This window comes from Anatilimnocola floriformis, from assembly GCF_024256385.1.
Classification (GTDB): Bacteria; Planctomycetota; Planctomycetia; order Pirellulales; family Pirellulaceae; genus Anatilimnocola; species Anatilimnocola floriformis.
In genome coordinates, this window is the sequence record NZ_JAMLFW010000002.1 from 862036 (window position 1) to 977378 (window position 115343).

The 115343-nt window shown below is 59.5% G+C and carries 79 protein-coding genes and 1 tRNA gene (2 of these 80 only partly in view); 49 read left to right on the forward strand and 31 right to left on the reverse strand.

Annotated features, from left to right (window positions below; all coding sequences use genetic code 11):
* Window positions 1-160 carry the 5' portion of a DJ-1/PfpI family protein gene (locus M9Q49_RS28120; protein WP_254512630.1) on the reverse strand. 218 nt of this gene lie to the left of the window's left edge, so only the first 160 of its 378 coding nucleotides appear in the window; its start codon is at window positions 158-160; its stop codon lies beyond the left edge, outside the window.
* Between the two features lie 375 nt (window positions 161-535).
* Window positions 536-2689 (reverse strand): cadherin domain-containing protein, encoded by a 2154-nt coding sequence (locus tag M9Q49_RS35595; protein ID WP_261365328.1) that lies wholly within the window; start codon window positions 2687-2689, stop codon window positions 536-538.
* Between the two features lie 156 nt (window positions 2690-2845).
* Between M9Q49_RS35595 and M9Q49_RS28135 the strand changes: the two genes are divergently transcribed.
* The 4 genes from M9Q49_RS28135 (at window position 2846) to M9Q49_RS28150 (ending at window position 7646) form a co-directional block, all read left to right on the forward strand.
* Window positions 2846-4576, forward strand: a complete 1731-nt coding sequence (locus M9Q49_RS28135; protein ID WP_254512631.1) for a prenyltransferase/squalene oxidase repeat-containing protein — start codon at window positions 2846-2848, stop codon at window positions 4574-4576.
* A 136-nt stretch (window positions 4577-4712) separates the two neighbouring features.
* Entirely contained in the window at window positions 4713-6524 is a 1812-nt protein-coding gene (locus M9Q49_RS28140; RefSeq protein ID WP_254513632.1) for a polyprenyl synthetase family protein, read from the forward strand.
* A 15-nt stretch (window positions 6525-6539) separates the two neighbouring features.
* Entirely contained in the window at window positions 6540-7091 is a 552-nt protein-coding gene (locus tag M9Q49_RS28145; protein WP_254512632.1) for a hypothetical protein, read from the forward strand.
* Between the two features lie 12 nt (window positions 7092-7103).
* The gene (locus M9Q49_RS28150) at window positions 7104-7646 is read left to right on the forward strand and encodes a hypothetical protein (RefSeq protein WP_254512633.1); all 543 of its coding nucleotides are present in this window, start codon (window positions 7104-7106) and stop codon (window positions 7644-7646) included.
* Between the two features lie 15 nt (window positions 7647-7661).
* On the opposite strand, the gene carB is transcribed toward M9Q49_RS28150, so the two are convergent.
* Complete coding sequence (gene carB, locus M9Q49_RS28155) at window positions 7662-10949, reverse strand: carbamoyl-phosphate synthase large subunit (RefSeq protein WP_254512634.1); 3288 nt, start codon at window positions 10947-10949, stop codon at window positions 7662-7664.
* 318 nt (window positions 10950-11267) lie between these two features.
* On the opposite strand from carB, the gene M9Q49_RS28160 reads away from it, so the two are divergent.
* From M9Q49_RS28160 to M9Q49_RS28185, 6 genes are all read left to right on the forward strand, one after another.
* Window positions 11268-11642 (forward strand): hypothetical protein, encoded by a 375-nt coding sequence (locus tag M9Q49_RS28160; RefSeq protein WP_254512635.1) that lies wholly within the window; start codon window positions 11268-11270, stop codon window positions 11640-11642.
* Entirely contained in the window at window positions 11639-12067 is a 429-nt protein-coding gene (locus M9Q49_RS28165; RefSeq protein WP_254512636.1) for a HEPN domain-containing protein, read from the forward strand. The genes M9Q49_RS28160 and M9Q49_RS28165 overlap by 4 nt, the downstream gene beginning before the upstream one ends.
* A 12-nt stretch (window positions 12068-12079) precedes the next feature.
* Window positions 12080-12661 carry a hypothetical protein gene (locus M9Q49_RS28170; protein ID WP_254512637.1) on the forward strand — a complete coding sequence of 194 codons (582 nt, stop codon included), beginning with the start codon at window positions 12080-12082 and terminating at the stop codon, window positions 12659-12661.
* Between the two features lie 146 nt (window positions 12662-12807).
* Entirely contained in the window at window positions 12808-13938 is a 1131-nt protein-coding gene (locus M9Q49_RS28175) for a PhnD/SsuA/transferrin family substrate-binding protein (RefSeq protein ID WP_254512638.1), read from the forward strand.
* Window positions 13939-14000: 62 nt separating this feature from the next.
* Window positions 14001-14957 carry a DUF1559 family PulG-like putative transporter gene (locus M9Q49_RS28180; RefSeq protein WP_254512639.1) on the forward strand — a complete coding sequence of 319 codons (957 nt, stop codon included), beginning with the start codon at window positions 14001-14003 and terminating at the stop codon, window positions 14955-14957.
* A 9-nt stretch (window positions 14958-14966) separates the two neighbouring features.
* Window positions 14967-15431 (forward strand): DUF4198 domain-containing protein, encoded by a 465-nt coding sequence (locus tag M9Q49_RS28185; RefSeq protein WP_254512640.1) that lies wholly within the window; start codon window positions 14967-14969, stop codon window positions 15429-15431.
* Between the two features lie 30 nt (window positions 15432-15461).
* Here M9Q49_RS28185 and M9Q49_RS28190 read toward each other — a convergent pair whose 3' ends face one another.
* Window positions 15462-16340 (reverse strand): amidohydrolase family protein, encoded by an 879-nt coding sequence (locus tag M9Q49_RS28190; protein WP_254512641.1) that lies wholly within the window; start codon window positions 16338-16340, stop codon window positions 15462-15464.
* A 924-nt stretch (window positions 16341-17264) separates the two neighbouring features.
* On the opposite strand from M9Q49_RS28190, the gene M9Q49_RS28195 reads away from it, so the two are divergent.
* Window positions 17265-20369: an amidohydrolase family protein gene (locus tag M9Q49_RS28195; protein WP_254512642.1), complete on the forward strand. Its 3105-nt coding sequence runs from the start codon at window positions 17265-17267 to the stop codon at window positions 20367-20369.
* 207 nt (window positions 20370-20576) lie between these two features.
* On the forward strand, window positions 20577-22214 hold the full coding sequence (locus tag M9Q49_RS28200) for a CTP synthase (protein WP_254512643.1): 1638 nt from the start codon (window positions 20577-20579) through the stop codon (window positions 22212-22214).
* Window positions 22215-22249: 35 nt separating this feature from the next.
* On the opposite strand, the gene M9Q49_RS28205 is transcribed toward M9Q49_RS28200, so the two are convergent.
* The 4 genes from M9Q49_RS28205 to M9Q49_RS28220 all read right to left on the reverse strand — a co-directional run bounded on the left by M9Q49_RS28205 (window position 22250) and on the right by M9Q49_RS28220 (window position 25686).
* A complete protein-coding gene (locus tag M9Q49_RS28205) occupies window positions 22250-23083 on the reverse strand; it encodes a hypothetical protein (protein ID WP_254512644.1) in 834 nt (277 codons plus the stop codon).
* Between the two features lie 13 nt (window positions 23084-23096).
* Window positions 23097-24032 carry an aminotransferase class IV gene (locus tag M9Q49_RS28210; RefSeq protein WP_254512645.1) on the reverse strand — a complete coding sequence of 312 codons (936 nt, stop codon included), beginning with the start codon at window positions 24030-24032 and terminating at the stop codon, window positions 23097-23099.
* Between the two features lie 251 nt (window positions 24033-24283).
* On the reverse strand, window positions 24284-25504 hold the full coding sequence (gene truD / locus M9Q49_RS28215; RefSeq protein ID WP_254512646.1) for a tRNA pseudouridine(13) synthase TruD: 1221 nt from the start codon (window positions 25502-25504) through the stop codon (window positions 24284-24286).
* Between the two features lie 14 nt (window positions 25505-25518).
* Window positions 25519-25686, reverse strand: a complete 168-nt coding sequence (locus M9Q49_RS28220; protein WP_254512647.1) for an LPXTG cell wall anchor domain-containing protein — start codon at window positions 25684-25686, stop codon at window positions 25519-25521.
* A 176-nt stretch (window positions 25687-25862) separates the two neighbouring features.
* On the opposite strand from M9Q49_RS28220, the gene M9Q49_RS28225 reads away from it, so the two are divergent.
* From M9Q49_RS28225 to M9Q49_RS28260, 8 genes are all read left to right on the forward strand, one after another.
* A complete protein-coding gene (locus M9Q49_RS28225) occupies window positions 25863-26321 on the forward strand; it encodes a peroxiredoxin (protein ID WP_254512648.1) in 459 nt (152 codons plus the stop codon).
* Between the two features lie 212 nt (window positions 26322-26533).
* A complete protein-coding gene (locus M9Q49_RS28230) occupies window positions 26534-27607 on the forward strand; it encodes an alkene reductase (RefSeq protein WP_254512649.1) in 1074 nt (357 codons plus the stop codon).
* Window positions 27608-27683: 76 nt separating this feature from the next.
* Entirely contained in the window at window positions 27684-27890 is a 207-nt protein-coding gene (locus tag M9Q49_RS28235; protein ID WP_254512650.1) for a hypothetical protein, read from the forward strand.
* Between the two features lie 195 nt (window positions 27891-28085).
* Complete coding sequence (locus M9Q49_RS28240) at window positions 28086-29642, forward strand: UxaA family hydrolase (RefSeq protein WP_254512651.1); 1557 nt, start codon at window positions 28086-28088, stop codon at window positions 29640-29642.
* Between the two features lie 355 nt (window positions 29643-29997).
* The gene (locus tag M9Q49_RS28245; RefSeq protein WP_254512652.1) at window positions 29998-30573 is read left to right on the forward strand and encodes a YceI family protein; all 576 of its coding nucleotides are present in this window, start codon (window positions 29998-30000) and stop codon (window positions 30571-30573) included.
* 157 nt (window positions 30574-30730) lie between these two features.
* Window positions 30731-31582, forward strand: a complete 852-nt coding sequence (locus M9Q49_RS28250) for a hypothetical protein (protein ID WP_254512653.1) — start codon at window positions 30731-30733, stop codon at window positions 31580-31582.
* 117 nt (window positions 31583-31699) lie between these two features.
* Entirely contained in the window at window positions 31700-33214 is a 1515-nt protein-coding gene (xylB, locus tag M9Q49_RS28255; RefSeq protein WP_254512654.1) for a xylulokinase, read from the forward strand.
* Between the two features lie 42 nt (window positions 33215-33256).
* Window positions 33257-34144 (forward strand): hypothetical protein, encoded by an 888-nt coding sequence (locus M9Q49_RS28260; protein ID WP_254512655.1) that lies wholly within the window; start codon window positions 33257-33259, stop codon window positions 34142-34144.
* Between the two features lie 100 nt (window positions 34145-34244).
* Here M9Q49_RS28260 and M9Q49_RS28265 read toward each other — a convergent pair whose 3' ends face one another.
* The gene (locus M9Q49_RS28265) at window positions 34245-37232 is read right to left on the reverse strand and encodes a CHAT domain-containing tetratricopeptide repeat protein (protein ID WP_254512656.1); all 2988 of its coding nucleotides are present in this window, start codon (window positions 37230-37232) and stop codon (window positions 34245-34247) included.
* Window positions 37233-37623: 391 nt separating this feature from the next.
* On the opposite strand from M9Q49_RS28265, the gene M9Q49_RS28270 reads away from it, so the two are divergent.
* From M9Q49_RS28270 to gnd, 5 genes are all read left to right on the forward strand, one after another.
* Entirely contained in the window at window positions 37624-38919 is a 1296-nt protein-coding gene (locus M9Q49_RS28270; RefSeq protein WP_254512657.1) for a diphosphate--fructose-6-phosphate 1-phosphotransferase, read from the forward strand.
* A 58-nt stretch (window positions 38920-38977) separates the two neighbouring features.
* Window positions 38978-39298, forward strand: a complete 321-nt coding sequence (locus tag M9Q49_RS28275; RefSeq protein WP_254512658.1) for a four helix bundle protein — start codon at window positions 38978-38980, stop codon at window positions 39296-39298.
* Between the two features lie 98 nt (window positions 39299-39396).
* Window positions 39397-40260: an HAD family hydrolase gene (locus tag M9Q49_RS28280; RefSeq protein ID WP_254512659.1), complete on the forward strand. Its 864-nt coding sequence runs from the start codon at window positions 39397-39399 to the stop codon at window positions 40258-40260.
* A gap of 44 nt (window positions 40261-40304) precedes the next feature.
* Window positions 40305-40676, forward strand: a complete 372-nt coding sequence (locus M9Q49_RS28285; RefSeq protein WP_254512660.1) for a four helix bundle protein — start codon at window positions 40305-40307, stop codon at window positions 40674-40676.
* The gene (gene gnd / locus M9Q49_RS28290) at window positions 40676-42172 is read left to right on the forward strand and encodes a decarboxylating NADP(+)-dependent phosphogluconate dehydrogenase (RefSeq protein WP_254512661.1); all 1497 of its coding nucleotides are present in this window, start codon (window positions 40676-40678) and stop codon (window positions 42170-42172) included. Before M9Q49_RS28285 ends, gnd begins: the two co-directional genes overlap by 1 nt.
* Here gnd and M9Q49_RS28295 read toward each other — a convergent pair whose 3' ends face one another.
* A complete protein-coding gene (locus M9Q49_RS28295) occupies window positions 42173-42451 on the reverse strand; it encodes a hypothetical protein (protein WP_254512662.1) in 279 nt (92 codons plus the stop codon).
* Window positions 42452-43026: 575 nt separating this feature from the next.
* Here M9Q49_RS28295 and pilM point away from each other — a divergent pair.
* From pilM to M9Q49_RS28310, 3 genes are all read left to right on the forward strand, one after another.
* Window positions 43027-45591, forward strand: a complete 2565-nt coding sequence (gene pilM, locus M9Q49_RS28300; protein ID WP_254512663.1) for a type IV pilus assembly protein PilM — start codon at window positions 43027-43029, stop codon at window positions 45589-45591.
* A gap of 63 nt (window positions 45592-45654) precedes the next feature.
* A complete protein-coding gene (locus M9Q49_RS28305) occupies window positions 45655-47226 on the forward strand; it encodes a hypothetical protein (protein WP_254512664.1) in 1572 nt (523 codons plus the stop codon).
* Between the two features lie 70 nt (window positions 47227-47296).
* Complete coding sequence (locus M9Q49_RS28310; protein ID WP_254512665.1) at window positions 47297-49507, forward strand: hypothetical protein; 2211 nt, start codon at window positions 47297-47299, stop codon at window positions 49505-49507.
* A gap of 12 nt (window positions 49508-49519) precedes the next feature.
* Here the strand turns inward: M9Q49_RS28310 and M9Q49_RS28315 are convergent, their stop codons facing one another.
* From M9Q49_RS28315 to M9Q49_RS28325, 3 genes are all read right to left on the reverse strand, one after another.
* The gene (locus tag M9Q49_RS28315; RefSeq protein WP_254512666.1) at window positions 49520-51073 is read right to left on the reverse strand and encodes an AMP-dependent synthetase/ligase; all 1554 of its coding nucleotides are present in this window, start codon (window positions 51071-51073) and stop codon (window positions 49520-49522) included.
* 29 nt (window positions 51074-51102) lie between these two features.
* Window positions 51103-51176: transfer RNA gene (locus tag M9Q49_RS28320), tRNA-Ile, on the reverse strand.
* Between the two features lie 361 nt (window positions 51177-51537).
* Window positions 51538-51852 (reverse strand): hypothetical protein, encoded by a 315-nt coding sequence (locus M9Q49_RS28325; protein WP_254512667.1) that lies wholly within the window; start codon window positions 51850-51852, stop codon window positions 51538-51540.
* A 239-nt stretch (window positions 51853-52091) separates the two neighbouring features.
* Between M9Q49_RS28325 and M9Q49_RS28330 the strand changes: the two genes are divergently transcribed.
* From M9Q49_RS28330 to M9Q49_RS28345, 4 genes are all read left to right on the forward strand, one after another.
* A complete protein-coding gene (locus M9Q49_RS28330) occupies window positions 52092-53126 on the forward strand; it encodes a transporter (protein WP_254512668.1) in 1035 nt (344 codons plus the stop codon).
* Window positions 53127-53137: 11 nt separating this feature from the next.
* Window positions 53138-53839 (forward strand): C39 family peptidase, encoded by a 702-nt coding sequence (locus M9Q49_RS28335; protein WP_254512669.1) that lies wholly within the window; start codon window positions 53138-53140, stop codon window positions 53837-53839.
* A 126-nt stretch (window positions 53840-53965) separates the two neighbouring features.
* On the forward strand, window positions 53966-55591 hold the full coding sequence (locus tag M9Q49_RS28340; protein WP_254512670.1) for an ATP-binding protein: 1626 nt from the start codon (window positions 53966-53968) through the stop codon (window positions 55589-55591).
* Window positions 55588-56235 (forward strand): response regulator transcription factor, encoded by a 648-nt coding sequence (locus M9Q49_RS28345; protein ID WP_254512671.1) that lies wholly within the window; start codon window positions 55588-55590, stop codon window positions 56233-56235. Before M9Q49_RS28340 ends, M9Q49_RS28345 begins: the two co-directional genes overlap by 4 nt.
* On the opposite strand, the gene M9Q49_RS28350 is transcribed toward M9Q49_RS28345, so the two are convergent.
* Both M9Q49_RS28350 and M9Q49_RS28355 read right to left on the reverse strand, forming a co-directional pair.
* The gene (locus tag M9Q49_RS28350; RefSeq protein ID WP_254512672.1) at window positions 56201-56941 is read right to left on the reverse strand and encodes a NeuD/PglB/VioB family sugar acetyltransferase; all 741 of its coding nucleotides are present in this window, start codon (window positions 56939-56941) and stop codon (window positions 56201-56203) included. The genes M9Q49_RS28345 and M9Q49_RS28350 overlap by 35 nt on opposite strands.
* Window positions 56928-58418 (reverse strand): GumC family protein, encoded by a 1491-nt coding sequence (locus M9Q49_RS28355; protein ID WP_254512673.1) that lies wholly within the window; start codon window positions 58416-58418, stop codon window positions 56928-56930. Before M9Q49_RS28355 ends, M9Q49_RS28350 begins: the two co-directional genes overlap by 14 nt.
* Window positions 58419-58787: 369 nt before the next feature.
* Between M9Q49_RS28355 and M9Q49_RS28360 the strand changes: the two genes are divergently transcribed.
* From M9Q49_RS28360 to M9Q49_RS28400, 9 genes are read left to right on the forward strand one after another with little or no spacing between them, the layout of a single operon-like run.
* Window positions 58788-60731, forward strand: a complete 1944-nt coding sequence (locus tag M9Q49_RS28360; RefSeq protein ID WP_254512674.1) for a polysaccharide biosynthesis protein — start codon at window positions 58788-58790, stop codon at window positions 60729-60731.
* A gap of 60 nt (window positions 60732-60791) precedes the next feature.
* Complete coding sequence (locus M9Q49_RS28365; protein ID WP_254512675.1) at window positions 60792-62018, forward strand: DegT/DnrJ/EryC1/StrS family aminotransferase; 1227 nt, start codon at window positions 60792-60794, stop codon at window positions 62016-62018.
* A gap of 42 nt (window positions 62019-62060) precedes the next feature.
* Complete coding sequence (locus tag M9Q49_RS28370; protein ID WP_254512676.1) at window positions 62061-63374, forward strand: lipopolysaccharide biosynthesis protein; 1314 nt, start codon at window positions 62061-62063, stop codon at window positions 63372-63374.
* A complete protein-coding gene (locus tag M9Q49_RS28375; RefSeq protein WP_254512677.1) occupies window positions 63371-64867 on the forward strand; it encodes a hypothetical protein in 1497 nt (498 codons plus the stop codon). Before M9Q49_RS28370 ends, M9Q49_RS28375 begins: the two co-directional genes overlap by 4 nt.
* Window positions 64864-66057: a glycosyltransferase family 4 protein gene (locus M9Q49_RS28380; protein WP_254512678.1), complete on the forward strand. Its 1194-nt coding sequence runs from the start codon at window positions 64864-64866 to the stop codon at window positions 66055-66057. The genes M9Q49_RS28375 and M9Q49_RS28380 overlap by 4 nt, the downstream gene beginning before the upstream one ends.
* On the forward strand, window positions 66057-67061 hold the full coding sequence (locus M9Q49_RS28385) for an NAD-dependent epimerase/dehydratase family protein (RefSeq protein ID WP_254512679.1): 1005 nt from the start codon (window positions 66057-66059) through the stop codon (window positions 67059-67061). Before M9Q49_RS28380 ends, M9Q49_RS28385 begins: the two co-directional genes overlap by 1 nt.
* Window positions 67058-67681 (forward strand): sugar transferase, encoded by a 624-nt coding sequence (locus M9Q49_RS28390; RefSeq protein ID WP_254512680.1) that lies wholly within the window; start codon window positions 67058-67060, stop codon window positions 67679-67681. The genes M9Q49_RS28385 and M9Q49_RS28390 overlap by 4 nt, the downstream gene beginning before the upstream one ends.
* Window positions 67681-68919 carry a glycosyltransferase family 4 protein gene (locus tag M9Q49_RS28395; RefSeq protein ID WP_254512681.1) on the forward strand — a complete coding sequence of 413 codons (1239 nt, stop codon included), beginning with the start codon at window positions 67681-67683 and terminating at the stop codon, window positions 68917-68919. The genes M9Q49_RS28390 and M9Q49_RS28395 overlap by 1 nt, the downstream gene beginning before the upstream one ends.
* 2 nt (window positions 68920-68921) lie before the next feature.
* On the forward strand, window positions 68922-69671 hold the full coding sequence (locus M9Q49_RS28400; protein WP_254512682.1) for a class I SAM-dependent methyltransferase: 750 nt from the start codon (window positions 68922-68924) through the stop codon (window positions 69669-69671).
* Window positions 69672-69684: 13 nt separating this feature from the next.
* On the opposite strand, the gene M9Q49_RS28405 is transcribed toward M9Q49_RS28400, so the two are convergent.
* The 4 genes from M9Q49_RS28405 to M9Q49_RS28420 form a co-directional block, all read right to left on the reverse strand.
* Complete coding sequence (locus M9Q49_RS28405; protein WP_254512683.1) at window positions 69685-71031, reverse strand: hypothetical protein; 1347 nt, start codon at window positions 71029-71031, stop codon at window positions 69685-69687.
* Between the two features lie 165 nt (window positions 71032-71196).
* Complete coding sequence (locus M9Q49_RS28410) at window positions 71197-72135, reverse strand: SGNH/GDSL hydrolase family protein (RefSeq protein ID WP_254512684.1); 939 nt, start codon at window positions 72133-72135, stop codon at window positions 71197-71199.
* 57 nt (window positions 72136-72192) lie between these two features.
* Window positions 72193-73518: a 3-keto-disaccharide hydrolase gene (locus M9Q49_RS28415; protein ID WP_254512685.1), complete on the reverse strand. Its 1326-nt coding sequence runs from the start codon at window positions 73516-73518 to the stop codon at window positions 72193-72195.
* A gap of 38 nt (window positions 73519-73556) precedes the next feature.
* Window positions 73557-74435 carry a hypothetical protein gene (locus tag M9Q49_RS28420; RefSeq protein WP_254512686.1) on the reverse strand — a complete coding sequence of 293 codons (879 nt, stop codon included), beginning with the start codon at window positions 74433-74435 and terminating at the stop codon, window positions 73557-73559.
* Between the two features lie 103 nt (window positions 74436-74538).
* Here M9Q49_RS28420 and M9Q49_RS28425 point away from each other — a divergent pair, with 103 nt between their 5' ends.
* The gene (locus tag M9Q49_RS28425) at window positions 74539-75627 is read left to right on the forward strand and encodes a DSD1 family PLP-dependent enzyme (protein ID WP_254512687.1); all 1089 of its coding nucleotides are present in this window, start codon (window positions 74539-74541) and stop codon (window positions 75625-75627) included.
* A 90-nt stretch (window positions 75628-75717) separates the two neighbouring features.
* Here M9Q49_RS28425 and M9Q49_RS28430 read toward each other — a convergent pair whose 3' ends face one another.
* On the reverse strand, window positions 75718-79233 hold the full coding sequence (locus M9Q49_RS28430) for a choice-of-anchor D domain-containing protein (RefSeq protein WP_254512688.1): 3516 nt from the start codon (window positions 79231-79233) through the stop codon (window positions 75718-75720).
* 192 nt (window positions 79234-79425) lie between these two features.
* Here M9Q49_RS28430 and M9Q49_RS28435 point away from each other — a divergent pair, with 192 nt between their 5' ends.
* The gene (locus M9Q49_RS28435) at window positions 79426-80259 is read left to right on the forward strand and encodes an SDR family NAD(P)-dependent oxidoreductase (protein WP_254512689.1); all 834 of its coding nucleotides are present in this window, start codon (window positions 79426-79428) and stop codon (window positions 80257-80259) included.
* 19 nt (window positions 80260-80278) lie between these two features.
* Here the strand turns inward: M9Q49_RS28435 and M9Q49_RS28440 are convergent, their stop codons facing one another.
* Both M9Q49_RS28440 and M9Q49_RS28445 read right to left on the reverse strand, forming a co-directional pair.
* The gene (locus M9Q49_RS28440; RefSeq protein ID WP_254512690.1) at window positions 80279-80518 is read right to left on the reverse strand and encodes a hypothetical protein; all 240 of its coding nucleotides are present in this window, start codon (window positions 80516-80518) and stop codon (window positions 80279-80281) included.
* A 21-nt stretch (window positions 80519-80539) separates the two neighbouring features.
* Complete coding sequence (locus M9Q49_RS28445; RefSeq protein ID WP_254512691.1) at window positions 80540-81682, reverse strand: S1 family peptidase; 1143 nt, start codon at window positions 81680-81682, stop codon at window positions 80540-80542.
* Between the two features lie 269 nt (window positions 81683-81951).
* On the opposite strand from M9Q49_RS28445, the gene M9Q49_RS28450 reads away from it, so the two are divergent.
* The 6 genes from M9Q49_RS28450 to M9Q49_RS28475 all read left to right on the forward strand — a co-directional run bounded on the left by M9Q49_RS28450 (window position 81952) and on the right by M9Q49_RS28475 (window position 91456).
* A complete protein-coding gene (locus M9Q49_RS28450; protein ID WP_254512692.1) occupies window positions 81952-83310 on the forward strand; it encodes a DUF1501 domain-containing protein in 1359 nt (452 codons plus the stop codon).
* Between the two features lie 57 nt (window positions 83311-83367).
* A complete protein-coding gene (locus M9Q49_RS28455; RefSeq protein ID WP_254512693.1) occupies window positions 83368-83793 on the forward strand; it encodes a DUF423 domain-containing protein in 426 nt (141 codons plus the stop codon).
* Between the two features lie 241 nt (window positions 83794-84034).
* On the forward strand, window positions 84035-84532 hold the full coding sequence (locus M9Q49_RS28460) for an RNA polymerase sigma factor (protein ID WP_254512694.1): 498 nt from the start codon (window positions 84035-84037) through the stop codon (window positions 84530-84532).
* Window positions 84533-84666: 134 nt separating this feature from the next.
* Complete coding sequence (locus M9Q49_RS28465) at window positions 84667-86817, forward strand: vWA domain-containing protein (RefSeq protein ID WP_254512695.1); 2151 nt, start codon at window positions 84667-84669, stop codon at window positions 86815-86817.
* 133 nt (window positions 86818-86950) lie between these two features.
* Window positions 86951-90346, forward strand: coding sequence for a hypothetical protein (locus tag M9Q49_RS28470; protein ID WP_254512696.1), 3396 nt, complete (start codon window positions 86951-86953; stop codon window positions 90344-90346).
* 57 nt (window positions 90347-90403) lie between these two features.
* Window positions 90404-91456 (forward strand): tetratricopeptide repeat protein, encoded by a 1053-nt coding sequence (locus M9Q49_RS28475; protein ID WP_254512697.1) that lies wholly within the window; start codon window positions 90404-90406, stop codon window positions 91454-91456.
* Between the two features lie 670 nt (window positions 91457-92126).
* On the opposite strand, the gene M9Q49_RS28480 is transcribed toward M9Q49_RS28475, so the two are convergent.
* From M9Q49_RS28480 to M9Q49_RS28520, 9 genes are all read right to left on the reverse strand, one after another.
* Window positions 92127-92480 carry a hypothetical protein gene (locus tag M9Q49_RS28480; protein WP_254512698.1) on the reverse strand — a complete coding sequence of 118 codons (354 nt, stop codon included), beginning with the start codon at window positions 92478-92480 and terminating at the stop codon, window positions 92127-92129.
* Window positions 92481-92509: 29 nt separating this feature from the next.
* Entirely contained in the window at window positions 92510-95854 is a 3345-nt protein-coding gene (locus M9Q49_RS28485; protein ID WP_254512699.1) for a Calx-beta domain-containing protein, read from the reverse strand.
* A 108-nt stretch (window positions 95855-95962) separates the two neighbouring features.
* Window positions 95963-96328 carry a Flp family type IVb pilin gene (locus tag M9Q49_RS28490; protein WP_254512700.1) on the reverse strand — a complete coding sequence of 122 codons (366 nt, stop codon included), beginning with the start codon at window positions 96326-96328 and terminating at the stop codon, window positions 95963-95965.
* Between the two features lie 215 nt (window positions 96329-96543).
* Complete coding sequence (locus tag M9Q49_RS28495) at window positions 96544-110400, reverse strand: cadherin domain-containing protein (protein WP_254512701.1); 13857 nt, start codon at window positions 110398-110400, stop codon at window positions 96544-96546.
* 496 nt (window positions 110401-110896) lie between these two features.
* Window positions 110897-111331 carry a hypothetical protein gene (locus M9Q49_RS28500; RefSeq protein ID WP_254512702.1) on the reverse strand — a complete coding sequence of 145 codons (435 nt, stop codon included), beginning with the start codon at window positions 111329-111331 and terminating at the stop codon, window positions 110897-110899.
* 12 nt (window positions 111332-111343) lie between these two features.
* Window positions 111344-112411, reverse strand: coding sequence for a DUF1559 family PulG-like putative transporter (locus tag M9Q49_RS28505; RefSeq protein WP_254512703.1), 1068 nt, complete (start codon window positions 112409-112411; stop codon window positions 111344-111346).
* A gap of 150 nt (window positions 112412-112561) precedes the next feature.
* Window positions 112562-113380 carry a tetratricopeptide repeat protein gene (locus M9Q49_RS28510; protein ID WP_254512704.1) on the reverse strand — a complete coding sequence of 273 codons (819 nt, stop codon included), beginning with the start codon at window positions 113378-113380 and terminating at the stop codon, window positions 112562-112564.
* Between the two features lies 1 nt (window position 113381).
* The gene (locus M9Q49_RS28515) at window positions 113382-113960 is read right to left on the reverse strand and encodes a hypothetical protein (RefSeq protein ID WP_254512705.1); all 579 of its coding nucleotides are present in this window, start codon (window positions 113958-113960) and stop codon (window positions 113382-113384) included.
* Between the two features lie 3 nt (window positions 113961-113963).
* A protein-coding gene (locus M9Q49_RS28520) for a type II and III secretion system protein family protein (protein ID WP_254512706.1) crosses the window boundary here: on the reverse strand, window positions 113964-115343 show its 3' portion. It continues 237 nt past the right edge of the window; the window shows 1380 of its 1617 coding nt (coding positions 238-1617); its start codon lies off the right edge, out of view; it ends in the stop codon at window positions 113964-113966.

The window sequence follows — 115343 nt, forward strand, 5'->3', positions numbered from 1 at the left end:
CGCGAACTGTGAGACCGGCTTCGACGAGCGACTGCCGCGTGTCGCCATACTCCTGATAGAAAAAGTCCCGCTGATCGGCGATCACCATCAGCACCGGCAGCGGCGCAAACACCTCACGGCGTTCGAGCGTCTCGAAGAAGGAACGGCGGTTGCGGTTCATGGCGGCGGTCCGGGTTGCGACAGGATCACGTAGGCCAAAGCCATGCTTCGGCCTACGTGATCCAACGCGGCTTGAGTGGTTCGTCGTCCCGCGATCGAAGCATGGCTTCGATCTACGGGCTCCTGACGATGCGGGCGACAGAGATAGATGTCACCCGCGGGGAAAACCTTTCAGCACTCAGCAAATTTGCGTAACTCCCAACTCCCTCTCCTCGGTACGCCGGGGAGAGGGCCGGGGTGAGGGGCTGCCCTGGGTACAGACACTGCCGTCGCAAGCAGACCGGAAGATCATTCAGCCAAAAGAGTTAGAACTCGCTTCAACCCCTCACCCTAACCCTCTCCCCGGAGTACCGAGGAGAGGGAACAGGATGCAAGACTACTGATACGAGCAATCTCCCGCAAAAACTTCCAGCCAATCTGCTCCATCGCCGCCGATCAGGCGGTCGTTCATGCCGTCGTTGATGAGCGAGCTGGTCAAGGTTTGTCGCGTGTTGCCGGCCAAGCCACTGAGATTCCATTCGGCGAAGATCGATTGCAGGGCGAGCAGGTTCAAATCGAAGCTCGTGCCGCGGCCGATGAGAATGTCTTCGCCGGCGCCACCCTCGAGATTGTCGTGACCCTTGCCGCCGATGAGGATGTCGTTTCCATTGCCGCCGTAAAGTTGGTCATCGGCGTCGCCACCCACGAGCATGTCGTTGCCGTCGCCGCCGTCAAGCAGCGCGCCGTTCGGACCAGCGATGAGCAAGTCGTTGCCCCCCATCGCCCAGATGCGATCGTAGCCAGCGCCGCCGTCGAGAATGTCGCTCGCCGAGCCGCCGGTGATTTGATCGTGACCGCCTTCGCCGTAGATCGTCACCGGCGCGGTGCTGTCGGTCGCATAGATATAGTCGCCGCCGTCACCGCCATAGACGATCACTCGGCCACCAGCGCCGAGCGTGAACGCGCCATACACCTGGCCGGCGAGCCACACCATCGGTTGGCCGGCAGCGTTCGTCCACACATAGATGTAATCAGTCCCCGACGTTCCTTGCACAATCACATTCGGCCCGGAGCGGTAAACGGGTCCCGGCGGCGCTTCGTACACATCGGTCAAGTTCACCCGCACGACCGCATCGGTGCTGAGGGCGGGATTGCCGTTGTCGGTGACGCGAATCGTCAGATCGAATGCCGGAGTGGTTTCGAAATCCACTGCAGCGAGATTCGCCACGCTCAGTTGTCCCGTCGCGGCATTGATCGCAAAGGCGCCGTTCGTGTTGCCGCCGACAATGCTGTACGACAGCGTTTGTCCGACATCAGCGTCGCTGGCCACGACCGATCCCACGATGGTGCCCACCGCCGAATTCTCGGCAAGAGCAAATGTTTGTCCGGCAGCCACCGTGGGCGCGGTATTCACCGGCGGGGGCGGAGCGACGTAGTCGATATTCACCGTCACAATTGCATCGCTGAAGAGCGACGGCGTGCCGTTGTCGGTGACGCGAATCGTCAGTTGAAACTGCGGCGTCGTTTCGAAATCGATCGCACCAGGAAAGGCGACATTCAGCGCGCCCGTCAATGCGTCGATCGCAAAGGCAGCGTTCGTGTTGCCGGCGAGAATCTCATACGAAAACTCCTGGCCCAGGTCGGGATCGCTGGCCACCACCATCCCCGCCGTCGTACCGATCGGCGAATCTTCGGCGAGCGAGAACGTTTGATTGCCGATCACCGGCGCGTGATTTACCGGCGGCGGGGGAACATCTTCGGCAATTAGCCGAGTCGCAATCACTCGGCCAAATTCGCGAGCGCTGATGTTGTCTTGCGCGGTGATGATTCGGCCATCGACCACCACGTCGTCCCAAGAGGAACTTGGGTCGCCGATGGAGTTGCCGTTGGCGACGATGCCGCCATTCCATTCCATCATCGTGCGCTGCTGCAGCTGGAAATAGTTGTAGTTCACGCCATTGAGCGATAGCCCCGGGCCGCCAGTTCCCGTCGCGCCACCTTGCGGCGTGGTCACGTTCTTGCCGGCGATTGGGCTCACGCCGTCGACGCGAGCATAGGCCAGCACCGTCGTCGCGTGGCAGATGGCAGTGACGTATTTGTCCTGGTCAACGAAATCGCTGATCAAGTTGTTGACGATGGCTTTCGTGGCTGGATCGCCGTTGTAGCGGGCATCGTAGTAGTTGCCGTTGATGGCGTACTGATACATCGACGAACCCCAGCCGCCGACGAAGACAATGGCTGAGTAGTTCGAAGCATTGACGGCAGACAGCGGCAGATCGGGAGTGACCACGCCACCATTCGCCGGTTCACCGCTGCCCGAGTGGGGCCGGCTGGGTTGCGTGGTGGTCGCAGCCACTTGCACCGTGAGGCCCGCTTGTTCGATCGACAACTTGGTATCGCCGTATTCCTGATAGAAGAAGTCCTGCCGATCGGCAATTACCATCAGTACGGGGAGGGGTGCGAAAACTTCACGCTTCTCGAGCGTTTCAAAAAAACTACGTCGCCGCGTGGTCGCGCGGGGGCCTCGTTCGCGTTGCTTGTGCTGGGTCATGTTGCTGCTCCGATTCTGCCGAATGTTCCGTAGAGAAGATCGTCAGCCAGACTGCTGACAAAAAGAGATGGCAGGCCGCTGACAAACCTTTCAGCAACTCCTGCAAAAAGTGTGTGCGGTTGTCAGCCAAGATCGCAGCGGAGTATGTTGCCACCGATGGACTTCAACCGATTGCAAGCCGCTTATGAAACCGCCCGCGCCGATCTGCTCGCGGCCCGCGGTCCGCATGGCCATTGGGAAGGCCGGCTCGCCAGTTCCTCTCTCTCGACCGCCACAGCAATCAGCGCGCTGGCCATCGTCGCGCGGGAAACGAATGATGCGGAACTACAACCGCTCATCGACGCCGGCGTGAAATACCTGGCCCGTCAGCAGAACGAAGACGGCGGGTTCGGCGATACCGACAAGAGTCACTCGAACATCGCGACGACGTATCTCGTTATCGCTGCCGTGCATCTCGCCCAGCGCGAAGCAGAGTTCGCCGAGCTACTGTCGCGGGCTTGGAAATACATCGAGAGCAAAGGGGGAATTTCCGGCCTGAAGAAACGCTACGGCATCGACAAAACCTTTGTCGTGCCGATCATGACGAACCTCGCGCTGGCTGGTTTGTGCGACTGGAAAGAGATTTCGCCGCTGCCGTTCGAGCTCGCTTGCATTCCGCAAAGTTGGTATCGCTTCGCGCAGATGCCGGTCGTGAGTTATGCGATTCCCGCACTCGTCGCCATCGGCCAAGCGCACTACTTTCATCGCCAGCCGTGGAATCCCTACTCGCGTTTCGTGCGCGGCTGGTGCGTAGAACCGAGCTTGCGCGTACTGCTGAAGATGCAACCGCAAAGCGGCGGATATCTCGAAGCAACGCCACTCACGAGCTTTGTCGTGATGAGCCTGGCCGCGACGGGCCGCGCGAAGCACGCGGTCACGCAGGCCGGCGTGCGGTTTATCAAAGACAGTCTGCGCGAAGACGGTAGCTGGCCCATTGATACCAATCTGGCGACGTGGGTGACTTCGTTGTCGATCAATGCACTGGGCGAAGAGGGCGTTAAGGACATCGATGAACGTTGCTGGGACTGGCTGCTGTCGTGTCAGCACAAACAGCGTCATCCGTTTACTGGCGCCGATCCGGGTGGTTGGGGCTGGACGGATCTGAGCGGCGCGGTTCCCGATGCGGATGATACGCCGGGGGCACTTTTGGCGATTAAATTGAGAAAGGTGGACACTGATCTAGAACCTCGAGATCGCTCGAAACCACCAGCCGCCAACGAGGGAACCCAATGGCTGCTCCGATTGCAAAATCGCGACGGAGGATGGCCAACGTTTTGTCGTGGCTGGGGAAAGTTGCCTTTCGACCGCAGTGGAACCGACCTCACGGCGCATGCGATTCGCGCACTGACTGCCTGGGAATGGCCGATCTACGTGGCCAAGCCGATCGCTCGTGGCTTCGAGTTTCTCGCCCGCAAGCAAAACCCCGACGGCAGTTGGTCCCCCCTCTGGTTCGGCAATCAAGACCATCCCGAAGAAGACAACCCCATCTACGGCACGGCCAAGGTTTTGCTGGCCTATCGCGATACCGCGCGCATGTCGGATCCTGCCGCCCTGCGCGGATTGGAATGGCTAGCGCGCCAGCAAAATGCCGATGGTAGTTATGGCGGCAGTGTCGAAGAAACCGCGCTCGCTTTGGAGGGTTTATTGGCTTGTCCCGATCGCAGCCAGCACGCTGCTGCGGTTAACCGCGGCCTGGAATGGCTGATCGAACGAGTCGAGCGCGGCGAGCACCACCTCAGTTCGCCGATCGGCTTCTACTTTGCCAAACTGTGGTACTATGAAGCGTTGTATCCGCTGATCTTCACCGTAAGTACACTGAGACAAGCGCTGCAGCAGAAGCGTGCCTGACGATAGCGCCCCGCCTGACGCCATCCCGCCTGCGTGATCGACCGACTTTGAGGACCAACCGTTGTCTGATGCCCCCTCAATTGCGAACTCCGATGCCGGCCACGTTCATTTGGCCGACTCGCTGAATCCGCCTGAGATGCCACCCGAGTTGGCCGCGCCCCGCCGCAGCAAACGGCGGCAGACTTCGCATTTGAAACTGGTGCCCGAATCCAAAGAGTTGCGCGAGCACTTGCAAAAGGAGTGCGTCGCGCTGGCGGCAACGCTCGACAAAGCCAACCCGATGACCATCGATCAGATGGAAGTCATCGCGCGGAAGTTGCTCGCCGACAACAATCAGCCCGAAGGTTTCCTCGGCTGGATCTTGGTCGTCCTCAGCAGCGAGTTTTGGCGCGACCAGGTAGCTGCAACCGATCCCGCGCGGCGGCTGTTCCTGCTGCCGCATTGCTTGAAGCATGCCGAAGGTTGCCCCGCCGATTACGACGAGTTCGGTCTGGAGTGCAAAACTTGCGGCGCGTGCAGCATCGCCGATTTTCGCGCCGAAGCCGAGAAGATGGGCTACAAAGTGCTCGTCGCCGAAGGCTCGCCGATTGTTTTGAAGATCATCGTCAGCGGCCACGTCGATGCGATCGTCGGCGTCGCTTGCTTGAACGTGCTGGAAAAAGCGATCGACAAGATTCTGCTCGCCGGCATTCCTTGCATGGCCGTGCCGCTCCTCTCAAGCGACTGCCGCAACACCAGCGTCGATGAAGACTGGGTCATGGACATGATCCGCGTCAAACCGGCCACGCCCGCGCAGCAAACTCGCACCTACGTCCATCTGCTTCGCGCTGCAGCCAATCTATTCAAGCCCGATGAGCTGGAAGTTTTGTTGCCGCGGTTGCGCGGCGGCAAACGCTTGCAGTCCGGCGATAGCGCTGCCGCACTCGATCCGATTGCCGCGACTGAGCAGATCGCGCACGACTTTCTCGCCAAGGGCGGCAAGTACTCGCGGCCGTTCATCACGCTCGCGGTGCACGACGCGCTGACCGGCGGCCACGGCACGCTCGCGAATGGCGCCGAGCATCTGGCCGCGGTTCCGCTGGCCATTCGCCGCGCTGCTATGTCGATCGAAGCATTTCACAAAGCTTCGCTCGTGCACGACGACATCGAAGACGAAGACGCCTTCCGCTACGGCGAAGAAACCGTCCATCGCCGCTTCGGCATTCCCACGGCGATCAACGTGGGCGATTATCTGATCGGCCTCGGTTATCGCCTCGTCAGCAAAGAAACCGCGACGCTCGGCGGCAACGCCGTCGCTGATATTTTGAACTGTCTCGCCGATGCCCACCTCCGCTTGAGCGAAGGCCAAGGCGCTGAGTTGCTTTGGCGTGATGCGCGCGACAAGCGACTCAAGCCCATCGATGCCCTCAAAATCTACGCCCTGAAAACATCCCCTGCTTTCGAAGCGGCTCTCTACAGCGGTTGCCGATTGGCGGGACCGGCCGAAGCCTACGCCGAGCCGATGAAGCAATTCGCCCGCAACCTGGGTGTCGCTTTTCAGATTCTGAATGATCTGAACGACTGGGACGGCGACAACCACAACAAGCTCGCAGCCGGCGGCGATACGCTCGGCGGCCGGCCAACGGTTCTCTGGGCTCTCGCGATCGAAGGGCTGAACGCGTCGAAGCAGGAAGAGCTGTTGTCGCTGGTTACGAATTCGCAACTCGATGGTCCAGCTCGTCTGGCCCGTGTGCGGCAGTTGTATAACGAAGCTGGGGCCTTTGAAAAAGCGGCCCGACTGATCGACAAGCATCGCGAGCGGGCCGAAGCGATCGCCGACGAAATTCAGCCGGAAGAACTTCGCCGCCTGCTCTACTATCTAATCGACAGCGTGCTCGATCACTCGTCTGCCGCGAGTGCACCGCCGCCGGTTCTGCAAATCACGCCGCAAATCAATCCGCAGAAGTAACGACGGGTCGCGGACATGCCAAGCCACGCCGATGTGACAGCCATTAAGTCGCTGACAGCATTCAAGCAATGGCTCGTTGAAGAGAGTGGCAAGTCGTCGCAATGGTTTGGATGTCGAGACAGCAGCTGCAGCAAATGTCTGCTCATTTCCGCCGCTCCCTCCTTCGAACAGCAGTTTGACTACGTCACGATCCAGCAAACACCTCTCTTTCCCTTGCAGCTGCCGAGTCTCAGCGACGCGCGCAACTGGTGGTTCGACTTATGGGAAGGAGAGATCGTTAGCTATTGGTTTGCACCCGACTTACGGATTCTGGTGGCGGCGAAAAACGCGATTTGGAAAGCCCTTCCTGATTTTCATCTGTTGCGACCGAAGTCCGACTTTGTCGAAATTCCGCTCGACGAGGTGCGACAAATCGTCGGCCATGACGAGATCGAACGCATGTGCAACGAAGTCTTTTTTGTCGGGATTTCGACGCGTGCTTTAGAACTCGCCGCGGCAGGCCGCATGGAGCAGTTCGTTCGCTCAATGAAGATTCCGCAAGCGGCCACACCCGCCAACACCCTTTGATAAACTGAAGTCATGGCAGATCAAGTCAGCGACATTCCCGACCTGCAAGAACTGGCGGCGATTTTCTATGCTGACCTGGCCGAGCTCGGTGTGTTCACCGCCGTCGCGCCGAATAAAATTCCGCAGGCCTATCGTGACCTGCTCGCGCACTATTCGCACATGACTGTGACGGTCGAGCATTACCATCACAGCCCCGTCGATGTCGTCGTGCTCGATCGCATCACCACCGGTCAACACTACAGCCGCAAGATTTTGCTCACCCGGCAGAGCGACAGCCGCGTGGTGCAGTTCGGCATCGTGCGGCTCGACTTCAACACCGTGAGTCCTGCCGTTCGCGACGAGATCCGCCAGGAACAAACGCCGCTCGGCCGCGTGCTGATCAAGCACAACGTGCTGCGCGAGGTCGAGCTCAAGCAGATCTATCGCATCACCTGTGGCGCGGAGCTGGCGCAGCATTTTCAATTGCCGGTAGGGAGCGAAGTCTTCGGCCGCACTGCCCTGATTTACTGCGATGGCGAACCAGCAGTGGAACTGCTGGAAATCGTCGTTTCTTAAGCGTTCCTGCCGCGATTAAACCGTAGCAGGTTGCAATGCGGGACTTTCGTTCTTCTTCGCAGCAAAGCGATCCTGGAGGGATTGAACCTCCATCGATTCGTGACGCAGGGCCTCCATCGCTTTAACGGCTGCTTCAGCGGCCTGGATGGTGGTGATGCAGGGAACGCCCAGCTGCACGGCGGCGGCGCGGATGCGGCCTTCGTCGGTGCGGGCACCCTTGCCACTGGGCGTGTTGATGACCAGCGTGATCTGGCCGTCGTTCAAATGGTCGAGCAAGTTCGGTCGGCCTTCGGCGATCTTCTTCACTTGCGTGACTGGAATGCCGGATTCCTGCAGTCGGCGGGCGGTCCCTTCCGTGGCAACTAACTCATGGCCCAACGTGCTCAGCCGCCGCGCGAGATCGACGACGGCTTCCTTGTGGCGGGCCGAGACGCTGACAAAGATGCACCCCTTCGTCGGTAGCAACGTGCCAGCCGCAAGTTGACCCTTGGCAAAGGCGATGCTGAAACGCTCGCTGATGCCCATCACTTCGCCCGTGCTCCGCATTTCGGGGCCGAGCACAATATCGACGCCCGCGAACTTGCGGAACGGGAAGACGCTTTCCTTGACGCTGACCGCGGCGGGAATCGGCTCGCGCGTGATGCCCAGGTCAGGCAGCGACACCCCGGTCATCACCTTGGCCGCGACCTTGGCGACGGGCATGCCGGTGGCTTTGGCGACGAAGGGAACCGTGCGGCTCGCACGAGGATTCACCTCGAGCACATACACGGCCATCTTGCCTTCTTCCTTCTTCACCGCAAACTGCACGTTCATCAAACCAATAACTCGCAAGTGCCGAGCCATGGCAGCCGTGGCTTCGCGAATCTCTTGCACCACCGGACCAGGCAAGCTGTAGGGCGGAATTGCACAGGCCGAGTCGCCCGAGTGGACGCCGGCTTCTTCGATGTGCTCCATGATGCCGCTGATGATCACATTTTCGCCGTCGCAAATGCAGTCAACGTCGACTTCGGTGGCATCCTCGAGGAAACGGTCGATGAGAACCGGCTTATCCTGCGCGACGACAAAGGCTTCGGCGACAAAGCGTTCGAACTGCGTGTGGTCGTAGCAGATTTCCATCGCCCGGCCGCCGAGCACGAAGCTGGGACGAACGAGGCAAGGGAAGCCGATGCGGACAACTTCCGCGCGGGCTTGATTCATGTTGCGGGCGATACCGTTGGCCGGCTGCTTCAAGCCGAGCTCGTTCAGAATCTTGGCAAACTTCTCGCGGTCTTCAGCTGCTTCGATGGTATCGACGCTGGTGCCGATGATCGGCACGCCGGCGTTGTGCAAAGCGCGCGAGAGGTTCAGCGGCGTCTGACCACCAAACTGCACAATCACGCCGATTGGGTTGATGCGATCGAAGATGTTGAGGACGTCTTCGGTCGTGAGAGGTTCGAAGAACAGCAGATCGCTGGTGTCGTAGTCGGTGCTGACGGTTTCCGGGTTGCTGTTGACCATCACCGATTCGATGCCGAGTTCGCGGAGAGCAAAGCTCGCATGGCAGCAGCAATAATCGAACTCGATCCCCTGGCCAATGCGGTTCGGGCCGCCGCCGAGAATCATGATCCGCTTTTTATCGGGCTTGGCGGCCGGCACTTCGTCTTCCTGCTCGTAGGTCGAGTAGAAGTAGGGCGTGTAAGCTTCGAATTCGGCGGCGCAAGTATCGACTGCCTTGTACGTGGGGATGATGTTGCGGCCCTTGCGATTGGCGCGAACATCCATCTCGGTGACGCCCCACAGCGTGGCCAGCTGACGGTCGGAAAATCCGAACTGCTTCGCTTCGCGGAGCGTGGCGTCGTCGCAATTGCTCACGCTGCCGATCGCGCGGAGCTTGTCTTCCATCTGCACGATGGCGTACAGCTGATCGAGGAACCACGGATCGATGTTGGTGATTTGATACAACTCGGCCGGGCTCATGCCGCTTTTGATCGCATACCGCAAGTGCCACACGCGATCAGCGTTCGGCACGGCGAGCTTGCCGCGGATGTCGTCGTTCGATGGTTGATGCGGCGTGCCCCACAAATCCTTGCTGTCGCAACCAAAGCCGAACGCGCCGACCTCGAGACCACGCAGGGCCTTTTGAAACGACTCCTTGAACGTGCGGCCGATGGCCATCGTTTCGCCGACGCTTTTCATTTGCGTCATGAGCGTGGCGTCGGCTTCGGGGAATTTTTCGAAAGCGAAGCGTGGGATCTTCGTCACGACATAATCGATGGCAGGTTCGAAGCAGGCCAACGTCTTGCGAGTGATGTCGTTGGCCAGTTCGTGCAGGCGGAAACCAACCGCAAGCTTGGCGGCGATCTTGGCGATGGGAAAGCCCGTCGCTTTGCTGGCGAGCGCGCTGGAGCGACTCACGCGCGGATTCATTTCGATGACAATCATCCGGCCGTTTTTCGGATTGATCGCAAATTGAATGTTCGAGCCGCCGGTCTCGACGCCGATCTCGCGAATAACGGCGATGCTCGCATCGCGCATCCGCTGATATTCTTTGTCGCTCAGCGTCTGGGCCGGCGCGACCGTGATCGAGTCGCCGGTGTGGACGCCCATCGGATCGAAGTTTTCGATCGAGCAGATGATGACCACGTTGTCGTCCATGTCGCGGACGACTTCCATTTCGTATTCTTTCCAACCGATGATCGATTCCTCGACCAGCACTTCGGTGACCGGCGACAAATCGAGGCCGTTCCGCACCATGCGGTCGAATTCTTCGCGGTTGTAGGCAATGCCCGAACCGCTGCCGCCCATCGTGAAGCTGGGGCGAATGATCGCGGGCAGGCCGACCTCAGCGAGCACCTTGCGCGCGTGTTCGACGGTTTTGACGGTTTCGCCCTTGCACACGCCGAGGCCGATTTTGTGCATCGCTTGCTTGAAGAGCTCGCGCTCTTCGGCTTTGGCGATGACATCGGGCCGGGCGCCGATCATTTCGCAGTTGTACTTTTTCAGCACGCCGTGCTTGGCGAGATCCATGGCCAGGTTGAGACCGGTTTGACCGCCGAGCGTCGGCAAGATCGCGTCGGGGCGTTCCTTTTCGATGATCTTTTCGACGATCTCCCAGGTGAGCGGCTCGATGTAAGTGCTGTCGGCCATCTCGGGGTCGGTCATGATCGTGGCGGGATTGCTGTTGACCAGCACCACGCTGTACCCCTCTTCGCGCAGGGCTTTGCAAGCCTGCGTGCCCGAGTAATCGAATTCACAGGCCTGGCCGATGACAATGGGACCAGAGCCGATGAGCAGAATCTTTTTCAGGTCGGTTCGCTTTGGCACGAGCGATCAATCCTTGGAAATCAAAGGGAACAGGAGTTTGGCGGAGAGACGGGCGTGTTGTTGCTGCGAGTACGCAGATCACACGCTTCCGGGCGATTTCACTCGTCACGAGCGTCCATTATTCGGCTTCAGCGCGCACTCCCAGCGCAATTGCCGCGTGCCGAGTAAAATCTCACAAACTTATCACGTTTTGGCGGCAGCAGAAAGGGGCGGAACGACCGGAGTTGCCGCAGGATTGGACGGGGATTTTCTCGAAGTTGTTAGCTAAGATGAGTTTGCAGGAAAATCCGTTTTCAGGTGATGTGGGAAGCGAAATTCATGATTGCTCAACCGGCAGCAACCTCATCCGGCAACGAGGTCGAACAGGAACTGATTCTGCTGCGCGCCAAAGTGGAAAACGCCCTGCAGCGGATCAGTCATCTCGAACAGAAATCACGGCCGGCCCTCTTTCCGATTGATTCACCGGCGATGATTTTCGCCCGCGAACTGTGCGCACAGTATTTTCCCGGCCCGGTAGAAGTGGAAATTGCTAGCGCGCCCGACGATCCGGAATCGAAATGGTACACATTTATCGTTCGTGGCCAGGGATCGACTAGAGAAGTGGTCGACAAAGAGGCAGAAGTGTTCAAGGAACTTGATAGACAATATCCAGTGGAAGCCATGGACATCCGCCTGGCGGTGGTTTTCGAATGAAACCGGAGGCATTCCTGGCGCAAGCAGGCAAGTTGGCCGCCCACTCACAAAACGATGCTGCGAATGCCAGGACGGCAACCAGCCGAGCCTACTATTGCGCCTTTCATCTGGTGCGTCTCTTTCTTGCCGAGTTGAACTTCCCCGCCGGCAAAGATCACGACCTACATAAGCCGCTGATGGCATCGCGCAATCCGATCGGAATCGAGGCGGCTCGGTACCTTTCGCATTTGTATGAATCGCGCCGCCGAGCAGATTATGAGTTGACGAATGTGGGTTGCGAGACGCAGGAGGTCGCGCAGAATTCCGTGGAACGCGCCGAGCGGATCAAATCCCTACTGCTGCAAATGCAAGCCGAACCGCCCCGCACAGAAATTGCCGCTGGGCTGCATACTTATCAGCAACAACTGCCGAATCGAATTTCCTAAACCAGCCCAGCCATGCCCTACACCACTTCCTGCCCATGCGGACGCGATGTGCCGGTCGAAGCGACGCAGGCGGGCACTGAGCTCGAGTGCCCCGGTTGCCGGCGGAGCGTGCGAGTGCCGCGATTGTCGGCACTGCGCGTAGCCGCCGGCGAAACGGCGATTCCGCTCAACGCTGCCGAGCGTGTGGCTCACGCTGTCAAACAGGGACTGCTGCCGAGCAACCTGGTTTGCCCAGTTACTCATGGCAGCGTCAATGCTGTCGCGATCTTTCGCATTCACTGCGAACGTAGCTGGAAACGGGAGCAGGCGGCTGAAGAGGACCACGCAATATCGCGCCTGATCACGATGCTTCTCTTCAGCTTCGTCGGTCTGTTTGTCTGGACCTCGCGGAAAGGGAAGCAGGAAGTTCTCGGCCGCGACACCTTCGTCGACACGCCGCTGGGAGTTTCCAGCGAAGCGCTGCCCCAACTCTCTCGCCAGCGCAATCAACGCGAGCTCCAGCGACTGCTCTGCGCCATCCCCGAATACGCTGCCGTCTTTGCCGAGTATCCCGGCGCCACGGTTTCGTTTGTCTCAGGTGCGGAACTGCGTTAAGACGCGGAATTTGGCAGAATTTTTCAGCGCGCACGTTCTGCCCCACCATCGATCTTCATCAAACATACACACAACCTTTATTGAGGACGCTAGCGCAACCTATACCCTGAACGCGATTAGTCACGCCGCTCACCGAGACGCGTTTTATGACGGGCGAAGTAACTGCCGCGCGAGCCGCATCTAATAAGTCTGCGAAGTTCTCGTTCAAGAGCCTGTTGTTCGTCGCAATCCCAGCCATCGTTGTCGTGCTGGGAGTTTTCGGCCTGCTTTACAGTCAGGCGCAACGCGAAACGCCGCCGCCGGTCGACTTCCTAGCCATCGTGAAGCTCGCCCTGCGATCGCCCAAGCGTCTGTCGCAAAGCCTAACGGACAAAAATGGCGATCTGGTCGCCGACGCGCCCGAGGATCCGGCGCTATGGCTTGATCCAGAAACTTTAGAGTTCGAAATCCTCGGTCGCGACCTGGCAAGCGAGACCCAGCAGTGGTCCGATTTCGTTTCTCACCTGCAACAAGTAACCGGCAAGCAGGTGCATCTCACTCTGCGACCCGAACCAACTTCACTCTCGTCCAGCGAGGCCACCCCGCCCACCTTGCAACAGGCTCGCGATTTTCACGCTGGCAAGATTCATCTGGCCTGTTTGAACACGGGCGCCGTGACGCTCAATGTGAACGAAGGTGGCGCTGTTCCCTTTTGCGTCATGGCCGATGAGGCAGGCAAATTTGGTTATGAGATGGAGATCATCGTCCCTGCCGACAGTCGCGTGACGAAAGTGTCGCAGCTCAAGGGCGCCGAGAAAGTGTTCTTCGCGTCGATGTATTCGCACTCTGGTTTCAAAGCCCCGCTGATGATCCTGTGGAATGATTTCAATCTGCAGCCCGAACGCGACTACACCCCCGTGTTTGTCAGCGGCCAAGAACAAGCCATCGAAGTGATTGCAAAAAATCGCGGCGACGCAGCGCCCGTGGCCAGTGATCTGCTGCGGCGAATCATCGGTCGCGGCGACGTTGCCGAAAAGTCGATCCGCTCGATCTACAAATCCAAGGCCTATCCGCCGGCGTGTTTCGCCTACGCCCATCAGTTGAAACCGGAACTCGCCGAAAAGGTGAAGACCGCGTTTCTCGAGTTCCGCTGGGCCGGCACTTCGCTGGAAAAAGCGTACGCCGCCGCCCAGCAATCGCGCTTCGTGCCGGCTTCGTATCAAAACGATTGGCAGTCGGTTCGCGACATCGAAGATCAAGTTTCTTCGCTCCTCCAATCCGAAGATCGCCATCCCTGACGCCGTCACCAGTTCAACAGCTTGCCTCGTAGCACCAAACCAAAACCTTCGTGAGTTTGACGATGAAAAACCGCCGCGCCTTTACTCTGGTCGAGCTCTTGGTGGTGATTGCCATCATCGGCGTGCTGGTCGCGTTGCTGCTCCCCGCCGTGCAGGCAGCGCGCGAAGCAGCCCGGCGTGCGCAGTGCATGAATGGTCAGCGGCAACTCGGTCTGTCGACGCAGATGTTTCATGACACGTATCTGCGCTTTCCCTCGGGCGTCAATCTGCCCATCAGCGGCGCCTCTGGTGCAATAGCTTCCACTAACCAACTCGTGACGTCCGGCACCGTCACCAGTCCACCAATTCCTAATCAGTTTGCCTCGATCTTTGAGCAGATTTTTCCTTTCATCGAGCAAGACAATCTGAAGAAATCAATTGACCTCACGCAACGCGAATACGCCAACTGCGGCAGTCCGACTTCGATCGGCGCTCAGGTCGTGAAGATTCTGTTGTGCCCATCCGATCCGGTGAAAAAGGTGACGACTTATACGGCCTCGGGCGGAGCCATCTATTACTTCGGCCAGAACAGCTACATGGCCAATGGCGGCACGCGGGCGTGGTTTGTGACGTACCAAAAAACAGATGGCATGTTTTGGATTAATAGCGCGGTCCGCATGGCGGAAGTGACCGACGGCACCTCGAGCACGCTGATGTTTGGCGAGCGGTATCACAAGGATCCGGCCTTTAAAGATATGGAAACAACCGGCGGCTGGGCCTGGGCGAATTACTACGCCGCGCAAGATTACATCGGCAGCACGCCAGTTCCGATCAATTACAAACTGGCTGCGGGTACGACTCCCACAGTGGCACAGGAAGATGACCGGATGTGCGCGTTCGGCAGCGGCCATCCTGGTGGCGCAGTCTTCGTGATGGTCGACGGCTCGACACAATTCCTCACGCTGACCGGCAACGGCGCAGGGCTGCTGCTGCTGCAGCAACTGTCGACGCGCGGCTCGGGTGAAGTCGTCAGCTTTTAAGGAAATCCGATGACGACCGTCAAATTTATTTGTATTTTGAGCCTGGGTGTGCTCGTTATCGCTGCTGGCTGCGCAAAAGTCCCGCCGCAGATCACGCCGGTGGAAGGGGTCGTGTTGCTCAATGGCAGCCCGCTCCCCAACGCCTACGTTCAGTTCATCCCGCAGTTGGACGAGTTCGGCGCCGAATACAATTCGACCGCTACCACCGATGAGGCGGGCAAGTTTACGCTCACTTGTGGCATGAAGTCGCAACCGGGGGCCGCCGTCTGTGAACATCGCGTGCTCGTGATGGAGGCGCCCGCGCCGCGTGAGTTTCGCAGCATGGAAGCCGACGCGCAAACGAAGTATGCGATCTACCTGCGCACATTGCGAAACCGGCCGATCCCGGCCAAGTACGATTCAGCCCTGCAAACACCGCTGAAAGTGAAGGTGGTGAAAGAGCAGCTGAACTACGAACTGGTGCTGACGCGATGACGGCTTTCTAGGCGAAGTAAATTCGCTGTTCTAGGCAAAGTAAATTCGCTCAGCCGTCTTCCGAAACAACTGCTCTTGATCGCCGGCCGATAGTCCTGCGCGGTCGCGAAGCAGCGCGATCGAAGCCGCGTAAGTGTGCCCCTTCACTACTTGATAGGGCGCGTCGCTGGCCCACATGCACCGCTCGGGACCGAAGGCCGTGAGCACACGGCGAATCATCGGCAGCAGATCTTCGTAGGGCGCCTCCTTCTTACCTAGCGCGTAGTACGCCGAGAGTTTGACGTTCACTTTTTTGTGCTGCGCGAGGGCCAGCAGGTTCTTCACATCGGCGTCCCGGATTTCACCATCGACGCCGATGCGGGCAAAGTGATCGATGACGACCGTCGTGTCGGGATGCTTACGGCACATGTCGGCAACGCCTGGCAGATCTTCGGGATTGATCAGGCAGCACATGGCCTGGCCGGTTTCGCCGCCAGTCTTCCACATCGCGGCCATGCCGTCGCCGCTGAGCCATTTTTCCTTGCGAATCCACGACGTGATCCGAAAGCCTCGGACGCGCTTTGTCAGCAACTCGGGCATCTGCTTTTCGGGCACTGGCTGCGTGTCGTCGAGCATGCCGGTCACCGCAAACGTGCCGGGAAATCGCGCCGCGCAATCGATCAGGTAGCTGTTGTCCCAACTGTGATAGGTGTGATGCTGAATCAACACCGCGCGCCCCACCTTCACCGGATGCGCCTGCTTCAGAAGTTCCTCGGGCGTGAAGCTCGGCGGATCGAGATCGGCCTGCGTCTTGCCGTTCGCGAGCGGCCACTTCTTCGTGTCCGGCGACCAGACGTGGGAGTGAGCATCAATGAGTGGATGCTCGGCAAATTTGTCCTCGGCAGCTCGCGCGGGCCAAGTGGAAGCCATGACAACTCCAGCGACTGCCGACGAGCACAGAAAATCCCGCCGGGAAAAATCGTTCGACATAGTGGCCTCATCGAGTGGATGGTTGCCAGTGGATTATAGCCGCAGCGGTGCTTCCCTAAACAAGAAGCTCGAGGACGCCGTCGCGACGAGCGAGGCAGCATCCTGTCCTGCTCCCCTCGCCCCGCTTCGGGGAGAGGGGCTGGGGGTGAGGGGTGAACCGAAGCGAGAGTCTGCTAATGAGCACGCACTATGGATTGCCGACCAGTTCGCCAGAAAATTGAGTCAAACTCACGCATTATCCCCTCACCCCCGACCCCTCTCCCCGAAACGGGGCGAGGGGAGAGATAAGGCCGCGACGGCGTCGCTGGCGTGAATCGCTACCTGGCGGGGCTACGCCGGACCAGAGTTGTCCAGGCGTGTTGGTCTAATCTCTTTTCGCCACTCGGTCTCGCGCGCTACGCGGGCCTCGAGCCGGTTACTGCTGCGCGGTCTCAACCAATCGCGGCAGTGTTGTGAAACACCCATGGAATCATTCGCAAGGTGCTCGATGTTTGGCCAAAACGTTGTTATCGGTGACTGCAAAATGATTGTCGAGTGTTGTGAACTGTTGTTAGAAAATCGGCGGTATTTTGTTCGCAAGCCCTTACCACGAAATGGTTTCGTGCAGGTTTTTGCCCGGAACGAAAGTATTGTGAAACTTTCCGCCCCTTTTTGCGCAAAGTTTGTCGCATCAATACCTTTGGACAAAACAAAAACTGCCACAACTGTTGTGAACGTGGTCGCCCCCCGCCGAGGCGGTCAGTGGGTGTGATGAATACAAGGAGAAAAGGGCCCCCGATACTTTCGCCGCGCCGCGGTCCCAATTAGGCTCAGCATCGTTCCTGTTTGGCCATTGCTCGAATGCTCGACATCACGAGTTGCACCATGCGTTTGCCGATTTTTGTCAGCGGTTTGCTTTTGCTCGTTACTGGGGCGACGTTCGCCGCGCCGCCACAGATCGAGCCAGTCGCCGGCCTCCGCGAGCGGACGCCGCGGGTGCAGGCCATCGTGAATGCCAGGGTTGTGCAGCGGCCTGGCAAGGTGATTGAGAACGGCCGGGTGCTGATTCGCGACGGCGTGATTGTCGCCGTGGGTGAAAAGATCGACCTGCCGCCAGAAGCCCGAGTGTGGGATCTGCAAGGGAAGACCGTTTATCCGGGCTTCGTCGATGCGTTCACGGAGCAGCAGATTCCTGCCGACAAGTTGCCGTCGGCGGCTCGTCACTGGAGCAAGCGGATCACGCCCGAGCTGGAACTCGCCGCGTTTTATCAGCCTGAGGAAGCACTCCACACCAAGTATCGCGCGCAGGGGATTACCGCGCGGCTCGTCGCGCCGGCAGGCGGGATTATCAAGGGCCAAAGCGCGCTCGTCCTCAACGGCGGTGTGAATCGGCCGACGATCGTGCATGGAAAAGTGGCGCAGCACATTCGCTTGACGGTGCCCTTTGGTGTCGAGCGCGATGAGTATCCCAATTCGCCGATGGGCGCTGTTGCTCTGGCCCGGCAAACGATGCTCGATGCTCAGTGGTATCGCCAGGCCAGCACGGCGGCCGCAGCCAATACGCTGTTGCCCCGGCTCGATGCCAATCGATCGCTCGATGCGCTGTTGCCCGCCATTGATGGCACGCAGTTGGTGATTGCCGATGCCAGTGATGAACAGTTTTTGCTGCGGGCCGATGCCTTTGCCCGCGAGTTTGGTTTGAAGCTCGCCATCCGCGGCATCGGGCGCGAATATCGCTTGCTCGAGCTGGTGAAGAAGACCGGCCGGACGATCATCGTGCCTGTGTCGTTTCCGCAGCCGCCGAATGTCGACACGCTCGCGGCTTCGCTCGATGTTTCGCTCGAACAGCTGATGCACTGGGACCTGGCGCCGGAGAATCCCGCGCGGCTCGTCGGCGCTGGCGTGCCGATCGCGCTGACGACGTATGGCTTGACGAACACGGCAGACTTCTTGTCGAACGTTCGCCGCGCGGTGCAGCGCGGATTGTCTGCCGACGCAGCGCTGCAGGCGCTCACGCTCACGCCGGCGGAGTTGCTTGGCGCCGAAAAATCGCTCGGCAGCATCGAGCCGGGCAAACTCGCCTGCCTCGTCGTCGCCGATGGCGACTTGTTTGCCACGAAGACCAAGCTGCTCGAAACCTGGGTCGAAGGCCAGCGTTACGAACTGCAGGATGCGGCCCGCGTCGATATCCGCGGCCGATGGCAACTCGAATTCAGCGACAAGCCGGGGAAGTTTTCGCGCGTGCATCTCGCGCTCAGTGGCACGGCAGAAAAGCCGAGCGGCAAATGGTCGTTGAATGAAGAACTCGAAAAAGCGGACAAACTCACCGCGCTGAAGATGCACGATGCGGTCGTTGAGTTTTCCTTCGACGGCAAACCGCTGGACCTCGCCGGAGTTGCACGAGCAAGCGGCGTGGTGGCGGCTGGCAAGGAAAACGAACTGCGCATCAGCGGCGAAGTGATTTGGGCCGACGGCAGCCATTCGAAACTGACTGGCAAACGGACTTCACCTTTCCGGGAGGGCGAGGCTCCCGCCGAGCCGAAGGGGGATAAGAAAGAAGAAGAGAGCGACAAGGAAAAGCCCAAAGACAAAACCGATTCGCCGGCTGTTTCGCAAGTGAATTTTCCCCTCGGCGATTTTGGTTTGAAGGAAATTCCCGAGCAGCACGAGATGGTCGCCATCAAGAATGCGACCATTTGGACGGCGGCCGATCCACCGGTGATCGAAAACGGCGTGCTGCTGATTCGCGCCGGCAAGATCGTTGCCGTCGGCAAGGAGCAGGAGATTCCCGAGGGGATCACCGTCATCGATGCGAAAGGGAAACACATTTCGCCTGGCATCATTGATTGTCATTCGCACATGGCGACCGATGGCGGCGTGAACGAAGCCGGTCAGTCGATTACGGCTGAGGTCCGCATCGGCGATTTTGTCGATGCCAACGACATCACCATTTATCGTCAGCTCGCCGGCGGCGTGACCGCGGCGAACATCTTGCACGGCAGCGCCAACACTATCGGCGGGCAGAATCAGGTGATCAAACTGCGCTGGGGAAGTTCATACGAAGGGCTGCGTTTTCGCGAAGCGCCGGCCGGCATCAAGTTCGCGCTCGGCGAAAACGTGAAGCAAAGCAACTGGGGCGAAAAGTACACGAAGCGTTATCCGCAATCGCGGATGGGCGTCGAACAGATTCTGCAGGATGCGATGGTTAGTGCGAAAGATTATCGCCGCCGCCTGCAACTCTGGAAGCAGAATCACGAAGGCTTGCCGCCGCGTCGTGATCTGGAGCTCGATGCGCTCGTCGAAGTGATCGAAGGAACTCGCTTGATCCACTGCCACAGTTATCGGCAGGACGAAATCCTCGCGCTGCTGCAAGTCTGCGAACAGCACGGCGTGCAGGTGGCGACGCTGCAGCACATTCTGGAGGGTTACAAAGTGGCCGACGCCATTGCTCGCCACGGCGCTGCGGGTTCATCGTTCAGCGATTGGTGGGGATACAAATTTGAAGTGCTCGACGCGATTCCGCACAACGGACTGCTGATGCACCGCGCTGGCGTGAGCGTGTCGTTCAACAGCGACGACCGCGAACTGGCCCGCCATCTCAACCACGAAGCCGCCAAGGCGATGAAGTACGGCGGCGTGCCCGAAGTCGACGCGCTGAAGTTCGTCACGCTCAATCCGGCCAAGCAACTGCGCATCGACAAGTACGTCGGCTCGCTCGAAGCCGGCAAGCACGCCGACTTCGTCATTTGGAACGGCCCGCCGCTATCGACGCTCGCGCGCTGCGAACAAACCTGGATCGAAGGTAGAAAATTCTTCGACCGTGCCGCGGATGTGGTGATGCGCAAAGAACAGGACCAGCTCCGCGCTGCGATCATCCGCAAGATTCTCGCGTCAGGCGAATCGATGAAAAAAGCGGGCGACAAAAATCAAACCGAAGCTGATCTTTGGCCGCGAGAAGATGAGTATTGTGCGCACAGCCGTGGGCAATAGTCGCCTTTCACTCCGTGAAAGGGCGCGTCTTTCCACCGCAGTTGTAGGATCGTTGCTGCACATTTCACCGTTCCCAGACGCGTACTTTCGCGGAGCGAAAGGCGACTGTGCCCCTGGGAGAACTGCCGGTTGATTTGCTAAAATGCCCGGAGGCGCGGGCGGCGGTTTTTCTTTGGCGAGCAGATATTCGACGGGGATGTCGTTTTCATGACGAAGCATATTTTCGTGACGGGTGGCGTGGTTAGTTCGCTCGGCAAGGGGCTGACCAGCGCGTCGATCGGCATGTTGCTCGAGCGCCGTGGCTTGCGGGTGCGGATGCAAAAGCTCGATCCGTATATCAACGTCGACCCCGGCACGATGAGCCCTTATCAGCACGGCGAGGTCTATGTTCTCGACGACGGCAGCGAAACCGATCTCGACCTCGGCCACTATGAACGCTTCACGCACGGCCCGCTGACTCGCGATTCGAATTACACGACGGGGCAGATTTATCTGTCGGTGATCAATCAAGAACGCCGCGGCGAGTTTCTCGGCAAGACCGTGCAGGTCATTCCGCACATCACCAACGAAATCAAGAACTGCATTGCCAAGCTGGCCACTCCCGATGTTGACGTGGTCATCACCGAAATCGGCGGCACGGTGGGCGATATCGAAAGCCAACCCTTCCTCGAAGCCATCCGCCAATTTGCCCTCGATGTGGGCAAGGACAACTGTCTCTACATTCACCTCACGCTCGTGCCGTACCTGAAGGCTGCGGGCGAACTGAAGACCAAGCCGACGCAGCACTCGGTGGGTTTGCTGCGGCAGATTGGTATTCAGCCCGATATTCTGATTTGCCGCACCGAGCGGTCGATCGATCGCGACGATCGCGAAAAGATCGCCCTCTTCTGCAATGTGCCGCTCGAAGCCGTCATCGAAGAGAAGGACAAGGATTTTTCGATCTACGAAGTGCCGCTGAGCCTCGTCGACAACGGCCTCGATAAGTTCATCGTGAAGCGCCTGCAGCTGACAGCTGGTTCGCTGAACATGGACGCTTGGAAAGATCTGCTGCACAACCTCCGCAATCCGAAGCACGAAATCAGCATTGCCGTCGTCGGCAAATACGCCGAGCACAAGGATGCGTACAAGTCGATTTACGAATCGATCGATCACGCTGGCATTCATCATCATTCGCAAATCCGCATCGGTCGGATTCAAAGCGAAGAGATCGAGCGCGAAGGGGCCGCCGCGTTGCTGCAAGGCTACGACGGCATTCTCGTTCCCGGTGGTTTCGGCGAGCGCGGCATCGAAGGCAAAATCGAAGCCATCAAGTTTGCACGCGAGCGCGGCATTCCGTTCTTCGGCATTTGCCTCGGCATGCAGTGCGCGGTGATCGAGTTCGCCCGCAATGTCGTGAATCTGAACGGCGCGCACTCGACCGAGTTCAGCAAAGACACACAGCATCCCGTCATCTGCCTGCTCGACGATCAAAAGAACATCGTCGACAAGGGTGGCACGATGCGGCTTGGCACGCACCCGGCTGCACTCGCCGACGACACGCATGCCCGCGACTGCTACGCCCAGCCGCAAGTGCAAGAACGCCACCGCCATCGCTACGAATTCAATAACGCCTACCGCCAGCAGTTCGCTGCGAATGGTCTGGATGTGACTGGTTCGAGTCCCGATGGCAAACTGGTCGAGATCGTCGAGATCCCCGGCCACCCCTGGTTTCTCGCCGTGCAGTTCCATCCGGAATTCAAATCGAAGCCGACGCAGGCTCATCCGCTGTTCGCGGGTTTTGTGCAAGCCGCCATCGAACGCCACTCACAACGCGGGGAACGGATCGCGGAAGTGAGCGCTTCGTAGCTTTCGCGTGGCGGTTTACTTCAACCGCTTGAGCATCAAGGATGCAAACAGTCCGAGCGCTGCAGCAGTAGCTGCGGTGCAAAGGTTTCGCGCAAGCGAATCGCTTGCTCTTCATCGATGCCGCAGCACTCCAATTTGACGAGCGCACCTTGCAGCCGCGACATCAATTGAACGACGTCGCATTCGTCCATGTGCCCCGTCGAGATCGTCACCTCTTGCAGGGTGGGGATTGGATAGATGCTCTGCAACTCTGCCGGAGAAGCGTACACTTCCAGGCACTTAACGGAACTTTCCGGAGAGACACAACGCCAAAAGTTCGAGAACCCGCCTCCGCTGTAAATGAAGACGGGGCAGTTCAGCTTGATGTCGGTCGTGCTAGACCAATCGCCCCGCTGTTGCACACTAATCGAGCCGCTTGTGCAGTTGTTCAGAAAGAAGGTTGCCGCAGCAGGATCCAGGCGATGCAAAACTAAACGAGGGGGCGAGAAGGCCTCGATGATCTTTTGAGTGCGCTGCAAATCTGCCTGTCCATTATGAGCGCTCCTCAGCGCTACATACCGCACGTGCTGTGTTCGGCGGGGATCCACCATTTTCGCGGCCTGCTGCAGAGCGACGAAGCCTTCAGGCGAGATGGCATCGATCGGCATGATCATACCGAGGTGATATTCGAGAGCCCCTAGTCTGCTGGAACTTTCATAGATCCACGGTTGGCAATTGGCGCTCGTGATGAGTTGCCGCAACGAATGAATGTGCAGGCGGTTGCGGAGATGAGTTCCCACCACACCGGCAGCGACCCCCACAAGCGTGAGCGCGATCAACAGCGATCGCAGCGAAAATCGTCGCCAACGGGTAGGTATCCAGCGCAACATGAGAAAATTTTACCTAAGCACGCTGCGAAAACTGCTTCGCCTGCCGTTCGATATCGATGCCGGTCCGCCGGCTGAACGCAGCGAGGAGTTGTCTGGCGATCGGCCCAGCCGTGCCTTGCGAAATCGTTTGGCCGTTGAAGTGCGTTACCGGCCAAACACACGGACTCGTGCTGCAGAGCAGGATTTCGTCGGCTGCTTCGCAATCGGCGAGAGTGAGGTCACGCTCGCTCCATGGAATCTTGAGCTCGGCGGCCAATTCGCCGAGCACGGCGACGCTCACACCGGGAAGAATGCTGGCTCGCGGCGGCGAGACGATTCCTTCGGCAGCACGATAGATCAGCAGGTTTGCCGTCGAGGCTTCCGTGACAAAGCCGCGCTGATCTTGCATGATCGCGCGAGCGCCGGGCTGCTTCAGCCGCGCGGCGCGATCGGCGAGGAAGTAGTGCATGCGGCTGCGACACTTTAGTTCGACCGGCCAGCAATCACTGGGAACCTGCCGAACATCGGTAGCGACTAGCGTTTCGCCCTGTTCGTATTTCTGCACCCACGTCGCAAACTGCAATGGATAAGTGTGCAGGCAGAAGAAAGGAACGGGAGCCGCAGGGTGTGAGCCAGGCGCGGCCGCAGCGAACGTCGGGTACGTGCCGGGGGTGACGAACATCGACAAGCCTAGGTCATCGCCGGGCTGGAGCAGATTGTGATTGTGCGTCGCCAGTTCCTGCGCTCGAGCGGCGAGTTCGTCGATTGAGATCGGCAGCTCGACGCCGACGATTGAGAGTGAGCGTTGCAGTCGCGCAAGATGCCGCGGCAGTTCGAATAGTTTGCCGCCGAAGGTGCGAAGTTGCTCGGCAACGGTCACGCCTTGCATGAAACCGGCATCGGTCACCGAGATTGCGGCTTGCGAGGCGGGGACGAGTGTGCCGTTGAGATAAGCTAAGGGTTCAGACATGCTGCCATCTTACTGCCGACTTTCGCACTGGAGGTAGCCCATAGTCGTCGATCGCTCCGCGATCGATGAATGGAGGTGAACCGACCGCGCGCTGCCGAAAGAGCTTCGCGACTTTCGGCTTTTTGGCGAGTGGAGTTCACGAGATCGCTGCCGCGTACTCTCGCCAAACGACGGAATATCGCTGGCGCTTATTCCTGCGCCTTTGATTGTGCATCGTCCATTCATCGACCGCGGAGCGTTCGACGACTGGATTATTCTGCGCCTTCGGCGGGCGTTTCTTCTTCCTCTTCCTCGGCTTCCATAGCCAAGCCGGTGATGCGTTTGACGAAGATCGTCGCGTACGAGCCGCGGCGGAGCGTGAATTTCAACGTCAGCTTGCTGCGGCCGGGATAGAGCTCATCGGGGGCGGTGTCGTGCTGCAATTCTTCAGGGCGGAAGATCGCGGGGCGTTCGCCGCGGCTGAAGAAGGCGTCGCGGGGAAATTTCACGCGCACCTCGCGGAGCTCCATGCCTTCGGCCTGCATCACGTCGTCGATCAGGTCTTTCAAGTCGCCAGGCTCAAGATGCAATCGGGCCGACGGCAAGGGCATTTGAAAATCGAGCATCCAGCCGCGATGTTCCGGCGGCAGTGCGGTGAAGAACGGCAGATCCTGCCGAGCGATGCGTTGCCGCTTGAGATCTTCGGGCCGGCAGTTGGCTTCGAGCACGGCGGCCAGCATTTGATTCCACAGGTGACTTTGATAAGCGGCGAGCCACAGGCTGCGGAGGTCTTGTCGCACTAGCGCGAGCGCTCGTTTGAAATCGGGCTTGATCGGCTTATCGGCAAGGTAAGTGATAACGCTCCGCGTGTGCGACCGGGCGAGAGCCGCTTTCGCTTCGGGCCATTTGCCCCAATGTTCGCGCAGTATCTTTTTCTGTTCGCGCTCGTCAGGCCGGTCGTGCACATTGTGTTCGGCGAGGGCCAACCAGAGGGCCTTTTCGTAATCCCCTTTGCACCACGGCTGAGCGATGAAGACGCCGGACTCGCCCAGCGAACCAAACCGCTGTTCATCGAAGTAATTCGGCAAGCCGTCGCGTTCTGCTTCGGCCAGCGTTTGCTTGGCAGCCGTGATTTCGGCGGCATCCATGTCGCGAATGACGACGGTGAAGCGGTTGCTAACGATGTCGCGCGGATGAACGGGCCGCGTCGCGTAGCCGAGAAACTTCAGATCGACTTGCCCGGCCTGCATTCCTTGCCGAGGGCCGCCTTTGATGGTGACATATTGGCTGGTGCGCGCGTGGCGATCCTTGAGGCCCGCCCAGGCGATTTGCGAGCGCGGAATGTTCCAGCGGTTGACGATGTGGTCGATGGCTTCGAGCGTGCCGATCGATTGCTTGGTGAGCAGGTAAAGAGCAAACCCACCGCCGTTGCTGCGCAGCGAAGTGATGAGTTCATCAACTTGAAAATCGGCCGGGATGCATTTGAGCTTCATGCGAGTGCGGGCTATTACTTCTTCTTTTTCTTCGCATCCACCGCTTCGCGACTCGTGGGTCGCAGCACCAGTGCCAGGCCGACGGCGATGAGGACACCGATGGCGACGTAGCCGAGCATGGTCTTGGCAAAACCGGTTTGGGCCAGCAGCGCGGCGGAATCGAGGAGGAGTAAGGCAGACATCGCGACCTGCTGAGGAAGAGGCGTGATAAAATCGGTGGTCGTTCACAGTTGGGGTCACGTAGGCTGAAGCCATGCTTCGGCTGAGTGCCCGATCGCCCCTCGATCGAAGCATGGCTTCGATCTACGGGATCCTGTTAGCGTGTCGTCCATTCTAACCAGCGAGTCAGGCATTCCCAATGGCTGCGATTCAAGTCGGCGATGAAGCTCCGGATTTCACCCGCGTGACGCAAACGGGAGAATCGATATCGCTGCACGATTTCCGCGGCAAACAGGCCGTGGTCGTCTATTTTTATCCTGCCGATAACACGCCGGGTTGTACGGCGCAGGCTTGCGCTTTTCGCGATGCTTATGAAGATTTCGTCGCCGCCGGCGCCGCGGTGATCGGCGTGAGTGGCGACTCGCTCGACAGCCATCAAAAGTTCGCCGAGGGAAAGAAGCTACCGTTTCTGCTGGTGAGCGATGCCGACGGCGAACTCCGCAAAGCCTATGGCGTCCCGAAAACAATGTGGGTAATGCCAGGCCGCGTGACCTATGTCATCGATCGGGAAGGGATCGTGCAGCAGGTTTTCAATTCACAGCTGTTTGCCACGCAGCATGTGAAGGAGGCGCTGGGGACGGTGCGCAAGATGAAGTAATTCGCCACCCTGGCGGCGGTGGCGCAAGCCTCTTTCGGCAAGCGATTTACGTCGATTTAAGGACCGTCATAGCCGTTATGAAAACACGGCCGTGTAAGGTCGGCGGCGAGCGGCGGTATAAAACGGAAAGCTGACTGCCTCGCATGATCGCGAGACTCGGCGGACCTCAAACTTGCCCCCCAAACCTGCCTCTAAAAGAAGTGAGAACTGCGATGCCGACTCTACTCGATCCTTTGGTAGTGGGCGATTGGCACCTGCCGAACCGCGTGATCCTGGCCCCCCTGACGCGAACCCGGGCGAGTGCCGGCCGCGTGCCGAATGCGATGATGGCCGAGTACTATCGCCAGCGTGCCGGCGCGGGGCTGATCTTGACCGAAGCCACCAGTGTCACGCCGCAGGGCGTCGGCTATCCGAATACTCCCGGCATTTGGTCGCCCGAGCAGGTCGAAGGTTGGAAGCTCGTAACCCGCGCGGTGCACGCCGCCGGCGGTCGTATCTTGCTGCAGCTGTGGCATGTCGGCCGCGTGTCGGACCCCTCTTATCTCAATGGCGAATCGCCCGTCGCGCCGAGTGCGATCGCGGCCGAAGGCCATCTGCACTTGCTACGGCCCGAACGCCCCTTTGCCGTACCGCGAGCTCTCGAGCTGCATGAAATTCCCGGCATCGTCGCAGCTTACAAGCAAGGCGCTCGGTACGCTCAAGAGGCCGGCTTCGATGGCGTGGAAGTCCACGGCGCGAATGGTTACTTGCTCGACCAATTCCTGCAGGACGGCAGCAACAAGCGGACCGATGAGTACGGCGGCTCGATCGAAAATCGCGCTCGGCTATTGCTGGAAGTGACCGATGCAGTCACGTCGGTCTGGGGAGCGAATCGCGTCGGCGTGCATCTGTCGCCGCGCGGCGATTTGTACTCGATGGGGGATTCGAATCCAGCCGCGACGTTTGGTTATGTCGCCGAACAACTCGGTCGCCGAAAGCTGGCTTTCATTGCCGCCCGCGAATCGGTCGGCGCGAACCGCCTTGGCCCCACGCTGAAAAAGAAGTTCGGCGGCGTCTATATCGCCAACGAAAAGTTCTCGCTCGAAACGGCCAACGAAGCTCTCGCCAATCACGAAGCCGATGCAGTGGCCTTTGGTCAGCTCTACATCGCCAATCCCGATCTGCCAAAGCGGTTCGCACTGGGCGCCGCGCTCAATCCGCCCGACCCCAGCACATTTTACGGCTCGGGCCCGCACGGCTACACCGATTACCCCGCGCTGGAAGAAGTGGAAGCAGCCGTCGCGTGATTGCCCCCTTTGGCATTCCGCTTGCATCCCAGTCATGGCTAAGCAATCACCCCATTCCTGATCGAGGAGCTTAGCCATGACGAAGAGTACGCAAAAAACCGTGAACGACGACGTACAGGTCGCTCAAACGGAAACCGAACGCGAGTACGAAGACTCGCCGAATGCTCCCTTCAACCGTCATTCGATCCGACCACTCGGACCGTCGACCAGTCAGCAACCGAAAACGGACGAAGAGCGAATCGAGAAGGAAAAGGAATACTTCCACGGTGGCACGAAGCCATAAACCCGTTGCCGAAAACGGGTGTAGCTGAATTCGCCAGAATTCAGATGGTGGCGTTCGAAAGGTGCCCTCTGAATTCTGGCGAATTCGGCTACTCGGTTTGACGCAATACTCGGCTGGCTACCATGGCGTTCGGAGGCGATAATCGACGTTGCGCCTCGATCTGCGTTCCATCCCGCCGAAGTACTGAAACCTCCCATGCTTGCTGTTGCCGGTCAGCGGACCGATGTCGTTCATCTTCATCCGCAAGACAATATCGTCGTCGCCGCTCGCCACTTGGCCGCCGGCGAAACGGTCGCTGTCGGAGACGGACAATCGATCACGCTGTCGCAGCCTATCAAGCTGGGCCACAAGATCGCCCTCGTGCCGGTCGCCAAGGGTGAGTACGTTCGCAAGTACGGCCAGATCATCGGCACGACCACTTCGGCTGCCGAGCCGGGGGATTGGATCCACAGCCATAATCTGAGCAACGGCGATTTCGTTCGCGATTATGCGAAAGCTCAGGAAATTCCCGCGCCACCGACGCCGATTGTCGGCCGAACCTTTCAAGGCTTCCGTCGCAAGGATGGCCGCTCGGGAACGCGCAATTACATCGGTATTGTCTCGAGCGTGAATTGCTCGGCGACGGTTTCGAAGTACATCGCCGAGAAGTTCGATAAGAATGTGCTCAAGGATTATCCGAACATCGACGGCGTGATCGCGCTGCGGCACGGCGGCGGTTGCGGCCTGCAATACGGCGGGTTGCAGCACAATATTCTCGCTCGCACGCTGGCCGGTATGGCGCGGCATCCGAACATCGGTGGCTATCTGATCATCGGCCTCGGCTGCGAAAACGCATCGATTGGTTATCTGCTCGATTCGCAAAGTTTGTTGCAAATCGACGGCAGCGGCAAACGGCACCTGCCGCCGGTCCTCTCGATGCAAGATCTCGGCGGCACGGCGAAGACCGTGGAAGCTGGCATCAAAATGCTCGCCGAGTTGCTGCCGCAGGTGAACGATGTTCGCCGCGAGCCGATTCCAATCAGCGAGATCATCCTCGGCACGAACTGCGGCGGCAGCGACGGCAATAGTGGCGTGACATGCAATCCGGCCCTCGGCGTCGCTTCCGATATGCTCGTCGCCGGCGGCGGCGCGAGCGTGCTGGCCGAGACGACGGAAATTTATGGCGCCGAGCATTTGCTCACTCGCCGCGCGAAGTCGGTCGAGGTGGCCGATAAGTTGCTCGAGCGGATTCAATGGTGGCTGTGGCACACCGGTTTGTACGGTGTGGAAATCGATAACAACCCATCCGTCGGCAACAAGGAGGGTGGTCTGACGACGATCGCCGAGAAGAGTCTCGGCGCTGTCGCGAAGGCCGGCAGCACCGCACTGACTGATGTCTATCAATACGCCGAGCAGATCACCGCCAAGGGTTTTTCCGTGATGGATACGCCCGGCTTCGATCCGCCGAGCGTGACGGGCCTCGTCGCTGGCGGCTGCAACATGATCGTCTTCACCACAGGCCGCGGCAGCTGCTTCGGCTGCAAGCCCGTGCCGTCGATCAAGGTGGCGAGCAACACGCCGATGTACGAACGGATGATCGACGACATGGATATCAATGCCGGCGAAATTCTGCACGGCAAGAGCGTCGACGAGGTGGGCCGCGAGATCTTCGAGAAGATCATCAGCGTTGCTAGCGGCGAACAGACGAAGAGCGAGCAGCTGGGCTACGGCGACGAAGAATTCGTGCCCTGGCAGATTGGCCCGACCCTCTAGTCGTCGAACGCTCCGCGGTCGATGAATGGAGGCTAACCATCCGCGCGCCGCCGAAAGAGCGCCAGCGACTTTCGGCAATTCGGCGAGTGAAGGTTGCAGCGCGAGTTCACCTCCGTTCATCGATCGCGGAGCGATCGACGACTTGGGAAAAATCCGTGTAAGGAAACCGCGTGTCGCTGGTATTCCCGTCTGAAAGTAGCTGAATTCGCCAGAATTCAGAGCGGCTAGTTGGACTCCACCAACTGAACTCTGGCGAATTCAGCTACTTTGCGTTCGCCGATCGCGCTGTTACTTTGAGGCAGCGCCGGGCGGAGTCGGCGATTTTTTCTTCTTCAACTGCTAATGGAGTTTGGGTATGCGCACTTTGGCTCTGGGTTTGGTTCTTGGCTTCGTCACGGCGAACGTTTTCGCTGCCAATGCGGTTCCGGTCGATAAAGGCGCTGCTGCGATTTCGGCCGCCAATTCAAAGATCGCGTTCGTCGGCACGCATAGCGGCGACAAGCCCGATCCACGGGTCGGCGGCTTTGGCAAATTCACCGGCAAGGTGACGGTTGATTCCACAGGCAAGCTGACCGGCGTGACGGCCGATATCGATGCCACCTCAATCTTCACCGCCATTCCGAAACTGACCGATCACCTCAAGACGGCAGATTTCCTGGAAGTGCGCGAGTATCCGACCGCCAAGTTCGAATCGACCAAGGTCACGCCCGGCAAGGAAGGGACCGCGACCGTCACCGGCAAATTGACGCTGCACGGCAAGACCCAAGAGATCAGTTTTCCGGTCACGTACAGCATGAGCGCTGAAGGCTTGTCGCTGAAGAGCGACTTCACGATCAACCGCGGCGAGTTCGGCATGACTTATGGCGCTGGAAAGGTTGATGACAAGGTCTCGCTGAGTGTGGTGGTTGGTGAGAAGACCACGGCTCCGTAGTCTTTGCCCGCGAGCAGGATCCCGTAGATCGAAGCCATGCTTCGATCGAGGGGCGATGAACCCATGGGAATCGACGGTTGGTCACTCAGCCGAAGCATGGCTTCGGCCTACGTGACCCCAACGACCAATCAATGCGGCGAACTGCTGTCGGTTAATTATGGAAATCGCTGCACTCCTTATCATCCCAATCGCAACGGCTGCCGCCGTCGCGGCGCTTGGGCGCTGGTTGCTGCCCGGTGCGTTTCGATATGTATTGCCCGTTGCGATCGCGGCGGGTTTTGCAGCCGGTTGTTTTCTGTTTCCCGACCGCTTACCGCTCATCGCAGAACGCTATTGGCATTGGCTGCCGTATGTGGCGCTGATTGCTGCTGTTTTTGGCGCAGTAACGGCTGCGCGCGGTGAGCGCGCTTACGATCTGCCATTCTGGCTTTTGGTGCTCGGTTTCATCGCGGCCTGGTTGATCGTGCCGCGCTATCCCGATTTAAAACCATCGCGGCCGTGGTCGCTGTTGTTGGTGACCACTTACCTGGCCGGCATCACCTGGTTGCTCACTCAGTTGCCGGAGCGTCTGCGGGGACGATTATTTCTGGCCATCCTCACGCTCACTGCGTTGGCCACGACGGTGCTCGTGACGGCGGAAGTTAGTTTGCGGATCGGCACGGTTGCCTTGCGAGGACCGCTGGCGATGCTCGGCTGTCAACTCGTGCCGCGACTATTTGCCAAGAGCAACTGGGATCAAATCCCGCGCGAGTTGCTCGGCGTGATTTCAGTGTTCGCCATTCTCGCCGGCGGCAGTGCTTACATCGGCGCGGTGGAACTGTCATCGCCGCATTGGCTGTTGCTCGTCGTCCCTGCAGCGCCGTTGGTGCTGTGGTTGTTTGCGTTTGGTCCGCTCTCGCGTTTGAAGGGTGCGACAAGCATCATCGCGCAGCTCGTTGCCGTTGCACTCGTGCCGCTGGCGATTGTGCTCTGGATCTTTCTGCACGCCGAACCCGATGAATGGGGTTGAGCCCACACCAGCCTGAAGCGCAAGCGAAGGACTCGGCGGGTTCCTTCGCTTGCGCTTCGGGCTTGTGTACAATCCGTCGCTCACGATCGAAGAACTCTCTCGCGCGGAAGCTGCACCATGGCTCATTTTCTCGGCATCGATATCGGCACCTCGGGCACCAAGACGCTGGTCGTGAGCGAAGACGGCAAGATCCTCGCCGAAGCGGCGCAGGGCTACGGCCTCGCGATGCCCAAGCCGCTGTGGACCGAACAGAACCCAGAAGATTGGTGGCAAGCGACCATCGCCACCGTGCGAGCCGCTGTGAAGAAGGCCAAGCTCAAGCCCGCCGACATCAAAGCGATCGGTCTCTCAGGCCAAATGCACGGCAGTGTGTTTCTCGACAAGAATCATCAGGTCGTTCGCCCCGCGCTGCTGTGGAACGATCAGCGCACGAAAGCCGAGTGCGATGAAATCGAACAACGGGCCGGCGGGCGAAAAAAGCTGATTCAAATGGTCGCCAATCCCGCGCTGACCGGCTTCACCGCGCCGAAGATTCTCTGGCTGCGCAACAACGAGCCGAAGAATTTTGCCAAGACGGTGAAAGTGCTCCTGCCGAAAGACGACATTCGTCGCCGCCTGACCGGCGAGTATGCCACCGAGGTGAGCGACGCCAGCGGCATGCTGCTGCTCGATGTGGCCAAGCGAAACTGGAGCACCAAGCTGCTCGAGAAGCTCGAACTCGATCCCTCGATGTTCGCGAAGGTTTATGAATCTGAAGAAGTTACCGGCAAGCTGACTGCCGCAGCCGCGAAGGAACTCGGCTTGACGACCGATTGCGTCGTCGTCGGCGGCGCCGGCGATTGTGCAGCCAACGCGGTCGGCACGGGCGTTGTCGAGGGAGGCATTCTCTCGAACAGCCTCGGCACGAGCGGCGTGATGTTTGTGCATAGCGACCAGATGCAAGTCGATCCGCAGGGTCGGCTCCACACGTTCTGTCACGCGGTTCGGGGCAAGTGGCACATGATGGGAGTCACCCTCAGCGCTGCCGGTTCGCTGCAATGGTTCGTGGAAAAGATCTGCAGCGAAGTGAATGCCAAGAAAAACGCTTACGACATCATCAACGAAGAAGCCGCGAAAGCTCCGCGCGGCAGCGAAGGTTTGTTCTTCCTGCCGTATCTTTCCGGCGAACGAACCCCGCACGCCGATTCGAATGCCCGCGGCAGTTTCGTCGGCCTCACGCTCTCGCATGGCCGCGGCCATCTCGCCCGGTCGATCATGGAAGGTGTCGCCTATTCCCTCCGCGACAGCCTGGCGATTCTCGCCGAGATGAAAGTCCCGGTGAAACAAATCCGCGCTTCGGGCGGCGGCGCAAAGAGCCCGCTGTGGCGTCAAATCCAAGCCGACGTCTTCGGCCAGGAAGTCGTGACGATCAACGCCGAGCAAGGCCCGGCCTACGGCGTGGCGCTGCTCGCGGCCGTCGGCGCGGGCTCATACAAGAACATTCAGGAAGCGTGTGCCGCCACCATTAGCGTCGTCAGCCGCACGCCCGCGGATAAGAAAGCGATCCCGATCTACGACCGCGGCTTTCCGATTTACCAGCAGTTGTATCAATCGCTGAAGAAGGATTTTGTGGCGATTGCGGGGTTGGGGTAGACTTATCTCCATCGTTGCCAGGACCTTTCTTGCGAGGCCGCCATGTCAACTTTGGCTTTACTTGTGTGCTTGCTCGCTGCGGATCCTTTGGAAGAGATCAAGGACCGCATTGCCGAACTGCAGAGCGATAATGCTGCTGTGGTAATGGAAGCGTACGAGCGATTGCAGGTGCTGACGAAAAGCCCCAATCGCGCGCGAGCGCATGCCGCCAAAACTGCCGTCGCTGCCTACGAGCAGAAAAATGGTCGTCCGCGGGAGCTCGCGGGAAAGAACTCTCGCGAGGATTTGGCCAGATTTACGGCCGAAGAATTGCGGCAAGACTCCCTGAGAATTTCCGGTGCGAAGGACTTTTATAACGACAACGGTGTGCTGCGAGTTACCTATCCGCGCCTTAACGGATTGACCGTCGAAACGACTGACTTTGGTGACGAGCAACTGCGTCCGGCGCTTGAGTCGAAGCGCCTGGTTGACCTGGCTCTCTTCAAAACCGCAGTCACCGGCAAAGACTTCGCCCGGCTGAAGATGCCCCGTTTGACGATGCTGACACTCGAAGGTTCGCCGGTGGGCGACGCGGAAATCTGTGCACTCAATCCAGTAAACTTGCCAGAGCTCGTCATCCTGGACCTCATCGACACAAAAATCACCGACAAGATGCTGGCGGAATGTCAGCTCACGGGAATCAAAGCGTTATATATTAACGATACCGCCGTCACTCGCGACGGCCTGCGATCATTATCGCGCTATCCCGCGCTGCAAAGTCTGCGAATGGATTTTCGTTCGTTTGATCCGGCAATTTTGGCCGAGATCGCGGCCGGAAAATCACCGATCAAATTTTTGCGACTGGCGTATACCGTTGCCGAGGAAGAAGCCGCGAAAAGCATGGCAAAGAATGCGCCGCCAGGGCTGAATCTCATGATTCGGCCGAAGTGATTACTCGCCGGGCAATCAAACGGGCTTGGCAATCGAACGTTACGCTGCAGTTCCTGCCGGAACTGCGCGGAGTACCACTTGATCCGGCCTACGGTGATGATCAGTTCGAGCCAATGAGAACCAGCGGCGCCCAATAGAATGGGTGCGACCATTTTTCTTGTTTGCGAACCCAACGTTTGCCTTCACGTAATGCGAGCGCGTAATCGGCGAGCTCTCCCTTTTCGCGGGCTTTCGCTAAGTCAGAGCACGTGATGCTCACCAGGCTCGCGCCGGCTTTGTCGTCGACGACCCAGTTGCTGGCCATCACACGCCGGGCGCCGGCGATGATGAAGCCGCGTGATAAGGCCCAGATGCCTTCGCCCTGTTGTTCGGGGCCGTGGTTCGTCAAGCAAGCGCTCAAGATGGCGAGCTCGCAGGCGGATAGATCGAGCTCGTCGAGTTCGGCCAAGGTCAGCATGCCGTCGTCTTTCGGGTCGGTGGTGGAGTTACCGGGAGCGACGGCGAGCATGCCGAAGAAATTTCCGTAGGCGTTTTCGCTCATGCCGTGACAGGCAAAGTGCAGCAGCTGTTTGCCCTGGGCGTTCTTGCGAATAGCGGCTTCCGTTGCGTCGGCTCCGATGAGACTTGTTACTTGCGCGCCCGCTTTCTTATACGCATCGGCAACCCACCGCGCCTCGAGGCCCGATGCCGGCAACGGCTTGAGCCCGCCGCGAAAGGCGGCTGCTCGCGACGGAGTCGAGCGAGGTTGCGCCGAAGTGGCATTCGCCGGCCGGCGGTCGTAGAGGGGATCTCCCAAGGTCAGCACCCGATAATCGGTTGCTGGTTTCGCCTGGCGTTCGACGAGCCGCAGCAAAACAGCGGTCGAAGGAGCGTAGGCAATCGGCGGGCTGACGTCGAGCAGATACTTTGCCGCTGGATCAGACTCGACGACCAGCGTTTCGAGTGGCAGCAGCGCCAACGGACCATCGGCTAGCACGATCAGGCGCTCGAACTTGTCCGTAGAAAATGCTGGCCGCAGTTCCTGGGGAACGAGCACTTTCCACAAGGCATGCAGGCGCTTGTTCAATTCGACGGAATCGGCTCGCGATGTCAGCATGGGCAGAACGGCGGTCTTGCCGTTTCCTTGCAGCGCCGCTTGCAACCGCTCGCGCGTCAACTGACCAAATTCGATTCCCAGTTCCTTGGCTTCGCCGGGCAGCACAACGAGCTCGAGCATCTGCACGTCGGTGGGCGACACGGTCAGGACATAGCTATGAACCGTGCCGATGAAATAGCTCACCAGCAGCGAGTTTTTGCCGAGCAACTTACTGCGGGCATCGGCGGTTTTCACCGAGCCGTCGTTGGTAGATAGTTGCCGTTGATAGCTCTTGCTGGCAGTCCGCAGTTCGCTCTCGAATTGATACAGCGCGCCGCGGGCGGTGCGCAGTTCCGACACCAGCTTCTCGCGGCGATCTTTGATCGCCGCGGATTCTTTGGGCGAGGCATCGGGGAGTTCTTGCAGCTGAGCCCACAGCGTGGAAAGTCGGCCGCGAAGCTCTGCCCGGCGCTCGTCGAGTTTCTTTCGCTCGTCGGCCGATTTGCCGGCGAATAAATCTACGCCGCTCTGGTTGATCGCTTCGAGATAGGAACGGGCCCGCGCTCGCTCCATGGTCGAAAAGCAAGCGTCGAAGTCGCCGGCTTCCATTTGCCAACCCAGCAGCAACTCATACGTGTAGTTGAACCAGCCGAACGTGCCGGCGCGATCAAACTCCGAGCCGCTGCTATACAGACGCGTGGATTCGGCAATGTCGAGCGCTTTGGAAATTCGTTCCAGCGCTCGCTCCTTCTTGCCGACGGCCCAGTCGACGCGGGCCAGGTTTCGCCAGGCATGATGTTGGGAATCGAGCGCCGCTCCCTCTTGCTCGAGATACTGGAGCGCGGCCTCCAGAATTTTTTCCGCCTCGGCAAACTTGTTCTGTCGTACCAGCGCCTCCGAAAGCGTGATGCGGGCCACGGCGGCATCGAACTGACCAGCCGTGTACTTCGCATCATCGGCTGGCAGCACGCTGCGCAATTGTTTTTCGGCCGCCGCAAATTTCCCGACAAAAATCAGGTCCCAAGCCAGGCTGCTGTTGACTACCAGCAGCTTGTGATGATTGGCTCCCAGTTGCGTTTGCAAAATACGCAGCGAACGAGCATTGGCCTCGGTCGCCTTCTCGTGCTGACCAACATCGGAATAGCAATTTGCCAAGTCAGCGAGCATGAATGCGTAGTCGGGATGATTCGCGCCCATCACCTTCTGAGCTTGAGTCGTTGCTTGCTCGAGCAGCGCCACCACATCGGCCGAGCGATTCTGATGGCACATCACATTGGCGTAGTTCTGAATCAACTTGAGCGTTACCGGATGATCGAAGCCGACCCCGAGGCTCTCGGCGGTTTTTAATCCATACTGGGCTAGATCTTCGCCCTTCTGATATCGGCCTTGGCGAACATAGACATCGACCAGGTTGAGAATGGCGGCGATTCGAGTTGGGCTCTGATTGTTCGTGCGATGGTGCGCCTGCACGATGTCGCTGAAGCGCGTCGCGGCATCTTTCAAGTCGCCGGTTTGAAGACTGAGCAGCGCGAGATTGTTGACACCCAGCAGTGTGGTTGCGTGCTCGCGCCCCAGAATCTGATTTCCCAGATCGATCGATTCTTTGAGTAGCGGCCTAGCGTTGTCGTAGTCGCCCATCTGCAAATAGGCAGCGCCGAGGTCGGACAGGGCTTCGACCAGTGACTCGCTATTCGCAGAATTCTTGCGGGCATAATCGAGATAGTCTTTGTAGAGCGGCACGGCTTCGCGGTATTTGCCTTGCCCAAAGTAGGCGCCCGCGAGCGCTGTTTTCCAAAACACCTTGCCGCGCGCGAAACGCTCGTCGTTGGCTTTGATCTGCAGGGCGTATTGCTCCGCCTCGCGATACTTGCCCGCTTCGAGCGCAGCCTGCCAGCCGTCGATCAAGCCGTTGTAGGTATCGGGGTCTAGCTGGCCGAAGGCGGTCGCGGAGGTCGTCGCCAGCAGAAAGAGGAAGCAGAGAAATGGAAAACAATTCCGGCGAATCAGCGTCATGGGGAAAAACTACCGAAGCTTCGTCTCGACTGGCATCTTAATTTCACAAAGGGGCCAACATGGCCTACTTCTCTACAATCTGGATTCTGTTTTGTGACAGCCAGCCGGGAAATTTGCGTGCGGGCCAGGACGCTGACGGCGATGAACTGCTCCTAATCATCAGTTTAAGTCGATCCGTGCTCCCTTGCGAGCGAGTTCGGCGGTGGGCCGAAGTGTGGCGTTTTCTCTGCCAGCACCGGCAGTTCAGCCCGCCTTTCCGTCCCTTCGCGCCCTGCGGCCAGCCCGGTAAAATCGCGGTTTCCCGTTTTTGGCGGTTTTTGCCGTCAGTGTTTCGCGGCCAAGCCGCATTTGAGCGCATCCTCTCCACGAGCACGGCTCGCAGATTCAAACAATGAGCACCAAGAAGAACCTTGTCGTCGCCCAAAGCGGCGGTCCGAGCCCGGTCATCAACAACACCTTGCGGGGCTTGATCGAAGCCGCTCGCAACTTCGACAACATCGGCACCGTGTATGGCGCGCATCACGGCATCGAAGGGGTGCTCAAGGAAGAACTGCTCGACCTCAGCGGCCAATGCCCGGACGAAATCTCGCTGCTCCGCTACACGCCGGCCGCCGGTTCGATCGGCACTTGCCGTTACAAGCTCAAGGCCAACCAGAACGAAGACTTCGACCGCGTGCTCGAAGTGTTCAAAGCCCACAACGTCGGCTACTTCGTCTACATCGGCGGCAACGACTCGATGGACACGGCGAACAAGGTCGCTCAGCTTGCGCAGCAGCGGGGCCTCGACCTGATCGGCATCGGCGGACCGAAGACGATCGACAACGACGTCGGCGATAGCGAGTTCAAGCTCATCGATCACACGCCTGGCTACGGCAGCACCGCGAAGTACTGGATGCACGCCGTTCAGAATGCGAACGAAGAAAACAATGGTTCGTCGCCCGCTGATCCGGTCCTGGTGATGCAAGCGATGGGTCGCAAGATCGGCTTCATTCCTGCTGCCGCTCGCCTCGCCGATCCGAACCGCGAAATGCCGCTACAGATCTATCTTGCCGAAAGCCCCTGCTCGCTCGAGCAACTGGCCGACAACGTGAACGATCAACTCGCGAAGGATGGCCGGTGCATCGTCGTCATCAGCGAAGGCTTTAACGTCGGCAGCCTCGGCGAACGGAAAGATTCGTTCGGCCACACACAATTCAGCAGCAGCGAAACGACCGTCGCTCAAATGGTGGTCAACTATCTGAACAAGGTCGGCTTGAAAGCCAAGGGAAGTGCCCGCGGCAATGTTCCCGGCACCGATCAGCGTCACTCGATGGCGTATGCCTCGACGGTCGATCTCGACGAAGCCTATCGCGCCGGTGAAAACTGCGCGGTCATCGCCAACAAGGGCGAGAGCGGCTACATGTCAACCATCCTCCGCAATCCGGGTTCGGTCTACAGCGTCACGTACGACAAGGTCCCGCTGACCGAAGTCGCCAACAGCGAACGGACGTTCCCCAAGAAGTGGATCACTGCAGCGGGCAACGACGTGACCGATGATTTCATCAAGTATTGCAAGCCGCTCGTCGGCGAAGGCATGGTCAGCCTGCCGATGATTGACGGCCGCCAACGCATGACGCGGCTGGAGAAGAAGTTCGCGCCGCAGAAGTTGGCGGCTTACATCCCGCAGGCTGATCGCGCGAAAAAGTAGAGACGGGAGACGGGAGGCGAGAGGCGGGAGACGAGGGCGGGGGGAAGGAAAATGCAGTATGCCGAGCTACCAGGATTTGAAGGTCTGGCAAATTGGCATGCAGGTTTCGGTTGATGTATATCGACTGACAGAACAATTCCCGAAGTCTGAAATCTATGGTCTGACCAGTCAAGTTCGCCGCGCTGCTGTTTCAATTCCATCCAATATTGCCGAAGGACACGAACGAGACACCACCAAGGATTACCTGCGATTCCTGTCGATTTCGCGGGGATCCCTGGCCGAGCTGGAAACGCAGCTCTTGATTGCAAATCGGCTTGGCTATGTCGAAATGCAGCAAATCAAAAGCTTGTTAGAGCACTGGATAGCCTTAGTCGAATGATCCGTAACCTGCAGAAGGCGCTGCGAAGGAAACTTGGCGAGTGACGTCACTCGCCTTTCCCTCGCCTCCCGCCTCCCGCCTCTCGCCTCCAAACCATCATGTATGAGATAGCCCCCAAGCATCCCTTCCTCGTCGGTATCGATTCCGACGGTTGCACGTTCGACACGATGGAGCTGAAGCACAAGGAATGCTTCATTCCGAACATCATCAATTACTACGGCCTGCAAGCCGTGAGCAAGTATGCTCGCGAGTGTGCGGAGTTCGTGAATCTCTATAGCAAGAGCCGCGGCATCAATCGCTTCCCCGCGCTGATCGAAGCCCTCGAATGGCTGCAAAAGCGGCCCGAGGTGATCGCTCGTGGTGTGAAGATCGAAATCCCGCCGTCGCTGCGGCAATGGTTGAAGGAAGAGACCAAGCTCGGCAACCCGGCCCTCGAAGCCAAGGTGAAGGCCAGCGGCGACAAGGCGTTGACCGAGTGCCTCGCCTGGTCGAAAGCCGTCAACAAGACCGTCGACGAAATGGTTCGCCACGTCCCGCCGTTCCCGTATGTCGATGCGAGCCTGAAGAAGCTGCAAGGCAAGGCGGACATGATCGTCTGCTCGGCGACGCCGAACGACGCGCTGAAGAAGGAATGGAGCGAGCACGGCATCGATCAATACGTGACGGCGATCTGCGGCCAGGAAGTCGGCACGAAGAAGGAAGTGCTCACCAACTCGCAGAAGTACGCCCCCAGCCACACGCTGATGATCGGCGATGCCCCGGGAGACTACTCGGCTGCGAAAGCCAACAACTGCCTCTTCTATCCGATCAACCCCGGCAACGAAGATGCCAGCTGGAAGCGGTTCCACGACGAAGGCATTGATCGGTTTTTGAATGAAACGTTTGCTGGTGAGTATCAGAAAATGTTGCTCGCCGAGTTCGACAGCTATCTGCCGGAAAAGCCGAGTTGGAAGGGTGTGTAGGGAAGGGACTTGGGGCTGGGAACTGGGGGCTGGGGAAAGAAGCCATGACCACTGTTCGCAGTTACCGGGACTTGGTGGTTTGGAAGGAAGCCATTGGATTGGCGAAGAGCGTTTACAAGCTCTCCGCCGACTTTCCTCGCCGCGAGGTTTATGGACTAACTAGCCAGATTCGCCGTGCAGCCGTTTCGATCCCATCGAACATCGCTGAAGGTCATGCTCGCAACTCAACTCGTGAATACATTCGATTTGTTTCCATCGCTTTGGGCTCATTAGCTGAACTAGAAACTCAAATCTGTCTGGCTGTTGAATTGGAATTCTGCACGCAGCCACAAGTGGATGAAGTCTTGAAAATAGCCGAGATCCTCGGCCGCCGGTTACACGCACTACAAAGCTCTCTAAACGCAAAGGTTGAATAATGTCTCCCACCCCAGCCCCCAGTTCCCAGTCCCCAGCCCCCACTGCCGACTTCGGTCTCATTGGTCTCGCTGTGATGGGCGAAAACCTCGCTCTCAATGTGGAAAGCCGCGGCTACAGCGTCGCTGTTTTTAACCGCACTACTTCGGTTACTGATGCGTTCATCAACGGCCGGGCGAAGGGCAAGAAGTTCACCGGCGCTCATTCACTCGAAGATCTCGTCGCGTCGGTGAAGGCTCCGCGCAAGATCATGATGATGGTGAAAGCGGGGCAGGCCGTCGACGATCTGATCGAGAAGTTGATCCCGCTGATGTCCCCCGGCGATGTGATTATCGACGGCGGTAACGAGCACTACACGAACACCGAACGCCGTACGCAGTATGTCGAGAGCAAGGGTTTGCTCTACATCGGCACCGGTGTTTCCGGCGGTGAAGAAGGCGCGCTGAAGGGCCCCAGCATGATGCCGGGCGGCAGCGAAAAGGGTTGGCCGCTCGTCAAGCCGATCTTCCAAGCAATTGCCGCCAAGGTTGGTCCGAAGAACGACATTCCCTGCTGCGAATGGGTCGGCCCGCGTGGCGCTGGTCACTACGTGAAGATGGTTCACAACGGCATCGAATACGGCGATATGCAGCTGATTTGCGAAGCCTATCTCATGCTGAAGGAAGCGGCCGGCTTGTCGAACGACGAGCTGTACGATGTTTTTGATTCGTGGAATCGCAGTGAGCTGCAGAGCTACCTGATCGAAATCAGCCGCGACATCTTCAGCGTGAAGGATGATCAAGGTGGCGACGGCTATCTCGTCGACAAGATCCTCGACGCCGCCGGCGCCAAGGGCACGGGCAAGTGGATGAGCCAGCTGGCTCTCGACCTCGGTGTACCGAGCACGATGGTCACTGAAGCCGTGTACGCCCGTTCGCTGTCGAGCTTCAAGGAAGCCCGCGTTCGCGCTTCGAAGATTCTCTCGGGTCCGTGCCCGAAGACTGCCGGCGTGAACATCGGCGACAAGAAGCAATTCATCGAAGACGTGAAGCAAGCTCTCTACGCTTCGAAGATCTGCTCGTACGCTCAGGGCTACGTGCAGTTGCAAGCCGCGGCCAAGGAACACAACTGGCCGCTCAACTACGGCGACATTGCGCTGTTGTGGCGCGGCGGCTGCATCATCCGCGCGCAGTTCCTCGAACGGATCAAGGAAGCGTTCGACGCGCAGCCGAACCTCGAGAACCTGCTCCTCTTCCCATTCTTCACCGAAGCCTTGAAGAAGGCCCAGGACTCGTGGCGGAAGGTGGTCGTCACCGCGACCCAGATGGGCCTGCCGGTCATCGAGTTCAGCAACGCCTTGGCTTATTACGACAGCTATCGCCGCGAACGTTTGCCGGCCAACTTGCTGCAAGCCCAGCGCGACTACTTCGGTGCTCACACGTATCAACGCACCGACAAGCCGCTCGATCAGAAGTTCCACAGCGAATGGATCCAGCTGCGGAAAGAACCGAAGGCTTAGTTAGCTTATGATGTTGAGCAGTTGCCAAAGGAACTGCTCGATGTCGACATCTGAATCGAATCGAAAATCAGTCGCGGTTGCCGCTTCAGCGTCAACCGCGATTGTCGTTTTATCGCCGGAGCAGTCGGCTGCGGCCTGGCTTGAGTTGCGAGACGACCAAATATAAGCCTCTTGACACAGAGTGGACAATAGTATATAAATGAGCCGCCCGCGCTGTTCTTTGGCAAGCTGGTGAATCATCGAACTGCACTTCTTCGTGCCGTCAGCCTGCGCAGTCATGTCTGTGAACTCGCCGTTCCTAGTGACGGATTCTGGCCTCTTCGGTTGTCACGGCTGCGACTTCGAGAGCCGAACTCTTCGGAATCGCTCGCTCGGCCGCGGTCGACTGTTGTGCGAGTTGTTGTGAAGTGTTGTAAAACTGTTGCGTTTTGTTGTGAGATTTCGGGCGTGGTTTGTCGTAAGTCGCTGACGAAAAACCACTTAGCTGCAACGCAAAACCTTCAACAACTGTTGTGAAGCACGCCCGCCCGGTTGGGTGGGTGAAATGGCGTCTTTCAGCCGTTCTGTCCTTTCTTCGCTCCCGTAACATTGCCGTAAAAACATTGACATTGGCAGGCGATCGTCGATAGATTGGTACGTGGAACAGAGTTGTGCGCAGTCGCCAGAATCGGTCAGGCCAGGTCGGGCTTATCTCAACGACCTCCTTGGATGACGGTCTCGACCCTCAGTAGCTACGCATCCACCCTGTAATTCTCGTTGCTAGCAGCGACGCGGAATTTCGACCACGGGCATTCGCCCAGGGGCATTCACAGAGTCGTTACTGCGATGGCGCAGTGCGGGGAGAGGACTAACCCATGGCAAGATCTGCTGGGGTGTGGGGAATCGACATCGGTCGTTGTGCGCTCAAGGCTTTGCGCTGCCGGCTCGATGGCGAGGTGGTGGTCGCCGACAGCTTTGATTACATCGAGTATCCCAAGCTGCTGACTCAACAGGACGCCGATCCGGTTCAGCTGGTCAAAGAAGCGCTCGAGCAGTTCCTCTCGCGCAACAATCTGCGCGGCGATAAGGTAGCCATCTCGGTTCCGGGCGAAGCGGGTCTTGCGCGCTACTTCAAGCCACCGCCGGTCGATGTGAAGAAGATCGCCGACATCGTGAAGTTCGAAGCCCGCCAGCAGATTCCGTTCGCCCTGGCCGACGTGATTTGGGATTACCAGCGGATGCCCGGCAGCCAAGAGGTTGACGGCTTTGCGATGGAGTCGGAGATCGGTTTGTTCGCGATGAAGCGCGAGCAAGTGGCCAAGGCCCTCAAGCCGTTTCAAGACGCCGACATCGAGATCGACGTCATTCAGCTGGCGCCGATTTCGATCTACAACTGGTTTGCGCACGACATCGCCAATCCGCTGCCGGAAGGCGAGAATTACGACTCCGACAAACCGCCGCAATCCACGGTGGTGCTCTCGATCGGCACCGAAACCACCGACCTGGTCGTGACCAACGGCTATCGCGTGTGGCAGCGCAACATTCCGCTCGGCGGCAACCACTTCACCAAGCAGCTGTCGAAGGATCTCAAGCTGACCTTCGCCAAGGCCGAGCATCTGAAGCGGAATCCTCGCCAGGCCGAAGATCCCAAGGCGATCTTCCAAGCCATGCGGCCCGTCTTCGGCGACATGGTGACCGAAATCCAGCGCTCGATCGGCTTCTTTCAAAGCCTCGATCGCAAAGCCAAGATCACCAGCATCGTGATGCTGGGCAACACGGTAAAGCTCCCCGGCCTTGCTCAATACCTGGGTAAGCACCTGGGTTACGAGAGCATGGAACTCGACGCCTTCCGGCGGCTCACTGGGGCGTCGGTGGTGACTTCGCCATCGTTCAAAGACAACCTGCTGGCCTTCGGCAGCGCGTATGGTCTGTGCGTGCAAGCCCTCAACCGCAGCAAGCTCAAGACGAACCTGCTGCCGCGAGAACTGCTCACGCAACGACTGGTGAAGGCGAAAAAGCCCTGGGCTGTCGCGGGCGTGGCTGCCATCGTGCTGGCTTGTGCGATCAACTTCATTTCGCACTACAGCAAGTGGGAACAGGTCTACGAAGAGCACGAGAACAACGGTACGAGTTGGAAGAAGTCAATCACTGACGCAACGCAAGTAAGCGCGGTCAGCGGTCAGCACCTGAAGTCGGACGAAGATCAGTTGAAGATGCAGCAGCAGATGCGGAGCATCGGCAACGAAGTGGTCGGCGCCGCCGACCGTCGCGTGCTGTGGCTGGAAGTGATGAAGGCCATCAACGAATCGCTGCCGAAGATGGTTTCGGATCCGAAGAAGCTCGGCAATGGTCAGATTCCCGATCACAAGCAGTTGCCGTTCATTCAGCAGCAGGATCTGAAAATCGAGTACATCGAGACGCAACACTTCCCCGACTTGGCCGTGTGGTTTAACGACACCGTCAAGCGGAAATACATCGAACAGAATCCCGAGGTGGTGCAGAACGCAGCCCCCGCGGCGCCCGGCACCCCTGGTGTTCCGCCGCCGGCCCCCATGCCAGCGCCTCCGCCGCCGCCGGCTTATCCGGGCGGCGAAGGTGGCTATGGCAATCCGGCTGTCGCGGCGAGCAATGCCGGCGCGCTCGATGTGTCGGGCATCAATGTGCCAGGCCCGAAGGGTCCGGGCTGGGTGTTTGAGATCCAGGGCTATCACTTCTTCAACGATCCGCGGCAATCGGCCATCGGCGGCTCGGAGCATGTGAAGCGAACGCTGCTGAAGACGCTGGAGCACGGTTCGGTGGCGCTGCCGACGGGTCCCGGCGGAGCGAACGATCGCTTCACCTTCAAGGAACTCGGTTTGGGCTACGCGATCCTGGCTCAGGATCTGCCGCCGGACCGCACCTATCGCTTGATCAATCCAAACTACGCGGGCCCCGGTGTGGGCGGCGCTCCAGGCGAACAGCTTCAGCCCGGCGGACTCCCGATGGCTGACGATCCGAACAATCCGCCGTCGTTCAACGTGCCGCGCAGCAACTTCATTGTTCAGTTCTGCTGGCAAGAAAAGCCGCTCACGATTCGTTTGGAAGAACGAAAGGCGAAGGCCAAAGCCGAGGCCGAAAAGGCTGCTGCGGCAGCGCAGCAGGCTCCAGCGCCAACGGCGGTTCCACCAGGCGGAGTTCGGCCGGGACCAGTGCCGCCCGCGGCAGTTCCTCCAGCCGCAGCTCCGGTCGCGCCCGTCGCTCCCGCAGTTCCGCCGGTGAACAATCCGGCAGCTGTTCCACCAGCAGCCGTTCCGCCAGCGGCGAATCCCACAACGCCGCCCATGAACGTACTTAATCCACCGGTCGCCGTTCCGCCGATGAATCCCGCTGCCGCGCCACCAGCGACAGTTCCTCCCGCAACTACTCCCGCCACGCCGCCCCCCACTCCGCCGCCAGGCTAGTGAGGTGCGGGGCGTAAGTTTCGGTCACGTTGGCAGGGGCTGGTTTGAAGTGCAGGTGAAAAGATGGATCAACTCAAAGAACAACTCGTCAAGATCAAGCCGTATGCCTTCTGGATTGCGTGCGTCGTAATCCTGCTCGGCACCGTGGGCGTGTGGTACATGGCTACCAGCACGTTGACGGAGCAGCGCACTGCGGCGAAGGCCAAGATTGATGGTGCGTTCAATGGCCTGAACGGTATTAATCCGAAGCTCGCCAAGCATCCGAATCCTGGCACCAACATCAAGATGGTTGAGCTGTCGATGGCCTACGGCGAAGAGATCGCCCGCGGCTGGGATCTGCAGTATCGTCGTCAGGAAGGGGTGCTCGTGTGGCCTGCTTCATTCGATCAGGATTTTCAGGATGCGGTGAAAGATCTGCGGCCGATCGAAAAGGTTCCGGTGAAGACAGCGGAACTGCGACTGATGATTCCAGAAAGCTTTCGGCGGCGGTATCGCGACTTCATCGAAGACGAACTCCCTCGCCTGGCCACCACGATTGGCGGCCGTTGGCAAGCCACGCGCGACGCCTCTGGAGCCCCTGGCGGTGGTGAGTTTGCCCCAACCGCTCCGACCCGCATGGGTCCTGACGGTCGGCCCATCGAAGAGCACGATCGCTCGATGGTCCTTTGGAGCCCCGAAAATCAAAAGTCGCTCCTGACCGAACACTTCGGCTTTACCGCGCGGGCCAATGACCCCACCACGCTCGATGTGCTCTATGCGCAGGAAGACCTGTGGGTGCTGCAGAACTTGATGGAAATCATCAAGCGTACGAACGACGGCTACGAAGGTCGCCACGACGCTGCCGTGAAGCAGATCGAGTTCGTCCGCATCGGCCGCTCGGCCCTGGGCTTGGCGGGAAAAGTGATGTCTTTGGGAAACGATCCGAATGCCCCTGGCGGCGCGCGTCCGCCTGGATTTAGCGAAGGTGGTGGTATGCAGACCGCGCCTCCGGGTACTGCGGCTGCTCCCGGCGCTCCGCCGACGAATCCTTCGACCGATCCGAGCTTCAATGCCGCCGATCCTTGTAACTGGCGGTATGTCGATAAAAACAATGTGCCGCTGGCTGGATTTCAGCTCCGGCAAGCCATCGAAGTCACGGCCCCGGGTGCTCCCGTGATGGGACCGACCAATCCGGACGCCGCGCTGCTCGCAGTGGCGAAGCGGATGCCGGTTCGTTTGCGATTGGAGATCGATCAGCGGCGGCTCGCCAAGCTGTTGACCGAGTTCGGCAATGCTCCGCTGCCTGTAGAAGTTCGCCAGTTGCGGTTCAATCGCGAACCGGCCCCCATCGGCAATCCGAGCCAGTTCTTTGCGATGAACGGTCTTGGTGGTGGTGGCGGTGGTGGTGAAGGTTTCTCCGCTGCTCCTCCTGGTGGTGGCTTTGGCGGCCAGCGCGGCGAAGGCATTCCGGGCATGGGAACGGGCGCCGGCAGCCTGACGCGCGATGCGACGGTCGATACAAACTTGATCAAGCTCGAGCTGTATGGGATTGTGTACATCTACAACCCGGTAAACCGTGCCAAGCTCGGTTTGCCAGCCGCACCAGCCGGCGCGACGGCGATGTCGAATGCACCAGCGACGAACGCCGGTGGTTAGTATTTTGAGCGATTGAGATTGAGATTGAGATAGGTTGAGCAGGGGCTGAGGCAAGTACGGAGAGAGGCACATGAAAGCACCGAAGATCAAATTCGATTCCGCCAAGCTGCAGCAAATGCTCATGCTGCATGTCGAGAAGATTGTCCTTTGTCTCGTGCTGGTTGCTGTCGCCTGGTTTATCTACCAGGGGGTCAGTCTGCCGAACTTGGACGAAACGAAATCGCCGGACAAGCTCAGCAGCGAAGCCCAGCGCATGACCACGGAGATCAACAATCCGGGTCACTGGGACATCATCAAGAATGAACGGAAAATCGAGCACGACGTGCAAGGGCTGGTCAAGCAAGGACAAGTGGCCAATGTTTCCACGGCCTACGTGCTCAACAGTGCTTGGAAGATTCCCGATTATCCGAAAGCGATCTCCCGTCCTGATCCGCGCCTGTTTGCTCCTGAAAAAGTGAAAGTCGTCGTGCTGCATGGCCCGATGGCTTTCTTGCCGACGAAGACCGATGTCGATCCGATTCTGGGAGCCTCGATTAACACCGGCCCAGGCATGGAAGGGGCTCAGCCCGTTCGCCCGGTTCCTCCTCCCCGTCAACCACCGGGCGAAGGCAAACGCCCCACGCGCCCGAAGCGCGGCCCCGGCGGCGTGCTGGAAGGTCCCGGCGGCGAAGGAATGATGGAAGGCATGGGGATGGGTCCGCCCGTCGGCATGCCAGGGATGCCTGGCACGGCTTCGAAAGTGCTGCACCCCGAATCGATCATTGGCTATCACGCCGGCGGCGAGACCATTGCCAAAGAAGCTCGGGCGGCGGTCATCATGGCTGCCGTGCCGGTCGAGAAGCAATTTGAGGAATACGAAAAGTCGTTCAAGGACGCGCTCGATTTCGATCCAGCCCGCGACGTTCCTCGCTATGTTCTCTATCGCATCGAACGAGCCGACGTTACCGCCAACCCAGGCATCGATCCCGCGCAAGCCAACTGGGAGCTGCTGTCGATTCCCCGTGCGTTGAACGAAATGAACATGACCTGGGGGCCGTCGCCAGCGGAAGTGGTCGAGCTCAATGCGCTCGACCCGATTCTGACCAACCGCGTCCCACCGTTCATGCAGCGGGAGATTCACGAAGCCCTCCTGCACCCTGACATTCCCGTCGCCCATCGGCAAACCGCCGAAGAATTGGCCGCCGGCATGGCCGGTCCTCGCCCTGGCGCTGTTCCCGCCGCGAACCCATCAGAAGATCTGACAGACCCCACGGCAGCACCCATCGCCCCCGGCGGCAACATGCCGGGTCCTGGTGGCGAAGGGGGCATGCGCATGCCTCGTCCCGGTTTTGGCGAAGGAATGCGAATGCCGCCCCGCGGCCCTGGCGAAGGGATGATGGGAATGGGACCAAACGGCCAGATGGGGCCGCAGGTCGCGCTCGCCAAGTACCGTCTGCTCCGCTTCACCGATACGACGATCCAGCCAAATCACAAGTACCGTTATCGCGTCAAGTTGATTCTGGAAGATCCGAATAATCCTTACGTCGGCGATCAACCGCCCCGCTGGGATCCTTCGCGTTCGCAGCCGCTCCGCAAGCCATCGATCCAATCGATGAGCCCGGCCGCCTTGGCTCGCGTTCGTCGCGCCGAGACCGTTGCTAATCCAGCCACTCGACCGTTCCTGCTCGAAACCGATTACAGCGAACCCAGCGAAATCGCCGAGCTGCCGCCAGTGACGCGCTACTTTGCCGGCAAGGCGACGGCTGGCAACGGTGGCCCGTTGGCAATCGGCACGCCGCCGAATGTGACCATGACGCCGCCGATCCTGACGACGCAGCCGCTGGTCAACTTGTTGACCGTCGGGTTCGACAACAAGCTCGCCACCGACGTGGCGGGCGAGAAGGAAGTCTATCGCGGCTCGATGCTGAACTTCGAAAAGGAAATCGATGTCATCCATCCGTCGCTATTGTCGGTTCACAACATCGGTAAATACACCTTCAAGACGAATGCGATGGTGCTCGACTTCGTAGGTGGAACTGACATTCCGAACCTCGATACCCGGCGTTCCGACAAGGTGCCGGAGCCTTGCGAAATCCTGATCTTCGACGGCGATGGCAATCTGCAGCTGCTCGATGAAGCCGACGATGTCGAAGGTTTCCGCCGCTACTTGCCGCCCAAGCCGGATGAGCATCCCAGCACCAATGCCGGTGCTCCGCAACGGTTCCCTGGCGATGTGCTCGGTGAACCAGCGGTTCGTCCGAAGGGACCAGTCCGTCCCCGTGGCAAGGGCGATGGCCCCTAAGCCCCATCCAGCTTACGTAGCAAACATCTGCCGCACGCAATCTGCGTAGCGGCCGAGAATCACAGCCCGCCGTAGCGTTAGCTTCGGCGTGAGTTCTTCTCGCTCGGTGGTCCACGGTTCTGGTAGCAGCCACACGCGCCGGACTTGCTCGTGCGCAGCGCGCTCACTCAGCCGCTCGGCCAGGCACTTGAGCACCCGTTGCCGGTTGTCAGCTGAGTTGAGTTCTGCTGCCGCTCTGTCTTTGAGCACCACAAATGCGCCGAGCGCCGCTTCGCCTTCACCGACGAGCATGATTTGCTCGATCAGCGGATCGCCAGCGAAGAACGCTTCGATCGCAGCCGGCCAGATCTTCTTGCCGCTGGCGAGCGCGATGAACTCTTTCTTCCTGCCGTGCAGAGTCAAAAATCCCTCCGCATCGACGGTTCCCAAGTCTCCCGTATGCAACCAGCCGTGCTGGATTGCGGCGCTCGTCGCTGGCTCGTCCTGCCAATATCCGGCCATCACCTGCGGACCGCGAATCAGCAGTTCGCCGTCTGCCGCGGTCTTCCCTTCGGTGCCTGGCAAGAGGCGTCCGGCAGCACCGCGCGGACTGCTGGCCTGCGCGCTCGACGCCGAAACGACCGGGGCAGCTTCGGTCAGTCCATACCCTTCATAGACGGGCGTCCCTTGCCCAGCGAAGTATTCATGCACTTCGTCCGCCAACGCCGCACCGCCGCAGATGAATCCGCGCAACCGACCGCCGAGCAATTTTTGAATCGCCGAGGAATCGTCGGCGCCGAACTGCGCGATCGCCGCTTGCTTCAATCTCGCCAGCAGCAACGGCACGACGACCAGCAACGTCGGCTGAACTTGCCGGGCATCGGCGATCAGTGATTCGCGCGACCGCGCGAGGGCCAGCCGCGTGTTCGCAACCAGCGAGACATACAAATCGCTCATCCGCCCGAACGCATGACTGAACGGCAACATATTGAGACGCAGATCGTCGTCCTGCCGGCCGAAGGCGTCGAGCGTCGCCGCAGCATTGGCCGCCAGGTTGCCTTGCGTGAGCATCACCCCCCGCGGCTCGCCGCTCGTGCCGGAGGTATACACAATGCTGGCCAGCGTTTGCGGCGAAACATTTCGCCGCGTGACCGCCCACCGTTCGCGGCCAGCCGCTTCATTTCCCCCGGCGAGCGTATCGAAGGACACGATGTTGAGATCTGCCGGCAACTCCGGCAGCTTGTTCACCAAGCCTGCCTCGGCGACCAGCAACCGGCTGCCGCTGTGTTGCAGTTGCCAGGCGAGTTGCGATGCCGCGAGCGAAATGTGCAACGGCACCACGACGCCGCCAAGCATTTGAATCGCAAAATCCGCCTCGATCCATTCCAGTGAATTTCCCGCCGCGATCGCCACCCGATCGCCCGCTCCAACCCCCAGCCGCGCAAGCGCATCGGCCGCCCTGCAGGCCCGTGCCGCGACTTCCTTCCAACCAATCTCGCGCGGCTTACCTTCCCCAGGCAGCATCACGCCGCCCTCACCGGCCAGCAAACTCCGTTGCAGCCATTCGACAATCGTTTCCACCGCCATGCGCCGTCAACCGCGCCGATCTGAAAAAGTAGGGCCGCCCGGACTTGAACCGGGAACCGAGGAATTATGAGTTCCGCGCTCTAACCGATTGAGCTACGGCCCCGTGAATGAATGGACTTCAACGCCTCATTCTAAGCGGGGGCTGTTCCTCAGCAAGCCGCGGGACAGAGCGCGGTTAAATTCCGCGGCGGCGACAGTCTTGAACGTTGAGCGACAGCCAAGATGATGTTGGCTGCGATGAATCTGCCCTGAGATCGCTCCAGTAGGATTTTCCTATCTGTGAGCAGACTTTTGCTTATGCAGGCTGTGCTGGCAAGTCGCCGATGCTAACCCTGCAAACCAAAAAAAGGGTGGACTGGCGAAAACGAGACGCATGGGGCAGTACGCGAACTCGTGACTCCAGTCCACCCTCTCGAACACTGAGCCAAAATGGAGTTTGGCATCGTGTTCAGGGGAGAGCACGTCTAGCGAACACGGATGTTTGCAGTGACGTGTGCTTTTACCTTCACCGCGCCCAGCACGTTGAGGTTGGCCTTCACGTTGGCATTGAGGTTGAGATTGAGCAGACCGCCACCGCCGTGGCAGTAGCAGCCACCCGTGCCGCGGATTTCGTTGGCTTCGGTGGCCGACAGGGCTTGGAATTGGTTGTCTTGCAGGCCCAGGAAGGCGGTGACGTCGCTGGTGTCGGCGGCGCGGTCGCGGGCTGGTTCGGCGGCCGAAGCGTACGAGGCGAGCGAGCTGCAGATGACAATGGCGGCGATGGTGAAGATACGTTTCATGGAAGAACTCCTCGAAAGAAAAGATGTAAGTGACCAAGGGTGCGGTGACGCGTTGCGAAGTGCGTTTTGTTTTGCGTCTCGCACTAAGACCCAAATTAGTTGGACACGGACGGGCCACAACAAAGATGGGGAAATTCTCTAATTGGTCGGCACGCTCGATTTTTATCGTTTTGTGCGGTGTTTTTGCAGTTTTCGCCGCGAATACCGCAGCGGCCGAGGAAGTGTGCGAATTGCTGCCCGTGGCCGATCCCAGTTCGCCGACCGAATGGCAAACGCGTGAGGGATTGCTGCGAGATTTGTGGGCGCAACAGGCGGCCAACGAAGAACTGGCCGCGCGATTTCAACTGCCGTCGAATACCAATCTAATCGTCCCGGTTTGGGCCGCGGAGACTGACTCGGCAGAGTCGCAGGAGAAATCGCGCGAACCCAAACGTCTCGGCGAAGCGCCTCCCGATGACTCGCGCGTCTTCCTGCGGCAGTCTGCCGTGCTGCTCAAGCCCGGCACTTGGGAAGTGGAATGGGGCCTGCGATACGCGCTGCAAGAGAACGCCTTCCTCTCGGTGCTGCCCGATAGCAGCATCGTGCCCGAGTTCACCGACGCCCGGCAGATCCTCGGCACGCTCAGCATTCGCTATGGATTAGCCGAGCGCTGGCAACCTTATCTCACGTTGCCCGCCGGCGCGTCGTTCTACGAACGCTCGAACTCGGCCGGCGACGACGTCGACGATGTCTACGGCGTGGGCGATATTCTGCTCGGCGTGAATTACTTGTGGCGCGACGGAAAGAACGAGTGCGCCGACATCATTACCAATTTCAGCGTGAGCGCGCCGACCGGTCCCGCAGCCATTGGTGGTTTGACGACGAACCAAGCCGCGCTCGGCAGCGGCTTCTGCACATTGAGCTTCAATACAACGGTCGTTCGTACTTACGATCCGGTCGTGCTGTTCGCTTCGCTCGGCTATTCCCATCAATTTGCGAGCGAATTTCAAAATATCAACGTGCAGCCAGGCGAGCTGTTTAATGGCTCTTTTGGCCTTGGTTTCGCGGTGAACGACGACATCACGCTCAGCACGCAGTTGCAAACGGTCGTGCAACTCGACTTCGGCATCCTGGGGAAACGAGTACCAGATACCGGACTCGAGTCGAGCTTGCTGCGGCACTCGATTGTGCATCGGCTGTGTGAAAAGCAGTTCGTCGAGTTCTTTTTGATTCATGGAATTACGGACGACGCGCCGCGAATGTCGGTCGGCGTCTTGCGCACGCATCGCTACTAATGGCAACCGACATGACGACTCCAATTCGGCTGCCTGTTTTCTTCGCGGCTGCGTATCTCGGCATGGCTCCTCTCGCGTCGGCGGAAAAGCCAGACGTCGTGCGCTATCCTAGTCCGCAGCGCAACTTTAACGCCACCTTGCAACCGTGGACGGCGACGAAGAGCCGCAACGTCATGCTGCAGGAGCGTGAATACACCTGCGGAGCTGCCTCGCTCGGCACGCTCTTGCGTTACTACTTCGAAGATCCGGTTAGTGAAGAACGGATTCTCGATGCTGCCATGGCGGGGCTGAATGAAGAGCAGATCAAGGATCGTGAGAAGAACGGCCTCTCGATGGAAGATCTGGCCCGCGGCGCCGGCAAGCTGCAATACGCAGCCGCGGTGCTCAAGCTGGAGTATGCCAAGTTGGCGACGCTGCCGGCGCCGGTTGTTATTCGTTTGATCAAGGACGACTTCAAGCATTTCGTCGTTTTTCGCGGCGAACGCGAAGGGATGGTATATGTCGCCGATCCCATCCGTGGCAACGTTAAAATCCCACTCCACCTCTTCAAGCAGGAGTGGGATGGCAATGTCCTAGCCGTCATTCGCCGCGGTATGCAGCCGCGCACTCAGCATCCCCTGCAAATCCCGCCCGATAGCGCAGTGCTGCCGCAAGCGCAGGCAGCCCGCCGCGGACTGCTCGAAAACAGCCTGCCACTGCGGCCAATTCGCTGATGGAGCAGGGGTCTGCGGGATTTCCCCATGCTCCGCACGGCCGCACATTTCTACGGCGGCGTAGAGTTCGCTGAGCGCAGCATCCTCGGCTGCGTAGAACGCGAACTACTGCGAAGGATGTGTCTCTTGTCGACGAACCATGGAACATCGACTCTTACTCCGCCGCGGAGTTCGCTGACAAACTCACCGGTCACCGAGCGCGGCGAACTAGCTTGGTCACTGATGCTGCGCCGGCTGCCAGCCCTCGTGTGGACCACCGATCACGAACTGAACGTCGCTTCGGCCGGCGGCATCGGCGGCGAATTTGGCCGTGACCTGCAATCGTTCGTCGGCCGTCCGATTAGCGAATGTCTGCCGACCGATGAAGAAAATGATTCCAGCGTGCAGATCGCGCACGCTCAAGCGCTCGCCGGCAATGCCTCGTCGCTCGACTACGTGCTGAATCGCAAAGCCTATCGGCTGTATCTCGAGCCGTTGTCGAACGAAGGAGAGATCGTCGGTTGCGTCGGCATGGCCATCGACATCACGCCGCGGAAGAGTCACGACTTCCTGATGCATCCGACCTGGAACTCCACGCCCGATGCCGACGATGCTTCGGGGCGTGGCAAAATCAGCAAGCGGTTGAGCGTCGAGCTCGAAGATCGCCGACTCGCCGAACAATCGTTGCGCGAAAGTCACGACCGCCTCGTGCAACTCGCGGCCAGCATCGACTCCGCCTTCTGGATCGAAGATCGCCGTCAACGACCGACCGGCAAGGTGATTTATCTCAGCCCTGGCTACACCAACATCTTCGGCTTGGCGATCGACGCTGTATTGCAGAGCGACGCGCACGCGATCTGGAATTCCGTCCACGAAGACGATCGCGAACGGGTCAATGCGATCTTCGGCGGCGAGCAGAATTCGCAATCGTTGACTGCCGATTTTCGCATCTGTCGGCCGGATGGATCGTTACGCTGGATTCGCGCCCGAGCCTTTCCGGTGCGTGATGCTGCCGGGCAAGTGCAGCGTGTGGCCGGTGTCGCCGAAGACATTACCCGTCGCAAGGAAGACGAAGATCGGCAGCGCCGTTGCGAACGCCTCGCCACGCTCGGCAACTTCGTCGCTGGCATTGCACACGAAATCAACAACCCCCTTGGCGCCGCTTTGTCGTCCAACCAAGCGGCCATGCGATTGCTGGCTCCGGGCGCACCTCCGGTTTTGAAGCAATGCCTCGAAACCAGCCTCGGCAGCATTCGCCGTTGTGCGCAAATCGTCCGCAGCTTGCTCCGCTTCTGCCGCGATGAACCAGCCAAGCAAACCGAGTTCGATGTGCGCGACGTCATTGCCGCGGCAGAGACGATTACTCGCAGCTACGCCCAGGAAAATCAGTGCGAAATCGTCCTCAAGCTCGGCTGCGTTGATCTGTCGGCCTGCGGCAGCCCTCTCGAACTCGAACTGGTGTTTGTCAACTTGCTGCGTAACGCAGTCGAAGCCAAAGCCCGCCGCGTTACTGCCGAATGCCGGGTGATTGATCGCGAGATCGAGATTTCGATCTGCGACGACGGCTGCGGCATTCCCAGCGAACAGTCGTGGCGTTTGGGAGAACCGTTTTTCACCACGCGGCAAAAGTCGGGCGGCACGGGCTTGGGTTTGACCGTCGTGCACAACATTGTGCGCGAGCACGCCGGGCGGATCGAGTTCATTCGTCGAGAGCGAGGAACTTTGGTTCGCTGCACATTGCCCGTAGCTCTCTCTGGAGAGCACCGCTCATGAGCAATAACATGCTGACGTTTGCCGCCACATCTCCGATCGTCGCGCGTGGTAACTCGTGCGTGCACATCGTGGATGACGACGATCATTTCCGCGATGCGCTGGCGTTGCTGCTCGAAGCCTCGGGTTACGAAGCGGCTACCTATCGCTCGGCGGAGCATTTTCTGTCGCTCTATCATCCGCGCGACATCGAATGCCTGCTGCTCGATCTGCGTATGCCCGGCCTCAGCGGCATCGAGATGCAGCCGGAACTGACTCAACGGCACATACACTTGCCAGTGATTGTCATCTCGGCGTTTGCTGAGACTCCGTCAGTCGTTCAAGCGATCCGCAACGGCGCGGTCGACTTTGTCGAAAAGCCGATCGAAGAAGCGGTTCTGATCGAAAAGGTCAATCGCGCGCTGATCGCCGATCGCCGCAAGAAAGCCGACAAAGGGGATCTTCACATCCGCCTTCATCGGCTGAGCGAGCGCGAGATCCAAGTCATGAACGGATTTCTCGAAGCGCGCAATACCTTCGAAATCGCGCGCGATTTGGGAATCAGTCCGAAAACAGTCGAGAAGCACCGCTTGCGAATTTTCGAGAAACTCGACGTCAGCAGTGTGCCGGAACTCATGTGCTTGATGTCAAAGCATGATCAGCCTTGAGTTCGCTTTCAGCCGTCGGCGACGGCTGAGTTGTATCGACAGCAAACCGCGAGCGGAAGCGAGCCGGCGAACCAACGGCGATCGTGTTCGCGGGAACATCCTTGTTGGCTACGGAGCCTGCTCCCAAATACGAATCGTCGCCAACGTTGATCTCCGAAATCAAGATCGATCCCATCCCGAAAAAGCAGCGCTCGCCAACCCGGGAGATCGCGCCGATCAGCGCGCCGGCACTCACATGCGTATAAGCGCCGATCACCGTTTCATGACCAACGCCAGCGTGCACGTTGATGATCACGCCGTCGCGCAACGTCACTTCTGGATCGAGCGAGCAGCCAGAACTCAGAAATACGCCGCGGCCGATGACCGTTGCATCGCCGATCGAGGCAAAAGGATGAGCGATGTTCACTAGCTCAAAGCCCTGCGATTCGAGCTCGACAGATTTTCTGCTGCGCAGTTCGTTGTCACCGATTCCGACGATGAATTGTCGCGGCATATTCCGCTGGCGTTGCAGTTCGGCCAGCGACAGGACGGGCGATCCCAACAACTGTGTAGGCATCGAGGCCGAAACCTGATCGACAACGAATGCCGCGACGCGGTGTTCGCCGCGAAGTTTCACGGCCGAGGCAATCGTCTTGGCATGGCCGCCAGCGCCAAAAATGAAGATGTCGCCGGAATGGTTGTAGTAACGGTGATTAGCAGAGTACATCGGAGCTCCTAAAGGCCGTGGGTTCGGGGTGAAGAGTGGACAGGTGGACTGAAGACAAAGAATCAAACGAGGCTTGGCGTTGCGGCGGCGGTGAGATTTGATCCCACGCCATGCCGAACGCAGCGGCCAGGAAAGTCGCGCAGATGATAATGACCGTCACAATCACAGGCCGATTCGGAAAGACCGACTTGTTATTGAGCGACGGTTCGTCGGCGATGCTGATGTTGGTGATCCGTTGAGTGGCAAGCAGCTCATCGATGCGAGCCTGCTCCAAGCTTTGGGCGTAGCGCAGGTACGTTTCGCGCTGAATGTCCACTTCCCGCACCAGTCGTTCGTGCTGAGACTCGGCGTTGTTGAGCGTCTGCAGCCGTGCTTGAGCTGCGGCCAGCTGCGGCTCACGCGAAGCAATGCGAGCCGTCAGCGCTCGTGCAGCCGTTTCGCGATTCACCAGCAAGATCTCGGCCTCTTCGTAAGCTCGGCTGCGTCCTTCTTCCGTCGTGCTCCGATCGCGGGCTTCACTGCGATAGATCTTTTCAGCCGACTTAATCTGCTCGCGAACTTGCTGCAAGCGAATGTCGTTGTCGGTGAACTTGCTGCTGAGCTCCTGCTCGCGAAGTTGCAGCGTGTACAGCTGATCGCGAATCGAATCGGCGGCCTGATTCGAAAGGCCGCGCGTGGTGACGGTCGCGTGGCGTTCGGGAATCGATTTCAAGTGCTTGCGCAGCCCCTCGATTGCCGCTTGGGCCTCGCCATATTCCGTGCGTGCGGTTTGCACTTCCCGGGACAGTTGATCGCAGGTGCCGAGCAGCAAACGCTTTTGCTCTTCGATCGAGACGACGTCGGTTTCATTTTTGAATTGCAGGTATTTCTCTTCAGCTCCTTTGAGACTTTCGAGCGCCACGCGGGTTTGCTCGGCGAAAAAGCCATGCGCCGCGGGGTTGCGATTGAGTTGCCGGTGATGGCTGAGAAAACTGTCGATAAACAGCGTTGCACAGCGGCGAGCCAGCTTGGCATCGCGAGCGTCGCAGGCAACTTTGACCATGCTCGACTTCCGTACCACGGCCACGTCGATCATTTTCGTGAGCTTGGCCAACGCTCGTTCGCGGGGCGAGAGTCGCTGCGGCAGAATCGCTTCCGACCAGTGAAACTGATCGCGCAGAATCGTCTCGGGTCCGACTTCATCCACCACGCGTTCCAGCAGCGATCGGCCACGCAGTGTTTCGACCACGGTGTTGAGTTCCAACTCGCGCGTCACTGGCACTGCCGTGATTTGGCCGTTACCGAGATTCGCCGTGGGATCGACGCTGACGTTTTCGCGCCCGAGTCGGACGAGCAGCTTTCCTTCGGAGCGAAACACCGATGGCGTGAACTTCAAACCGATGTAGCCCACCACGACCACCACCAGCCACACGACCAGCATCGGCCACTTCATACGATTGGCGATGCGAAGCAATGGTTGCCAAAAGGTGTTGATCATATTTCGTTCCGTGAATGGGAGCCGCGAGACAATCAGCATTCAAACCATTGCGTGATCGCAGCGATGACACTGCCGTCTAATTTGTTCTCAATCACAAAATTCGCAATAGAGTTTTTCCTCACGCGCTGCGACACGTTATGTCACAGCGCATGGCGAACATGCGTCATTTGCTGGGGAATTTCTCCAATATCATTCGAGCCTTCTAGCGCGCTACCTAAGCTCCGATCTATCGCCTCGTGTGACTCAACATGGAGGCCAAGATTTCATCGCGTTGATAAGCAACACGTGCTTGCGGAGGTTGGAGTGTCGGAAGCTACATGCCAGTTTGACGAAAACGTGCCACATCGCCTGGCCTTAAATAACAGGGCGATGCAGCAAAAGATCTTGCTGGCTTTTGCTCATCTATTTGCGTTTGCAGCGGCCTTTGCGATTGCTGTGGCGTTACGTTTTGAATTTCATGTGCCGGCTGCAATCGCCTCACAATTAATGGTCGCTGGTGTGGTTGTGGTCGGCTGGAAGTTGGTCGTGTTCTATGCAGCACGACAGTATCGCACTTGGTGGCGACATTTCGCCTTTGCTGATCTCTATCGCCTCACGGCAGCGGCCACCGTCAGCGTGATCCTGCTGATGGCACTGCGACAATTTGGCTGGTTGCCGGGTTCGCCGGCTCGGTCGGTGCTGCTGCTCGACTTCATGGTGACGGTGATGTTGGTCGGCGGTTTGCGTTGCAGCTGGCGAGCTGGTGAAGAACTGATGTCGCCGATCTGGCAGCGAACTCGCTACCGTCGCGCATTGCTCGTCGGGGCGAGTCCCACGGATAAACTACTCGCGCTGCATCTGCAGCTGCGACCTGAATTGCCGTTTCGCATTTGCGGTCACGTCGATGAAAACTCGCGCTGGCTGGGCCACTCGTTTGGCGGTGTGTCGGTGCTCGGCGCGATCATCGATCTGACGGAAATCGCGGCCAAAAACGGCACTACCGACATCATTGCCATCACCGGCAGCCTCTCAGGAAAGCGGATGCAGTTCGTGCGGCAAAAATGCGAAGCGGCTGGACTGACGCTGCATTTGATTCCGCCATTGAGCCAACTTCTCAGCGAACATCAGCAGTTGCCGTTGCGGCCGATTGAGGTCGACAAGCTGCTGCAACGGCCAACGGTGAAGCTCGACGAGCTGGGCATTCGTGGCACGATCGCTGGTAAGGTGATCGCAGTGACTGGCGCCGGCGGCAGCATCGGCTCGGAGATTTGCCGGCAGTTGCTCGCCTTTCATCCGGCGAAGATGATTCTCGTCGATCAGAGCGAACCGAGTTTGTACTCGATCGATATGGAAATGCGACGGCTGAAGTCGGCGACGCAGATCGTGCCATTCCTCGGCGATTGCACCGATAGCGTTCGCATGTCGACGCTGTTTCGCACGCATCAACCGGATGTCGTCTTTCACGTCGCAGCCCACAAGCACGTGCCGATGCTCGAGTCGCACGTCGGCGAAGCGGTAAAGAACAACGTCTTTGGCACGGCCAACCTCGTGGAATTGTCGGAGCAGTTCGGCGTCGCGCAGTTTGTCTATATCTCAACCGACAAAGCCGTGAAGCCGACCAGCATCATGGGCGTGACGAAGCACCTAGCCGAACGCTATGTGCTGGCGATGGCCGAAGAAGGGGCCGGCCGTTACGTCGCCGTTCGCTTCGGCAATGTGCTGGGTTCGGCGGGAAGCGTCGTGCCGTTGTTTCAAGAACAGATTCGCCGCGGTGGTCCGATCACGATCACGCACCCGGATATGGAACGCTTCTTCATGACCACGGCCGAAGCTGCACAACTCGTGCTGCAAGCCAACGCTCTCGGCAAGGGTGGCGAGATCTTCGTGCTCGATATGGGCGAGCCGGTGAAAATTGTCGATCTGGCCCGCGAGATGATTCGCATGTCGGGCTTGCCCGAACATGCGATCGATATCACGTTCTGCGGCACTCGTCCCGGCGAAAAACTCTACGAAGAGCTGTACTTCGACGATGAAGTGCGACTCCCCACGCCGCATCAAAAACTGTTCTCGGCCCAGCATCGGCCGATCGCACGAACCACCATGCTCCGCTGCCTCGAGGAGTTGCATCCGCTGGTTGATGGCGATCAGGAGGAATTGATCGACGCGTTGCAGCGCTGGGTTCCGGAATATCGACGAACTCCCGCGGGCGCCGTGATTGCGAAACCTTCGGAGCAAAGCGTGCCGCTTTCTCCACAACGTATCGAACGTTGGGAGATCAAGGCGCCGCTCACTGCCGAGTCCCCCGTTTCTCAGTCATCGCTCAAGTCTCACTAGTCTGTTGTTTGCAGGTTTGTTTTTACTCCATTGATTTTCCTCTTTGATTAAGCGTGCTTTATGTCGAAAAGTTTCCCTGCTGTGTTAGGTGGCCCTCCGGCCAGCGAACGTCCCGTTCCTTTTGTGCGACCGTTGCTCCCGAGCTACGAAGCAATCGAGCCAGGGGTTCGCAATCTGTTTTCCACCGGTCAGTTGACCAAAGGCCCTTGCCTGGGGCGTTTCGAAGATGCGATCGCCGAACACCTGGGCGTTCGTCACGCGATTGGCGTGTCGAGCTGCACGACTGGCTTGATGCTCGCGTACAAGTGCGCCGGCCTCGAAGGGGACGTCGTCGTACCGAGCTTTACCTTCATGGCTACCGTCAGCGCACTGGTGTGGGCCGGTTTGCAGCCGGTGTATGCCGACGTTGATCTGCACACGGCTACCCTCGACATTCGTGCAGTCGAACAAGCGATCACGCCGCGTACTTCTGCCATCGTGGCCGTTCATACGTTCGGCAATCCAGCCTCGATCACGGCCTTACAGAACCTGGCTCAGCGCCGCGGCTTGAAGTTGATCTTCGATGCCGCGCACGGTTTCGGCTCGATGTATCGCGGTGCTCGTTTGGGCAGCCAAGGTGACGCACAGGTCTTCAGCCTCAGTCCCACCAAGTTGCTCATCGCCGGCGAAGGCGGCATTGTCACGACGAACGACGACGAACTGGCCATCAAAATTCGTTACGCCCGGGAGTACGGCAACGACGGCAGCTACGACAGCGTGCTGGTCGGCTTCAATGCCCGCATGGCTGAATTCAACGCGCTACTCGGCCTGCAGAGCTTGTCGCTGCTCGAACATGAAGCGCAACGGCGCAATGAGCTCGCCACGCTCTACATGAGCGAATTGGAAGGAGTGCCGGGGATCGAGTTCGTCCGGGTGCAGCCCGGCAATCGCTGCTCGTACAAGGACTTCTCGCTGCTGATCAACGAAGCGGCCTTTGGTTTGAATCGCGATCAATTGGCCATCGCGCTGCAAGCCGAGAACATCGACAGCCGCAAGTATTACTTCCCTGCCGTGCATCGTCAGACCGCATATCAGGACATTCCTGCCAATGAAGCCGAGCTGCCGAACACTTGCATCCTGGCCGACAACAGCTTGAGCGTGCCGTTGTATTCGCAGCTGACCGAAACGCAGGTCGTGCGCATCGCCGGTGCGATCAAGCGGTTGCAGGAATGGGCGCCGCACGTGCGCGTGAACCTCGCACTGCGTGATGCCGATTCGGCTGGAGCGCTGGCCACGGACCGCAAGTAAGCGATCGCAAACTGCATCGCCAGAGAGAAGACTAGGGGCAAAATGATCGGATCGTCAGGACGAACGTCGACTAGCAAAACCGTCAGCAGCAATGCCGCCTGGCTGCTGGTCGGGAATGCTATGTTCGCGTTCGGACAATACGGCGTGGTCATTCTCATTGCCCGCTGGGGAACGGCGGAAATGCTCGGCCGCTTCGCATTAGCGACGGCCATCGTGACGCCGATCGTGTTGCTCTCGAATTGTGCGCTGCGGACCATTCAAGCTACCGACGTGCAGTCGCAGTTCACCTTCGGCGACTACGCGGGTTTTCGCCTGGTCGGCCTCACGCTGACGATCGCGGTGGTGGCTGGCATCGGCACGCGTTACGACCTGGCAACCTGGCAACTGCTGCTGGCCGTGCTGCTCGGCAAGGTGCTGGAATCGATCGGCGATCTGTTGCAAGGCGCATTGCAACGTCGTGAGCGGATGGATGTGGTTGGCTTTTCGCAGCTGATCAAGGGCATCGGCTCGCTGACGGTCTTCGCGGTCGGCTTCGCTTTTACCGGCAATGTCTTTGCTGCGTTGATTGCTGCCGCCGTTGTTAGCGGTGCTTTCGTCATCGGCTATGACTTGCCGGCCGCCTGGTCGGAATGGCGACTCGATCTCGGGGCCAGTGAAGTGCGAAAGCACGTCTTGCCGAGGTTGTCGCTCACGCAGCAATACTCGCTCGCCAAGCTAGCGCTGCCGATGGGCGTGACGGTGATGCTCGGTTCGCTCCTCGTCAGTATTCCGCGCTTTGTGATCGAAGGCTCGCTCGGCGCTGCGGAGCTCGGCGTCTTCGCCGCGCTGTCGTGGTTGACCTTGCTCGGCAACTTGTTTGCTTCGGCAGTTGCTCATGCTTCATTGCCGCCGATGTCACGTTATTACGCGGCCGGCCAAACCGAAAAACTACAGAACTACCTGAATACGCTGCTGTTATGGGGTACGATCGGCGGCGCGGTCGCTTGCCTGGCGACCGCGCTCGCCGCGCGTCCCATAGTCGCTCTGATCTTGGGTCACGAGTACGCCCAGCATTCGTTCACGCTGCTGTTGCTCGTTGCTTCGATGGGCGTGGGATTGGCGATCTGCTTTCTCGATCACGCGCTCTACGCGGCCCGCAAGTTTCAGGTGCAAGTGCCACTGAATATCGTCGGCTGCCTGGCGACGGCAGCTGGTTGCTGGCTCGCCGTGCCGCGTTATGGATTGCCGGGCGTAGCCGCCACGATCTGCCTGGTTTCGATCGCACTTGCCGGCAGCCGCTGGATCATTGTGCAACGAACGCTGCGATCGACATCGCCTGAGTTGGCCGATGTGGTCTCGCTGGAGGCCACGCCATGATCACGCAAGCACTCGACCGTACGATGACGGCTGACTCTTCGGCCGCAACCATGCAGGCCTGGAAGATTCTTCCCTGGCTGATCTCGGCGAGCACGCTGCTGATTGCGGTTTGCATCGACCCAGCGTTTCAGCATTGGTTCATCCTGCCGTTGATGATTTGCGGCGGAATCGTGGGTAACTGGGCGCTGGATTGGCTGCGCGGCGAGCGCGACATGTTCGACCCGCTGTCGATCTTCGCGCTGGTCGGTGTTCACTTTTTCTTTCTCGCCACGATCATGCACGTCGGCACCGACTACTGGATGCCGTACGTCGACGCGCCGCTGGACTGGCGGCCTTGGCTGGGCGCAATGTCGACGTTGAATGTCGCTGGCCTCGGCATCTTCACGATCACGCGGCATGCCCTCCGCCGCTTCGCGAATCCTGCTCCTTCGACCGAGCTCTGGCAACTCGATGCTCACCGCCTGTATTGGCTGGCGGGACGCACGATTCTATTTTGCGTGGTGGCCCAAACGTTGGTCTACGCCAAGTTCGGCGGCATCAGCGGTTACGTGCAGGCCTTCAGCGAACAGTCGGATCAGTTCAATGGAATGGGCATCGTGTTCCTATTCTCCGAAGCAGCGCCGATCGTGGCGATCATGGCCGCGGTCACGTGGTGCCGCGAGCGCTCGTATCGCAGCGTCGGTGTGGCCGTCGCACTGCTCTTTATGTTCATCGTGCTCAAGTTCTACTTCGGCGGCCTGCGCGGCAGCCGTGGCCATCTTGTGTACGGCTTGTTCTGGGTGGCTTGTCTGATTCATGTGCAGCTTGTGCGACTGCCGCGCAAACTGCTGGTTAGCGGTTTGTTGCTGTTGTTGCCATTCATGTATGCGTATGGCTTGTACAAGAGCTTTGGCTCGGATGCGATCCACGCTTTTTCCGCGGCAGAGCGGGCGGATCTGAATGATAAGGCGCCGCGCACCTGGCAAGCGGTGTTGCTCGGCGACCTCGCGCGGAGCGACGTGCAAGCGCTGATTCTGTATCGCTTGTCGTCGGCGAACATGGCCTACGACTACGACTACGCTTGGGGAAGCACTTACGTCGGTACGGCTGCGCTGGTGATTCCGCGTAGCGTGATGCCGGACCGGCCTCTGCCCAAAGCCAAAGCCGGCACCGATCTGCTCTTCGGCCCGGGCGTTTATGAACACGAATTCGCAAGCACGTTTGCGTATGGATTGACCGGCGAAGCGCTGCTGAATTTCGGTTTGCCGGGCGCGCTGCTGTCGTTCGTGCCGATCGCGCTCCTCGTGATCATCGCCCAGCGCTGGTACTACGGCTTGCCGGCCGCCGACAGTCGCTGGCTCGTGCTTCCTTTGTTCCTGAGCATCGCCTTCCTGGGAATGCTGTGGGACACCGACGTTCTCTTTTTCTATCTCGTCAAAGAGGGCTCGGTGCCAGGTTTGCTGACGCTTCTCTGTTCGCGACGTGTCCTCTCGTTATCAGGCTCTTCCTCATGAGATTGTCGATCACTTCGGACTACCGCTTTGCTCAAACGCCAGACGGAACCATCTGGACGGATGGCCCCTGCCATCACGCCCACTGGACGCGTTACCTGTCTGTGTTCGGCGCGGTGAACGTGCTGGCTCGCGTGCGCGATGTCGAAACCGCTGATGCACGTTGGCAGCGTGCGAACGGCGAACTCGTTCGCTTCTCGCGTTTGCCACACTACGCGGGGCCCTGGCAGTATCTGTGGAAGTCGTGGCGAGTGTGCGCTGCGGCCTGTGCTGCTGTGAAGGACGATGATGCGTTGATCTTGAATGTGCCCGGGCAGATCGCCAGTTGCGTGCAAGATGTGCTGCGAACAGGCCGGCCCTACGGACTGCAGGTGCTTGGTAATCCGCACGATGTGTTCGCTCCGGGCGTGGTGCGACATCCCGCGCGGCCGTTCATTCGCTGGTGGAGCTCGCGCCGGCTGCGCAAGCAATCGTCCCGCGCTACGGCTGCTCTGTACGTGACCGAGCGGACGCTGCAACAAAGCTACCCCTGTCCGGCCGCAGAGTTCGGCGTGTCCGATGTCGACTTACCGCCGGAAGCGTTTCGCAGTCGCACGATCACCGAAACGCGACCATTCATGATCGCGACGGTCGGCACGATGTCGCAAATGTATAAGGGCTTTGATGTGCTGATCGGCGCGCTCGCGAACTGCTCGAGTGACATTCGCCTCGTGATCGTCGGCGACGGCAAGTTCCGTCCCGTACTCGAAGAACAAGTCGCCGCGGCCAAGCTGCAGGACCGCGTAGAATTTCGCGGCCAAATGCCGACCGGCGAACCGATCCGACAAGTGCTCGACGGCGCGGACCTTTTCGTCCTGCCGTCGCGCACCGAGGGACTACCTCGCGCCTTGGTCGAAGCCATGGCGCGGGGTCTCCCTTGTTTAGCGTCGAATGTCGGTGGCATTCCTGAACTGCTCGCCGCTGAAGATCTGTTGCCGCCGGGCGATGCCGCCGCGCTCGAAGCTGCCATTCAGCAAGTCGCCAATGATCGCGACCGCCAGCAGCAAATGAGCGATCGTAACCTTCGCCGCGCGAAAGACTTTCAAGCCGAAACGCTGCAGACACGCCGCCAGACTTACTGGCAACACTTGTGCGAGCGAACGGCTGAATATCAGCGCCGAGCCACCACACTTTCGCTGCAGGAGGCCCGTTAATGATTGTCGCCATCACGGGAGGAACCGGCTTTATCGGCCGCAAGCTCGTCGAGCGTCATCTGGCTGCTGGCGATCAGGTGCGCGTTCTCACGCGCAGCGCCGATCGCAGTGCGCAGACTGATGAGCGATTGAAATTCATTGTCGGTGATCTCGCTGCGGATCAACCGATTCCTGAGGATTTTCTCGATGGCGTCGATGTTCTCTATCACTGCGCTGGTGAACTGCGCGATCCGCAGAAGATGGCTGCCTTGCATGTGCGCGGCACCGAGCTTTTGCTCGATGCTGCTGCTGGTAGAGTCGGTCGCTGGGTGCAACTGAGCAGCGTCGGTGTTTACGGTCCGCAGATGGCCGGTGTGATCGACGAAAACTGGCCGATGCTACCGCGGGGCGAATATGAACAGACGAAAGCTCGCGCGGACGAGCTAGTTCTGGAACGGAACGCAAAGGGCGAAATCTCCGCAGTCATCGTGCGGCCATCGATCGTGTTCGGGCCACAGATGCCCAATCGTTCGCTGTTTCAGTTGCTACGGATGATCGAGCGCGGCTGGTTCTTCTTCATCGGCTCGCCCGGCGCATCGGCTAACTATGTGTATGTCGACAACGTGATCGATGTGCTGCAGCTCGCAGCCGATGCGAATGTCGCGGCTGGCAGCGTCTACAACATTTCCGATCAATGCACGCTGGAGCAATTCGCCACGCATCTGGCCAGCGCGCGGCAGATCGCTCCGCCACGACTCCGCTGCCCAACTTGGATCGCCACTGCTGCTGCGAGTGTGTTTGGTTGGTTGCCGGGATTTCCGCTCACGACCGCACGAGTCAAGGCAATGTCGACTCGTGCTGTTTACTCTTCGGCCCGCGCACAACGCGAGCTGGGCTACGTGCCGCGGGTGAGCATCGCCGAAGGAATTCGTCGGCTGGTGAGCGCGGTGCCGATTGCTCCCTGCACCGATGCTGCCGAGGCCGCGTTGGTTTCGTCCTATGCGATTACAAGGAACACATTATGAAGCGGCTGATGGATATTGCGCTCGCGGTGATCCTGCTGATTGCTTTGTCGCCGTTGCTGGCCGTCATCGCGCTGCTGGTGCGATTCAATCTCGGCTCGCCGATTTTGTTTCGTCAAAAGCGGCCCGGTTTTGGCGGCAAGCCGTTCCTGATGTGCAAGTTTCGCACGATGCGCAACGCCCGCAATGCAAAGAATGAAATTCTAAACGATGAAGAGCGCCGCACCTGGTTCGGCAACCTGCTACGCAAGCTCAGTCTCGATGAGTTGCCCGAACTCTGGAACGTGCTGATCGGCAACATGAGTTTCGTCGGTCCGCGGCCGCTCCTCATGTCGTTTTTGCCGCACTACACGCCGGAACAAGCTCGCCGTCACGACGTGCGGCCGGGCATCACGGGCTGGGCGCAGATCAACGGCCGCAACAAGTTGTCGTGGGACGAAAAACTCGCCTTCGACATTTGGTACGTCGACCATCAAAGCCTGTGGCTCGATTTCCGAATCCTGTGCGGCACGGCAGCGATCGTTCTCGGTCGCAAGGGAATCGATTACTCGGCGAACTGCATTCCCGCCAGCATGGCCCATCTGACGAGCGGCGAAATCATGTCGCAGGAAGCGAGGCTGTGATGATCGCCGAATCGAAACAAGATCAGCCGTTGCGAATCATGTTCATCGTCACGGTGCCGATGGCTTTTCATTTTTTGAAAGGGCATTTGGAACATCTGGCCGCACAGGGTTTCGATATTCACTTGGTTTCGTCGCCGGGCGAGCAACTTGATCAGTTCGCGCGCACCGCGCCAGTCGAGGTTCACGCTGTTCCGATCAGTCGCACCATCAGCCCTTTGCAAGACCTCAGCACGCTGTGGCAACTCTGGTCGCTGATGCGCGAAGTGCAACCCGACATTGTCCACTCCTACACGCCGAAGGCTGCATTGCTCGGAACCATCGCCGCTCGGCTCTCGCAAATTGCAGTCGTGGCGATCTCACTGTTTGGCTTGCCGCAAATGGCTCGCCGCGGCGTGATGCGCTGGCTGCTCGATGCCACCACGCGGCTATCTTGCTGGTTGGCCGACTGGGTTTGGACCGACAGCCCTTCGCTGCGCGACTACGTGTTGCAACAGCGGCTGTGCTCGCCGGCAAAGCTCAACGTGTTGCATCACGGCAGTGTGAACGGCGTCGATACGCTGAACAACTTTTCGCCCGAACGATTCTCCTCGGCAGAACTGGCTGCTGCTCGACGGCGGTACGACATTCCTGCCGGCAGCGAAGTGCTGGGCTTTGTCGGCCGGTTGTGTCGCGACAAGGGAATCAATGAACTGCTGATTGCCTGGCAAACCCTGCGTGAAATTTTTCCCGATCTGCAATTGCTGCTGGTTGGCCCGCGCGAAGAAGGCTTGACTGCGGAATCGATGGAGCTGCTGCAGACCGATCCGCGGATCAAGTTCGCCGGCATGACGCGCGAAGTTGCCCTTCATTTGTCGCTGATGGATGTGTTCGTCAACCCTTCGTATCGCGAAGGCTTTGGCGTGGCGAATCTCGAAGCCGGCGCGATGGCGCTGCCTGTCGTCAGCACACGCATCCCCGGCTGCGTCGACTCTGTTTGCGACGGAGTGACCGGCACGCTGGTTCCGACCCGCGATCCCGCTGCGTTGATCGCCGCCATCACCGAATATCTGACCAATCGAAACCTTGCCCAACAGCACGGCCAGGCCGGCCGGCTGCGTGCTCAGGAAGATTTTGCTCCGTCTGCTTTGTGGTCTGCCTTGGAGCGTCAATATCGCACGCTGCTCGCCCAGACCAACCGTTCGTTGGAATCGTCCGTTTCCCCCTCGTTGAACGCCACCTCGGCCCATGTAGGAGACTAAACATGTCGACCACTTCTATTCAAGAAAACGCCAACCTCGCCACTTCTGCCAAGGCCGCTGCCCCCAGTACACACGGTCACGAGCTGTATACCAGCGAGGAGTATCTGCTGCGGACAGCAGGGACGTGGCACACCGAAGATTCGCCGTTCAAAGCCACTTATGTCGATCGGTTGCGGAAGAAAAACAAGATCATGCCGTCGACGACCTGCGAAATTGGCTGCGGCGCCGGAGCGATCCTGGCCGAGCTACAGAAGCGCTGGCCCGGTGATTGCAGTTTTACTGGCTACGAAATCAGCGAGCATGCCCATGAGTTGAGTAAGCAGTACGCCAATCCGCGGCTGAAGTTTGAAATGGGCGATGCCTTTGCCGATTCCAAAACGTACGACCTGGTCCTGACCATGGATGTGATCGAGCACGTCGAAGATTGCTTCGGCTTTCTCCGGCAGATTCGGGACAAGGGGCAGCTGAAGATGTATCACTTCCCGCTCGAGATCACCTGCACGTCAGCCCTGCGCGATTACTACGGCCGGGGCTACAGCCTGGGGCACATTCATCACTTCTCGCAGTCGTCAGCGCTCGAAGCGCTGCGCTACACAGGCCACCGCGTGATCGATTGGTGCTACACGCCGGTCGGCTTGTCGTGCGCGAAGTTGTTCCGCACGCGGATGATGAACATGCTCCGCTACATGCTGCCGCAAGGTTTCGCCCAGCGGACCATCGGCGGATATTCGCTGATGGTGCTGTGCGAATAAACGGCGCGATGAATCACGCCGGCTGCAACGCGGCCGGCATGTTGTCGCTGCCAAAACCGACCATGTTGGTCTTCCCTTTGCGGGCGGCCATTTCGTCGAGCTTCTTTTTATTGACGCTGAGCACGCCGGGGAAATTCTGCAGACCGTTGATCCAAAAACGGTGCTCGTGAATCACGCGGCGCGCCTGCTCTTGCAGCGGCGCGATGTGCTTTTGCACGGTCCGCTCGACGTCACCTTTCCAGCCCGATTGGAAGAAGCGATCGAACACGGTATTCACCAGCACGCTCGTCGGCGCGCAGCAGATTAGATAAGCGCCAGTTACCGGACTGGCGGCGAAGAGCTGCGAGTTCACGCCCAACGGCGAGGCCATTAGTTTGTTGGCAGCTGCTTTCTCTTGCACGTCGCGCACGATTTCCAGAATGAGCAGCGCCAGGTTCGCCGCGCTCGCGGCCAGGCCGATGGCGGCGTTCGTCGCAGTGCCACCGTCGGCGAGCACGCCGGCCAGTTTGCCGGTGAATTCCGCGGTGCCGATGGCAGTGCGCGCGCCGTTGGCGTCCCGTTCGCGCTCGAGGATTCTTAACAAGCCTTCCATCGCGCGAGCCGGCTCATCGACGGCCAGGCTCCGTTCTTTGTGCACGCGGGCTTCGTGCATGCGGTATTGATCGCGGGCCGTTTTGCAGGCGCTCGCGAGTGCGCCGCCACCGCTGGCAATCACGCCGACGAAGGGCGTGAGCGAAGCGGCAAGATCCTTCATGAAGGTCGGCAACTCGCTCATGATGACTTGCATCACTTCGGCGAAGAACTCTGGCGGAATCAGATTCTGCGCGAACCAACTCGCATGGCCGCTGCCGCCACCCATCGCGCCACCGACTGCGCCGGGAATACTCGCCACGCCGCGGGCCACGGCGCCGCCGGTCAGATCATTCACATTCACGCCGACCGCGCGCAGGTTCTTCGCGACCGAAAACTTGGTGCTCATCAGCTTCTGCAAAATCCCGGGCCGCCACTCGAGCGACTTGCCGCGGAACAAATCGGTGACGATGGCTCGCGACTCATCGCGCAGGTGCGACACGGCCACCATATCGGCCGCGGTCTTGGGAATGCCCGGCAGATCGAAGGCTTGTTTGTAGAGATCGTCGACCGCGTGGAAGCGATTGCGGACGCTCGTCTTCCACTTCGAGCCTTCCTTTTGCATCCAGCCGACGATCGCCGAGCGGAGTGTTTCTAGATTCGGCGGATAGCGGAACTTCTCGTAGGCTTCGAGGGCTTTGTCGATCTTCCGCAGTTCAGAGCTCCGGATCGACATTACGCCGCCGTTGGTGAGCTTCAGCCACTGTGCGTGCGTCATCGTCACAGCCATGGATTTCCTCGCGCGAAAGCCACGCGACGCGGAAATCGGGACGCTGCGCTACAAAGCGCACGATCGTTTTATCCCCAACTACCGGCAGTCGCAGTGAGATAACTCAACCATACGTCGAGAATCCAACTGCGGCCGCCAGCGTTTTTTCGGTAACAGGCGAAACGATTATTCCCGCGCGAGCAGATCCTTGATCTTCGCCGTGAGTTCGTCGGCTTTTTGCCTGGCTTCTTCCACGGGCAAACCTTTCGCGACACCAGGCCGCAGATGGCCCGCCGTGCCGACGTAAGAATCGCGGAGCAAGTTCAACCGCTGATTGATCAGCGGGACGGCTGCGGCGGGAAGTTTTTTCGCGGCGAAGAAATCGGCTGGCGATTTGGCAGCAAGCACATCCTTGTCGCCGAGGGCTGCAATCAACTGCTGCGCCATCACCCAATGGCCATCGCCATTCGGATGCACGCCGTCCGGCTGCAGCGTGAACTTCGGATCGGTCTCACGTTGCTTCTTCACGGCAGCCGTCATGGCGGAGTGCAGATCGATGACGGTCCAACTTTTGTCGCGCTGCTTCACCAGCCAATCGCTGTAGCGATCGAGCACTTCGTTGTAAGAGAAGTCTTTCTTGGGCGAGCGTAAATCGTCGTAGAACGGCGGCGTGATGATGATCAGTTGACAGCCAGCCATTTCGACCTTTTCTTTGAGCTTCTTCCAACCTTCCTGATACTTGCTGAAGCGAGTTTCATCGAAGGGCTGATAAATGCCGCAGTTGATGCCATAGCAGGCAAACACCAAATCGGGTTTCGTCAGCGCGAGCACCCGATCAAGTCGCTCGAACAAATCAGGCCGCGGAAACTTGCCGCCGGCGTGACCATCTTCGCTCAGGCCCGAAATCGTTTCGCTCGGCAGACCGCAGTTGATGACCGTCGGCGTTTTGTCCCAGCGCTGCGCAACCAACCAGGCATCGAAGTGCGCGATGTAACCACCCGAGGCCGTGATGCTGTCGCCGAGGAACAGAATCCGCTGCGACTTTTGCACCAGCTCAAGTGGCTCGGCGGCGTTGGTCAATTGAATCGAAAACAGACAGACGATGAGGGAGAGGAAGTAACGCATCGTGGTGCTCTGGTGATGAGGGTGGCAGATGGCGAGGCGGAAGAAGCGAGTCGACGACTATAACTCTCGCACGAAAATGTTGCCAAACTCCACCGCTTCTTCGTGGTGTTGCAAGCCGATCGGTCCTTTGGCCGGCACATCGGGGAGTTGAGCGCGGTCGATGATCAATTCGCCGTTGAGGACGACGGTGACGCGGTCTCCCTGCATCGTGATGATGAAGCGATTCCATTGGCCGTTGGGCTTGTCGGCCCGTTTTTTCGGCGTCACGCCGGCGCGAACTTCCGGTGAATATTTTTTGTTGGTGCGGAATTCCGTGATCTCGCCGCTGCCGACCGGGCGGCAGCAGATGTTGGCTTGGGCGTGCTCGTAACCGCGGAGCAGCACGCCGCTGTTGCCGACGTCGTCGACAGTCACGAGCTTTGGTTTGCCGCCGTCACCGAGCTCATCGCCGCCAGTCGAGCGATCGATCAAAGGCCATTCTTTCTTTGTCGGTTTGTTCGGCAATCGCCAATCGCACACGACGACAAAATCGGTGTAATCCTTTTTCGTCCACAGATGTTTGTCGAGCGGTTGCTTGGCCTCGCTCTTGCCGTCGTACAGCAGTTGCCAGTCGTTCATCTTCCAATGGCCGGCGTTCCCTTCGACTTGCTTCCACTGGCTCAGCTCAGCATCGAACAGCAGCGGCGTGAAACCTTCGGCGTCGTTGGCGATGGCTTCTTTGGCTGGATTGGTCGTGGGCAATTCGCGAATGTTGATATTGCGGAAATGGCACTCCGAACCTTCCGACTCCAGGCAGATGTAACCCTTGCGCGGACTGCACTCGCTGCCACCAGAAACTTCCTTGCCGTTGACGCTAAGTTTCAGCACGCCGTTGTTGCACTCGATGCGATAATGATTCCATTCGGGCGACGGTTTGCAACGTTTTTCACTCGGCAGGCAGCGGGCCCAACCTCCCGGATGAGGCCGATCGGGTTTCATCGTCGCACCCCAGATGCTGAAGACATCGCCGTGGCTCGTGTAGTTTGCTGTCTCGCGGCCGTCGAGCACTTGCACTTCAATGCCTCGGCTGAATGGCGTGCCGACGGCGGTGAGCGGATCGCCCCAAATGAACACGCCCGCGTTGCCGCCGGCGACCATGTGTCGCCACTCGAGCTCGAGAATAAAATTCTCGTACATTCGCTCGGTGCGAATCGTGCCGGTCGGCTTGCCCGTGCTGACGATGATTCCGTCCTTCACCGTAAACGTATCCGGCGCGACATTGACGATCTTCCAACCGCTAAGGTCCTTGCCGTTGAAGAGCGGCGTGAACTTTTCGCCGTCGGCTGCTGATGCCATTGCCGCGAAAATGAAACTCACAACCAAACTGCTAAATGCATATCGCATCGAAAATCCCCTGAAATTTGTTTCTCTCGCCTCGCGCCTCACCCCAACATTCGATCGAGCGCCGTCAGCGCCACGGGCCAACTGGGACGATCGACAAGATACGTCTGCCACCAATCGTGAACAACGTTCGGCAAATCGAGATCGGCCAGCTTCGGCAGTTGCCAGGCCTCGATCGCGCGGCCGATTTGCTCCACCGAAAACGGCCCGAGCTCAACTTCCGCTGCCGCTTGCAGCACCGCCGGCAGCAGTGCAAAGGCAGCGACATGCGGCAACCGCTGTGCATTCACATGGTCGGAAAACATCGGCAGGTCGCACTGCAACTGCGCGAGCAACCACGCCAGCCGAACCACCTCGGGCAACTGCGGCACGGCGTTGGTCAGCACGGCTTCGAATGAGACGGCGTTTTGTTGCAAATGAGCTTCACCGCCGCCGCCAAGCACCGGTTGAACGAGTACCACCGTCGCTTCACTGACGATCAACCGCTCGTCGGTCAGCAGGGCAATCTGCCGTAACAAGCCATTGCCGCGGGCTTCCCACTGTTCGCGCAACGGTCGTTCGCGCAGCCGCAAATCATCGGCCGCGTTCGGCGCACACTTTTGAAAGGCTTGCACAACGGCGGTGACCACGGCAGTTAGTTTCGCGACTTTCAAATCACCCTTTGCCCCGCCGCCCTCCACTTTCACCAGTGCGCGCTCGACCAATTGTCGCGGCGCATCGAACTGCGTTGCAAACCCCGTCAGCGCTCGCCGAAACGCTCCCGCAGGAACTCCGCTGGCAACAATCTCTTGCTGCAGCGCCTCGGCCGGTTCGGCGAGAGCGGCTTGCAGTACTGGATCGACGAGCGTGCGGCCGCGCGCGATCGCGCCCGCCGCGTGCAGCGCGCTATTGAGGATGCCAGGTTTCCAGGTGAGACGCATGGTGGAATTGCAGATGGCAGATTTCAAATTGCAGATTGAATTGTCCGGTATTCTAATCTGCAATCTGCCATCTGAAATCTGCACTCCAATATTCCGTGCATCCATGACCAGCCCAGCTGCCTCAGCCCTCGACACTCCTGCCCTCTGCCTCGACCTCGATGCCTTCGACGAAAACGTGCGCGATGCCGTGACGCTCTGTCAGCTGCAGAACATCGATTGGCGGCCGCATGCGAAGTGCCACAAGTCGCCGATCATTGGTCAGCGGCTGATCGATGCCGGCGCGATCGGTTTGACGTGCGCCAAGCTCAGCGAAGCCGAGATGTTTGCGGCGGCGGGGATTCATGACCTGCTGATTGCCAACATGATTGTCGGGCCGCAGAAGGTCGCGCGGCTGGTGGAGTTGCGAAAGATGGCCGATCCGATTTTGACCGTCGATTCGCTCGAGCAGGCCGAGCCAATCAGTGCTGCGATGCAGGCCGCTGGTTTGCGGGTGCGGACGATTCTGGAAGTCGACATCGGCCTGTCACGCGTCGGCACGCAACCGGGCGAGGCGACGCTGAAGCTCGGTCAGCAGGTCGACAAGCTTCCCGGCCTCGAGCTCATCGGCATCATGGGTTACGAAGGGCACTTGATGGCCGTGGCCGATCAAGAAGCCAAGGCGATGCAGGTCGAGCAAGCGCTGGCCATGCTCGTCGAGCAGCAAACGCTTCTCGGCTCGCATGGCCTGCAGTGCGATCTCGTGAGCTGCGGCGGCACGGGCACGATACATCTCTGCACGCAACAGCCGTGCATCACCGAGGTCCAAGCCGGCGGCGTGATCTTTATGGACGTCTTCTACCGCGAGAAATGCCTGGTCCCTGGCTTTCGCGAGGCACTCACGGTGCTCGCCACGGTCGTCAGTCGTCCCACGCCCGAGCGCGCGATCATTGATGCCGGGCGCAAGAGCCTCAATATCGAAATCACCACGCCCCAGATCAAAGGCCGTCCCGATTTGACGATCACACGGCTCTCGGCCGAGCACGGTCAGGTGAAACTGACCGGCCCAGCCGACTCACTCCGCATCGGCGATCGCCTGGAGATCATTCCCGGTTACGGCGACCTCACGATCATGTTGCACGAACAGTTTCACTGCTTCCGCGAGGGGAAGGTCGTCGAAACGATTCCCGTCGCCGGCCGCGGCAAGCTGCAATAGCCCGTAGGGTGGGTCGAATGTACTCACGAGGCCCACCGGGTTTGACGTTCGATTTGGTGGGCCTCATGAGTACATTCGACCCACCCTACGTTACAGCAGATTCCAGCCTTGCGCGATCAGCTCGCCGTCGGCCAGCAGTTCGTCGGTGGCTTCAGTGTGCGTTGTGTCAGAGCTATCTTTCGTAAGCGTGCTCTCCACCGTGCGGAGCAAGTCGATCGCTTGATTCAACAGGACTAGCTCGGCTTGAGCGTCGTTGTTCGACGCAAAGATCTCGTCCACCGAAGCGGTGAAGGCGCTCGGCAGTGCGAGCGATGAAGTCAGCGAGGCAAACAAAGGCGTGGTGTTCAGCGAGCTCACCGTGGGCGTCGAGACCGTTTGTTGCTGCGAACCGCTGCCTTGATCGACCAGGCTGAAATTCAACACGCTGCCGGCAGCAGCGCCGTTCCCTTGGTCGGGCAGATCGCCGATCCGTTCGACGCGGATGGCATCGGCGACGACGCGGTCGTTAGCAGCATTGGTCAGCACGACGCGAATCGTGTCGCCGGTGATGTTGAACGTGCCGAGGTCCTTCCAGTTTGTGCCGCTCCAAGTCAGGCCACTCGAAGCCACTTCCTGATTGGCGAGCACCGTGCCGAGCGAAGTCGAGCCGTCGTAGATCGTGAACGGCGCGTTGGTGGCATTCACGACGCTCGCGGTCCAACTGCCGCTCACACGATACTGCCCCGGGGGCAGCGCGGTGAAGGTCCAGGTTGCCGTCGTCGTGCCGGTTCCCTTCACGGCCGTTTGAATGTCGGCTTCGCGGCCTTGGTTGGTGACGCGAGTCCAACCGCCCGTGGTCGTGAAGCCGGCAGCGCCGTTGTCGATCGCACGAATGATCGGTGCGGGGGTTCCCGTGCCGGTCAGGTTCAGCGCGAAGGTTCCTTCATCGGCATCGTTCGAAACAAGATTCAGCACGCCCCCTGCAGCACCGATCGCCGTCGGCGTGAAGCGGAGCACGAGCGTCGCCGAAGCGCCGACCGCCAGCGAGGTGGTGGCGAAGTTCGTCACAATCGTGAAACCGGCCGGCAGCTGTGCAGCGGTCGGCTTGACCAACGTGAGGGCTGCCGTGCCGGTGTTCTTGATCGTGATCGTTTGATTGGCAGTGTTGCCGACGGCAACGCTGCCGAAGTTGATCGCATCGCCCGATTGAATGGCGGTCGTGCCGACATTGACGTTGATTTCCGGCGCTGGCCCCGGCAAACCATTGCCCGTCAGGTTGATCGCGAAGGTTCCTTCATCGGCATCGTTCGAAACAAGATTCAGCAGGCCACTGATCGAGCCCAGAGCCGTCGGCGTGTAGCGGAGCGTGATCGATGCTGAAGCGCCGGCGACGAGCGAGGTGACGGTGAAGTTGGTGACGATCGAAAAACCTGGCGGCATTTGCCCGACAGTCGGTTTGACCAGCGTGAGCGTCGCGGTGCCGGTGTTCTTGATCGTGATCACCTTGTTCACGAACTTCGTTAGCTGGGCATCGCCAAAGTCGACCGTGCCGCCGGTTTGAATCGCTGTCGAACCGATGTTGACGTTGATTTCGGGTTGCGGACCAGGTGTGCCGGTGCCAGCGAGGTTGATCGCAAACGTTCCTTCATCGGCATCGTTGGAAACGAGATTCAGCACGCCCCCCGCAGCACCAACCGCCGTCGGCGTGTAACGAATCGTGATCGTCGCCGAAGCACCGGCAGCCAGCGAAGTGACGGCGAAGTTGGTGACGATCGCAAAACCGGCCGGCATGTCGGCCGCGGTCGGCTTGACGAGCGTCAGCGTCGCATTGCCGGTGTTCTTAATCGTGATCGTCTTGTTGAGCGTCTTGCTGACCTGCACGCTGCCCCAATTGATCGTGCCGCCAGTCAGCACGTTCGCGGTGCCGTTGAGGACGGTGATTTCCGGCGCAGGCGCCGGTGTCGCGGTGCCGCTCAGGTTGATAGCGAACGAACCTTCATCGGCATCGTCGTTCAGCAGCGTCAGCATGCCGCTGGTCGCGCCTGCAGTCGTGGGCGTGAAGCGCAGCACGATCGTCGTCGAGGCGCCGGCGGCCAGCACGTTCGTGCCGAAGTTCGTGACGATCGAAAAACCTGGCGGCAGATCGGCATTCGTCAGCGGCGAGAGCGTGAGCACGCCGTCGCCGGTGTTTTTGATCGTCAGCGTCTTGTTGATGAAGTTGCCAACTTGGACGCTGCCGAAGCTGACCGTGCCGCCGGTTTGAATCGCCGTGGTGCCATTCAGCACATTGATTTCCGGCGCGGAAGTGTCCTCACCGCCACCACCGCCGCCATTGGTCGTGCCGATCGGCGCGGTGCCGGTGAGCGTGTATTGGCCGACATCGCCGTAACCGCCCGAGCTGCGCACGACGACGAAGTACGTTCCCGAAGCGAGCGTCGTCGAGATCGTCGCATTGAATGTGTTCGTGGGATTCGCCGTGACGATCACTGTGCCGCTGGCATTTCGCAGCTCCAGCACGCTGTCGAGATTGGCTCCGACCGTGGCGACATTCGCCGTCAGATTGAAAGCACCACCATCCGTGCTGAAGGAGAACCAATCCTGATCGGTGTTCGTGCTGATCAGGCCCGCGAAGTTGACGTTACCATTCGTCGCCGCCAAAGCCGAAGCAGTGGCCTGCGAACTGCCGAAGTCATCGGTCTTGTAACCAAAGCCGTTCGAGCTGTTGGCGAGAATCGACATATCGTCCTGATAGGCCGTCGGGCCGTTGTCGGTCGCGCCGTTGTGCCAGGTGGTTCGCGTCGAGTAATAGCCGACGCCCATGATCGGCGCCCAAGCATCGGTGCCGCGCGAGTAGCCAGCGACCAGCGTGTTGCCATCCCAGGTCGCTTGATGTTCGAGGCCGAAGAGATGTCCCGCCTCGTGCGACGCGGCTTCGGCGACGTAGCGCGCATTGCCATTGGCGAGCGCGTCATTAAACACAAAGCCGATGTTCGGCGCGCTGTTATAAAAGCCGCCGATATAAGCCACGCCGCCCGCCGATTGGCCGAACCAATCGGAGTAGTTGCCGCCGATCGCGATCCGCGCAGTCACGCCGTTCGTCGAATTGCCCGGATCGATCGTGGTCACGTCGATGTTGAACGGCGCGTAGTCTTCGCTCACCCGCTTCCAAATTTCCGTGATCGAATTCAATTCGCCAGCGCTGAAGGTCGTCCGGTCGCCGTCCTGATCGTAGACCGGCGTGACGATGTTCGTATAACTCCCCCACGAGGCCGTGGTCGTGCCATTGAAATCGAGATAGAGCTTAGCCGTGGCGCCGCTGTTGCTGCTCAGCTGCGGCAGTGAACTGAGCGGACTGCCGGCGAGGGCGGGACCACTCGCGGCGCTGGCCACCGCTTCGGTTGCGGCCAAACTATTCAAGCCTTGGCCGGTGCAGATCGGGCAAGTACACACGCCGCTCGTGCTCATCATGGCGGCCCAATCGATGCCGTTTTCCACGGTCATCAGATTGCGGGCTTCGAGAGTTTCGAGCTGCGGTTTGCAGCGAAGGGCGTCATCGGCCCGGCGGTTGTGCACCGGCAGGAGAGAAATCGTGTGCGTGTTGCGGCGGCAAGAGGTTTCACGATGCATGAGCGGCCTGGCGATGAGTAGAGAGCGATGGCGATGAGAGCGGACAGTTGCCATCTGAAATCTAGGTCGAAAACGCCCGGGACCACGGCTGCAATCAGCGGGGAACTCAGCAACATTCGGCGGCCAGCAGCGTATAATCGCTACGGTTGTCACCACCCACCTTGTTCTCTACGTTCGATCAAAGTTCCCCGCATGCCTTGGTCTGTTGCCGCTGCATCCACGCAGCACGTGCTCATCACTGGCGCTTCGTCCGGCCTGGGACTGGCCATTGCGCGAGCCTTTGCCCTGGCGGGAAGCAAGGTCGCGCTGGTGGCTCGCGATGGCGAACGACTTGCACAAGCGGCTGATTTGCTTGTTTCGCAAGACAACGTGCCGCGCGAAAATCTGCTGACGATTGCCGCCGATATCACTCAGCCAGCCGATGTCGAGCGAATGGCGATCGAAACGCACGAGCAGTGGGAAAAGCTCGATGTGCTGGTCAACTGCGCGGGCAAGAGCACGCGCGGGCGCATCGAAGACATTACGCCCGAAGATTTTCAAGAGCTGTGGAATATCAACTTCCTGGCCGCCGTTCGTTGCACGCGCGAGCTGCTGCCGCTGCTGCTCGAAAGCAAAGGGCACGTCGTGCAGATTGGTTCACTCGCGGCCAAGGGGGCTTCGAAATATCTGGGCGCTTATCCGGCCAGCAAGTTTCCCCTCGCTGCTTATTCGCAGCAGCTTCGTTTGGAACTTGGTCCGCGTGGTTTGCATGTGCTGCTGGTTTGCCCTGGACCACTGCTGCGTGATGATGCCGGCCAGCGCTACGCAGCGCAAGCTGGCGACCTGCCCGAGAGCGCCAAGAAACCGGGCGGCGGCGTAAAGATCAAAGGGATCGATCCAGCCGTGCTCGCGCAGCGAATTCTGCGCGCTTGCGAACGACGCCAGGCCGAACTGGTGATGCCGGCCAAGGCGCGAATCTTGTTCGTGCTCAATCAACTTTGGCCTAGCCTGGGCGATTGGTTGACCAACCGCATGACGGGCGGCTAGGGCTGCGTCGGATTTATCGCTAGTGCGCGAACGATTGATCGGCACGAATCACGATGACGTCGAACGGCGCCGCTGCGGCCCGCAGTTCGTCGAGCAAGGGGGATTTTTCTTCCGCGTCGCGGCAGAGATAGATCTTGATTGCCGCCGGATCGCGACTAAGCCCCACGCCGTGGATGCCACCACGGCCTAGATAGTTGTCGCTGATGACGCCTTTCACATCATCCAGCGATGGCTGCGAGTGCGCAGGTTGTTCGGCCATGACCGTGCTCCCTGCGGCGCATTATAGCAGGGCGATATCGAGCTCTTTGAGCACATGGCTCATGTGATTCGCCAGGCCGTAGGAGCCATCATTGGCCCCGGCAAAGTGCAAACCGACCGCGGCCTTGTTTGAGTGCTTCAAGATCAACGAACCACTGTCGCCTGGTTCGGCAAACGAAGTAAACGGCGTGGCTGGCACGATGCGGATCTGATCCTCAAACTTGGCCACGATACTAGGGTCGTTGTGATCCATGCCGACGAGTGCATCGATGGCCAGGTCGGTGATCACACCCTCGGTGTAGCCGCTGGTGCGGCCATGTTTGCAAACTCGCATGCCGGTGTCGGCCAGCGCGGCGCCGTGAACCTTACCGATGGTAAGAATCTCGGGCTCAAAAGCGATGCCTGTCAACAGCTTGCCAATGGCGGCGTCGACAAAATTAAGACTGGTTCCTCCCATCTTTAATGGTACGGAACGATGCAGTTCGGCAAAGTGACTACTACCGAGACTGCCGCCGTCGATGATTCCCGGTTGTACGAGATCGTCGTCCTTTTGACTGTCGTTGGCATTGGCAAAGACATGGTTGTTGCTGAGAACAAAGACATCGCTCCCTTCGCCCACCTTTAAGGAGCGGCAGAAGTAGCCGAGGGTGCCTGTGGCTTTGAAGTGTCCCGCGCTGACGCCCGCCACGAGTGGATTGCGATGCAAACCGCGGCCGTTGGGTGAGCCACCCGACGGATCGCTGGCGTCGGCATCGAAGGCGATCGGCGGCGGCGGTTTCCTGGGTGGCGCCGATTTCTTGGTGGCTTTTTTGTCAGCCTTGGGCGAGCTGGCCTTCCTCTTTTTGGCCGATGCAAAGGCCGGTGGCGCTTCGACCACATCGGTTTCGATCCCCTCGATCGATTTCCGCAACAGCTGAAACGGAGCCAGCATCGAGAGCGGCAGCTTTTGCACCACAAAGATCCGCACACACAGGGTCTCGGTTGGTTTGCCGTCGACCCACTTCCGGCCGATGCCGATGGAATGCACGTTATGGCTCGCACTCGTGACGGCTTCAGTCGTGCTGAAAGATTTCATCATGCCCATCACGCCACCTTGCAGTCCGGCGCGCAGCAATGTTCCGCTTAAAGTTTTCTTGGCAGCCAACAAGTCTTCAAAAGAAGGCATACATTAATTCCAGATGGGCTTATAACAATATCTGGACCAACATAACAATTTGCTCTTCAGCGTCAATAAAAATCCCGCTTAGGGAGGGCGAGGCTACCGCTGAGCCGCTGAGGTGGACATTCAATGGCTGCGGGCGACTGCATTCGGCCGTCGCGGCTCGGCGGGAGCCTCGCCCTCCCGGAGATCTGCAACTGACCGAATCGCCTGCTGGCGCGCTACAGGATATAGTGAAAGCTTCCGCTTTCCCGCCGTGCAGGAGATCCCCACCCATGTCGATTCACGTTTCTCGTCGCCAGTTGCTGCGCGTCGGCGGCGCTGGTTTGCTCGGGCTGAATATGCCTGGTTTGTTGCGGGCGGAAAAAGCGGTGCCGATCAAAGCGCGAGCCAAATCGGTAATCTTCTTGTTTCAGTGGGGCGGGCCGAGCCACATCGACATGTTCGACCGCAAGCCGAACGCGCCGGAGGAATATCGCGGGCCGTTGTCGGGCATACAGACCAGTTTGGTGGGAATGGAAACTTGCGAGCAACTGCCGGAGCTCGCCAAGCGGATGAATCAGTTCTCGATCATTCGCACCGTCACCCATACGATGAAGAATCACAATTCGGCCGGCTACTATGCTCTCTCCGGGCATGAACCGCCGAGCGACGACCAACGGCTGCGCGATTCACTCGATCTGTATCCCGCCTACGGCAGCGTCGTCGACCGGCTCGCGCCGGGCCGCAGCGAAATGCCTACGTTTGTCGCCTATCCGCACGTCATTCGCGATGGCTCGATCACTCCCGGCCAGCATGCGAGCTTTCTCGGCAAGGCTTACGATCCGCTCCTCTTCACCGATGATCCGAACTCAGCCAATTTCAAATTGCCGGAGCTGAGTTTGCCCGAAGGCTTGTCGCTCGATCGTTTGCATCGCCGGCGCGAGATGCAGAAGCTCGTCGATCAGCAGGCGAAGTTGCTCGAGCAGTCAGCCGAGGTCCGCGGCTTTGATGAATACTACGACCGCGCGATTCAGATGCTCACCAGCGACAAGGTTCGCCAGGCCTTCGATCTCTCTGCCGAGCCCGCCGAAACCCGCGATCGCTACGGTCGCACCACGTATGGTCAGGGCTGTTTGCTCGCGCGGCGACTCGTCGAAGCGGGCACGAAGTTCGTGACGGTTTATTTCTCAAACAGCATCGGCGGCCGCAGCACGACCGAAGGTGGCTGGGATACGCACGGTTTCGACGGGACACGGATGTATCCGATCGTGAAGGACTATCATTTTCCGATCACGGAAAAAACGTTGCCGACGTTGATGGACGATTTGGAACAGCGCGGCTTGCTCGACGACACGCTGGTCGTGTGGATGGGTGAGTTCGGCCGCACGCCGAAGATCAATGCCAACGCCAGTCGCGATCACTGGCCCAATTGCTACAGCATTTTGCTGGCCGGCGCTGGCGTAAAGAAAGGATTCATCTACGGCAAGAGCGACGACAAAGCGCAGTTCCCCGACGAACACCCCGTGAAGCCGGAAGACCTGGCCGCGACGATTTATCACATCTTGGGGATCGATCCCAACAGTGAAATCCGCGACCGCAACAATCGGCCGCTCTTCATCGGCGGCAAGCCGGTGATGGAAGTGATGGCGTGAGCGAAGGCGGAAGTTAGAACGCAGAAGGCAGAATTAGTTAGCAGTAAAGGTTGGTTGATGTCATCGAAGAAAATGCTGATGGTTGGTGCGTTGTTGGGTGCGCTGAGTGTGACTTTGGGTGCGTTTGGGGCCCATGGCATGCCCGATTATCTGAAGAGCCAAGGGCGCGATGAATCGCTCGTGCAAAAACGCCTGGGCGATTGGGAAGTGGCCAGTCGATATCTGATGTACCACGCGCTGGCGGTCGTCGGCTGTGGCCTGCTGGCTCAGTCACGACCGAGCCGTTCGTTGAACATTGCCTGCTGGTTTTTCATTCTAGGAACCCTCGTCTTTTCTGGCTTTCTATATACGCTCGTACTGACGGAAAAGCGGGTGCTGGGGGCCATCGTTCCGTTCGGCGGAGTGCAGATGATCATTGGCTGGCTGGCCCTGGCCTACGCTGGCGGCGGATATTGTTCGGCAGAGTGCAAAAAGCCGATGTAAAACCCCTTGGCTGCCGTTGGCGTGGACTGGGTAGCCATAACAGGGGGTTTTTGCAACGAAATTCTCGGTTTCGACGAGATTTTCAGCGGCCGGAAAATCTGGATTATCCCTAGCTAGCGGGAATAAGATAAACCGGTACCCCCGAATCTCATCTTAGCCGGCAGCAACAGGGGCCAAACCTGATTGGGTCGGCTCCAGCTTCGTAGCTGCGAGTACGCAGGTTCGAACCGGAGATTGGACGTTGGCCTTATCGATTGCGCAGTTCAACGCGCTGGTCGATGAACACAGCTCCTCTCTTTATCGCATCGCCTATCGCATGATGGGCGACCGCCATGAAGCCGAGGATATGGTTCAGGAGACCTTCCGCTCAGCGTGGAAAAGCCGCGAGGCTTACCGCGAAGGGGTCGGGGACCGCGCGTGGCTAGCGTCGATTATGCGCCGGCGGATTGTCGATCGCTGGCGGCGAAAAGCACCCCCTCCCACCATGGCAGGCGACCAACCCTTGGATGTTGGCGTCCCCGCCGCTGACCCGCTGGCTGGCGATTACACCGACGAAATGCAGTTTGCGCTCTCGCAGCTCCCCCAGGAACTGAAAGAAACGCTGCTGTTGGTCGTTGTGGGCGAATTGACGCATCAGGAAGTTGCCGACCTCCTCGATATTCCCCTCGGCACGGTGTTGTCGCGGGTCAGTCGAGCACGCAGGCGGCTGAGGGAAGTGTTGCTTGCCACCAGGGCCTAGCTTTCCTTTCGCTGCCGCGAAACAACGCGGCGGCGAGAACCCAGATGAAACGCTGCGGCAGTTTGAGACCAATACAAGTTAAACGAATCAACCAAACGCGATTCAACCTAGCAAGATTTCCGTAATTCACTGCAATGAGTGACCTTCCTGACGATCGGCTTGATGCACTGCTCCGCGATGTCGCGGCGCCGGCGTCGTTGGCTGCGCGTCTCAAAGGAATCACGAATCCCAGCGACGACGAGCTCGATCAGTTGCTCTGCGGCGTCGCCATGCCCGAGCACTTGAGCCTGCAGTTGCAGTCGATCCCTGAGGACGAGGGCATCGCCGATGAGCTGCGCGATGTGCCCGAGCCGGTCACGCTTCGCAGCCGATCGCGGCTGGTCACACGCCTGGCCACTCGCTTGGAAAAGCGTTCACGGCTCCGGCAGTTCTCGCTGTTGACCACGGCGGCCTGCTTGTTTGTTGCCGTGTCGGCGGCGCTCCTCACTTCATCGTCGGGTTACCTGTCCTCGCTGTATCGTCCTCACTTTTTCTCGCGTCTAACCGTGCTTCCCACGCTCCCCCCCGCCGAGCCAGCTGTGGGCGAGCCCGATTTGATTTCGCCGCGGAAGTTCGCGTCATTTGAGTTCCCCGCTTCCACCGAGCCCGAGTTGCTCGAGGGTTGGGACGAATCGCTGCGAGCGCCGGCCGCTCCGACGGGACCGATCGCGCAGTTTCAATCGCTCATCGCGCACGGCATGCAGCCGATGGACGACGTCGTGCTGATGCGCTGGGGTTTGCTCGGTGCCCCGCAATATTCCGAAGATGAATTGCCCGAGCTCGTCCGCGTGCTGCAACAGCCGCGCTCTGGTTTGGAATTGCCGCTGGTCCGTGGTTACGACCGCCGCTTCTGGCTTCGCGAAAGCATCAATCCGCCGATCGCGCCCGACGCCAATGCGAAGTTGCAGCAGCTTGAAGTCCCCCTCACTACGTCAACCGTCTCGTTCGATGCTGCCGTAGCCGCTCTCGCGCTGGGCAAGTTGCCGAACCGTGATGAAGTCCGTGTCGAACATTTCCTGGCCGGTCTCGAATCGCGTTTTCCTGCCGCACCGCGTGGGCAACTCGCGCTGCACGTGCAGGGAAGCCCTTCGCCGTTTGGAACGAGCGATGCATTCCTGCTGCAGCTGGGTGTGCAGGCCGGCAAGCTCCGTCAATCGGCCAAGAAGCAGCCGACGCATCTGGTCATCGCCATCGATATTTCGGCGAGCATGGCCCGTGGCGGGCGCATGGAAATGGTTCGCAGTGCCGTGCTGCAGGCCCATCGTCAGCTGTCGGCAAAGGACGCACTATCGCTCGTCGCCTTCGACGAAAACGTCGTCTGCCGCGTCGAGCATCTGCGTGTGAATCAAGAGGCCGAGCTCCGCCGCCAGCTGGCCGAGCTCATCCCGCATGGCGGCACCAACCTGGCCGCTGGTTTGCAAACGGCAGCTTCGGTCGCGCTATCGCAACCTGCCGGCGAACCGAACGGCGATTATCGCACGCGGCTGGTGTTGATCACCGATAGCCGGGCTGCCATGCCCGCCGATGTCACGCACAAGATCAGTGAAGTGCTGCACCACATCAGCGACGAAGGCGTGCGCTTGGATGTGTTCGATGTCTCGGGCCGGTCGAATCCCGATCCGCTGCTCGAAGGTTTTGCCATCGAGCTCGGCGGCAGCTGCCGCGCGATCGGCTCACGGCAACAACTGTTTGCCGCGCTCGTCGAGAGACTCGCTGGTCACAATCCTGCCGTTGCCGCCGATGCCAAGATCAAGATTCAGTTCAACAAAGATGCGGTTGCCGCTTATCGCTTGCTCGGCCACGAGCCGAACCTGCTGGCCGCCGTCACGCCGGCCGCGGTCGATGCTCAGTTGCTCCCCGAAGAAGCCTCGAGCGCACTGCTGGAAGTCTGGTTCAAAAACAGCCCGGCCAGCGAAATCGGCCAGGTCACGCTCAGCTGGAAAGATCCGCTGTCCGGCACCAAGCACGAACGAAAACTGCCGATCGAGCGCAGTCGCATCGCGGCTTCATTTGTCGAAACGCCGGCCAGCCTGCAATCGGCCGCCGTGGCGGCTGAGTTGGCCGAACAACTACGGGGTTCGCGCGAAGCACTTCGCCGCGAAAATCTGCTCCCCACGCAAGGCCGCAACAACGCCGCCGCCGTCCGCACCGCGATTCGTTCCTGGAGCCCGACCCTGCGACAAGAGCCTGATCTGGCCCGCCTACTCACGTTGCTCGATCAGCTGGAAAAAGTCCGCGGACGGTAGAGCCTGTTCCCTGCCCCGGGAAACGATTGAACTTCCCCACCGATGACTATAATTTAAGGCTTGTTCCGAAATCACCTCGCGCACGCCGCCAGCGCGCACGGCCCCTCTCCGGGATTCCGAAGGATTGCACGTCATGAGCAGACACTGTTCCCGCCGCGCGATAGCGGGTTGGTTGGTCGCCGGCGCGCTCCTCCTGCCGGCGTTGCTTCTGCCCACGAATCGCGCCTCGGCCGTTGAACCGGCCGCGGCCTTCCTCGACGGTTTGCGACAACGGCAGCTGTTCGATGTCGCCCTCGATTATCTCGACGCCGCCGCCAAGAACCCCGCCGTGCCGGTCGACTTCAAACAGTCGCTGCAGTACGAACGAGGCGTGACCCTGGTCGAAGGGGCCCGCGTCAATCGCGACTGGGGCCTCAAGGAAAAGCAACTCGACGAGGGACAAGCCACGCTTGAGAAGTTCGTCGCGGCCAATCCGCAGAGCATGCTCGCCATCGCGGCCCGCAGTCAATTGGCAACGGTCGTCGTCGAGCGCGCCCGCGCTCGTATGAAGCGGGCTGAAAAAATGTCAGGCGCTGCCAAGTTGCAGCTCTATGTCGAAGCCCGCGGCTTTTATGGTCAGGCGCTGAAGGTCTTCGAAGAACTGGCCGTCGAAATCGAAACGAAGCTGAAGACCTATCCGGCTTCGATCAGTGAAAAAGGCGAGCCCAAAAAATACGCCGAGCGCGATCAGTTTCGCAAAGACGCCGTGCAAGCCGAAGTGCTGACCGCGGCTACGCGCGAGGAAATGTCCGAGACCTACGAAGTCGGCAACAAAGATCGCACCACCGCCCTCGAAGAAGCGGTCGCCGAATATGGCGAAATGTATGACAAGTACCGCACCCGCATGGCCGGCTTGTACTCGCGGATGTACCAGGCTCGCTGCTTGCAAAAGCTCGGCCGGCACAAAGAAGCCCTCGGTTATTTCGTCGAGCTCCTCGCCAATCCCGATCACCCCGAGCCCTTCCGGCTGCTGCGCGTGAAGGTCACCGATCAAGCCATCGAGAGCTGGATCGAACTGAAACTGTTCCTGGAAGTGATCGACAAAAACAAGCCGAAGAGTCCCGCGCAGCTCGTCGATTCGGCCCGCGGCGCCGAAGAAAAAGACGACGACTTCATGTCGATCCGGCTCGGCATCGCCCGCACGATGAAACTGTACGCCGAAGATTTGAAAGCCCGCGAGCCCAAAGATCCGTCCATCAAAAAGCTGCTGCAAGAAGGTGGCAAGCTCGTGCGCCTCGTCGCTAAGACTCCGGGCGCTCATCAGGAAAAAGCCCGCGCGATGCTCCCCGACTTCGGCGGCGAGTCGGGCGAAGATCTCGCCAACGAAAAGCCCGATCCCAAGAACTTCGCCGAAGCCCGCAAAGCCGGCCTGGAAGCGGTCGACGCGATGCAATCGGGCAACGGCCGAGTGCGCGAAATGTCGGATCGGCTGAAGGCCCTCACCGCGACGCACGAAATCGCCGCGCTGCAAAAGCAACTCGACGAATTAAAGAAACAAACGCAAACGGCCAAAGAAGACGCCAGTCGTTATTTGAAACTGGCCCTGGTGCTGGCCGACCGCGGCACGAATGTCGACGACGTCAATCTCTGCCGTTACTTGCTCTGCTTCCTGGCGTTCTCGAGCGGCAATTATCAGGAAGCGGCCGTCTTCGGCGAGTTCATCGCGCGGCGTTATCCCGAGGCGCACGGCGCTCGGCAGTGCGGCAGCATGACGCTCGATTCCTACATCAAGCTCTATGCCGAAAGCGATCCGAACAATCCTGAAGAGAATAAAGACTTCGAGGCCCAGCAGATCATTTCGATCTGCAAGTACCTCAGCCAGCGCTGGCCCGATACGCCCGAAGCAGCCAAGGCCATCAACACGCTGATTCCGTTCATGATCAAGGAGCACCGGCTCGACGACGCACAGGCTTATCTTGATCAGATCCCGCTCGACGCGCCGAACCGCGGCCCCGCCGAGCTCAAGATCGGTCAATCGCTGTGGGCCGAGTTTTACGACGGCTCGCGCGAACTGCGCGACTACGAAAATGCCGAACTCAAACCCGAGGGAATCGATCCCGTCAAAAAGAAAGCCGAGCTCGACGCGCTGAAGGCCAAAGCCAAAGCGATTCTCATCGACGGCGTGGCGCGGATGCAAGGAACCGGTGAAGTGAGCGCAATCACGGTCACCGCGGCCTGGTCGCTCGCCCAGATGTACGTCGATACCAACGAAGCCACCAAGGCCGTCGAGCTGCTCGAAAATTCCAAGACTGGCCCGCTCGAACTGGCCCGCCAAAACGACGCCACCACCAATCGCGCCGGCTTCAAAGAAGAGATCTACAAGACCGCGCTGCGGGCCTACATTTCGTCGCTCAGCGCCGCCGGCGCAAACTCCGACGACGTCATCAAGAAGGCTGAAGGGGTCATGGCTTCGCTGGACGAGCTCTACAAGAACGACGCCCAGGGACAAGCCAAGTTGATCGGCATTTATGTCAGCCTGGCCAAGGATCTGCAGAACCAAATGGAGCTCGCCGATCCGGCGACCAAGGTCGCCCTCGGCAAGGGTTTTGAGGCGTTTTTGGGGCAGATGTCGAACAAAGCGAACGACGTAAAAATCCTCCGCTGGGTGGCCGAAACCTACACCGGCATGGGCGAGAGCTTCGGCCCGGGGACCAAGAAAAAACTGTCCGACGAAGCCGTTCGCTATTACGGCAAAGCGACCGCGACCTTCGAGCGCATCCTGAAATTGAACGAAGAGAAGCCGGGAACAATCAATCCCGCCATGGCGACTTCAATTAGAATGGAGATTGCCACGATTTATCGCGCCACGAACAAGTACAAGGAAGCGATGAATCTGTTCGACGAAATCTTGAAGACGCAAAACATGCTCGTCACCGTGCAACTCGAAGCCGCCAAGACCTATCAGGACTGGGGCGCGCAAGAAGGAGCCGGCATGGCGGAGAATTATCAGCGAGCGATTTTCGGCGCGCGGCCCCATGACGGACGAAACAATATTTGGGGCTGGGGACAACTGGCGAAATTGGTCTATCAAAAGCCCGAGCATCGCGCGACCTTTCATGAGGCTCGCTTCAACCTCGTCTATTGCCGCTACGCCTTTGCGATGAAACAGACGGGGGAAGAAAAAACCAAGCAGCTGACCATGGCCAAGAAAGACATCGCCAGCATGTACGGTTTGTTCCCGGATCTCGGCGGCGAAAAATGGAAGCCGCAGTACGTGACCCTGCTGAAGAACATTCAGAAGGGTCTGGGCGAAGAGCCCGTCGGCCTGGCGATGTTCAAGTTTGCTTTGCCCGAAGAAACGACTCCCGTTGCCACGCCCGCGAAGAACGGGCCGGCTCCACCGAAAGGCGCACCGGCGACAACCCCGACAAAAACGAGTCCACCGGTCACGCCCGCCAAAACAGTCGCGCCGGCCATCAAAGGATCAACACCAGCACCAGCTATCAAGAACGCCGCCCCCGCTGCCAAACCAGCGCCGGCCAAGAGCTAATCGACCTACTTCAATCACTCCACCGAATACATAACTCCGTTTTTTGAGGATTTTGCAATGTTCGTTCGTTCGTTCCGCGTCCACTTTATGGCAGTGTGCATCGCTGCATCCTCAGCAGTGCTCGCTCATGGCCAGGCCCTCGATCAGCTTTACACCACCAAGGGTGGCGTGCCGAATAAAGGGACCGTGACCGACGCGACGACCAAGGATGCCGTGACGCTCGACATGGCCGGCGTGGCTCGGCAATTTCCGATCAGCGAAGTCGCCCGCATCGTGTTCGGCGATGAACCGCAGCAGTTGAGCAACGCCCGCAATTCGGTCATCGCCAAGAACTACGACGCGGCCCTCGAATCGCTGAAGCAGATTCCCGCCGGTTCGCTCGTTCGGCCTCAAATCCTGCAAGATGCACAGTTCTATATGGCACTCTGCCAGGGCAAGATCGCCATGACCGAAGGTGGCGATCGCGCCAAAGCCGAAGCCGACCTGTCGGCATTTGCCCGCGCCTATCCCAACAGCTTCCACTTCTATGAAGCAGCCGAGCTCTTGGGCGACATGGCGATGTCGAACGGCCGGTATGACTTGGCCGTTCGTTATTTCACCCCCTTGTCGAAGGCAGCGGCTGAAGACGTGCAAATGCGAGCCAACAATAACATGGCCCGTGCTCTCGTCGGCCAAAAGAAATTTGCCGAAGCGATCACCGCCTACGATGCAGTGCTGGGCGGCACGCTGGTGACCCAAGAAGCGCAAAACCAAAAACTGCTCGCCACGGTCGGCCGCGCCGGCTGCCTGGGTGAAACCGGCAAGCCCGAGGACGGCATCAAGATTCTCGACGAAATCATCGCCAAGAATGATCCGGAAGACGCCCGCCTCTTCTCCCGCACCTACAACGCCCTCGGCACCTGCCAAATGAAGGCCGGCCGCAACAAGGAAGCCCTTCTCGCCTTCCTACACACCGACGTGATGTACAGCGGCGAAAGCGAAGCCCACGCCGAAGCGCTCTACAACCTCGTGAAGGTTTGGACCGCGCTCAACAAGGGCGAACGCGCCGCCCAAGCCCGCGCCACGCTCAAGGACCGCTTTGCGGGGAGCATCTGGGCCACCAAGGAATAGGGTTGTTGCCATAGGGCAGCATCTTGTCTTGCTCCCCTCGCCCCGCTTCGGGGAGAGGGGCTGGGGGTGAGGGGTGAGCCGAAGCGAGAGTCTGCTAATGACCACGCACTATGGATTGCCGACCCGTTCGCCAGAAAATTGAGTCAAACTCGCGCATTATCCCCTCACCCCCGACCCCTCTCCCCGAAACGGGGCGAGGGGAGAGAAAAAAAGGCGATGACAGCGTCACTGGCGTGAACGGTCGCTCTGCGCGAATTCGCCAGACCAAAGTTGTCCAACCGCGCTGGTCTAATCTCTTTTCGCCACTCGGTCTCTCGCGCTGCGTGAGTCTCGAACTGATTACTGCTGCGCGGTCCCAACCAAACGCAGCAGTGTTGTGGAACACCCATGGAATCATTCGCAAGGTGCTCGATGCTTGGTCAAAATGTTGTTGTCGGTAACCGCAGAATAGTTGTCGAGTGTTGTTAACTGTTGTTAGAAAATCAGCGGCATTTTATTCGCAAGTCCTTGTCGCGAAATGGTTTTGCGCAGGTTTTTGCCAGGAACGAAGGTGTTGTGAAAATTTCCGCTCCTTTTTGCGTAAAGCCCAGAAAGCCAACGCCTTCGGGCAAATCAAAAACCGCCACAACTGTTGTAAAGTGGAGTCGTTCCGCGGCGTTGATGGAGAACACTAGGGAGGCGACTGGAGCGCGCGGGATATTTGCTCACGGCAGCGGTTGAGTTCCAGCTGAAAATGGACCTGCCGTTCTTCGTCAGACAGCCGTGCGTCGATTAGCGTCTGCAGGGATCGCTGTAGAGTCACTAGTACTGTTTGCAATTGGCGACATTCTTCGCCGATGAGCGACGACGCCAGTTGTGGCCAGCCGTCGATCGATGCTTTCAGGATTTCCTCGAACTGATCGTAGTCGAAGAGGAGGGGCGGCGGCGAAACTCTGGCAAGCCGATCGGCGGGTGACAGGATCCGTTGCAATTGATGCGCGAGGATGGCCAGACTCTTGGGACTTTTCGAATCGAAAGAAGACATGACTGGAACGAATGGGCTGTAGTTGAAGATCACAAGGTGCGGAGCGGAAGCGGGCCGAAGGGAACGTTCGTGAGCCGAGTACTTTCCCGCGAAACGCGCAGCACTTCTTGCTCGTTGGCAAGGACGGTGATCAAGCCATCGATGTCGTCGTCGCTGCTCGCCGTCGGCGTCGGCTGCAGCACCAGCGAGACAAGCTCGTCGTCATACACGGCAGTGTTAACTCGTCCGCCACTGGTCAGATTGATGGCGAGTGGGCCGGTGGCTGTCGCAGAAACCAGGAAGTCGACGAAGAGGAGTGTGCCCGATTGCCCTTGGCTGAGTTCTGTCGGCGATTGCGTGGCCCAGGCGTGAAGTTGTAGTTCTCCAGCGCGCGTCGGCCCATAAGTTTGCGACTGAGCGCCGAGCAGAGATCCGCCGCGCACACCCACAAATGACAATGCGGCGGGATCATACTCCAAGGCGATGTCGGCTGCGGCGATCGTGATTGGGGTCGGATCGGTCGCCAATAATTCGATGGGGACCGAAATGAATTGCCCTGGCTGGCCCAGCAAATCGCGCGCGACGAAAATCCGTGGATCAGTGCCCGTCGGTGGCGGCGTGACAATGCCGGTGGGGAGCGGCGGCACGGTAGGTACTTCTGCCGCTTGGATCAAACGATGGAGCAGGCTCGCGTCATCGAGTTGCACTTTTCCATCCGCATTCAGATCGGCGAGAATCGTCGGATCCGCATTGCGATAGGGCGTCAAGCCGGAATATGCGCCGGTCAGCATCCGTTGCAGGATCGGCAGATCGGCTGCGTTGTAGGTGCGACTTTGATCGAGATCGCCAAAAAACGCCGTGACCTGTACGCCGTCGTCAAGCTGCAAAGGCAGCGACACCGAGCCGACGCTGACGGTAGCGTTCGTAATGGCTACGACCTGCTTCTCGCCATAAGGGGCCGTTGCCGGTACCGAGGCCGTCAAATGAACGAGCGTGAAAGGAGCATTGAAAAAGCTCAATTGCGTCGGGCTGCTCAGCGTGATGATCGCGATCCCAGGCGTCGAAGTATCGACGCTCAAAACCGTGTTGGTAGTCACGCCGCTCCCTTTCGTGGCGCCAGTAATAGTTAGGAGTGCGGGATCATACTGCACGGCGAACGTTGCGCTCGTAATGCCCACTCCTCGGCTCATGGTCACCGGTATTCCGAGCGTGGTATCGGCTGGCAGGTTGACGGCCTGGCCGAAGCCGCGAGCGAAATCCGGCACGCTCAGCGTCACGGTCGATTCGCTATTCGGCGCCAGTGTAAAAGTGCTCGAGAAATCGTCGCCTGCCGTGCCATCGCCATTGCCGTCGAGCTGATCGCCGCTTTGGCCGTTGATGCCATTCACGCCGCTGCTCAAGCTCACCGAGTAGTTATCGGGTGGCAGTGTGCCGAATGAATTCGTCGCGAGATCGTACCCGCCTGTGCGAACGAAAGTGAGCTCGTCGCCAGTCGTGTTCACCAGCAGTGATCCCCGCACACTACCGAACGTACTGCCCATGAGCGTCACGTCGGCCGCGCCGAAAGCATTGTTCTGGTCATAGAGATTCAATGTCGACTGATTCAGCGCGCCATTGAACTTCGCCACGAACCCCGTCGCGGTGGGAGTGATCGCGGTCACGCGCAACGAGTCATTGTCGACAATCGTCGCCGTGTGCGTCGTAATCGCGCCGAGCGTGGCGTTCGTGGGAGCTGTCAGCGTCACGATCAACGTTTTATCGGCTTCGTTGAGCGTGTCATCTTGCACGTTCAACGTGATTGCTCCGCTGCTTGAACCGGCAGGAATGGTGAGCGGATTCGTCCCCGTCAGCAGGTAGTCGACACCGCCGCCAATTGCAGAACCGCTGAGCGAAAAAGGCAACGTGATTGGCAGTCCCGACACCGCCGATAGTTGTGCGACGACCGTGATGGTGGCCGTGCTTTCAGACACACTTTGACTGACCGTGCTGAACTGCACCGTCGGTGGCGAGTCGTTGTCCGTGATCGTCACGGTGTGAACCGTGTTCGTTCCCAGGATCGCATTGGTGGGCGTGCCCAGCGTCACGACGATCGTTTCGTTCGCCTCGTCGAGCAAATCATTCGCAACGGTAAACGTGATCGCAGCCGTCAGGCTCCCTGCGGGAATGATCAGAGGACTCGCAGAGTTTTGCGTGTAGTCGACTCCGCCGCCGGTCGCGGTGCCGCTGATTGTGTAGGGGAGTGAAACGTTCTGCTGAGCGGCGGCCGAGAGTTGCAAGTTGACCGTGATCGTGGTTGTTGCTTCTCCCACGCTTTGCGTGGTCGAGGTGAACTGCACGCTCGGCGAACTGCTGATCGCGCGATAGTCGGCGACAACCGGCAAGTGATCCGAAACCGTCGTCAGCAAGTTCAGAATCGTGGTGCGATTGGCCAGGCCCGGGAGCGCGGTGTTGCCGGGATCATTGATATTGCTGTTGGCGTTCAGGCTGCCGTTGTTGCCAAACGTGTGATACGAATTGGCAATGTATTCCAGGCCGACTCCATCCGTCAGTTCGCCCGAGATCAACTGAAAATCGAAACGATCATCCAGGCCGCCGCCAGTGAAGCCCGATTGCGGCGTGTTCATGGGGGCCTGAGTAAAAATATCCTTGAAGCTGTTGTTGTTGTTCCAGTTTCCCAGGCGATTGATCGGGTCAAACGCTTGGCCGTTTCCAGCACCAACGAGCGTTTGAAAAGATGCGTCGGAACTACTCTGAATATTGAAATCGCCGACGTAAATCACGTTCGCCGAGCCGAGAGCATTGGCATCGGCGCGAATCGCTTGAGCTTCGACGTCGCGCCGGTCCTCGTCATCACCGGTGGCGCCGGCTTTGAAGTGACTGACATAAACATAAAATTCAGTCGCCGCCGATCCGCCATCCGGGCGCAGTTTATAACGCATCGCTTGTCGCGGCTGACCGCTGGTAGTGGCCACGCCGATTGCTTGTTCGCCGAGCAGATCGAGTGTTTGCGTGTTATAGACGAGGCCGACTGTATCCGAGCCCGCAGTCGAGCCGCCATTGGTATTGCCACGCGCATAAACTCCCGCGCCGTAAATCGCGTTGAGCTGACTGACGACATCGGCCGTCGTTGTTAGCTGCGTCCGCACTTCCTGCAGCCCGAGTAGATCGATCGGACGCGCCAGGCCATTCACCGACTCATTGCCAATGGCTTGCAGCAACGTTCCCAGGCTGCTCGATGGCAGCCCACTGCCGCGGTCAAAGCTATCGCCAGTGGCGTGGACGTTGTACGTGACGAAACGGAGATCGCCTACAGCCATCATGCGACGATCTTCGAGAAACTCCATTCTTAGTGCGCGCCGTTGAGATTGCTTGAATCCCTTCATCCGGAGTGTCATCGATTTTCCCTACCAGTAGTAAACGTTCGGCGCAAGAATAAACCTTGGGCTGAAGAAAGACTTCGAGCCCAAGGTTTGTGTGCATCACACAGACGACAGTTTGGAAACCTACGGTCCGGTTTCACCGACGTTGTCGGCAGCGTTGTTGGTGTTGACGACGACGGTCAGGCCGGTGTCAACAGCGAGGCCGATGCCGGTCGAGCTATCGGCGGTGTCCTTGGCATCCGACCAGCCAAAGTGAGCGCTCGAGGCGCCGCTGCCGGCAGCGCCGTAGGTGACGCCCGAGACTTCGAAGCTTTGATCGGTCGCGCCAATGGCGTTGGCCGTATCGGCCAATTCGGCGAGCACCGCGTCGCGGAGCATCGTCCAGCCACTGACCAAGCCGATGACCAGGATGGTGACAATCAGGATCAGCTCGACGCTGACCACGAAACCGCCTTCGTCTTTCCACAACTTGCGAACGAGATTCTTCACAGCAGATTCCTCACACATGGGTTAAAACTCAGACCGCCGAATTGGCAAGTCACTTTGAATCAGGGACCACGGCTGGCTGGCAAAAAGAACACACGTCTCGTTGTCGTTGGCCGGCTTCAAGCACCATCATCCCGATGGCGGCCGCCTGGATTGTTGAGCCAGGCAGCGAGAATATCTTCCGAATCATTTCGAATATTGTGTGAACAAATTAAGAATTAAGCGCCCACAACATTAGCGATGAACACGGTGATGGCCTTGTCGTAGAACAAGCCACCTTGGTCGGTCGTACGCACGCGGATCTTGTAGCTCGTCTTCATTTCGTAGTCGAAGCTGTTCACCGCGAAGAGCTGGTTGTTCACAATCGTGAACAGAGCGTTGTCATCACCACCGAGACCCGACACCAGCGAGTAGGTGTGCGTGTCGTTGGCATTGAGATCGGAGCTGGTGAATGTGCCGATCAGAGCGTTCGACCCGGCGTTCTCCGCGATCGTGGCATTCGAGAGAGTGAGCCCATTCGGAGCCACGTTCAGCGGGTTGGCGACTGCGATAGTGAACGTCTTCGTGAACGACAGGTTGCCCTGATCGGTCGACGTGATGCTCACGCTGTAAGTCGTTCCCACTGGTCCGATGACCGCGGCCGGAGCCACTTGCAGCACACCATTGCTGACCACGAACTTCGCAGCATCGGTTCCACCCAAGGTATAGGTGAACGTGTTGCCGCTGTTTGGATCGGTCGTCGTCAGCGTTCCCACATTCGTGCCACCGGCAGCGGCGGGTGGCACCGTGAGACCCGACAGCGCGATGTTGGTCGGGGCTTGGTTACCGGTCTCAACCACATTGGCGATGTAGATCGTCAGTGCTCGTTCCGTCGACAGACCACCTTGATCGGTACTGCGAACACGAATCTGGTACGAGGTCTTGGCTTCGAAGTCGAAGCTGGCATTCGCTCGCAGTTCGTTGCTCCCGCTGGCGATCGAGAAGGATCCGTTGTCGGTGCTGCCCGTTCCGCTCACCAGGGTGTAGGTGAACGTGTTCCCCGGGTTGGGATCGGTCGTCGAGAGGCTGCCGACCAGTGCACCAACCAGGTTGTTCTCGGCAATCGTGAACGAGCTGAGGTTGATGAAGGTCGGAGCCGCGTTTGGTGCTCCGCTGACCGTGATTGCGAAGGCCTTCGTGGTCGACAGGCCACCTTGATCGGTCGAGGTGACGGTGATGTTGTAGACCGTGCCAACTGGGTCCGTCACGTCCGAGGCCAGGCGGAGGACCGTTCCTGCGATCATGAACTTCGAAGCGTTCGCCCCACCTAAGCTGTAGTTGAACGAGTCTCCAGCGTTCGAATCACTCGTGGTCAGGAAGCCGACCGGAATGCCGTTGAGCGCTCCCGGCGCGACCGTCGATCCCGACAGGAGGATGTTCGTCGGAGCCTGGTTACCTGTCTCGGGGACGTCGGTGACGAAGATCGTAAAGACCTTCTCAACCGATGCACCACCTTGATCGGTGCTCTTCACACGAATCGAGTAGCTGGGCTTCGTCTCGAAGTCGAGATTGCCATTCGCACGCAACTGGTTACCGCTGATGTTGAAGCTGGCGAAGTCGGTGCTACCCGTGCCAGTCGTCATCAGCGTGTAGGTGTGCGTGTCGCTCGGCAGGTCCGGATCGGTAGTGCTCAAGAGACCAACCACACCGTTCACACCGGCGTTCTCAGCGATCGTCGCGTTCGACAGGCTGATGTTCGTCGGATTGCTGTTGAGGTGATTCACAGTGATCGTCACCGTAGCCGAACTGCTGAGGTTCCCTGCATCGGTCACCGACACAGTCAGTGAGTACGACGGAGTAACCGCCGAGTTAAGAGTGTTCGCCACGGTGATCACACCGCTTGGGCTGATCGCGAAAGCGTTGCCCGTGTTGCCGCCAGTGATCGCGAACGTCTTGGTATCACCAGCGTCGACATCATTGGCGACGACCGTGCCCACCGTAAAGCCCGTGGCCACAGTGTCGAGCACCGAGAAGCTTTGGTTGGCGATCGTTGGAGCTTCGTTGACGTTCGTGACCGTCACGGCGATGGCTTTGTCACCCGAGAGCGAGCCGTCGCTGACGCGGACGATCAGGTCGTAGACGTTGTTACCACCGATGTCCCCGGGGTTCTCGAAGTTGGGAGCCGAGAGGAACGACAGCAGGCCCAGATCGTGATCGATCGTAAACTTCCCAGCGTCGAGTCCACCCACGATGCTGTAAGCCAGCGTGGCGATTGCATCCGGATCGAGACCGGTGACCGTCGTCACCGCGGTGGTGTTCTCAGCAACGCTGAAGGCATTGCCGCTGGTGATCGCCGGGGCTTCGTTCACGTTCGTGAGATTGATCGTGATCGTGGCACTGACCGACAGCGAACCACCGTCGGTCACGCTCACCGTCAAGCTGTAACTCGGAGTCCCTTCGAAGTTCAGCAGCGAACCGTTAGCGACCGTGATCGCTCCGGTGCTGGCGTTGATCGCGAATGCCCCACTGCTGTTGCCAGCCGTGATCGCGAAGCTCTTCGAGTCGCTCGCATCGACGTCATTAGCAACCACCGTGCCGACAGCCGCTCCATTCGCACTATTCTCGGCGACCGAGAAGGTTTGCGGAGCGATCGTCGGAGCTTCGTTGACGTTCGTCAGGTTCACCGTCACGGTGTTGCTGGCCGACAGCGAACCGCTGTCCGTCACGCTCACCGTTAGCGGATAGCTCGACGTTCCTTCGAAGTTCAGCAGCGAGCCATTGGCCACCGTGATCACACCGGTGCTGGCGTTGATCGCGAAGGCGCCGCTGCTGTTGCCTGCCGTAATCGCGAAGCTCTTCGTGTCACCGGCATCGACATCATTGGCGACCACCGTGCCGACCGTGGCGCCGTTCGCACTGTTCTCGGCGACCGAGAAGGCTTGTGGAGCCAGCGTCGGGGCTTCGTTGACGTTCGTGAGGTTGATCGTGATCGTCGCACTCGACGAACCAACCGGGCTACCGTTGTCGGTCACGCTGACCGTCAAGCTGTAGCTTGGAGTCCCTTCGAAGTTGAGGAGCGAACCGTTGGCCACGCTCAGCACACCGGCGGGGCTGATCGCGAAGGCGCCACTGGCGTTGCCGCCGGTGATCGCGAAGGCGAGCAGATCGCCAGCATCCACATCGCTGGCGAGCACGGAACCGATCGTCGTGCCATTCGCACTGTTCTCGGGAACCGAGAATGTTTGCGGAGCGATCGTCGGGGCCGAGTTCACGTTCGTGACGTTGATCGTCACCGTGTTGCTCGCCGAGAGATTGCCGCCATCGGTCACGCTCACCGTCAGCGTGTAAACCGGCGTGGTGTTGAAGTCGAGCTCAGCGGCCACCGTGATCACGCCGCTGGCACTGATCGCGAAGGCGTTGCCGGTGTTGCCACCGGTGATGGCGAACGTCTTGGTGTCGGCTGCATCGACGTCGCTGGCCAGCACCGTGCCGACCGTCGCACCAATCGCCGCTTGTTCCGAGACGCTGAAGGACTGAGCACCGATCGTCGGAGCTTCGTTGACATTCGTCAGCGAGATCGTCACCGGGACACTCACGGGATGAGTTCCATCGGTGACGCTCGCCGTCAGACTGAAGGTGTTCGTTCCTTCGAAGTTCAGCACCGCACCACTGGCCACGGTGATCGCGCCAGTGCTCGGATTGATCACAAAGTTGCTCGAACCAGTGCCGCTGAGCGAATAAGTCAGCGAGGCTCCGGCATCAGGATCTGTTGCCGAAACAGCACCGACGGCAGCTCCCGTCGTCGAGTTCTCGGCCACCGACAAGCTGTAGCTGGCGGCGCCGAACGTCGGAGCTTCGTCCACGTTTGTCAGGTTGATCGTCACCGTTGCCGATGACGATACCGGCGAAGCACCATCATCGGTCACGGTCACAGTGAGCGGGAACGACGGAGTCGTTTCAAAGTTCAACTGCGAGCTATCGGCTACGGTGATCGCACCGGTGCTGGCGTTGATCGCGAACGCGCCCGAGGCGTTGCCGCCGGTGATCGCGTAGCTCAGCGTCTGGCCCACATCGGCGTCGCTGGCGACAACCGTTCCTGCTGCCGCACCATTCGCACTGTTCTCGGCCAGGCTGAAGGCTTGGTTGGCGATTGTCGGCGAGGTGTTCGTCGAGAGCGTCACGTTGTCGATGGCCAGCATGTCGTCGTTGCCGGCATCGTTCAAGTCCTTCCAGCGAAGGAAGAGCGTGGCGCCCGGCGCCCAGCTGACTCCCGTCACCGTCGCCGAGACAGCCGTGCGATTAGCTGCGAGGTTGCCATCGAGCACCACATCGGCGCCGGTCACTGCAGCGGCGACTGGCGCGGTGAAGTCGAGGGCCGTCACCGAGGTGAAGCCGGTCGTCGCGCCCAGCGAAGTGGCCGTCGTGCTGTAGTCGAACGTCAGCTTATTGACGGCCGAGGCGTGCACGCCATCCTTCCACTGTTCACCGACAAAGCTCAGCGTGAAGTTGCTCAGCGGCGCGCCGCTGTTGTTCACAATCGCCAAGCCCAGATAGGCTTGCAGGCTGCCGGACGAGAACGCACCCAGCGACCGTTCGTTCGAGCCAGGATTACCGTAAAGGAAAGTATCCCCCGTGGTCGAAGTGCCGCTGTCGATCTGAATGCTCTGCTCAGCGTTGCCGCCCACCGTGCCGAACGTACCGCCGTATTCGATCACGCTCCAACCAGCCGGCAGAACCATCGCCGTCGGCAACGTCAACCGATCGGCAGGAACTGGCGTCGGCAGTAGGTTATCGAAGTTCTGCGTATACACGCCCGTGAACGAAGCCGGTCCAACCGGCGCCACGATGTTGATGTTCACCACGACACCGGTGATCGTGTTCGCACCATCGCTGACCGTCACGGTGAAGCTATCGGTTTGGCCAGCCGTTCCCGTCGTGCCGGTGTAGCGAATCGCGTTGCCGAGCGAGCTACTGGCGTTCAGGTCGGTCGAGGTGAACGACGTGATGGCTGCACCGTTCTTCGTTAGCGTGCCGCGAGTCGGCGCACTGGTGATGGTGTAGGTCAGCGTGGCGTTCTCCGGATCGGCAAAGCTCAGCAGCGCACTGCCGAGTTGAATCACCTGGCCGGGATTGATCGTGATCGTCCGGTTCAACGTTTGAATCGGCTGTTCGTTGACGTTCGTCAGGTTGACCGTCACCGTCGACGTGGTGACTGCGGAAGTGGAATCCGTCGCAGTCACCGTCAACGTGAACGTCGGCGTGACCTCAAAGTTCAGCTGCGAGCCATCATTGACTTGAATCACACCGCTGCTGTTGATGCTGAAGGCACCAACACCCGTGCCGTTGCCAGCCGTGATCGCATAGCCAGTGATCGTCACACCGGTATCCGGAACCGCCGTGGCCGTGCCCACCGTGATGCCATTCGCCGTGTTCTCCGGCAGCGAGAACGTCTGATTCGCAAACGTCGTCGGTTCCACGACGTTGGTGAGGTTGATCGTGATCGTGTTGCTCGCCGACAGCGAACCGCCGTCGGTCACGCTCACGGTGAGCGTGAAGCTCGGCGTGGTCTCGAAGTTCAGCAGCGAGCTGTTCGCCACCGTGATCGCGCCCGTGCTCTGGTTGATCGCGAACGCGCCACTGGCGTTGCCAGCCGTGATCGCGAACGACTTCGTATCGCCGGCATCAACATCATTGGCGACCACCGTACCCACCACGGTCGTGTTGACCGAGTTCTCGGCAACCGAGAACGTCTGCGGAGCCAGCGTCGGTCCTTCATTGACGTTCGTGAGGTTGATCGTGACCGGAGCATTCACCGTCGCGGTGCCGTCGCTGACCGAAGCCGTCAACGCGAAGCTGGCGATTCCTTCGAAGTTAAGCGTCGCACCTGCAGCCACCGTGATCGCGCCCGTGTTCGGGTTGATCGCGAAGTTGTTCGAACCCGCGCCGCTCAGGCTGTAAACCAGCGTCGTGCCTGCATCAGCATCGTTGGCCGATACATTTCCAACTGCTACACCAGTGGCCGAGTTCTCCGGCAAGCTGAACGTGTATGGCGAACCCACAAACACCGGCGGATTATTCACAGGTGCCGAGAGAATCACCGCACCATCGACGGAGTCGGTGTCGGCATTCGTCGGCGCGGGAATCAACGTCAGGTCTTCGAAGTTGCCATCGATGATCGACGCCCCACCCCGCAGATTCAGCTTCGTGGTGCCAGTGGCGCCAGCCGCCACCGTGGCCCGAATGGTGAACAGCGAGCCGACCGTGCCGAACGACAGCAGGTTCGTACCACTTCCCGACGACGCCGTCACCAGGATCGTGCCTGGCGAGGGAATCGTGTACGCCCCGCTGAAGCCAGCCCCGGCCAGAATGCTGCCGAAGCTCAAGCTCGTCGGCGCTCCCGCCGAACCAGCAAACGTCAGCTTCGAGGTGTCGTAGGTAAAGCTGAAGTCAAAGCCACCCACCGTGATGCCCGACGGTTCTGTCACTTCCAGCATCAGCGGAATATCAACTTGAATGCCGTTGCTCGAGTTGCCATCTGCATCGACCGAGCCCGACAGGTTATTTGGGATATACAGCTTCGGGTCAGGGCCAGGGACGCCCACCGGCGGCGTCACACCCACCGGCAACGCCGGGATATTCGGCACGGCAATGTTCAAAATCTGCCGCTGCACAAAGCCGGTATCCGCAGCCGCGAACGACATGCTGTAGTTGATGTCGGCGATGATGTACGGATCGGCATTCTGGAAGGCCGTGAACCCGCTGTTCACTCCCAAGATCGCCCGCTGAATCAAGCCGGTGTCGGCTGCTGCGTAGTTCTGATTGCCGTTCGCATCGCCGAAGAATGCCGCCACATGCACGCCATTGTCGGCGATCGACGGCACTGGATCGAAGTTGATCGAAGCATCGACCACATCCAGGTTCGAGATGCTCAGGATATGCTTCGAACCATACGGGGCAGTCTCCGGCACCGTGGCGGTGAATTCACCCAGCACCAGAGAGCCATTCGTCGAAGCGAAGGCGCCGCCACTGCTCATCGTGACTTGCACCACGCCGGGGCTGACAATCGTGAAGCCCGCCGAGGCGCCCAAGATGGCTGGGTTGATCACGAAGTTCGTGATCGAGAGCAACGTCGGATCGAAGTTCAACCGGAAGTCGATCCCACCAATGTTGTTGCCGTTGCTGATCGTGATCGGAATCCCATTCGCCGCCGAAGCAGGAATCTTCACCGCCTGGCCATAACCACGGGCGAAGTCGGGCACGCTCACCGTCACCGCATTCGCCGCCGGTGTAGCTACCGTGAACGTCGAGGTGTAATCGCCAGCGGCAGTCCCTGCGAAGTTCCGCAGCGGATTCCCATCGAGATCGACGAACCCGTTCGCCGCACTGCTGCGAAGCGTGATGGTGTAGGTATCTGGCGCCAACGTTCCTGGCGCCGCTCCAACCCCGGCTCCCGTCGTCAGCGAGCCCGTCTTGATGAACGTGAACCCGGTGTTGTTGGCATTGAACACCAGCGACCCGCGCACCGCGCCGGTATTCGCACCCACCAGCGTCACGTCCGCCGCACCCAAGCTGCCCGCCCCTACCTGATCGTAGAGGTTGATATTCGCGGCATTCACGGCCCGATTGAACGTGCCGACAAATCCGGTCGCCGTCGGCACGATGCTGGCAATCGCCAGCGGGCCGGAGCCAATCGTTACTAGGCCGTCAACATTGGCATCGGCGCCATTCGTAGCGGCCGGAGCCAGCAGGAACAACGCAGCGCCGCTGTCGGCAACGCTCGAGTTACCTTGCAGATTGAGCACCACAGTGCCCGAGGCGGCTGCAGCAACGTTGAAGGTGATATTCGCGAGCGTCACCGTCGTGCCGCTGCCGATCGTAGCACCGGCCGAACCGGTCGCGGTGAACACCAGGTTGCCTGGCGTGCTGCCGCTGCTATCGAGAGCAAATCCAGCCAGCGGTCCGCCAGCGAGATTCACCGAGCTGAAGGTCAACTTCGACGAGTCGTAGACGATGTGAATCAAGGCTCCACCGACCGAGGCGCCATCGACTTCGGTGACTTGCAGATTCACGGGCACCACAATCGGAGCCCCGGCGTTCGCGGTGAGCGTGGTCGGAATGAAGATCCGGCCTTCGCTCCGATCGGTCACGTTGATGGTCACGGTCGCCGTGCTGCTGAGTGCCGGCGAGCCGTTGTCGGTGACTTGCACCGTGAGCGGATAGCTGGCCGTCGTTTCGAAATCGAGCGTGCCGGTAACGGTGATCTGACCGGTGGTCGCATTGATCGTGAACGGACCACTGACTTGCGACGGCGAGCTGGAAACCAAGAAGGCGTAGCTCAGCGTCTGGCCTGCGTTGTTGTCGGTAGCAGCAACGGTTCCCACCGTCGTGCCCGCAACGGCTGATTCGGCGACCGTGAAGCTTTGAGCATTCACGGTTGGCGCGACATTCACGCCACTGTCGAGCACGAAGTTGATGTAATCGAGCGTGATCCGCGTGCTGCTGACGGTCCAGTTGGCACTGTTCGAAACCGCGGCTTGAATTTGAGCGGCAGTGCCGGAAGTGACAACATTGTTGTACTGACCGTTATTCACAGCCGAGCTAGTGCCACCGATCGCGACGGCGCTGGTTCCCAGCGTGAGTCCAGCCGGCAAGGCGCTGGTGGTCGAGCTGGTGGCGTCGGCATCAAAGGTCGAGCGCGAGAGGTTGATCGCGTAAATCGGCGTCGGAGTTGCCACCGCTCCCTGGAACGCAATCAAGCTGTCGCCGCTCGCCAAGGCAAAGGAGCTGGCGGACGTTTCGCGTGTCACCGTTCCGGGGTTGGAAGCCGGCGAGTTGACAGTGAACGTCGTGCCGTCGCCGGAAATGCTGATCTCCGTGCCGGCGAGAATGCCGCCAGCTGGCGCGGTGTAGAGCAACACGCCCTCGTTAGCGCGGAATCCACCACCTGCCAACCAACCTTGATCGGTAAAGCGGATTTCCGTCAGCGGAGCGAGATTCACCAGCGGGACGAAGGTGAATTCATCCAGGCCAGTCGAGTCGATGCCCGTGATCACAATGTCGCCTGGAGCGAGAATCTGCAAATCGTCGCTGGTGATCGTCGCCCCCGCAGCGGCGCTCGCCAGGGTGGCACCGATCGGGTTCGACAGCGTCACGGTGAACTGTTCGTTCCCTTCGATCGTGAGGTCACCGTTGACACTGACCGAGATCTGCTTGCTGGTTTCATTCGCCAGGAAATTCACCGATCCGCTCGGCAGCACTCCACCCGTGAAGTCGGTGGCGTCGGCAGCACCAGCACCAGCACCGGTGACCGCCCAGTTCACACTGGCTGTGCCGGAAACATCGCCTGCGCGAGTGATGGTGAACGTGAACAGGGTTGGACCGCTGTTCCCTTCGAGCTGAGCAGCGATATCGGCAGCGATCGACAAACTGGTCGTGGCGATCACATTCGGGGCACCGGGAGTCAGCACCGCCCCAACGGGCAGATTGGCGCTGCCGCCGGTTTGGCTGTAGGCCGTTTCGGAGTTGGGCGTGCTTACGCCGTCGTCCACCAGATCACCATTGAACCAGGCTGATGCACTCAGAGGAGTGTTGTCGGTGCTGATGCGCGAGGCTGCGTCCGGAATGGCCGTTCCCTGAATCAGAGACACACCGCCGTAGACGAGGTCGCTCGGAAACCCTTGATTGACCCAGCCGACGGCGTCGATCACAGTCGCGCCCGCAGGGAGATCAAGGCTGCCGTCGTTGTTCGTATCTAAGTCTTGACCGACGGTAATCGGAGTCGAGCTGTAGATGAGCAGCATCGATTGCGATTGATTGCTCAAACCTGCGCCCGAATCGAGTGCCGGATTCGTCACAACCGAAGTGCCGGCCGGAATCGTGTGACCACCGCTAGTCGCCTTGATGACCAGCAAGCCATTCGAGCCAACCGTGGCATTGTTGAGATCGGTCACAAACACGGCGTTGCCGGCGGTGTTCGCGGGATTCGCTGCCAACTGAACGACGTACCAATTGCTCAGCGTGGCGTTCGGCGTACCCTTGAGTTCGACGTACTCATAAGGAGTATCTGTGGCGCTCGGCGGATTCACCGAAACTTCGTTGAGCAACAGATCAGCTCGTTCGTTTTCGGTGATCGTGACCACCGACGTGGCAATCGTGGCCAACGTTGCGCCACCGGTCGGGTTCGTCAGGGCCAGGTTGATCGTCTTGTTGAGGTTCTGCACCAGGTTGTCGGTGATCGGAATCGTGAATTGCTTCGGCGCGTTGTCGCCGTCGGCCCAATTCAACGTGCCGTTGGTCGAGGTGTAGTCGGTGCCAGCCACTGCGGTGCCACCGGCAACCGTCGCGTAGTTCACCGCCACAGCGCCCGCTGCTCCACCGTTGCGATTGACCGTGATCGTCGCCGTGCCCGCGTTTTCATCGACGCTGTAAGACGAGGTGCTGAAGCCGAACGAACCGTTCACATTGGCGGCAGTCGCCGTGAAGGTGAAGTCGTCCACGGCCAGGCCGTCGTCCGAACCCGAGACATCGACATCCACCCAGCGGATGTAAACCACGCCGTTGGCAGGAATATTCGCTGGAATCATCGTGCTGGCAAACGTGGTCTTGTTCGTGTTGCCATCAATGCCACCCACCGCGCCAGTCGTATTCGGTGAGCTGAAATCGAGCAGGTTGAAATCAGTCCAGGTTCCCGTCGTCAAACTGGTCGCGTCGAGACTGTATTGGAAATCGAGTTGGTCAGGGCGACCCGCCGCCCCGATGCGCCACTGCTCACCGGTGTAGCCGATCGAGAACGAATCCAGCGCCCCGCCGGTGGTGTTCTTGATGGCGGCTCCGAACAGAGGGATTAGGTTGCCGCTCCGCAAACCACCCAAGGCACGTTCGGGATCAGAGTTGGCGCCAAAGCTGTAGGTGTCACCGGTAGTGCTGGCGCCGTTTCCTGCGCCATAGCTGGTGTTGGCGCTGGCGCCCGATTCGCTGATCTGCCAACCGGTGGGGAGAGTGCTCGAAGAGGCAGTCGCGAGCGAGTTGAAGTCTTGCGAGTAGGTCGAGCCAGGAGTGCCGTAGCTGACAAAGTTGGTAGCTGCAGCGTTAATCGTCAGACTGGTCCCAAACGAGGTCGAGCTGCTCGCGATGAAGCCGACGTTGGGGACGAAGAACGCTTGAATGTTGCTGTAGCTGCCAACCGGAATCGAGGTCGACGACACGCTGTAAGTGCCATTCGCGCCCGTGCCACTGATGGTGGTGGTGCTGGCCAGCAGCGTGCCCGACAAACCGCCATCGCGAATTTCGATCGTGCCCGCGGGCGTAGCAGTGCCCGTCGAGGCGGTGATCGTACCAGCGAAGGTTACCGAATCGCCAAAGCCCGCCGTTGTGGGCGAGATGCTGTCGATCGTGGTCGCAGTTGCGGCCCCCACTGCATTCACAGTGAGTGTGCTGCCGAACGGCGACGAATTGCTGCTGGTGAACCCGGTTCCGGCAACGAAGTACGCCTGTACGTTGCTATAGGTGCCTGCCGGCACCGTGGTGCTGCCGATACTGAACGTGCCGTTTGTTCCCGTACCGCCGATGGTGGTGGTGCTGGCCAGCAGCGTGCCGGTCGGGCCGCCGTCGCGAATCTGAATCGTACCGGCTGGCAAGTTCGAACCGCTCGCGGCTACCACCGTGCCGGTGAATACGATCGCAGTTCCGAAGTTGGCTGTCAGCGGCGAAATCGTGCTCAAGTCAGTCGTCGTGCCGATCACTTCACCAACGAAGAAGGCGACAGGCGGCGGCACGACCACGGCGGACGTGGTCCAGTTCGTAAAGTCCTGAGCCAAGGCGCGAATCTGCGCGGGCGTTCCCGTGACCAGCGAACCGATGTCCGGGTCGGCATTATTGAGCGATCCATTGAAAGTGGCGGTGCCGAAGCTCAAGGCGTCGGTGCCCACCGTCAAATTTGGCGGCAACGCAGTTGTATTAGTGTTGGCCGGAGCTCCAGTAACGAAATTGGCTGAGCTAACGATCGAAATCACGGTAGGAGCGGCCGCGGTACCCTGATAAGCGGCGATCGAATCGCCCGCATTGGCCAGGGCCGGAGCAGTGCCAGTGGTCGTCAAACCCGTCGTGGAACCATCGAAGTTCGTGACGCCAGGCGTTCCCCACACAAACCGGCTGCCGGCCGGATATGCCTGGGTAAAGGTGACCTTGATATTTCCTTCGGTCGTGCCAAAGCCGTTGGTCGTGCCGTTGTAGCCGCCATCCGTAAAGAACACTTCCGTTCCGGCGCCGATGTTCTTCAGCAGCACGAACGAGAACTGCTCGGTAGTGAGGTTCATGCCCGTAAAGATCAGATCACCTGCGGCCAGAGTCGACGGTCCGACTGCAGTGACGTCCAGCGTCGAAGCGAACACGCTCGAGCTGCTCGCCGAGAAACCGTTCGCAGGCACGAAGAAGGCTTGGATGTTGTTGAAGCTGCCAGCCGGCACGGTGTTTGAGCTGATGCTGAAGGTGCCGTTCGCGCCGCTGCCACCAATGGTCGTGGTGCTGGCGAGCAGTGTGCCCGTGGCGCCGCCGTTGCGAATTTCGATCGTGCCAGCCGGGAGTGTTGTGCCCGAACCGGCCACAATCGTGCCTGCGAACGTGATCGCGTCACCTTGGTTCGCGGCCAACGGGTTGATGCTGCCAAGGGTGGTCGTCGTGGTAATCGCATTGATCGCCAGCGCCGATCCGAACACCGAAGAGCTGCTGGCGAGGAAGCCAACGCTCGGCACGAAGAAGGCTTGAATGCTCGAGTAGTTACCAACCGGAACGGCCGACGAATTGATGCTGAAGGTGCCGTTCGCACCCGTGCCGCCAATGGTCGTGGTGCTGGCGAGCAGCGTGCCGCTGGCGCCGCCGTCGCGAATTTCAATCGTGCCTGCGGGAGTTGTGGAACCAGATCCAGCGACCACGGTGCCGGAGAAGGTCACCGGCGAACCAAAAGCGCCGCTGAGTGGCGTGATGCTATTGAGTGAGGTCGTCGTCGAGGCGCCAACCGCATTCACAGTCAGCGTCGAACCGAATGCGCTCGAGCTGCTGTTGTCAAAGCCACTGCCAGCGACGTAGAAGGCTTGCAGATTGCTGTAGGTCCCGGCCGGAATTGCGGACGACGAAATGCTGAACGTGCCATTCGCGCCGGTGCCGCCAATCAAATTGCTGCTGGCCAGCAGCGTGCCGTTATTGCGAATCTCAATTGTGCCGGTGGGTGTGGTGCTACCGCTGCTGGCGACCACTGTGCCGTTGAAAGTGACCGCTTGACCTTGATTCACTGTCAGCGGGGTAACTCCGGTCAACGCCGTTGTCGTTGCCGTCGTGGACGGACCTGCGTTGGTCCAGGTCAAGCTGACGTCGTCGATACCGAAGGTGTCGCGATTGCCGCTGCCCGATGAAGCCCCCAAGGCCACCACGCGTAGATGTACAGAACCGGGCAGGTTGTCGAGCGCCGAGCCCAAGGAATAAGTAGCAGTCGTTGAACCAAACGCGGCGGTATCGGTGTAGGTGCCCAGCGTCGTCCAGACAGTGCCACCGTTCGTCGAGTATTGCGCAGTCCAAGTCGTGCTGCGCGGCTGCACATTCAGCATTTGATTCGAAAAGGTCAAGCTGAAACCGGTGCGATTGGCGGTGTTTGCCAGCTCGAAATCAAAAGCGGCGCCAGGATCGCCGAGCGAGCCGGTTTGACGCAAGCCAAGCGCTCGATCCGTTTTCGCTCCCTGAGCCGCAGTCGATTCTGTTCCGGTGCTCCCATCCGCCGATGCGAGATTCTTGAACCCGCCGGCCGTATCTGACCAGGTTCCCGCAGCCGTGCCGGCAGTTGTCACGGTGCCGAGCGCCCCTGCCGCGGCCGCTGTGCGAACCGTCCAGCCAGTGGGCAAGCCAGAACCGAGCGTATCGAACGTCTCGGTGTAGGAAGTAGCGGGCGCGGCGGGCAGGGTCAACGCAGCCATCAGCGAGCGATCTTCCAGCCCTTCAACGTGCCCTTTGCGGAATTGATTCAGAAACTCGCGGCGGCGCTCCGCAGAAGTTTTCCGAGTTTTGCGGCGAAACAACCGGGCCAGCGAGCTGAAAAGATTCTTGAGCATCGACGACATCCTTCGTGGAGTAAATGAAATGCGGTGAATAGACCTGGGGCAAAACCGGCGCGCAGGCCGGCCATTTCGGCCACCGGCGCGCAGCTTCGCCGCGGAGGATGGCCATTCGTTTTGCTAATGGGCCTGGCGGGGTGAGGAAGCCAGGATGGGATGGAGCAGGCAATTCAGAGACGAGGCGAAGTTCCATGAACTCGCGCGCTCTGCCCGCCTAGCGCTTTGCGCTTGGCAGGAATTTCATTCGCGACAGCTGTCGCGGCTTCTTGGCGAAACTGGGTCAGAATCTAGGCAGCGACTGTTTGGATTTCGTGAATCGATCGCAAATCTACGGTTTTTTGAGCAATATCTATGACGCAAATTATTTCGTACTCTTCACTACTTGCGCGATATTCACTCACGTACCGAGGCGTAGTTTCTGATGCACGTTTGATGAAGACGTACATCTCTCCAGATGCGCGGAGTAGTTTTGTCCAGCCAGTCGGGTGGCTGATCAGCGCGCTTGAGGTTGCAGAGTCAGGCTCTGTTCGCCCGGCTTTACTTCGATAACCAGGGGCGTCGTCAGCACTGCGGAATGGAGTGGCGAGAAGCGCTGCACGATTCCCCGCCCTGTTTCGGACTTAGACAGCCGCAGATCCTGCAACACCACGCGATGCTTGCCGACGATCGCGCCTTCTTTCACGCCGCTGTCGAGAGCGCAAGCCAGGGTGAAGTTCCCCTCGGCATCGGTTTCACCAACGGAAGACGGCCCCTGCGTTCCCGCCGCGGCGTCGGGATGAAATTCAATGCGAATGTCTTCCGCCGTGTGGCCCGGAATCGTCAATTTGCCGGCAATTTTGCCGAATTGCGGCCCGGGCGCGCACCCGGCCGAACAAGCGACGAGCCAGGCAATCGCCAGCGCGGCGCCGAATTGTGAAGATGATTTCACGGCCAGATTGCCTTAATCAAGAGTCACGGTTTCGCCACCGGCGCGTGTCGAAACGGCGGCCAAGATTTGCAGCGAGATCGAGTCCCGCACAAAGCGAATCGATCCATCCGACAGCGCGAAGTTAGAGCCGCCGCCGGCGTGGTTACTGCCCCAGGCGTTGAACCGCCGATCCTGATTTTGAATGTTCGGCGTGGTAGCCGCCGTCGGACTGAGCTTGCGCACCGTCGTATTAATCGCGACCGCCGACGAACCAAAGAGCATGGCCGAACCTTTTCTGCCGCCTGCCCAGGCCCAGGCCGAAACCTGGTACATCTTGAAGCCGCTGTTCTCTCCCGTCCATTGATCGAAATCGGCGTCCTTGTGGTTCTTTTCGCCCAGCATCAGGGTATTGCTCGTGCCATCGGTAATTTCAGAAATGCGAAGGGGCGGCAGACTCTGATGGTTCTCGGCGAGCGCGTGCAGATTACCCCCTGGCACTCTCAATTCCGTTCCCGGTCCGGTCATGAACAATACGCCATCGGGACGAATCGGAAACGTCGAGAAGCTCGTGTGATAGCCACCCGTGCCGTAATTTCCCGCGTAACTGGTCCCCGAGTAGTAACCGCCGTAGGGATTGCCGCTAGCTGTTTGACTAGGGCTGAAAGCCTCGCCCGTACCTGGCAACATGAACGGATTTTCGCGAAAGATATCGGACGGGCAGACGTGAACTTTGATCTTGGTCGCGGCTCGCGAGGAACCGACCGTCAGGCTCACGTTATTCACCGAGTTGGTGAAATCCCATTTGTCATACAGCGGCTGCTGTTCGATGAACGGCAGGATGGCGACGAAGAAAGTCGAGCGCGCCGTTGTCGCGCCGCTGCGCAGTTCCAAGCCCAGAGGAAACGTTTTGTACGTCCCTTCATGATTGTGAATGCCGAGCGCCAACTGCTTTAGATGATTCTGGCATTGAATCCGCCGCGCCGCTTCTCGCGCCGCCTGAACGGCTGGCAGCAGCAGTGCGACCAGTACGCCAATGATGGCAATGACGACGAGCAACTCTACCAGCGTAAACGCTCGTCGCTCCGCAACTTGACGATCCATCGCGACCACTCCCACAGCTCGTTGGCGATTGGAAACTTTGTTTCACAGACGCCACGAACATAGGGACGCATGGTTAAGAAACGGCAAGTTCTCTACGAAGAAGGGATCACGATTGCGTGAACACAAGCCCAGCCGTCACGCGGTCCTGGGCTACTTGGAGGCAGAATTGTTCGCTGAATCAGGCATCGCAACCGGTGCTGGCGTTGCCGAAATCGCGTGGAAGCTAGCCGCAGCCTCTCCCGACAGATTGTCACTCTTCACCGCTTGCGGCGTGCCGACGGTTCGCAGCAGCGTCCGTGGCTCTTCACCAGGCATGCCAGCTGCAACTTGCAGCAGCGCTTCGGCCGCAATCTTCAAATTCGGATTCTCGACGAGTGCCTGCCGGTAGTGCTTTTGTGCTTCGGCAAGTTTCATTTGCTGAGCAAACACAAAGCCCAGATTGCAGTGAGCTTCGGCCGGCGAGTTCGTCGCTCGCAAAAAGATGGCGAAGGCTTCGTCATAACGGTCTTGATAACCGATCGCGAGGCCCAGGTTTGTCCAGGCAGCGGCGAAGCTGGGTCTCAGCTCCGTTGCCTGGCGAAAATCTTTTTCTGCCGCGGCGTAGTCTCCTTCGAGTAGCAATAGATAGCCGCGGTCGTTGCTGAGCTCTGGCGAGTTTGTGAGTCGGGCCGCTTCATCAAAGTATTTTCTGGCTTCCTCGCGGTGATTGTCACGAACGCAAACAACGGCCAGGCGATGGAGCGCCTCGGCGTTTTTGGGCGAGTCTTGCAAGATCTTTTCGTAGATGGCGCGAGCCTGATCGTTTTCGCCGCGGCGCTCGCACAGGCGCGCCATGGCGAGCTTGCTTTCGAGCGGTTTTTTCGGGGTGGTTTCATCCCGCAGCAAGTCAGTGACTTCGCCGGGCCGAACCGTCGCGCAGCCGGAAGCAATCGCCAGAATCAACAGAATCGTAGTGCAGGAGCGGAGCATCTTAAAAAGTTCCTCCACCGCCAAAGCCACCGAACCCGCCGCCAAAGTTGCCATTGGTTCGGCCGTTTTGCAGGCCGCGCAAGTAGGCGGCTTCCGCTTCTTGCGAAGTGGCCGATTCGCTGAACGCCGGCGCGACGACCACGCGCTCTTCAGCGTCCTGAGCGCCCATCAGACGTAGAGCGGCCACGACCACGGCGCGACGTTGGTTGTCGAGTGCAGGGCTGGGATGAACCGGATACTGATACTCGCTGGCAATCGGCGAACTCATCGACCGCTCGATCACCACCGGAAACGGCACGCCTTCTTGCATGCGCGCCGCGATCTGCTTGACGTGATCTTCGCCCCCGAGGTTGAGCTTCGCCGAGCCCTTTTGAAATTCGTGCACATAGATCACAAACTTCGCCGCCTCGGCATTGACCTCTTGGTCCTTCCAGATCGAGTCGGAGATCTGTCCCAGGCCAGGCACGCGCTGAGTAGAGTGGGGCGCGAGCGCCCACTCATTGTTGCTGCAGCCTGCAACGGCCACAAAACAAAGGCCGCTCAAGCAGGCGCGATTTAGCCAGGTTTTTCGAATGTTCATGGGTTACTCCGATAATCCATGAGGACTGGCGAGAAAGTATTTTTGCGACGCAGTCCGCGATTGCTGTTGGGCTTGCTTCGCGCCGACACGAACAGCGGTTCGCTGCGCGGGCAAGACTGTACTACGGTGATCTTCATCGGGGCGACCTTCGGTCAAACCGCGCAGATAGAACGCAGCAGTGGTCGGCTCTTTCACTTCCATGCCGGGCAATAGCGGCGGTGGGCAATCGGCATCGAGCGGATGAACCAACTGCGGGCTGACGAGAATCAGCAATTCGGTTTCATCTCGCTTCACCTGGTTCTTGCCAAAGATCACGTGACCGCCGGGTAGATCGCCGAGGAAAGGCACGCGCTGCCGGCTGCCGTTTTGCTGATCGAGAACCAAACCCGCGATGGCTAGCCATTGTCCCTCGCGCATGTCGACCGTAGTGAAGACCGACCGCGTGTTAAGCCCCGGAATGCCGTTCACCGCGTTGTCGTTGTTGAGCGAACTAAACGTCGGCGCGACTTGCAGGCGAATCCGATCTTTATCGAGCACGGTCGGCGTGAATCGCAACTGCGTGCCGAAGCCTTGAAACGACGTCGATGTTCCTTGAGCGCCATTCACACCCACGATCGTGGGCACGGCGAATTGACCGCCGGCGATAAAACTCGCGGTGCGACCACTGAGTGTGACGAGGTTCGGTTCAGCGAGCACTTTGGAATAGGAGTTGGTCGAGAGAGCACGCAGCAGCAACTCGATCTCGCCATTGTCGAGCAATGCGAATAAGTTCCCCGCATTGCCCAGCGTGCTGGAGAACAAAAAGTTCTGACTGGCAACTTGAAAATCGAGACCCAATTCACGCAGCGCCGATCGGCTGAGCTCGGCGACGCGAACCTTCAGCAGCACTTGCTGTTCGCCAGGCACCCGCAACAAGCTGATGATGTTCGTTGCCGGCAGAGGATCGCTCCCCGGATGCGGATCGGCGGCCTGACCTTGTTGGACCGCGAGATTCGCACTCGCGCCGATCTGGCTGAGGGTCGCGGCGTTCTTCCGCAACAGGTTCATAATGTTCGACGCTTCTTCGGCATCGCGGGCCTGGCCGCGAACGATCAGTTTGTCGGCGACAGCTACCAACTCGATGCTACTGTTCGGAAACATTTCGTTGATCATCGTCTCCAACTCGCGATACTCGAGCAGGCGACGGCGATCGATGGTTGTGTCGCGGCCAACTTTCACTCGGTAACGCAGAATCTGCACGCCGCCGGGACGATCGGCATCGGTGAACCAGAAAGTCAGGTCGGTGGTTCCTTCCTTGACGCCGATGATTTCGATTTCGTTCGGGTTGAGTTGCAGCACGTCGGCAATCGTTTGATTGACGATCGAGCTGCGAGCAACTGGCAG

Excerpts from the sequence above, each read along its gene's own strand:
- M9Q49_RS35595 (WP_261365328.1), bottom strand. The coding sequence starts at position 2,689 with ATGACCCAGCACAAGCAACGCGAACGAGGCCCCCGCGCGACCACGCGG.
- M9Q49_RS28135 (WP_254512631.1), top strand. The coding sequence starts at position 2,846 with ATGGACTTCAACCGATTGCAAGCCGCTTATGAAACCGCCCGCGCCGAT.
- M9Q49_RS28140 (WP_254513632.1), top strand. The coding sequence starts at position 4,713 with ATGCCACCCGAGTTGGCCGCGCCCCGCCGCAGCAAACGGCGGCAGACT.
- M9Q49_RS28145 (WP_254512632.1), top strand. The coding sequence starts at position 6,540 with ATGCCAAGCCACGCCGATGTGACAGCCATTAAGTCGCTGACAGCATTC.
- M9Q49_RS28150 (WP_254512633.1), top strand. The coding sequence starts at position 7,104 with ATGGCAGATCAAGTCAGCGACATTCCCGACCTGCAAGAACTGGCGGCG.
- M9Q49_RS28160 (WP_254512635.1), top strand. The coding sequence starts at position 11,268 with ATGATTGCTCAACCGGCAGCAACCTCATCCGGCAACGAGGTCGAACAG.
- M9Q49_RS28165 (WP_254512636.1), top strand. The coding sequence starts at position 11,639 with ATGAAACCGGAGGCATTCCTGGCGCAAGCAGGCAAGTTGGCCGCCCAC.
- M9Q49_RS28170 (WP_254512637.1), top strand. The coding sequence starts at position 12,080 with ATGCCCTACACCACTTCCTGCCCATGCGGACGCGATGTGCCGGTCGAA.
- M9Q49_RS28175 (WP_254512638.1), top strand. The coding sequence starts at position 12,808 with ATGACGGGCGAAGTAACTGCCGCGCGAGCCGCATCTAATAAGTCTGCG.
- M9Q49_RS28180 (WP_254512639.1), top strand. The coding sequence starts at position 14,001 with ATGAAAAACCGCCGCGCCTTTACTCTGGTCGAGCTCTTGGTGGTGATT.
- M9Q49_RS28185 (WP_254512640.1), top strand. The coding sequence starts at position 14,967 with ATGACGACCGTCAAATTTATTTGTATTTTGAGCCTGGGTGTGCTCGTT.
- M9Q49_RS28190 (WP_254512641.1), bottom strand. The coding sequence starts at position 16,340 with ATGGCTTCCACTTGGCCCGCGCGAGCTGCCGAGGACAAATTTGCCGAG.
- M9Q49_RS28195 (WP_254512642.1), top strand. The coding sequence starts at position 17,265 with ATGCGTTTGCCGATTTTTGTCAGCGGTTTGCTTTTGCTCGTTACTGGG.
- M9Q49_RS28200 (WP_254512643.1), top strand. The coding sequence starts at position 20,577 with ATGACGAAGCATATTTTCGTGACGGGTGGCGTGGTTAGTTCGCTCGGC.
- M9Q49_RS28205 (WP_254512644.1), bottom strand. The coding sequence starts at position 23,083 with ATGTTGCGCTGGATACCTACCCGTTGGCGACGATTTTCGCTGCGATCG.
- M9Q49_RS28210 (WP_254512645.1), bottom strand. The coding sequence starts at position 24,032 with ATGTCTGAACCCTTAGCTTATCTCAACGGCACACTCGTCCCCGCCTCG.
- truD (WP_254512646.1), bottom strand. The coding sequence starts at position 25,504 with ATGAAGCTCAAATGCATCCCGGCCGATTTTCAAGTTGATGAACTCATC.
- M9Q49_RS28220 (WP_254512647.1), bottom strand. The coding sequence starts at position 25,686 with ATGTCTGCCTTACTCCTCCTCGATTCCGCCGCGCTGCTGGCCCAAACC.
- M9Q49_RS28225 (WP_254512648.1), top strand. The coding sequence starts at position 25,863 with ATGGCTGCGATTCAAGTCGGCGATGAAGCTCCGGATTTCACCCGCGTG.
- M9Q49_RS28230 (WP_254512649.1), top strand. The coding sequence starts at position 26,534 with ATGCCGACTCTACTCGATCCTTTGGTAGTGGGCGATTGGCACCTGCCG.
- M9Q49_RS28235 (WP_254512650.1), top strand. The coding sequence starts at position 27,684 with ATGACGAAGAGTACGCAAAAAACCGTGAACGACGACGTACAGGTCGCT.
- M9Q49_RS28240 (WP_254512651.1), top strand. The coding sequence starts at position 28,086 with ATGCTTGCTGTTGCCGGTCAGCGGACCGATGTCGTTCATCTTCATCCG.
- M9Q49_RS28245 (WP_254512652.1), top strand. The coding sequence starts at position 29,998 with ATGCGCACTTTGGCTCTGGGTTTGGTTCTTGGCTTCGTCACGGCGAAC.
- M9Q49_RS28250 (WP_254512653.1), top strand. The coding sequence starts at position 30,731 with ATGGAAATCGCTGCACTCCTTATCATCCCAATCGCAACGGCTGCCGCC.
- xylB (WP_254512654.1), top strand. The coding sequence starts at position 31,700 with ATGGCTCATTTTCTCGGCATCGATATCGGCACCTCGGGCACCAAGACG.
- M9Q49_RS28260 (WP_254512655.1), top strand. The coding sequence starts at position 33,257 with ATGTCAACTTTGGCTTTACTTGTGTGCTTGCTCGCTGCGGATCCTTTG.
- M9Q49_RS28265 (WP_254512656.1), bottom strand. The coding sequence starts at position 37,232 with ATGACGCTGATTCGCCGGAATTGTTTTCCATTTCTCTGCTTCCTCTTT.
- M9Q49_RS28270 (WP_254512657.1), top strand. The coding sequence starts at position 37,624 with ATGAGCACCAAGAAGAACCTTGTCGTCGCCCAAAGCGGCGGTCCGAGC.
- M9Q49_RS28275 (WP_254512658.1), top strand. The coding sequence starts at position 38,978 with ATGCCGAGCTACCAGGATTTGAAGGTCTGGCAAATTGGCATGCAGGTT.
- M9Q49_RS28280 (WP_254512659.1), top strand. The coding sequence starts at position 39,397 with ATGTATGAGATAGCCCCCAAGCATCCCTTCCTCGTCGGTATCGATTCC.
- M9Q49_RS28285 (WP_254512660.1), top strand. The coding sequence starts at position 40,305 with ATGACCACTGTTCGCAGTTACCGGGACTTGGTGGTTTGGAAGGAAGCC.
- gnd (WP_254512661.1), top strand. The coding sequence starts at position 40,676 with ATGTCTCCCACCCCAGCCCCCAGTTCCCAGTCCCCAGCCCCCACTGCC.
- M9Q49_RS28295 (WP_254512662.1), bottom strand. The coding sequence starts at position 42,451 with ATGACTGCGCAGGCTGACGGCACGAAGAAGTGCAGTTCGATGATTCAC.
- pilM (WP_254512663.1), top strand. The coding sequence starts at position 43,027 with ATGGCAAGATCTGCTGGGGTGTGGGGAATCGACATCGGTCGTTGTGCG.
- M9Q49_RS28305 (WP_254512664.1), top strand. The coding sequence starts at position 45,655 with ATGGATCAACTCAAAGAACAACTCGTCAAGATCAAGCCGTATGCCTTC.
- M9Q49_RS28310 (WP_254512665.1), top strand. The coding sequence starts at position 47,297 with ATGAAAGCACCGAAGATCAAATTCGATTCCGCCAAGCTGCAGCAAATG.
- M9Q49_RS28315 (WP_254512666.1), bottom strand. The coding sequence starts at position 51,073 with ATGGCGGTGGAAACGATTGTCGAATGGCTGCAACGGAGTTTGCTGGCC.
- M9Q49_RS28325 (WP_254512667.1), bottom strand. The coding sequence starts at position 51,852 with ATGAAACGTATCTTCACCATCGCCGCCATTGTCATCTGCAGCTCGCTC.
- M9Q49_RS28335 (WP_254512669.1), top strand. The coding sequence starts at position 53,138 with ATGACGACTCCAATTCGGCTGCCTGTTTTCTTCGCGGCTGCGTATCTC.
- M9Q49_RS28345 (WP_254512671.1), top strand. The coding sequence starts at position 55,588 with ATGAGCAATAACATGCTGACGTTTGCCGCCACATCTCCGATCGTCGCG.
- M9Q49_RS28350 (WP_254512672.1), bottom strand. The coding sequence starts at position 56,941 with ATGTACTCTGCTAATCACCGTTACTACAACCATTCCGGCGACATCTTC.
- M9Q49_RS28355 (WP_254512673.1), bottom strand. The coding sequence starts at position 58,418 with ATGATCAACACCTTTTGGCAACCATTGCTTCGCATCGCCAATCGTATG.
- M9Q49_RS28360 (WP_254512674.1), top strand. The coding sequence starts at position 58,788 with ATGCAGCAAAAGATCTTGCTGGCTTTTGCTCATCTATTTGCGTTTGCA.
- M9Q49_RS28365 (WP_254512675.1), top strand. The coding sequence starts at position 60,792 with ATGTCGAAAAGTTTCCCTGCTGTGTTAGGTGGCCCTCCGGCCAGCGAA.
- M9Q49_RS28370 (WP_254512676.1), top strand. The coding sequence starts at position 62,061 with ATGATCGGATCGTCAGGACGAACGTCGACTAGCAAAACCGTCAGCAGC.
- M9Q49_RS28375 (WP_254512677.1), top strand. The coding sequence starts at position 63,371 with ATGATCACGCAAGCACTCGACCGTACGATGACGGCTGACTCTTCGGCC.
- M9Q49_RS28380 (WP_254512678.1), top strand. The coding sequence starts at position 64,864 with ATGAGATTGTCGATCACTTCGGACTACCGCTTTGCTCAAACGCCAGAC.
- M9Q49_RS28385 (WP_254512679.1), top strand. The coding sequence starts at position 66,057 with ATGATTGTCGCCATCACGGGAGGAACCGGCTTTATCGGCCGCAAGCTC.
- M9Q49_RS28390 (WP_254512680.1), top strand. The coding sequence starts at position 67,058 with ATGAAGCGGCTGATGGATATTGCGCTCGCGGTGATCCTGCTGATTGCT.
- M9Q49_RS28395 (WP_254512681.1), top strand. The coding sequence starts at position 67,681 with ATGATCGCCGAATCGAAACAAGATCAGCCGTTGCGAATCATGTTCATC.
- M9Q49_RS28400 (WP_254512682.1), top strand. The coding sequence starts at position 68,922 with ATGTCGACCACTTCTATTCAAGAAAACGCCAACCTCGCCACTTCTGCC.
- M9Q49_RS28405 (WP_254512683.1), bottom strand. The coding sequence starts at position 71,031 with ATGGCTGTGACGATGACGCACGCACAGTGGCTGAAGCTCACCAACGGC.
- M9Q49_RS28410 (WP_254512684.1), bottom strand. The coding sequence starts at position 72,135 with ATGCGTTACTTCCTCTCCCTCATCGTCTGTCTGTTTTCGATTCAATTG.
- M9Q49_RS28415 (WP_254512685.1), bottom strand. The coding sequence starts at position 73,518 with ATGCGATATGCATTTAGCAGTTTGGTTGTGAGTTTCATTTTCGCGGCA.
- M9Q49_RS28420 (WP_254512686.1), bottom strand. The coding sequence starts at position 74,435 with ATGCGTCTCACCTGGAAACCTGGCATCCTCAATAGCGCGCTGCACGCG.
- M9Q49_RS28425 (WP_254512687.1), top strand. The coding sequence starts at position 74,539 with ATGACCAGCCCAGCTGCCTCAGCCCTCGACACTCCTGCCCTCTGCCTC.
- M9Q49_RS28430 (WP_254512688.1), bottom strand. The coding sequence starts at position 79,233 with ATGCATCGTGAAACCTCTTGCCGCCGCAACACGCACACGATTTCTCTC.
- M9Q49_RS28435 (WP_254512689.1), top strand. The coding sequence starts at position 79,426 with ATGCCTTGGTCTGTTGCCGCTGCATCCACGCAGCACGTGCTCATCACT.
- M9Q49_RS28440 (WP_254512690.1), bottom strand. The coding sequence starts at position 80,518 with ATGGCCGAACAACCTGCGCACTCGCAGCCATCGCTGGATGATGTGAAA.
- M9Q49_RS28445 (WP_254512691.1), bottom strand. The coding sequence starts at position 81,682 with ATGCCTTCTTTTGAAGACTTGTTGGCTGCCAAGAAAACTTTAAGCGGA.
- M9Q49_RS28450 (WP_254512692.1), top strand. The coding sequence starts at position 81,952 with ATGTCGATTCACGTTTCTCGTCGCCAGTTGCTGCGCGTCGGCGGCGCT.
- M9Q49_RS28455 (WP_254512693.1), top strand. The coding sequence starts at position 83,368 with ATGTCATCGAAGAAAATGCTGATGGTTGGTGCGTTGTTGGGTGCGCTG.
- M9Q49_RS28465 (WP_254512695.1), top strand. The coding sequence starts at position 84,667 with ATGAGTGACCTTCCTGACGATCGGCTTGATGCACTGCTCCGCGATGTC.
- M9Q49_RS28470 (WP_254512696.1), top strand. The coding sequence starts at position 86,951 with ATGAGCAGACACTGTTCCCGCCGCGCGATAGCGGGTTGGTTGGTCGCC.
- M9Q49_RS28475 (WP_254512697.1), top strand. The coding sequence starts at position 90,404 with ATGTTCGTTCGTTCGTTCCGCGTCCACTTTATGGCAGTGTGCATCGCT.
- M9Q49_RS28480 (WP_254512698.1), bottom strand. The coding sequence starts at position 92,480 with ATGTCTTCTTTCGATTCGAAAAGTCCCAAGAGTCTGGCCATCCTCGCG.
- M9Q49_RS28485 (WP_254512699.1), bottom strand. The coding sequence starts at position 95,854 with ATGACACTCCGGATGAAGGGATTCAAGCAATCTCAACGGCGCGCACTA.
- M9Q49_RS28495 (WP_254512701.1), bottom strand. The coding sequence starts at position 110,400 with ATGCTCAAGAATCTTTTCAGCTCGCTGGCCCGGTTGTTTCGCCGCAAA.
- M9Q49_RS28505 (WP_254512703.1), bottom strand. The coding sequence starts at position 112,411 with ATGGATCGTCAAGTTGCGGAGCGACGAGCGTTTACGCTGGTAGAGTTG.
- M9Q49_RS28510 (WP_254512704.1), bottom strand. The coding sequence starts at position 113,380 with ATGCTCCGCTCCTGCACTACGATTCTGTTGATTCTGGCGATTGCTTCC.
- M9Q49_RS28515 (WP_254512705.1), bottom strand. The coding sequence starts at position 113,960 with ATGAACATTCGAAAAACCTGGCTAAATCGCGCCTGCTTGAGCGGCCTT.